Source organism: Streptococcus oralis (assembly GCF_023109315.1).
GTDB lineage: Bacteria > Bacillota > Bacilli > Lactobacillales > Streptococcaceae > Streptococcus > Streptococcus oralis_BS.
On sequence record NZ_JALDUF010000002.1, the window covers coordinates 56531 to 171873 of the forward strand.

114 protein-coding genes, 1 tRNA gene and 3 pseudogenes (1 of these 118 cut by a window edge) are annotated in these 115343 nt (G+C 42.5%); 98 read left to right on the plus strand and 20 right to left on the minus strand.

Annotation, left to right across the window (positions count from 1 at the left end):
* Nucleotides 1–134: 134 nt before the first annotated feature.
* Together M1F74_RS02955 and M1F74_RS02960 are read right to left on the minus strand one after the other, a co-directional pair.
* Nucleotides 135–207: transfer RNA gene (locus M1F74_RS02955), tRNA-Lys, on the minus strand.
* Nucleotides 208–471: 264 nt separating this feature from the next.
* Complete coding sequence (locus M1F74_RS02960; protein WP_045616767.1) at nt 472–1743, minus strand: replication-associated recombination protein A; 1272 nt, start codon at nt 1741–1743, stop codon at nt 472–474.
* A 115-nt stretch (nt 1744–1858) separates the two neighbouring features.
* On the opposite strand from M1F74_RS02960, the gene M1F74_RS02965 reads away from it, so the two are divergent.
* From M1F74_RS02965 to M1F74_RS03000, 8 genes and pseudogenes are all read left to right on the plus strand, one after another.
* A complete protein-coding gene (locus M1F74_RS02965; RefSeq protein ID WP_000257099.1) occupies nt 1859–2329 on the plus strand; it encodes a DUF3013 family protein in 471 nt (156 codons plus the stop codon).
* A 9-nt stretch (nt 2330–2338) separates the two neighbouring features.
* Nucleotides 2339–2767 (plus strand): NUDIX hydrolase, encoded by a 429-nt coding sequence (locus M1F74_RS02970; RefSeq protein WP_247946247.1) that lies wholly within the window; start codon nt 2339–2341, stop codon nt 2765–2767.
* Nucleotides 2764–3129: a hypothetical protein gene (locus M1F74_RS02975; RefSeq protein WP_000575306.1), complete on the plus strand. Its 366-nt coding sequence runs from the start codon at nt 2764–2766 to the stop codon at nt 3127–3129. The genes M1F74_RS02970 and M1F74_RS02975 overlap by 4 nt, the downstream gene beginning before the upstream one ends.
* Nucleotides 3130–3193: 64 nt before the next feature.
* The gene (locus M1F74_RS02980) at nt 3194–3667 is read left to right on the plus strand and encodes a GNAT family N-acetyltransferase (protein WP_000614821.1); all 474 of its coding nucleotides are present in this window, start codon (nt 3194–3196) and stop codon (nt 3665–3667) included.
* A 137-nt stretch (nt 3668–3804) separates the two neighbouring features.
* Nucleotides 3805–4755, plus strand: coding sequence for a 50S ribosomal protein L11 methyltransferase (gene prmA, locus M1F74_RS02985; protein ID WP_220107147.1), 951 nt, complete (start codon nt 3805–3807; stop codon nt 4753–4755).
* A gap of 1 nt (nt 4756) precedes the next feature.
* A complete protein-coding gene (locus M1F74_RS02990) occupies nt 4757–5500 on the plus strand; it encodes a 16S rRNA (uracil(1498)-N(3))-methyltransferase (RefSeq protein ID WP_001188217.1) in 744 nt (247 codons plus the stop codon).
* A gap of 10 nt (nt 5501–5510) precedes the next feature.
* Nucleotides 5511–7307, plus strand: a complete 1797-nt coding sequence (gene pepF, locus M1F74_RS02995; RefSeq protein ID WP_247941362.1) for an oligoendopeptidase F — start codon at nt 5511–5513, stop codon at nt 7305–7307.
* A 73-nt stretch (nt 7308–7380) separates the two neighbouring features.
* A pseudogene (locus M1F74_RS03000) lies at nt 7381–8211 on the plus strand (DUF2785 domain-containing protein).
* A 38-nt stretch (nt 8212–8249) separates the two neighbouring features.
* Here M1F74_RS03000 and M1F74_RS03005 read toward each other — a convergent pair.
* Nucleotides 8250–9014 (minus strand): (S)-acetoin forming diacetyl reductase, encoded by a 765-nt coding sequence (locus tag M1F74_RS03005; protein ID WP_000048148.1) that lies wholly within the window; start codon nt 9012–9014, stop codon nt 8250–8252.
* Between the two features lie 253 nt (nt 9015–9267).
* Between M1F74_RS03005 and M1F74_RS03010 the strand changes: the two genes are divergently transcribed.
* Entirely contained in the window at nt 9268–9936 is a 669-nt protein-coding gene (locus M1F74_RS03010; RefSeq protein ID WP_096422628.1) for an MIP/aquaporin family protein, read from the plus strand.
* Between the two features lie 57 nt (nt 9937–9993).
* Here M1F74_RS03010 and queF read toward each other — a convergent pair whose 3' ends face one another.
* From queF to M1F74_RS03045, 7 genes are all read right to left on the minus strand, one after another.
* On the minus strand, nt 9994–10485 hold the full coding sequence (gene queF / locus M1F74_RS03015) for a preQ(1) synthase (RefSeq protein ID WP_000082579.1): 492 nt from the start codon (nt 10483–10485) through the stop codon (nt 9994–9996).
* 17 nt (nt 10486–10502) lie between these two features.
* Nucleotides 10503–11219 (minus strand): 7-carboxy-7-deazaguanine synthase QueE, encoded by a 717-nt coding sequence (gene queE / locus M1F74_RS03020; protein ID WP_033630105.1) that lies wholly within the window; start codon nt 11217–11219, stop codon nt 10503–10505.
* Nucleotides 11212–11655, minus strand: a complete 444-nt coding sequence (queD, locus tag M1F74_RS03025; protein ID WP_000464575.1) for a 6-carboxytetrahydropterin synthase QueD — start codon at nt 11653–11655, stop codon at nt 11212–11214. The genes queE and queD overlap by 8 nt, the downstream gene beginning before the upstream one ends.
* A complete protein-coding gene (gene queC / locus M1F74_RS03030) occupies nt 11655–12308 on the minus strand; it encodes a 7-cyano-7-deazaguanine synthase QueC (protein ID WP_049520423.1) in 654 nt (217 codons plus the stop codon). The genes queD and queC overlap by 1 nt, the downstream gene beginning before the upstream one ends.
* Before the next feature lie 203 nt (nt 12309–12511).
* A complete protein-coding gene (trxA, locus tag M1F74_RS03035; RefSeq protein WP_001029581.1) occupies nt 12512–12826 on the minus strand; it encodes a thioredoxin in 315 nt (104 codons plus the stop codon).
* Nucleotides 12827–12841: 15 nt separating this feature from the next.
* A complete protein-coding gene (locus M1F74_RS03040; RefSeq protein ID WP_000570267.1) occupies nt 12842–13063 on the minus strand; it encodes a DUF4649 family protein in 222 nt (73 codons plus the stop codon).
* Nucleotides 13064–13161: 98 nt separating this feature from the next.
* Nucleotides 13162–13542: a MarR family winged helix-turn-helix transcriptional regulator gene (locus M1F74_RS03045; RefSeq protein WP_247946248.1), complete on the minus strand. Its 381-nt coding sequence runs from the start codon at nt 13540–13542 to the stop codon at nt 13162–13164.
* 195 nt (nt 13543–13737) lie between these two features.
* On the opposite strand from M1F74_RS03045, the gene M1F74_RS03050 reads away from it, so the two are divergent.
* Both M1F74_RS03050 and M1F74_RS03055 read left to right on the plus strand, forming a co-directional pair.
* Nucleotides 13738–14112: a CidA/LrgA family protein gene (locus M1F74_RS03050; RefSeq protein WP_000781325.1), complete on the plus strand. Its 375-nt coding sequence runs from the start codon at nt 13738–13740 to the stop codon at nt 14110–14112.
* Complete coding sequence (locus M1F74_RS03055) at nt 14109–14804, plus strand: LrgB family protein (RefSeq protein WP_001288935.1); 696 nt, start codon at nt 14109–14111, stop codon at nt 14802–14804. Before M1F74_RS03050 ends, M1F74_RS03055 begins: the two co-directional genes overlap by 4 nt.
* 31 nt (nt 14805–14835) lie before the next feature.
* Here M1F74_RS03055 and M1F74_RS03060 read toward each other — a convergent pair whose 3' ends face one another.
* The 3 genes from M1F74_RS03060 to M1F74_RS03070 are packed head-to-tail and all read right to left on the minus strand — an operon-like array spanning nt 14836 to nt 16645.
* A complete protein-coding gene (locus M1F74_RS03060; protein WP_049537143.1) occupies nt 14836–15564 on the minus strand; it encodes an ABC transporter permease in 729 nt (242 codons plus the stop codon).
* Nucleotides 15565–15579: 15 nt separating this feature from the next.
* On the minus strand, nt 15580–16275 hold the full coding sequence (locus tag M1F74_RS03065) for an ABC transporter ATP-binding protein (protein ID WP_000173187.1): 696 nt from the start codon (nt 16273–16275) through the stop codon (nt 15580–15582).
* Between the two features lie 4 nt (nt 16276–16279).
* Nucleotides 16280–16645: a GntR family transcriptional regulator gene (locus M1F74_RS03070; RefSeq protein WP_084853274.1), complete on the minus strand. Its 366-nt coding sequence runs from the start codon at nt 16643–16645 to the stop codon at nt 16280–16282.
* A gap of 141 nt (nt 16646–16786) precedes the next feature.
* Between M1F74_RS03070 and nrdR the strand changes: the two genes are divergently transcribed.
* The 24 genes from nrdR to M1F74_RS03190 all read left to right on the plus strand — a co-directional run bounded on the left by nrdR (nt 16787) and on the right by M1F74_RS03190 (nt 45013).
* Nucleotides 16787–17260, plus strand: coding sequence for a transcriptional regulator NrdR (gene nrdR, locus M1F74_RS03075; protein ID WP_001203678.1), 474 nt, complete (start codon nt 16787–16789; stop codon nt 17258–17260).
* Complete coding sequence (locus M1F74_RS03080; protein ID WP_212576519.1) at nt 17261–18424, plus strand: DnaD domain protein; 1164 nt, start codon at nt 17261–17263, stop codon at nt 18422–18424.
* Nucleotides 18425–19321 (plus strand): primosomal protein DnaI, encoded by an 897-nt coding sequence (gene dnaI / locus M1F74_RS03085; protein WP_007521157.1) that lies wholly within the window; start codon nt 18425–18427, stop codon nt 19319–19321. It begins immediately after the preceding gene.
* Nucleotides 19318–20031: an NADPH-dependent oxidoreductase gene (locus M1F74_RS03090; RefSeq protein WP_212576518.1), complete on the plus strand. Its 714-nt coding sequence runs from the start codon at nt 19318–19320 to the stop codon at nt 20029–20031. The genes dnaI and M1F74_RS03090 overlap by 4 nt, the downstream gene beginning before the upstream one ends.
* A 13-nt stretch (nt 20032–20044) precedes the next feature.
* On the plus strand, nt 20045–21355 hold the full coding sequence (der, locus tag M1F74_RS03095) for a ribosome biogenesis GTPase Der (RefSeq protein WP_061419629.1): 1311 nt from the start codon (nt 20045–20047) through the stop codon (nt 21353–21355).
* Between the two features lie 225 nt (nt 21356–21580).
* On the plus strand, nt 21581–22450 hold the full coding sequence (locus tag M1F74_RS03100) for a TPM domain-containing protein (protein ID WP_247946249.1): 870 nt from the start codon (nt 21581–21583) through the stop codon (nt 22448–22450).
* Nucleotides 22451–22610: 160 nt separating this feature from the next.
* The gene (locus M1F74_RS03105; RefSeq protein ID WP_247946250.1) at nt 22611–23207 is read left to right on the plus strand and encodes a LemA family protein; all 597 of its coding nucleotides are present in this window, start codon (nt 22611–22613) and stop codon (nt 23205–23207) included.
* Between the two features lie 131 nt (nt 23208–23338).
* Nucleotides 23339–23629, plus strand: coding sequence for a hypothetical protein (locus tag M1F74_RS03110; protein WP_247946251.1), 291 nt, complete (start codon nt 23339–23341; stop codon nt 23627–23629).
* 140 nt (nt 23630–23769) lie between these two features.
* Complete coding sequence (secA, locus tag M1F74_RS03115; protein WP_247946252.1) at nt 23770–26283, plus strand: preprotein translocase subunit SecA; 2514 nt, start codon at nt 23770–23772, stop codon at nt 26281–26283.
* A gap of 79 nt (nt 26284–26362) precedes the next feature.
* Entirely contained in the window at nt 26363–27394 is a 1032-nt protein-coding gene (locus M1F74_RS03120) for a 3-deoxy-7-phosphoheptulonate synthase (RefSeq protein ID WP_009730451.1), read from the plus strand.
* Nucleotide 27395: 1 nt separating this feature from the next.
* Entirely contained in the window at nt 27396–28427 is a 1032-nt protein-coding gene (locus M1F74_RS03125) for a 3-deoxy-7-phosphoheptulonate synthase (RefSeq protein ID WP_247946253.1), read from the plus strand.
* Between the two features lie 44 nt (nt 28428–28471).
* A complete protein-coding gene (acpS, locus tag M1F74_RS03130; RefSeq protein WP_084911410.1) occupies nt 28472–28834 on the plus strand; it encodes a holo-ACP synthase in 363 nt (120 codons plus the stop codon).
* Complete coding sequence (gene alr, locus M1F74_RS03135) at nt 28824–29927, plus strand: alanine racemase (protein WP_247946254.1); 1104 nt, start codon at nt 28824–28826, stop codon at nt 29925–29927. The genes acpS and alr overlap by 11 nt, the downstream gene beginning before the upstream one ends.
* A gap of 18 nt (nt 29928–29945) precedes the next feature.
* A complete protein-coding gene (gene recG, locus M1F74_RS03140; RefSeq protein WP_247946255.1) occupies nt 29946–31961 on the plus strand; it encodes an ATP-dependent DNA helicase RecG in 2016 nt (671 codons plus the stop codon).
* A 317-nt stretch (nt 31962–32278) separates the two neighbouring features.
* The gene (locus M1F74_RS03145; protein WP_247946256.1) at nt 32279–33259 is read left to right on the plus strand and encodes an acetylxylan esterase; all 981 of its coding nucleotides are present in this window, start codon (nt 32279–32281) and stop codon (nt 33257–33259) included.
* A gap of 336 nt (nt 33260–33595) precedes the next feature.
* Nucleotides 33596–37099: an SIALI-17 repeat-containing surface protein gene (locus M1F74_RS03150; protein WP_247946257.1), complete on the plus strand. Its 3504-nt coding sequence runs from the start codon at nt 33596–33598 to the stop codon at nt 37097–37099.
* Nucleotides 37100–37331: 232 nt separating this feature from the next.
* Nucleotides 37332–38030, plus strand: a complete 699-nt coding sequence (locus M1F74_RS03155) for an N-acetylmannosamine-6-phosphate 2-epimerase (protein ID WP_001135660.1) — start codon at nt 37332–37334, stop codon at nt 38028–38030.
* A 114-nt stretch (nt 38031–38144) separates the two neighbouring features.
* Nucleotides 38145–39473: an ABC transporter substrate-binding protein gene (locus tag M1F74_RS03160; protein ID WP_247946258.1), complete on the plus strand. Its 1329-nt coding sequence runs from the start codon at nt 38145–38147 to the stop codon at nt 39471–39473.
* Between the two features lie 221 nt (nt 39474–39694).
* Nucleotides 39695–40561: a carbohydrate ABC transporter permease gene (locus tag M1F74_RS03165; protein WP_001209417.1), complete on the plus strand. Its 867-nt coding sequence runs from the start codon at nt 39695–39697 to the stop codon at nt 40559–40561.
* Between the two features lie 15 nt (nt 40562–40576).
* Nucleotides 40577–41416, plus strand: coding sequence for a carbohydrate ABC transporter permease (locus tag M1F74_RS03170; RefSeq protein ID WP_001183243.1), 840 nt, complete (start codon nt 40577–40579; stop codon nt 41414–41416).
* 488 nt (nt 41417–41904) lie between these two features.
* Nucleotides 41905–42357, plus strand: a complete 453-nt coding sequence (locus tag M1F74_RS03175) for a YhcH/YjgK/YiaL family protein (protein ID WP_198464462.1) — start codon at nt 41905–41907, stop codon at nt 42355–42357.
* 20 nt (nt 42358–42377) lie between these two features.
* Nucleotides 42378–43022 carry a YesL family protein gene (locus M1F74_RS03180; RefSeq protein WP_247946259.1) on the plus strand — a complete coding sequence of 215 codons (645 nt, stop codon included), beginning with the start codon at nt 42378–42380 and terminating at the stop codon, nt 43020–43022.
* A 171-nt stretch (nt 43023–43193) separates the two neighbouring features.
* Complete coding sequence (locus M1F74_RS03185; RefSeq protein ID WP_247946260.1) at nt 43194–44111, plus strand: dihydrodipicolinate synthase family protein; 918 nt, start codon at nt 43194–43196, stop codon at nt 44109–44111.
* 17 nt (nt 44112–44128) lie between these two features.
* Nucleotides 44129–45013 (plus strand): ROK family protein, encoded by an 885-nt coding sequence (locus M1F74_RS03190; RefSeq protein ID WP_247946261.1) that lies wholly within the window; start codon nt 44129–44131, stop codon nt 45011–45013.
* A 15-nt stretch (nt 45014–45028) separates the two neighbouring features.
* Here M1F74_RS03190 and M1F74_RS03195 read toward each other — a convergent pair whose 3' ends face one another.
* Nucleotides 45029–45880 carry a MurR/RpiR family transcriptional regulator gene (locus tag M1F74_RS03195; RefSeq protein ID WP_061588649.1) on the minus strand — a complete coding sequence of 284 codons (852 nt, stop codon included), beginning with the start codon at nt 45878–45880 and terminating at the stop codon, nt 45029–45031.
* Between the two features lie 256 nt (nt 45881–46136).
* Between M1F74_RS03195 and pbp2b the strand changes: the two genes are divergently transcribed.
* The 23 genes and pseudogenes from pbp2b (at nt 46137) to M1F74_RS03310 (ending at nt 71748) form a co-directional block, all read left to right on the plus strand.
* Nucleotides 46137–48179 (plus strand): penicillin-binding protein PBP2B, encoded by a 2043-nt coding sequence (pbp2b, locus tag M1F74_RS03200; protein ID WP_061588648.1) that lies wholly within the window; start codon nt 46137–46139, stop codon nt 48177–48179.
* A 10-nt stretch (nt 48180–48189) separates the two neighbouring features.
* The gene (recR, locus tag M1F74_RS03205) at nt 48190–48786 is read left to right on the plus strand and encodes a recombination mediator RecR (RefSeq protein WP_247946262.1); all 597 of its coding nucleotides are present in this window, start codon (nt 48190–48192) and stop codon (nt 48784–48786) included.
* Between the two features lie 173 nt (nt 48787–48959).
* A complete protein-coding gene (locus tag M1F74_RS03210) occupies nt 48960–50003 on the plus strand; it encodes a D-alanine--D-alanine ligase (RefSeq protein WP_247946263.1) in 1044 nt (347 codons plus the stop codon).
* 83 nt (nt 50004–50086) lie between these two features.
* A complete protein-coding gene (locus M1F74_RS03215; RefSeq protein ID WP_247946264.1) occupies nt 50087–51460 on the plus strand; it encodes a UDP-N-acetylmuramoyl-tripeptide--D-alanyl-D-alanine ligase in 1374 nt (457 codons plus the stop codon).
* Nucleotides 51447–52058: an NUDIX hydrolase N-terminal domain-containing protein gene (locus tag M1F74_RS03220; protein ID WP_084911394.1), complete on the plus strand. Its 612-nt coding sequence runs from the start codon at nt 51447–51449 to the stop codon at nt 52056–52058. Before M1F74_RS03215 ends, M1F74_RS03220 begins: the two co-directional genes overlap by 14 nt.
* 196 nt (nt 52059–52254) lie before the next feature.
* The gene (locus M1F74_RS03225; protein ID WP_247946265.1) at nt 52255–52959 is read left to right on the plus strand and encodes a YwaF family protein; all 705 of its coding nucleotides are present in this window, start codon (nt 52255–52257) and stop codon (nt 52957–52959) included.
* 233 nt (nt 52960–53192) lie between these two features.
* Entirely contained in the window at nt 53193–54563 is a 1371-nt protein-coding gene (gene ftsA, locus M1F74_RS03230; protein ID WP_000196340.1) for a cell division protein FtsA, read from the plus strand.
* Between the two features lie 16 nt (nt 54564–54579).
* Nucleotides 54580–55836, plus strand: coding sequence for a cell division protein FtsZ (gene ftsZ, locus M1F74_RS03235; protein ID WP_000144258.1), 1257 nt, complete (start codon nt 54580–54582; stop codon nt 55834–55836).
* Nucleotides 55837–55839: 3 nt separating this feature from the next.
* The gene (locus M1F74_RS03240) at nt 55840–56511 is read left to right on the plus strand and encodes a YggS family pyridoxal phosphate-dependent enzyme (RefSeq protein WP_247946266.1); all 672 of its coding nucleotides are present in this window, start codon (nt 55840–55842) and stop codon (nt 56509–56511) included.
* 9 nt (nt 56512–56520) lie between these two features.
* Entirely contained in the window at nt 56521–57051 is a 531-nt protein-coding gene (locus M1F74_RS03245; RefSeq protein WP_247946267.1) for a cell division protein SepF, read from the plus strand.
* The gene (locus tag M1F74_RS03250) at nt 57051–57311 is read left to right on the plus strand and encodes a YggT family protein (RefSeq protein ID WP_247946268.1); all 261 of its coding nucleotides are present in this window, start codon (nt 57051–57053) and stop codon (nt 57309–57311) included. The genes M1F74_RS03245 and M1F74_RS03250 overlap by 1 nt, the downstream gene beginning before the upstream one ends.
* Nucleotides 57308–58099 (plus strand): RNA-binding protein, encoded by a 792-nt coding sequence (locus M1F74_RS03255; RefSeq protein ID WP_247946269.1) that lies wholly within the window; start codon nt 57308–57310, stop codon nt 58097–58099. The genes M1F74_RS03250 and M1F74_RS03255 overlap by 4 nt, the downstream gene beginning before the upstream one ends.
* Nucleotides 58100–58107: 8 nt before the next feature.
* A complete protein-coding gene (locus tag M1F74_RS03260; RefSeq protein WP_057489337.1) occupies nt 58108–58902 on the plus strand; it encodes a DivIVA domain-containing protein in 795 nt (264 codons plus the stop codon).
* 253 nt (nt 58903–59155) lie between these two features.
* Nucleotides 59156–61948, plus strand: a complete 2793-nt coding sequence (ileS, locus tag M1F74_RS03265) for an isoleucine--tRNA ligase (RefSeq protein WP_247946270.1) — start codon at nt 59156–59158, stop codon at nt 61946–61948.
* 322 nt (nt 61949–62270) lie between these two features.
* On the plus strand, nt 62271–62963 hold the full coding sequence (locus M1F74_RS03270) for a phosphoglycerate mutase (RefSeq protein ID WP_000240120.1): 693 nt from the start codon (nt 62271–62273) through the stop codon (nt 62961–62963).
* 118 nt (nt 62964–63081) lie between these two features.
* A complete protein-coding gene (locus tag M1F74_RS03275; protein WP_000323386.1) occupies nt 63082–63783 on the plus strand; it encodes an ABC transporter ATP-binding protein in 702 nt (233 codons plus the stop codon).
* Nucleotides 63779–66484 (plus strand): annotated as a pseudogene (locus tag M1F74_RS03280) (FtsX-like permease family protein). Before M1F74_RS03275 ends, M1F74_RS03280 begins: the two are co-directional and overlap by 5 nt.
* Nucleotides 66485–66628: 144 nt before the next feature.
* The gene (rpsO, locus tag M1F74_RS03285; RefSeq protein ID WP_001018251.1) at nt 66629–66898 is read left to right on the plus strand and encodes a 30S ribosomal protein S15; all 270 of its coding nucleotides are present in this window, start codon (nt 66629–66631) and stop codon (nt 66896–66898) included.
* Between the two features lie 546 nt (nt 66899–67444).
* Nucleotides 67445–67983, plus strand: a pseudogene (locus M1F74_RS03290) (CadD family cadmium resistance transporter).
* Between the two features lie 258 nt (nt 67984–68241).
* Nucleotides 68242–69288, plus strand: coding sequence for a FecCD family ABC transporter permease (locus tag M1F74_RS03295; RefSeq protein ID WP_247946271.1), 1047 nt, complete (start codon nt 68242–68244; stop codon nt 69286–69288).
* A 1-nt stretch (nt 69289) separates the two neighbouring features.
* Nucleotides 69290–70045 (plus strand): ABC transporter ATP-binding protein, encoded by a 756-nt coding sequence (locus M1F74_RS03300; protein WP_247946272.1) that lies wholly within the window; start codon nt 69290–69292, stop codon nt 70043–70045.
* A gap of 19 nt (nt 70046–70064) precedes the next feature.
* Nucleotides 70065–71075 carry an ABC transporter substrate-binding protein gene (locus M1F74_RS03305; protein WP_247946273.1) on the plus strand — a complete coding sequence of 337 codons (1011 nt, stop codon included), beginning with the start codon at nt 70065–70067 and terminating at the stop codon, nt 71073–71075.
* Nucleotides 71056–71748, plus strand: a complete 693-nt coding sequence (locus M1F74_RS03310) for an alpha/beta hydrolase (RefSeq protein ID WP_084911387.1) — start codon at nt 71056–71058, stop codon at nt 71746–71748. Before M1F74_RS03305 ends, M1F74_RS03310 begins: the two co-directional genes overlap by 20 nt.
* A gap of 42 nt (nt 71749–71790) precedes the next feature.
* Here the strand turns inward: M1F74_RS03310 and M1F74_RS03315 are convergent, their stop codons facing one another.
* Nucleotides 71791–72540, minus strand: coding sequence for a lysophospholipid acyltransferase family protein (locus M1F74_RS03315; RefSeq protein ID WP_247946274.1), 750 nt, complete (start codon nt 72538–72540; stop codon nt 71791–71793).
* Between the two features lie 132 nt (nt 72541–72672).
* Between M1F74_RS03315 and M1F74_RS03320 the strand changes: the two genes are divergently transcribed.
* From M1F74_RS03320 to M1F74_RS03350, 7 genes are all read left to right on the plus strand, one after another.
* On the plus strand, nt 72673–75009 hold the full coding sequence (locus M1F74_RS03320; protein WP_247946275.1) for a cation-translocating P-type ATPase: 2337 nt from the start codon (nt 72673–72675) through the stop codon (nt 75007–75009).
* A gap of 101 nt (nt 75010–75110) precedes the next feature.
* Nucleotides 75111–75788 (plus strand): tRNA (adenine(22)-N(1))-methyltransferase, encoded by a 678-nt coding sequence (locus tag M1F74_RS03325; RefSeq protein ID WP_247946276.1) that lies wholly within the window; start codon nt 75111–75113, stop codon nt 75786–75788.
* Entirely contained in the window at nt 75775–76572 is a 798-nt protein-coding gene (locus tag M1F74_RS03330; RefSeq protein ID WP_247946277.1) for a Nif3-like dinuclear metal center hexameric protein, read from the plus strand. Before M1F74_RS03325 ends, M1F74_RS03330 begins: the two co-directional genes overlap by 14 nt.
* A 16-nt stretch (nt 76573–76588) precedes the next feature.
* Nucleotides 76589–77692 (plus strand): NAD(P)/FAD-dependent oxidoreductase, encoded by a 1104-nt coding sequence (locus tag M1F74_RS03335; protein WP_247946278.1) that lies wholly within the window; start codon nt 76589–76591, stop codon nt 77690–77692.
* A gap of 6 nt (nt 77693–77698) precedes the next feature.
* The gene (locus M1F74_RS03340; protein WP_247946279.1) at nt 77699–78013 is read left to right on the plus strand and encodes a hypothetical protein; all 315 of its coding nucleotides are present in this window, start codon (nt 77699–77701) and stop codon (nt 78011–78013) included.
* Entirely contained in the window at nt 77992–79011 is a 1020-nt protein-coding gene (gene galE / locus M1F74_RS03345; protein WP_033584440.1) for a UDP-glucose 4-epimerase GalE, read from the plus strand. Before M1F74_RS03340 ends, galE begins: the two co-directional genes overlap by 22 nt.
* A 4-nt stretch (nt 79012–79015) precedes the next feature.
* Nucleotides 79016–79978: a glycosyltransferase family 2 protein gene (locus M1F74_RS03350; protein WP_247946280.1), complete on the plus strand. Its 963-nt coding sequence runs from the start codon at nt 79016–79018 to the stop codon at nt 79976–79978.
* 82 nt (nt 79979–80060) lie between these two features.
* On the opposite strand, the gene M1F74_RS03355 is transcribed toward M1F74_RS03350, so the two are convergent.
* Complete coding sequence (locus M1F74_RS03355) at nt 80061–80264, minus strand: ferredoxin (RefSeq protein WP_247946281.1); 204 nt, start codon at nt 80262–80264, stop codon at nt 80061–80063.
* Between the two features lie 45 nt (nt 80265–80309).
* Here M1F74_RS03355 and M1F74_RS03360 point away from each other — a divergent pair, with 45 nt between their 5' ends.
* From M1F74_RS03360 to whiA, 9 genes are all read left to right on the plus strand, one after another.
* Entirely contained in the window at nt 80310–80816 is a 507-nt protein-coding gene (locus tag M1F74_RS03360) for an SAG1386/EF1546 family surface-associated protein (RefSeq protein WP_001040924.1), read from the plus strand.
* A 9-nt stretch (nt 80817–80825) separates the two neighbouring features.
* Nucleotides 80826–81500 (plus strand): (d)CMP kinase, encoded by a 675-nt coding sequence (gene cmk, locus M1F74_RS03365; RefSeq protein WP_000849406.1) that lies wholly within the window; start codon nt 80826–80828, stop codon nt 81498–81500.
* Between the two features lie 118 nt (nt 81501–81618).
* The gene (locus M1F74_RS03370; RefSeq protein WP_033606214.1) at nt 81619–82125 is read left to right on the plus strand and encodes a dihydrofolate reductase; all 507 of its coding nucleotides are present in this window, start codon (nt 81619–81621) and stop codon (nt 82123–82125) included.
* Between the two features lie 201 nt (nt 82126–82326).
* Nucleotides 82327–83559, plus strand: a complete 1233-nt coding sequence (gene clpX, locus M1F74_RS03375) for an ATP-dependent Clp protease ATP-binding subunit ClpX (RefSeq protein WP_002874765.1) — start codon at nt 82327–82329, stop codon at nt 83557–83559.
* A gap of 8 nt (nt 83560–83567) precedes the next feature.
* Complete coding sequence (yihA, locus tag M1F74_RS03380) at nt 83568–84155, plus strand: ribosome biogenesis GTP-binding protein YihA/YsxC (RefSeq protein WP_000405196.1); 588 nt, start codon at nt 83568–83570, stop codon at nt 84153–84155.
* 9 nt (nt 84156–84164) lie between these two features.
* Nucleotides 84165–84545, plus strand: a complete 381-nt coding sequence (locus M1F74_RS03385) for a RidA family protein (RefSeq protein WP_247946282.1) — start codon at nt 84165–84167, stop codon at nt 84543–84545.
* A gap of 51 nt (nt 84546–84596) precedes the next feature.
* The gene (rapZ, locus tag M1F74_RS03390; protein ID WP_000163039.1) at nt 84597–85487 is read left to right on the plus strand and encodes an RNase adapter RapZ; all 891 of its coding nucleotides are present in this window, start codon (nt 84597–84599) and stop codon (nt 85485–85487) included.
* Nucleotides 85484–86461, plus strand: coding sequence for a YvcK family protein (locus tag M1F74_RS03395; RefSeq protein WP_001231053.1), 978 nt, complete (start codon nt 85484–85486; stop codon nt 86459–86461). The genes rapZ and M1F74_RS03395 overlap by 4 nt, the downstream gene beginning before the upstream one ends.
* Nucleotides 86458–87369 carry a DNA-binding protein WhiA gene (gene whiA / locus M1F74_RS03400; protein WP_000011266.1) on the plus strand — a complete coding sequence of 304 codons (912 nt, stop codon included), beginning with the start codon at nt 86458–86460 and terminating at the stop codon, nt 87367–87369. Before M1F74_RS03395 ends, whiA begins: the two co-directional genes overlap by 4 nt.
* Nucleotides 87370–87819: 450 nt before the next feature.
* Here whiA and M1F74_RS03405 read toward each other — a convergent pair whose 3' ends face one another.
* The gene (locus M1F74_RS03405; protein WP_247946283.1) at nt 87820–88788 is read right to left on the minus strand and encodes an NAD(P)/FAD-dependent oxidoreductase; all 969 of its coding nucleotides are present in this window, start codon (nt 88786–88788) and stop codon (nt 87820–87822) included.
* 136 nt (nt 88789–88924) lie between these two features.
* On the opposite strand from M1F74_RS03405, the gene cdaA reads away from it, so the two are divergent.
* From cdaA to M1F74_RS03450, 9 genes are all read left to right on the plus strand, one after another.
* Nucleotides 88925–89782, plus strand: a complete 858-nt coding sequence (gene cdaA, locus M1F74_RS03410) for a diadenylate cyclase CdaA (protein ID WP_033584451.1) — start codon at nt 88925–88927, stop codon at nt 89780–89782.
* Nucleotides 89769–90551 (plus strand): CdaR family protein, encoded by a 783-nt coding sequence (locus tag M1F74_RS03415; protein WP_007517009.1) that lies wholly within the window; start codon nt 89769–89771, stop codon nt 90549–90551. Before cdaA ends, M1F74_RS03415 begins: the two co-directional genes overlap by 14 nt.
* A 28-nt stretch (nt 90552–90579) precedes the next feature.
* A complete protein-coding gene (gene glmM, locus M1F74_RS03420; RefSeq protein WP_247946284.1) occupies nt 90580–91932 on the plus strand; it encodes a phosphoglucosamine mutase in 1353 nt (450 codons plus the stop codon).
* Between the two features lie 73 nt (nt 91933–92005).
* Nucleotides 92006–92380, plus strand: a complete 375-nt coding sequence (locus tag M1F74_RS03425; protein ID WP_001050095.1) for a DUF1149 family protein — start codon at nt 92006–92008, stop codon at nt 92378–92380.
* 2 nt (nt 92381–92382) lie between these two features.
* Entirely contained in the window at nt 92383–93231 is an 849-nt protein-coding gene (locus M1F74_RS03430) for a DegV family protein (RefSeq protein WP_000762158.1), read from the plus strand.
* A 263-nt stretch (nt 93232–93494) separates the two neighbouring features.
* The gene (dapB, locus tag M1F74_RS03435) at nt 93495–94262 is read left to right on the plus strand and encodes a 4-hydroxy-tetrahydrodipicolinate reductase (RefSeq protein ID WP_247946285.1); all 768 of its coding nucleotides are present in this window, start codon (nt 93495–93497) and stop codon (nt 94260–94262) included.
* Nucleotides 94259–95458, plus strand: a complete 1200-nt coding sequence (locus tag M1F74_RS03440) for a CCA tRNA nucleotidyltransferase (protein WP_080566816.1) — start codon at nt 94259–94261, stop codon at nt 95456–95458. The genes dapB and M1F74_RS03440 overlap by 4 nt, the downstream gene beginning before the upstream one ends.
* Nucleotides 95455–97323 (plus strand): ABC-F family ATP-binding cassette domain-containing protein, encoded by a 1869-nt coding sequence (locus M1F74_RS03445; RefSeq protein ID WP_247946286.1) that lies wholly within the window; start codon nt 95455–95457, stop codon nt 97321–97323. Before M1F74_RS03440 ends, M1F74_RS03445 begins: the two co-directional genes overlap by 4 nt.
* Nucleotides 97324–97448: 125 nt before the next feature.
* Nucleotides 97449–97904: a hypothetical protein gene (locus tag M1F74_RS03450; protein ID WP_247946287.1), complete on the plus strand. Its 456-nt coding sequence runs from the start codon at nt 97449–97451 to the stop codon at nt 97902–97904.
* 86 nt (nt 97905–97990) lie between these two features.
* Here M1F74_RS03450 and M1F74_RS03455 read toward each other — a convergent pair whose 3' ends face one another.
* A complete protein-coding gene (locus M1F74_RS03455; RefSeq protein WP_247946288.1) occupies nt 97991–99184 on the minus strand; it encodes a cation diffusion facilitator family transporter in 1194 nt (397 codons plus the stop codon).
* A gap of 307 nt (nt 99185–99491) precedes the next feature.
* Between M1F74_RS03455 and M1F74_RS03460 the strand changes: the two genes are divergently transcribed.
* The 4 genes from M1F74_RS03460 to yaaA all read left to right on the plus strand — a co-directional run bounded on the left by M1F74_RS03460 (nt 99492) and on the right by yaaA (nt 105118).
* Complete coding sequence (locus M1F74_RS03460; protein WP_247946289.1) at nt 99492–102188, plus strand: cation-translocating P-type ATPase; 2697 nt, start codon at nt 99492–99494, stop codon at nt 102186–102188.
* A 104-nt stretch (nt 102189–102292) separates the two neighbouring features.
* Nucleotides 102293–102703 (plus strand): peptide deformylase, encoded by a 411-nt coding sequence (locus tag M1F74_RS03465; protein ID WP_000412253.1) that lies wholly within the window; start codon nt 102293–102295, stop codon nt 102701–102703.
* Between the two features lie 11 nt (nt 102704–102714).
* Entirely contained in the window at nt 102715–104310 is a 1596-nt protein-coding gene (locus M1F74_RS03470) for a hypothetical protein (protein WP_247946290.1), read from the plus strand.
* A gap of 79 nt (nt 104311–104389) precedes the next feature.
* Nucleotides 104390–105118, plus strand: a complete 729-nt coding sequence (yaaA, locus tag M1F74_RS03475; RefSeq protein WP_247946291.1) for a peroxide stress protein YaaA — start codon at nt 104390–104392, stop codon at nt 105116–105118.
* A gap of 31 nt (nt 105119–105149) precedes the next feature.
* Here yaaA and M1F74_RS03480 read toward each other — a convergent pair whose 3' ends face one another.
* Both M1F74_RS03480 and M1F74_RS03485 read right to left on the minus strand, forming a co-directional pair.
* A complete protein-coding gene (locus M1F74_RS03480; RefSeq protein WP_247946292.1) occupies nt 105150–105698 on the minus strand; it encodes an NADPH-dependent FMN reductase in 549 nt (182 codons plus the stop codon).
* A gap of 90 nt (nt 105699–105788) precedes the next feature.
* Nucleotides 105789–106235, minus strand: coding sequence for a MarR family winged helix-turn-helix transcriptional regulator (locus M1F74_RS03485; protein WP_247946293.1), 447 nt, complete (start codon nt 106233–106235; stop codon nt 105789–105791).
* 118 nt (nt 106236–106353) lie between these two features.
* Between M1F74_RS03485 and M1F74_RS03490 the strand changes: the two genes are divergently transcribed.
* From M1F74_RS03490 to M1F74_RS03540, 11 genes are all read left to right on the plus strand, one after another.
* Nucleotides 106354–106830: a DUF5590 domain-containing protein gene (locus tag M1F74_RS03490; protein ID WP_247946294.1), complete on the plus strand. Its 477-nt coding sequence runs from the start codon at nt 106354–106356 to the stop codon at nt 106828–106830.
* Nucleotides 106831–106839: 9 nt separating this feature from the next.
* Entirely contained in the window at nt 106840–108018 is a 1179-nt protein-coding gene (locus M1F74_RS03495) for a pyridoxal phosphate-dependent aminotransferase (RefSeq protein WP_247946295.1), read from the plus strand.
* Nucleotides 108019–108166: 148 nt separating this feature from the next.
* Entirely contained in the window at nt 108167–109510 is a 1344-nt protein-coding gene (gene asnS / locus M1F74_RS03500) for an asparagine--tRNA ligase (RefSeq protein WP_247946296.1), read from the plus strand.
* 123 nt (nt 109511–109633) lie between these two features.
* Nucleotides 109634–110839 (plus strand): MFS transporter, encoded by a 1206-nt coding sequence (locus M1F74_RS03505; protein WP_247946297.1) that lies wholly within the window; start codon nt 109634–109636, stop codon nt 110837–110839.
* A gap of 135 nt (nt 110840–110974) precedes the next feature.
* A complete protein-coding gene (gene rpsF, locus M1F74_RS03510) occupies nt 110975–111265 on the plus strand; it encodes a 30S ribosomal protein S6 (RefSeq protein WP_049505311.1) in 291 nt (96 codons plus the stop codon).
* 11 nt (nt 111266–111276) lie between these two features.
* Nucleotides 111277–111747: a single-stranded DNA-binding protein SsbA gene (ssbA, locus tag M1F74_RS03515; RefSeq protein WP_000609595.1), complete on the plus strand. Its 471-nt coding sequence runs from the start codon at nt 111277–111279 to the stop codon at nt 111745–111747.
* A 31-nt stretch (nt 111748–111778) separates the two neighbouring features.
* Nucleotides 111779–112018 carry a 30S ribosomal protein S18 gene (gene rpsR / locus M1F74_RS03520; protein WP_000068664.1) on the plus strand — a complete coding sequence of 80 codons (240 nt, stop codon included), beginning with the start codon at nt 111779–111781 and terminating at the stop codon, nt 112016–112018.
* 152 nt (nt 112019–112170) lie between these two features.
* Nucleotides 112171–112680 carry a GNAT family N-acetyltransferase gene (locus tag M1F74_RS03525; protein ID WP_247946298.1) on the plus strand — a complete coding sequence of 170 codons (510 nt, stop codon included), beginning with the start codon at nt 112171–112173 and terminating at the stop codon, nt 112678–112680.
* A 408-nt stretch (nt 112681–113088) separates the two neighbouring features.
* Nucleotides 113089–114243: a non-hydrolyzing UDP-N-acetylglucosamine 2-epimerase gene (gene wecB, locus M1F74_RS03530; protein WP_247946299.1), complete on the plus strand. Its 1155-nt coding sequence runs from the start codon at nt 113089–113091 to the stop codon at nt 114241–114243.
* A complete protein-coding gene (locus M1F74_RS03535) occupies nt 114243–115022 on the plus strand; it encodes a hypothetical protein (protein WP_247946300.1) in 780 nt (259 codons plus the stop codon). Before wecB ends, M1F74_RS03535 begins: the two co-directional genes overlap by 1 nt.
* A 142-nt stretch (nt 115023–115164) precedes the next feature.
* A protein-coding gene (locus M1F74_RS03540) for a glycosyltransferase family 2 protein (protein WP_247946301.1) crosses the window boundary here: on the plus strand, nt 115165–115343 show its start. The gene runs 1132 nt beyond the window's last position; 179 of the gene's 1311 nt are visible here — the first part of the coding sequence; it begins with the start codon at nt 115165–115167; its stop codon lies beyond the right edge, outside the window.

Consider the following 115343-nt stretch of genomic DNA (forward strand, 5'->3'; position numbering starts at 1 on the left):
CACTATTTGTAAAGATGTAATTTGATTCAAAAAGAAAAGATAGATTTAAAATGTGGGACAAATGATGGGGTAAATCAGTTATAGACAAGCAAAAAAAGCCTTGATTTACAAGGCTTTTTCCTGTTGTATTTAGATGCCCCCTACAGGGATCGAACCTGTGACCCACGGATTAAGAGTCCGCTGCTCTGCCAGCTGAGCTAAGGAGGCAAAGAAAAAAGCTGTATTGGTGCCGAAACTTCACGGTTTGTATTGAACCCGCGCAATTAAGCAGGTGGGCAACTCGCTCTAACTGAAGCTGTTTCCGTGTGAGACGGCCTACATGCTGTTAGAAGACTTTTGTTTCCCTAATAATACAAAAAATAGTCGGTCAACACTTAAGTGTGAAGTCGTACACCACAGCGTTTCTATGTTTATATAATACCACTTTTTCAAAAAAAATCAAGAGGAAAGTGCAATTTTTTGAAAAGGATTTCAGATTTTTCGCAAACGGTCGATAGCTTCCTTTCTTTGAGCCAAAGCCCGTTCATATTTACCAGTATCTTCTGCTTGGAAATAGTGATGATTACGAATTTTTTCTGGTAGATAGTCTTGCTTGACCCAATTTCCAGGATAGTTGTGTGGATAGAGATAGTCTTGGGCATTCCCCAGTTCCTTGCTTCCGCTGTAGTGCCCATCACGCAGGTGCCGCGGAATAGGCAAGTGCCCTGATGTTTTGAGGTCAGCAAGTGCCTTATCCATAGCTACATAGGCTGAGTTGGATTTTGGAGAAAGAGCCAAATCAATCACGACGTTGGCAATGAGGATGCGAGCTTCGGGAAAACCAATCTTTTGGGCAGCATCCAGAGCAGTCACAGTGTGAATCTGGGCTTCAGGATTGGCCAAACCGATATCTTCATAAGCGATAACAGTCAAACGACGAGCGAGACTTGGCAAATCACCAGCCTCAATCAAGCGAGCAGCATAGTGAAGACTGGCATCGACATCCGAACCTCGTATGGACTTTTGCAGGGCTGAGAGTACGTCATAATGTCCATCCCCATCCTTATCCATGGTGATGTAGCTCCGTTGTAGGCTATTTTCCATGACATCAAGGGTGATATGGCGGATGCCCTCGTCATTTTCAGGGGTAGAAAGAACTGCCAAATCCAGTGAGTTGAAGGCAGAACGAAGGTCTCCGTTTGTAGAGGATGCGATGAAATCCATCGCATCCTCATCTAGTTCTACTGGAAAATCAAAACCACGCTCAGGGTTACTTAGAGCTATCTGAAGAGCCTCTTTGACGTCTTGGTTAGACAGAGGTTCCAACTCAAAAATTTGAACACGGCTACGAATGGCAGGAGTGACAGAGAAGAAAGGATTTTCAGTCGTAGCGCCAATCATGATGACCAGTCCACTTTCCAAGAGTGGAAGTAGAAAGTCTTGCTTGGTCTTGTCTAGACGATGAATTTCGTCTAGTAATAGGACGAGACCACCAGAAAATTTAGCCTCTTCCGCGATTTCTTGCAGTCGCTTTTTACTATCAACCGTCGCATTGAAAGTTCGAAAGGCATACTTAGTAGTCCCAGCGATGGCTGAGGCAATACTGGTCTTGCCGATTCCTGGAGGTCCGTAGAGAATCATGGAGGACAGACGGTTGGCTTCCACCATGCGGCGGATGATTTTTCCAGGTCCGACCAGATGATCCTGACCGATGACCTGGTCGATGGTTTTAGGGCGCATGCGAAGCGCGAGATTGTCTGGCATAGCAGTCCTTTCTAACGTGGATTTTCTGATGTATATGTGGTAAGATGGTAGTATCTATTTTAGCATATTTCCGAGCAATCGGGGCGATTTAAGAGTCGCATAGAAAGAGGACAAAATGGCAACATACGGATTTTTAGATGTTTTAGAGGAGGAGTTGGACAAGAACTTTCCCTTTGACTTTGAGATTAGTTGGGACAAGCGCAATCACGCGGTAGAAGTGAGTTTTTTACTAGAAGCGCAAAACGCTGCAGGTGTGGAGATGGTGGATGAAGACGGAGAGGTGTCATCAGACGATATCCTCTTTGAGGAAGCAGTCCTTTTCTACAATCCTGCAAAGTCAACGGTTAACGCAGAAGACTATTTAACAGTCATCCCTTACCTACCTAAAAAAGGATTTTCTCGTGAATTTTTAGCTTATTTTGCCCTTTTCCTCAAAGATACTTCCGAGATTGGGCTAGATGCCCTCATGGACTTTTTAGAAGATCCAGAAGCGGAAGAATTTGTTATGGAATGGAACCAAGAAGTCTTTGAAGAAGGGAAAGTCGGCTTGGAAGAAGGAGAATTTTACCCTTATCCGAGATATTAGGAGTCTGATATGGAAGTAGAAATTTCTGATTTCACAGGCTGCAAAATTGCCCTCTTTTGTGGTGATAAGCTCTTAACTATCTTACGTGATGACAAATCAAACATTCCATACCCTAATACCTGGGAACTGCCTGGTGGTGGGCGAGAAGGCGATGAAAGTCCTTTTGAGTGCGCGGCGCGTGAAGTTTATGAAGAACTGGGAATTCATCTGACTGAAGATTGTCTGCTTTGGAGTAAGGTTTACCCAAGTATGCTTTTTGAGGGGAAGGAATCCGTCTTTCTAGTTGGCAAGTTAAGGCAGGAACAGTTTGATAGTATCGTCTTTGGCGATGAAGGACAGGGATATAGAATGATGAGCACTGATGAGTTTCTTGGCTCAGATAAGGTCGTGCCCCAGTTGCAGGAGCGAGTGAGGGATTATTTGGAGGAAGTAAAATGATTTTTGCAATTGCAACAACGACGTTAAATAAGGAAGTTAAACGCAAACTAAAAACTGGACAATATTCTAGAGAAGAAGCTACATTCATCTATATGGAATATTTAAAGTTAAAGAAGCAGAGAGAAAGTGGCACGAAAGTAGCTGGGATTTCTATGGCTATTATTTGGGTATTAATGCTTGTTATACCCTTACTGAGTGGTAGAGGTCTCGTACTGCCCCTTTCAGTATATTTTTTATTTTTGATACTGTTTGCAGGAATTGTTCTATTTGTTTATTATCTTATGTTTGGTATTTTTAAACAGCAGATTCATAGCACAATGAAAGAACACTACACAGATGTAATTGAGGAATTTGAGGGTTAGTAAAACAGCGTGTGGAAGAGCATAGAAGTGCTAGTTGAGAGAATGTGTATTTGGAGGTATTAGTATGATTCAGATTGTCCGAGCAGGAGCAGAAGATTTAGAAACCGTAATTGCAATTCAAAGGGCTAGCTTTAAGGCTATCTATGAGAAATATCAAGATGAGTATGATCCCTATCTAGAGGATCGTGAACGAATCAAGTGGAAATTGGTTGAGCGTCCCAATAGCTATTACTACTTTGTGAAAGAAAAGGACGAAAATATCGGATTTTTACGAGTTCAGACCAATGAGGAATTGACGGAGGCTTGGTTGGGAACGGCAGCGATTTTGCCCCAGTATCAAGGAAAAGGTTATGGTTCTGAAGGATTGGAATTGCTGGAAAAGGAATTTCCGACGATTAAACAGTGGGATTTGTGTACGGTATTACAGGATGCGGGCATGGTCGCTTTTTATGAGAAAAACGGCTACCGTCAAACTCATATCGAGCCTGAAAAAGAAGGTATGGATATGGTTTACATGAAAAAATTGATTGACAAATAGAAAGGATGGTTCGGTTAAATTTCTAAACTGAACCCGCCCTAAACACTGTGCCAAAAAGATAAACTTCTCTTAGACACAAGCGTCTTCAGAGAGTTTCCTATTTTGGCTTTGTGTTTTACAGGCTTGGTATCTTAATTATGGAAACATGGCAAGAGTTAAAAGTTACAGTCAAGCGTGAGGGGGAGGAGCTGGTCTCCAACCTCTTGATTGAGTTAGGTGCCCAAGGTGTTGCAATTGAAGACAGCATGGACTATGTGGGGAATGTCGATCGTTTTGGCGAAATTTTCCCAGAGGTCGAGCAGCAAGAAGAAATCGTAGTGACCGCCTATTATCCTGACACGGTTGATGTGGCAGTGGTTGAGACAGAATTACAGACTCGTCTGGCAGAATTGACAGATTTTATGAATCTGGGAGAGGTCAAGATGGGGACGACTGCCTTGGCTGAGGAAGACTGGGCTGATAACTGGAAGAAATATTATGAACCAGCTCGTATTACTCATGACTTGACCATTGTGCCGTCATGGACGGACTATGAGGCGACTGATGGAGAAAAGATTATCAAGCTAGATCCTGGTATGGCCTTTGGTACTGGGACGCATCCAACGACCAAGATGAGTCTCTTTGCCTTGGAACAGGTTCTTCGTGGCGGCGAAACAGTGTTAGATGTGGGAACTGGTTCAGGGGTTCTCTCCATTGCTAGCTCGCTGCTTGGTGCCCAGGAAATCTTCGCCTATGACCTGGATGATGTGGCGGTTCGTGTGGCACAGGAAAATATTGAGCTCAATCCCGGCATGGAAAATATCTATGTAGCGCCAGGAGATTTGCTTAAGGGAGTTGAGATTGAAGCAGATGTGATTGTAGCTAATATCTTGGCGGATATTCTTATTCATCTGACGGACGATGCCTATCGCTTGGTAAAGGACGAAGGCTACCTCATCATGAGTGGGATTATCAAGGACAAGTGGGACATGGTGCGCGAGTCAGCTGAGTCAGCTGGATTTTTCCTTGAAACCCACATGATTCAAGGGGAATGGAATGCCTGTGTCTTTAAGAAGACTAAGGATATTTCCGGTGTGATTGGAGGCTAGAATGCAGCAGTATTTTGTCAAGGGCAGTGCTACATCACCTATCACCATTGAGGACAAGGAAACCAGCAAGCATATGTTTCAGGTCATGCGCTTGAAAGAAGAGGATGAGGTGACCTTGGTATTTGATGATGGCGTCAAGCGCTTGGCGCGCGTGATAGATGTGGAAGCGCGTCAGTTTGAGTTGGTCCAAGAATTAGCGGACAATGTGGAACTGCCCGTTCAAGTCACCATCGCATCTGGCTTTCCCAAGGGAGACAAGCTGGAGTTTATTACTCAGAAAGTAACAGAACTAGGAGCTAGTCAAATCTGGGCCTTTCCTGCCGACTGGTCGGTCGCCAAATGGGATGGCAAGAAACTAGGCAAAAAGGTTGAAAAACTAGAAAAAATCGCCCTTGGAGCGGCAGAACAGAGCAAGCGTAATATCGTTCCAAGTACCAAACTTTTTGAGAAAAAAGCAGATTTTCTAGCTCAGTTTGACCAGTTTGACTCAATTGTAGTGGCCTATGAAGAATCAGCAAAAGAGGGAGAAGCCGCGGCCCTCTTACAAGCAGTCACTGGTCTTGAAAAAGGAGCCAAATTGCTCTTTATCTTTGGCCCAGAAGGCGGTCTCTCACCAGCAGAAATTGAAAGTTTTGAATCTAAAGGAGCTGTTCTTGCAGGACTTGGCCCTCGCATCTTGCGAGCAGAAACAGCCCCACTTTACGCCTTATCAGCCCTTAGTGTTTTAGTAGAATTAGAGAAATAAGAGGAAGAAAATGGAACAAAAACACCGATCAGAATTTCCAGAAAAGGAACTTTGGGATTTAACTGCCCTATACCAAGACCGTGAGGATTTCTTGCGTGCAATCGAGAAAACGCGCGAAGATATCAACCAATTTAGCCGTGATTACAAAGGTAATCTTCACACTTTTGAGGATTTCGAGAAGGCCTTTGCGGAATTGGAACAAATCTATATCCAGATGAGTCATATCGGCAATTACGCCTTTATGCCTCAGACGACAGACTATAGCAATGAAGAATTTGCCAATATTGCCCAGGCTGGGATGGACTTTGAGACAGATGCCAGCGTAGCCTTGACCTTCTTTGACGACGCCTTGGTGGGTGCAGACGAGGAAGTCTTGGACCGTTTGGGTGAGCTGCCACACTTAACGGCAGCCATTCGTCAGGCCAAAATCAAAAAAGCCCACTACCTAGGTGCGGATGTGGAAAAGGCATTGACAAATCTGGGGGAAGTTTTCTACAGTCCACAGGACATTTACACTAAGATGCGAGCTGGGGATTTTGAAATGGCTGACTTTGAAGCCCATGGCAAGACCTACAAAAATAGCTTTGTGACCTATGAAAATTTCTACCAAAACCATGAGGACGCTGAGGTTCGTGAGAAATCTTTCCGTTCCTTCTCAGAAGGACTACGTAAGCACCAAAATACGGCTGCCGCAGCCTATCTAGCACAAGTTAAGTCTGAAAAACTATTGGCAGATATGAAAGGCTATGACTCAGTATTCGACTATCTTTTAGCTGAGCAGGAAGTAGATCGTGCCATGTTTGACCGCCAGATTGACCTCATCATGAAGGACTTTGCGCCAGTTGCTCAGAGATACCTCAAGCATGTTGCCAAGGTGAATGGCCTTGAAAAGATGACCTTTGCTGACTGGAAATTGGACTTGGATAGCGCCCTCAATCCTGAAGTCAGCATTGATGATGCCTATGATTTGGTCATGAAGTCGGTAGAACCATTGGGTCAAGAATACACCCAAGAAATTGCCCGCTACCAAGAAGAGCGCTGGGTTGACTTTGCTGCCAATAGTGGTAAGGATTCAGGTGGGTACGCAACGGATCCATATCGTGTGCATCCTTATGTCTTTATGAGCTGGACAGGTCGATTGAGTGATGTCTATACCTTGATTCATGAGATTGGGCATTCTGGTCAATTTATCTTCTCAGACAACCACCAAAGTTACTTCAATGCCCACATGTCGACCTACTATGTCGAAGCGCCTTCAACCTTCAATGAATTGCTCCTCAGTGATTACTTGGAACACCAGTCTGACGACCCTCGTCAAAAACGCTTCGCTCTTGCCCACCGCTTGACAGACACCTATTTCCATAACTTTATCACCCACCTCTTGGAAGCAGACTTCCAGCGTAAGGTTTATACATTGATTGAAGAGGGTGAAACCTTTGGAGCAAGCAAGCTCAACAGCATTATGAAAGAAGTCTTGACAGATTTCTGGGGAGATGCCATTGAGATTGATGACGATGCGGCACTCACTTGGATGCGCCAAGCTCACTATTACATGGGCTTATATAGCTACACTTACTCGGCAGGACTTGTCATCTCGACTGCTGGTTACCTTCATCTGAAAAACTCTGAGAATGAAGCTAGAGATTGGCTCAATCTTCTCAAATCAGGTGGTAGCAAGACACCACTTGAGTCAGCCATGCTTATCGGAGCGGATATCTCAACAGACAAACCACTTCGTGATACAATTCAGTTCTTGTCAAACACAGTTGACCAGATTATCTCCTACAGTGCTGAGTTGGGAGAGTAAAGAGGATTTAGGATAAGGATATGAACAGAGAATGGCTTTTTGATAAGTTGCTAGAAATGTAGAGGTATTGACCATGTATCAAGAGTTACTCAGAAAAATAGCAGAAGAAAAACCGAGCTATCGTCAAGAAGAACTCCAGTGGTTACTTGATCACTTAGGGGATCCCAATCCAGAGATTCGTGATGAATTGGTTTTTACTAGTTTGGCTAGAGGGATTCAGGAATAGCTATTTACACAGGATCAATTTCATTTCATTGCTGAAGTGGTCTCATCTGATGGAGGACTAGATAAAGAGATTGATAAGATAGGCCTGTCAACACTTGAACGTTCTTTTAGGGCGCTTATTTATGCAAATCTTTTGTCTGCGGATGCCAACCAGCAATCGATTTTCTATCAGAGATTAAAAGCAGAAATTAGTAATGTTCTTTTAAATCAAGGCTTGCACTATCTTTCAAAAGAACAGGATACAACAGGTTCTTCAAGTCAGTATGGTTGGGTTCACGCTTTTGCGCATGGAGCGGATTTATTGACTGAAGTCGTTTGTCATCCAGATTTTCCTAAAAACAGAGCCCATGAAGTATTTGATGTACTTGGTCAATTATTTAAAAGAATTACCATTCGTTTTACAAATGATGAGGATTGGCGTTTAGCGAGAGTGATCTATGAACCTATTTTACAAGGGAAGTTGGAGCAAGAGCAAGTAGCCTCTTGGATAAAAACTGTTGATTTTCCGATAGAAGAAAGGGAAGATTTTTATAAATTTTCCAACTTCAGATCCTGTTTGTTGGAAGTCTATGTTCAACTTGACCAGAGAAATAGTTTACAAGATGACTTGAAACAAGCTATTCAATCTTTTCAGTACCAGGGATTGGCAGTTATATTTATTAAAATAATGAAGCAATAAAAAAGAGACTAGAATTTTCCCAGCCTCTTTTATGTATTTTAATGGAATTGCATACCACCATCAACGATAATGGTTTGTCCTGTAATGTAGTTTGAATCTGGTCCTGCAAGGAAGCTGACAGCTGCAGCCACATCTTCTGGTTCAGATAGGCGTTTTAGGGTAATATCTTTTGCAAATGTCTGCATACCCCACTCGTCATCTTTTCCTGCATTTTTACCAACTTCATGAGCGATATCGTACATCATTGGTGTTTTAACAATACCTGGTGCATAGGCGTTAACAGTGATGCCTGAGTCTGCTAAATCACGTGCTAATGTTTGCGTAATTCCACGAACAGCAAATTTTGTTCCACCATAAACAGTTAGATTTGGATTTCCGACTACACCAGCTTGAGAGGTTGCGTTGATAATTTTACCTCCGTGACCAAGTGCCTTAAATTGTGCTTGTGCAGCTTGTGAACCCCAAATGACACCACCAACGTTGATACCGAAAGTGCGTGTAAATTGTTCCTCAGTGATTGTATCAAGAGGAGTAGTTGGAGCGACACCAGCGTTATTTACGACAACATTCAAATCACCAAAATGGTCAACAACCTGTTGAAATGCTTGGGCAACTTCAGCTTGTTTCGAAACATCGGCTACGACAGCGAAGGCATTTTCAGCTGATAATTCGGCAACAGCCTTTTCAGCTGTTTCGGGATTGTAGTCTAAGACTCCTACCTTAAAGCCATCTTGAACCAATCGTTTTGCGATTGCAAAACCGATTCCTTGACCTGCACCTGTGACAATAGCAACTTTAGACATATGATTCCTCCTTGGTATCCACGATACCATTCAAACGTTCATAAAAGAACAGCAAAGTTGTAAAAATTAGTTCAAATTAGGGATTGAATAACCTATTTGAACTATGTTGATATTATATACCTTTAGAAAAAATGTTTCAAATAAGCACTACCGTTTTTATAGAATTCTAACCTGAAATTTCCAGTCAATTTTCTTGAAACCCTTTCCTTATTTTGATAGACTAATACATAGTTTGAAAAAAAGGAGACTTATCATGAAAAAATTTGTTGCTGAATTAATCGGTACATTTATGCTTGTGTTCATCGGAACAGGAGCTGTTGTTTTTGGGAATGGTGTTGAAGGTGTTGGGCACCTTGGGATTGCTCTTGCTTTTGGTTTGGCAATCGTAGTTGCAGCTTACTCAATTGGGACGATTTCAGGTGCTCACTTGAACCCAGCGGTTTCGATCGCTATGTTTGTAAACAAACGTTTGTCATCTTCTGAGCTTGTAAACTACATCCTTGGACAAGTAGTTGGAGCTTTCCTTGCGTCAGCTGCAGTATTCTTCCTCTTGTCTAACTCAGGCATGTCAACTGCTAGTCTTGGTGAAAATGCCTTGGCAAACGGTGTCACTGTCTTTGGTGGTTTCTTGTTTGAAGTCATCGCAACTTTCTTGTTTGTCTTGGTTATCATGACGGTAACATCAGCAAGCAAAGGTAATGGCGCAATCGCTGGTTTGGTAATCGGTTTGTCATTGACAGCCTTGATCCTTGTGGGATTGAACATCACTGGACTTTCAGTAAACCCAGCTCGTAGCTTGGCTCCTGCTGTCTTGGTAGGTGGCGCAGCCCTTCAACAAGTTTGGATTTTCATCCTTGCCCCAATCGTTGGTGGTATTCTTGCAGCCCTTGTTGCTAAAAACTTCCTTGGAACAGAAGAATAATTGAAATTCAAAAAGCCTTGCTCCTCAGTTTGAGGAACAGGGCTTTTTCGTATCTGTTTAGCGGTTGTCAATTTTCTCTGGATAAAGGTCGTGTTGAAAGAGGCGTTGTTCTGCCAATCCTTCATACTTAGTTCCAGGTTTACCGTAGTTGTAGTAGGGGTCGATTGAGATGCCACCGCGCGGAGTGAATTTTCCCCATACCTCCAAATAGCGAGGGTCTAGTAGATTGACCAAGTCTTTCCCGATGGTGTTGATACAGTTTTCATGAAAATCTCCATGATTTCGATAGCTAAAGAGGTAGAGTTTGAGGGATTTTGACTCGACACAGAGCTTGTCAGGAATGTAGGAAATATAAATGGTCGCAAAGTCTGGCTGAGCAGTGATTGGGCAAAGCGAGGTAAATTCAGGACAGTTGAATTTGATGAAATAGTCATTTTCAACATGACGATTGTCAAAGGATTCGAGGACTTCTGGTTGATAGTCAAAAATGTAGTTGGTTTCTTTGTTGCCGAGGAGGCTAAGGTTTTTCATTTCTTCTTGTTGTGACATGATTTTTTCTTTCTAATTTAAACACCACGTTGGTTGTCGTAGAGGAGGGTATGAAGTTGAGGAAGGACGCGGACATTGCCCCAGCTATCGTCAGCAGCGACGCGTTCCCAGAGTTCTTTGAGGCGATCTAGTTGGTCTTGGACAATATTGCCTGTAGCCTTGGGCTCAGGATTTCCAGCCGATAAGAAGAGGACATCTGGTTGGTAGCGTTCTTGAATCCCTTTAGCAAAGGCCAAATCAGCATCATCAAAGACAGGAATTTTAAAGGTGACCTTGTCTGGATCTAGTTGGGAAACGATAAAGTCCAAGGTCTCGAAGTTGATTTCCATCTTGGATGAAGGAGGCTTGGGACTCAGGGTGACCTGATCGATATCTTTTAACCAATTTTGCCAGCGGGAGCCTTGGGTCTCAACTGCCAGAGTGACACCACGTTCCTTGAGCTTAGTGACCAGTTCAGCCATGTTAGCTGCTAGGATAGCAGGATTTCCCCCAGATAGGGTAACGTAGTCGTAGCTTCCTAGTTTGTCTAAGGCAGAAATGACTTCGTCAGCGGTCATGCGAGTTGGTTTTTCAGAACCATCCCAAGTAAAGGCAGAGTCGCACCAGTCGCAGTGGTAGTCGCAACCAGCAGTGCGGACAAACATGGTTTTCTGCCCAATAGCACGGCCTTCACCTTGAAAGGTTGGGCCGAAAATTTCCAGAACTGGTAGTTTGAGGACACGTTCCCTAGTCATCTAACCACTCCCGTCTAAACTCCGCAAAGGCAGTCGGAGTTTCATAGAGGCGAACGTATTCCAAACGGAGACCGCGCTCGTCAGGCAACTCTTGACTCATGGTTTGGAAAATCCAGTAAACCATATTTTCAGCAGTCGTGTTCATATAAGGCAGAGTTTCATTGAGATAGCGATGATCCAAATGGGGCTCTAAGTAGTTCTTGTAGATGGCTTTGATATCTCCGAAATCGTAGGTCATGCCCCGTTCATCTAAAAATCCACTGACAGCGATTTGTAAATGATAAGTGTGGCCGTGCAGGGACTTGCATTTTCCCTCATAGTGAAAGAGGTGGTGGGCAGCATCAAAGGTAAATTCTTTTGATACCAAGGTTCTGTGAGGATTGTAGACCAGAGACTCGCCAGTTTCTTGTTTGATTTCTTTGGGTGCAAAAAACATTAGCCCTCTCCTTTCTGTGAGAGATAAACATCTAAACCATGCTGACGTAGATGGCAGGCTGGGCAATCTCCGCAGCCACTACCGATAATCCCATTGTAGCAGGTCAAGGTCTTCTCACGAACGTAGTCAAAGGCACCAAGTTGGTCGGCTAACTCCCAAGTTTCAGCCTTGTCTAGCCACATGAGAGGTGTTTGGATAACAAAGTCGTAATCCATGGCAAGGTTGAGAGTAACATTGAGGGATTTGACAAAGACATCCCGACAATCAGGGTAGCCTGAGAAATCTGTCTCGCAGACACCTGTCACGATATCTTTAATGCCTCGTTGCTTGGCAAGAACTGCCGCAAAGGAAAGAAAGAGGTGGTTGCGGCCGTCAACAAAGGTATTGGGAATCTCTCCCTCTTTTTGCTCGATCTCCAGATCAGAGGTCAGGGCATTTTCAGTGATTTGTCCCAGCAGAGACATATCTAAGATGTGATGACGAATGCCTTGTTCCTTAGCGATTTCTCTAGCAACTTGAATTTCGAGATGATGGCGTTGGCCGTAGGCAAAGGTGACGGCTTCGACTGTTTCATAGTGTTCTTTAGCCCAAAAGAGGCAGGTTGTGGAATCTTGACCGCCGCTAAAGACGACCAAGGCTGATTGACGTTTCATAGTACTCCTTCCAAAATGGGAAATGTTCAGAGCACGCAAAAAGCTCCCTTGAGGGGAGCTAAAAAATACCAATTAGAGGTTTTTTTTAGCGATGGCATGTCCCAAACATCGTAATATTCTACCTACAGTCTAGCATATTTTTTGAAAAATGGCAAAGGGCAAGAAAAAAAGAGACCAAATGAAGCACTTGGTCTCTCGTTTGATTAGCTCAATTCAGCAACGATGGCTTTGATTTGTTCTGCAGTGTGTACTCCAGCAACTTGTTTCACCACTTGGCCGTCTTTTTTGAAGAGAAGGGTTGGGATAGACATGATTCCAAAGGCACGAGCTGTGTTTGGATTTTCATCAACGTCCATTTTGACGATTTTCAAGACATCTTCTGAAAGTTCTTCAGACAATTTATCCAAGATTGGACCTTGCATACGACATGGGCCACACCAAGTTGCCCAGAAGTCTACCAAGACCAAACCGTCTTTTGTTTCTTGTTCAAATGTTGCATCTGTAATTGCTTTTGCCATTGTATTTCTCCTTTTTTAGTTATATTGGCTTAAATCTTGTTTCATGAGATAGAAGAAGACATCTCCATAAGTCCCATGGTAGTCCAAATCATGACCATTGTAGGTCAATTTTTGAACTGGGTAATAGTCTGCGACACCGATAAGGCAAGCTTGTTGAGAACGTTCAAAGTCTTGGTAAGACTCGAACGTCATGGTTCTCTCTTGTTTGCTGGTGTCTAGATAGGTAATTTCGATCATATTAAACTCCTTTGTTCGATCTTGACTTTATTGTACTCCTTGAAAAGAGGAATGTCAAGAAAAATGATTGCGCACGCAACTTTTTTAAAAAATACTCATTAAGGCAAGAAATCAAGACTGGTTTCCAATCTTTCTTCGACAGCTTTTTGTAGATAAGCCAGAGTTGTTTGTCCCTCGTCAGTCAGGCAGATAAAACTAGCCCGTCTATCCTGGTCGCAACATCTGCGACTAAGCAAGCCACAGTTTTTCTCTTCTAACCTAGCCACCATTCGAGAAACAGCGCTCGGACTGAGATGGAGTTTATCAGGTAAATCAATCTGCCGTAAGGATTTTTCATTAGCTAGGTCCAGATAGTAGAGCAGGTAAAACTCTTTCAAGGTCAACCTTTGTTCACTCTGCTGGGCAATAGTTTCTTCCAACAAGGCTTCCATTTCCTTTTGACGGCGGTTGTAGTCAAACCACTTTTCCAAATAAGTCATTGCTTTCTCCTTTCTTTTCAAAGTAAAGTCACAAAGTCATTACTGACTGTCTCTACAATACAAGATGATTGCGCATGCAATGATTATACTACTTTTAACTAATCCTTGCAAGAGAGAAGAATTTCAATATTTCCTTGAAATTTTCTGAAAAAAGAGTAAACTGGTATGCAAGAAGTTTATTTCATGGAGTTTAGGATGAAATTATATGTTCAATTAATGATTCTCTTTGTGATTTCTCTAATCGGTGAGGGAATCTCCAGTTTCTTTCATCTGCCCATCCCAGGCAGTATTATCGGTTTGATTATTCTCTTTCTAGCCCTGCAGTTCAAGTGGCTAAGGACCAGACACGTCAACATGGTCGGGAATTTCTTGCTGGCCAATATGACTATTCTCTTTTTGCCGCCAGCAGTGGGAATCATGGAAAAGTTCGATGTGATTGCTCCCTATCTCTTGCCCATTGTTTTGATTGTTTTTTTTGCGGCTGTCATCAACATTATCCTCATCGCCCTAGTGGTTCAGTTTATCAAGAGACGATTTGAGGGAGATTATGAGAAAGGAGATGCCAAATGAGCGAATTTGTATCCAATCCTCTATTTGGGATTGCATTATCTATCCTAGCTTATCTAGTGGGAATGCTGATTTACAGACGTTTTCCTCATCCATTGACAACGCCCCTGCTTTTGTCAGCTATTTTTATCATTATTTTCCTTAAGGCGACGGGTATTTCTTATCAAGATTATTACCAAGGTGGGGTTTATCTGAACAACTTGATTGTTCCATCGACCGTGGCTCTAGGGATTCCGCTCTACAAGAGTTTTCACTTGATGAAGCACCATGCTCGGAGTATCCTCTTTGGTAGTCTGTTAGCAGTAGTTGTCAACACTAGCTTCACTGCCATAGTAGCGAAAATATTTGGCATGGACTTTTTCCTAGCCATTTCTCTCTTTCCCAAGTCAGTGACAACTGCTATGGCAGTGGGGATTACAGAAAAATTGCAAGGTCTGACCACTGTGACCTTGGTTGTCGTAGTGGCGACTGGGATTTTAACCAGTGTGATCGGGCCAACCCTTTTGAAGTGGTTGAAGATTGATGATCCAGTGGCTGTCGGACTCTCCCTTGGAGGAACAGGCCACGCAGTCGGAACGGGAACAGCCTTTCGATACGGCTCGGTAGCAGGAGCCATGGGTGGCTTGGCTATCGGTGTCACCGGTATTCTCTACGTCTTTGTCAGCCCTATCGTAGCCAGTTTGATATTGAGTTAAAGAAAAACCCAGCTTTCTAGCTGGGCATTTTTTATTGCAAGTTAACCTTGTTTTTTAAGATATAGTAGGTACCGAGATAGTAGATAGCCGATAAAAAGAGATCGCGTAAGATTTCTGTACCAATCATCATGTTAAAGTTATTTTCAATTCGGAAAAAGAGAGAAACATAACCAATGACGATGGCAATGACGATATAGGCTAGAATCCCCATAGCTGTTCGATACTCATTAAAGAGTTGCCCGATTGAGATGGAGAGGTAAATGGATAAAATCCATGTAATCGAACCGACAAATAGTGATAGGGCATATAGCCAGCCGTAGCTGAGGTAAGGGGAAATGAAGTTATAGAGAACAGTGAAGTCTTTTTCTATTGGTGTTAAGAAGAAGATAATCAATACACTCAGGATAAAGACGATATAGCTTAAGATGGACCAGACAAGACCTCCTAAGAGTTTTGCGATGATGATTTGGTGCTCAGAGACAGGTAGGGTCAGGGTCAAATACCCTTGGCGGTCATAAACACTCCCCTTGAATCTTCGGATGATTAAAAAGATTGTTGCAATCCAAAGAGTGACGCTGAGTCCTCCAAAGACTAGTACCAAAAAGAAGATGAAATAAACAGCGTTGTTAGAATTGTAACTCTGGCTAAGGCTACCAAGAAAAGCTCCAATCAAAACTGAAATTGCAAGCACAGCTCCGTAGAGCGCTAAATACCATTTATTGACATTTTTAAATTCATAACGAACTAGATTCCAAAACATAATAATCTCCTTTGCTTAGGCTTTAAATTCCTGGCGGAAGAGCTGGTCAATTGATTCACCTGACTCGTAACGAATATCATCAACATTTCCTTGGCGGACGACTTTTCCGTCTTTGAGGAAGATGATCTCATCCAAGATTGGCTCAATATCTGAAATCAAGTGGGTTGAAATCAGCACCGTAGAGGTTGGTGAGTAGTTATTGATGATGGTATTGAGGATATAATCACGGGCAGCTGGATCCACGCCTCCGATTGGTTCGTCCAGAACGTAGAGGCGGGCTTCACGGCTCATAACCAAGATGAGTTGGACCTTTTCCTTGTTCCCTTTTGATAGTTTCTTGAGGCGACTGTTTTCATCAATACCGAGATCGGCTAAAAGGTGTTGGGCTTTTTCGAGATTGAAATCCTGGTAGAAGGTTTTAAAATAGGTTAGAGCATCCTTAACCTTCATCTCTTCATTGAGGTAGGTTGTGTCTGGCAGATAGGAAACGATCGCCTTGGTAGCAGGACTTGGATCCTGTCCGTTAATGAGGACACGTCCTTTATTTGGTTGAAGGAGGCCATTGATCAGTTTGATTAGGGTTGTTTTCCCGGATCCGTTTGGTCCAAGGAGCCCGACAATCTTTCCGGCTGAGATCTCTAGTGAGATATTGTCAAGTGCCGCAGTTGCTCCATATGATTTTGTTACATTTTCAAGTGCTAGTAGTGTCATAGTCTTAAACTCCTTTAATATAGTCGCTTAATACATTTGGCAGTTCTTCTTTTTTGTAGCCAAATTGAAGCATGCAAGAGACGAAGTGTTGCAGTTGCTCCTCGGAAAGTTGTTTGCGGGACTGAAGGATGAGGTCCAAATCCTCGGTGACAAAACGACCAGTTGTCCGCTTGCTGTATACAAATCCTTCACGTTCGAGGTCAGACAAGGCGCGCTGAATGGTATTAGGATTGACCCCAGCCTCGCTCGCCAAATCTCTCACGGTAGGGAGCTGTTGATTGGGTTCCAGTTCATGGGAAACAATCTGTAGTTTGATTTTTTCCATAATCTGTAAATAAATGGGTTTTGTATTATCAAATGACCAGGACATCATAGTCTCCTTTCTTTATCTTTGTTGTTCTAATTAAATAATACAATAAAACAAAAAAACTTGTCAAGTAAAAATAAGAATTGTTTTGGGAATTGCTCAAAAAATGGTATAATGAAAAGAAAACGACAAGGAGGGAAATGCATGCGTTGTCCAAAATGTGGGGCTACCAAGTCTAGTGTTGTTGATAGTCGACAAGCCGAAGAAGGAAATACCATCCGTCGAAGACGTGAGTGCGACGAGTGTCAGCATCGTTTTACAACCTATGAACGAGTAGAAGAAAGAACGCTGGTTGTCGTCAAAAAAGACGGTACGCGAGAACAGTTTTCGCGAGATAAAATCTTTAATGGGATTATCCGCTCAGCCCAGAAGCGTCCTGTGTCAAGTGATGAAATCAACATGGTGGTCAATCGTATTGAGCAAAAACTCCGTAGTCGCAGTGAGAATGAGATCCAAAGTGAATATATTGGGTCTTTAGTCATGGAAGAATTGGCAGAGCTTGATGAGATTACCTATGTTCGTTTTGCCAGTGTTTACCGTAGCTTTAAGGATGTGAGTGAGTTGGAGAGCCTGCTCCAGCAGATCACCCAGTCCTCAAAAAAGAAAAAGGAAAAATAGATGAAGCCAAATGACCGTTTTTCTTTTCTAAAGAATAATCGGGTGTCGCAGGATACCTCTTCTCTGGTGCAGTGCTACCTCCCGATTATCGGTCAGGAGGCACTGAGCCTCTATCTATATGCCATTACCTTTTGGGATGGTGGGCAAAAGGAACACCTTTTTGCCAATATTCTTAATCATTTGAATTTCGGGATGAATACGCTCCTCCAGTCTTTTAAAATCTTATCTGCTTTGGACTTGTTGACTCTTTACCAGAAGGGGGAAGTCTATGAATTGCAGCTTCATTCTCCCCTTTCCAGTCAGGAATTTCTAAGTCATTCTGTCTATAGCAGATTATTAGAGAAAAAGATTGGGGATACAGCTGTTTCTGCTATGAAGCAGGCTCCAAGTGAGGGAGAAGCACTCTCGGTTTCTTTGAGTCAAGTCTTCCCAACCCTGACTGAAGAAGTGACACCAATCGAGTCAAAAAGCAAGTTAAAAAATGATTTTGACTTGGAACATTTTCAGCGCCTGATGGCTCGAGATGGCTTGCGTTTTGAAGACGAACAAACGGATGTTTTGGAATTGTTCGCCATTGCAGATGAAAAAAAATGGACCTGGTTTGAAACTTATCAATTAGCCAAGGCGACAGCGGTGGCTCAGGTTATTTCAGTCAAACGCATGCGTGAAAAAATAGCACAAAAACCAGCATCTTCTGACTTCAGCCCCAAAGAAATGACCATTATCAGGGAAGCCAAAAATAAAACTCCCTTGCATTTTTTAGCGGAAATCAAGCAAACGCGTAAGGGAAACATCACCCAGAGTGAGCGAGAACTCCTTCACCAGATGGCGTCTTTAGGCTTGTTGGACGAAGTCATCAATATCGTCTTGCTTCTAACCTTTAACAAGGTTGATTCGGCTAATGTCAATGAAAAATATGCCATGAAGGTCGCAAATGACTATGCTTATCAAAAAATTCGGACAGCAGAAGAGGCTGTGCTTCGGATTCGAGAGCGTCAGCAAAAAGGGCAAGAAGACCAGAAATCGAAAACTAGCTCGACTAAGACAAATGTTCCCAAGTGGAGCAATCCAGAATATAAAAATCAAACCAGTGAGGAAACTCGTCTGGAACTAGAACGCAAAAAACAAGAAATGTTAGCCCGATTAGAAGAAGGAGGAGACTAGATGGAAAGTGTGGGTGACGTTATCAAACGTCAGACAAGTCGTTTTCAGTATCAGGACCTAGTCCAGCAGATTATGAAAGACCCAGATGTGGCGGCTTTTATCCAGAAAGAATCCCTCAGTCAAGAGGAGTTAAATCGTAGCATCTCCAAGTTCAATCAATATATCACAGAACGGGACAAGTTTCTTCGAGGGGATGCGGACTATATAGCGCGTGGCTACAAGCCCATCTTGGTTATGAATCACGGATATGCGGATGTGTCTTATGAAGAAACACCAGAACTAATCGCGGCAGAAAAAGAGGCTGCAATTAAGAATCGTCTTAAGTTGATCAATCTACCAGCAAGTCTCAAGAAAGCGAAGTTAGCTCAGATTGACCTGGATGATCTAGGACGTTTACCGATTTTTGAGAGACTCTATTCCTTTGTTGACCTTTACCCAAGCATCCGAAAGGGCCTCTATCTTTACGGAGATTTTGGTGTTGGTAAGAGTTTCATGATGGCGGCCTTAGCTCACGACCTATCTGAAAAACGTGGGGCCTCAACGACGATTCTCCACTATCCAAGTTTTGTCATTGATGTGAAAAATGCCATCGGTGAAGGATCTGTGAAGACCTTGGTGGATGACATCAAGTTAGCAGAAGTCTTGGTCTTGGATGATATTGGTGCAGAGCAGTCGACACCTTGGGTACGTGATGAGATTCTCCAAGTCATTCTTCAGTACCGCATGCAGGAAGATTTACCGACCTTCTTTACTTCCAACTTTAATTTTCAAGATTTGGAAAAACATTTTGCTAAAGGAAAGAATGGAAATGACGAGACTTGGGAAGCTAGACGGGTCATGGAACGAATCCGTTATTTGGCTGAGGAGACAAGACTAGAAGGAGAAAATCGCCGATGACAGAAACCATTAAACTGATGAAATCTCATACTTCAGTTCGTCGCTTTAAGGAGCAAGAAATTCCTCAAGCAGACTTGGAAGAGATTTTGACTGCTGGGCAAATGGCGTCATCTTGGAAAAATTTCCAATCCTACTCTGTGATTCTTGTGCGCAGTCAAGAGAAGAAAGATGCTCTTTATGAATTGGTTCCGCAGGAAGCCATTCGCCAGTCAGCAGCCTTTTTGCTCTTTGTTGGTGACTTGAACCGAGCTGAAAAGGGAGCAAGACTTCACACGGACACTTTCCAACCTCAAGGGGTAGAAGGTCTCCTTATCACGTCTGTGGACGCGGCTCTTGCTGGTCAAAACACCTTGCTTGCGGCTGAGAGTCTGGGATATGGTGGTGTTATCATCGGTTTGGTCCGTTACAAGTCAGAAGAAGTGGCAGCGCTTTTTAACCTGCCTGACTATACCTACCCAGTTTTTGGGATTGCCCTTGGCGTGCCAAATCAACAACATGAGGTCAAACCAAGACTGCCTTTGAACCAAGTGGTATTTGAAGAAGAATACCAAGAACAGCCTGTAGCAGCGATTTTGGATTATGACCAAGTACAGGCGGACTATGCTGGTGCGCGTGCGACGACCTCTTGGAGTCAGCGTTTAGCAGAGCAGTTTGGTCAAGCCGAACCTAGTTCAACTCGAAAAAATCTAGAACAGAAAAAGTTATTGTAGAAAGTGAGAAAACATGGCCTTACCAACTATTGCCATTGTGGGACGTCCCAATGTTGGGAAATCAACCCTATTTAATCGAATCGCTGGTGAGCGGATCTCAATCGTAGAAGATGTCGAGGGTGTTACACGTGACCGTATCTATGCAACGGGTGAGTGGCTCAATCGTTCCTTTAGTATGATTGATACTGGAGGGATTGACGACGTCGACGCTCCCTTTATGGAGCAAATCAAGCACCAAGCAGAAATTGCTATGGAAGAAGCTGACGTCATCGTCTTTGTGGTGTCTGGGAAAGAAGGAATCACGGATGCAGATGAGTACGTAGCTCGCAAACTCTATAAAACCCATAAACCTGTTATCCTCGCGGTTAACAAGGTTGATAATCCTGAGATGCGAAATGATATCTATGATTTCTATGCTCTGGGCTTGGGTGAACCTCTGCCAATTTCGTCTGTCCACGGTATCGGGACAGGGGATGTGCTCGATGCCATCGTGGAAAATCTACCAAATGAAGTTGAAGAAGAAAATCCAGATGTGATCAAATTTAGCTTGATTGGCCGTCCTAACGTAGGAAAATCCAGTTTGATTAATGCCATTTTGGGAGAAGACCGCGTGATTGCTAGCCCTGTTGCTGGAACGACTCGCGATGCCATTGATACCCATTTTACAGATGCGGATGGCCAAGAGTTTACCATGATTGATACAGCTGGTATGCGTAAGTCTGGTAAAGTCTATGAAAATACGGAGAAATACTCTGTCATGCGTGCCATGCGTGCCATTGACCGTTCTGACGTGGTCTTGATGGTTCTCAATGCCGAAGAAGGTATCCGTGAATACGACAAGCGTATCGCAGGTTTTGCCCACGAAGCAGGTAAAGGGATGATCATCGTGGTCAATAAGTGGGATACCCTTGAGAAAGACAACCACACCATGAAGAAATGGGAAGAAGATATCCGTGAGCAGTTCCAGTATCTGCCTTATGCGCCGATTGTCTTTGTATCCGCTCTTACCAAGCAACGTCTCCATAAACTGCCTGAGATGATCAAGCAAATTAGTGAAAGTCAAAATACCCGTATCCCATCAGCTGTCTTGAACGATGTGATTATGGATGCCATTGCCATCAACCCAACACCGACAGACAAAGGAAAACGCCTCAAGATTTTCTACGCAACCCAAGTGGCAACCAAGCCACCAACCTTTGTCATCTTTGTCAATGAAGAAGAACTCATGCACTTCTCTTACTTGCGTTTCTTGGAAAATCAAATCCGCAAGGCTTTTGTCTTTGAGGGAACACCGATTCACTTGATCGCGAGAAAACGCAAGTAAGCTATGCTTGTTTTCACACAAAAATAAACTAAAAGAAGGCTATGAGGTCTTCTTTTTTCTATCAAAGGAGTAAAAAGGCTTGTCAAATCGGGGACAAAATCTGTCATCAAAATTCAGTCAATTTCCTAATTTTTGTAATCTATTTGTAATGAAAATGCACTTTCTTTGTAAAAATCAAAATGCTATAATTCCTTAAATCAATTTTCCTTTATCAGGGAGGTTATTATGAAAAGAAGCAGATTATTTAGAAATAGTTTGTTGGTTCGCTTGCTTGGGTTACTGATGGTCTTTCTCTTCTTGTCAGCATTCACAGCACCTGAAAAACCTGAGTACGGGATTTATGACCCAGATCATTATTTAACAGATGAGACTATTCGTCTGATTCGGGGATTGAATAATGTCAATAGTAAAAAATCAGAAAAATTCCAAATGGGCGTTTTCGTTGTGAAAAGCCTAGATGGAGAAACAATCGAAACAGTCGCCAACGAAACAGCTAGAGCTTGGAAGATTGGCTACTCGGGAGATAACAATGGTGCCTTGGTCGTCATAGCAGTCCAAGATAGAAAATCACGGATTGAAACCAGTAATAATGTGGCCGGTAAAATCACAGACTATCAGACCAATAGATTTTTGAAAACAGCACGACCTTACTTTCAAAAGGGAGACTACAGCAATGGAGTTCTTTCTATAGCAAACAATCTCAACTACATGTTTTATAGTGGATCGAGTACGACTGCTTCAAGTTCTAGAAGTAGTTACGACTATGCTACTAATTCTAGTCGTCTAAGAGAAATTGAAAAGTATACAGCTGAGAGTCGATCTTCAAAACGGAACCGAAAAAGCAGTTCGAGCGACGGAGTTATCGGATTTGGAGTTCTCATTTACTTCATCGTGATGATTATCGGATTTCTATTTGGTGGTCGTGGTGGTTCACGTGGAGATGATTCTGGCGGTGGCTGGTGGAGCGGTGACTCATCAGACTCAGGTTCCTCTTGGTCTGATTCGGGCTCCTCTTGGTCTGACTCAGGCTCCGACTCATCTGGAGGCTGGGACGGCGGTGGCTTTGATGGCGGTGGTTCGTCTGATGACTGGTGAGTGATCATATATTGTTCAAACTAATTTCTCCGTGCAGTAAGGTGACTCCTTTGCAAGAGTTCACTCCTTAATTAAAAATAAAAACAAAGTTTGAGAAATTGATTTAAAATCTGAGTATTTTCTCAGAAAAGTTGATAAAAGAAAGTGTTAAGGTTTTGATATGAAACAAAATAAAGTAATTCTCTCAATAGTGGCGATCTTTTTTGGACTACTAGTTCTGGGAAGTTGTTCCGCAGTGACGACCTATAATGGTCTGGTTGGTGAACAGACTAAAGTGGAGCAGGCTCAGGCCGATGTCTCGACAGCCCTCCAACGTCGTTCGGACTTGATTGGTAACTTGGTGGAGTCTGTTAAAGGACAAATGAATCATGAAACCGAAGTCTTTACCAAGATTGCTGATGCTAGAGCTAAAATCGGTAGTAGCTCAGTAACTTCGGAAGAAAACCAAAAGGCTCAGGGAGAGTTGAGCTCTGCTCTTTCCCGCTTGATTTCCTTGACGGAGAATTATCCAGAACTCAAGAGCAATCAAAATGTTGAGCAACTAATGGTCGAACTTTCAGGAAGTGAAAATCGTATCTTTGTAGCACGCAAGGATTATAATAAAGTCGCAGCCGAGTACAATCAAAAGTTGAGACGTTTCCCAACCGTGCTTTTTGCGAATATGATGAACTTTAAAGAAGCTGAAACCTTTAAAGAAACAGAAGAAGCCAAGACAGTTCCTAAGGTCGATTTTGGAACATCTTCATCCAGTCAATAAAGTGAATCAGCCTATGAATAAAGGAATTTCTCTAGTATGACTAGTGATTTCAAACCGAACCTGGAAAGCTTTTTCCAGGTTTTTTTGGTATAATAAAAGGTAAGAGACAGTGACTGAAATGGAGGTTTGCAATGGAAAAAATAAAAGCCTTTCTTGAAGCGCACTACAAGAGATATATCCTTACGATTTGCTTTCTCTGGTTCCTCATGTTTTTTCTTCCTTGGGATTGGCAAATAGGAGGAGTTTCAGTATATTATTTCGTTATGAAAAAACTCTTTATGTTTTTTGGTGTTTTATCCATCCTATACTCCGTATTAATTAAAAAAATCAGCCTTCTCATCTTTGGCATCATCTCTTGCTTGGCCTTCTGGATCAATCTCTTTTGGTATTTTGGGATATTGCCTGCATTCTTGGGAAATTAAATATTAAAAATTGATGGACTAGACTAGCTTCTAGCCCTTTTCCCCTTGTAAAACAAGGATTCTTTCTTGAAAAATAATGGTAAATATGCTAAAATGAAAAGAACATTCTAAAATATTCAGAATCTAAAGTAAGGAAAATCATGGCTAATATTTTAAAAACAATTATCGAAAATGATAAAGGAGAACTTCGTCGTCTAGAAAAGATGGCTGATAAGGTTCTTAACTATGAGAGCCAAATGGCCGCAATGTCGGACGAAGAACTAAAAGCAAAAACTGACGAATTTAAAGAACGCTACAATAAGGGGGAATCACTTGATTCGCTGTTATATGAGGCTTTTGCGGTAGTCCGTGAAGCAGCAAAACGTGTCCTTGGACTTTTCCCTTATAAGGTTCAGGTCATGGGTGGGATTGTTCTTCACCATGGTGACGTTCCAGAGATGCGTACTGGTGAAGGGAAAACTTTGACAGCGACCATGCCAGTTTACTTGAATGCCTTGGCTGGTCAGGGTGTCCACGTAGTTACAGTCAATGAATACCTAACAGAACGTGACGCGACTGAGATGGGTGAGCTTTACTCATGGCTCGGTCTGTCAGTAGGGATCAACTTGGCAGCTAAATCTCCAATGGAGAAAAAAGAAGCTTACCTTTGCGATATTACCTATTCAACTAACTCAGAGATTGGTTTCGACTACCTTCGTGACAACATGGTTGTTCGGGCAGAAAACATGGTACAGCGTCCGCTTAACTATGCCTTGGTCGATGAGGTTGACTCGATCTTGATCGATGAAGCTCGTACTCCTTTGATCGTTTCAGGTGCCAATGCAGTTGAGACTAGCCAACTCTACCACATGGCGGATCATTTTGTGAAGTCTTTGGACAAAGATGACTATATTATTGACATTCAGTCTAAGACGATTGGTTTGTCTGATTCTGGGATTGACAAGGCTGAGAGCTATTTCAAACTGGAAAATCTCTATGATGTCGAAAACGTAGCTCTTACCCATTTTATCGATAATGCCCTTCGTGCCAACTATATCATGATTCTTGATATCGACTATGTGGTTAGTGAAGAACAAGAAATCTTGATCGTCGACCAATTTACAGGTCGTACCATGGAAGGTCGTCGTTACTCTGACGGCTTGCACCAAGCGATTGAAGCAAAAGAGGGTGTGCCAATCCAAGATGAGACTAAGACTTCAGCTTCTATCACCTACCAAAACCTCTTCCGTATGTATAAGAAATTGGCAGGTATGACAGGTACTGGTAAAACAGAAGAAGAAGAGTTCCGCGAAATTTACAACATTCGTGTTATCCCAATCCCAACCAACCGTCCAATACAACGTATCGACCACTCAGACCTTCTCTATGCCAGTCTTGATGCGAAATTTAAGGCTGTAGTTGAGGATGTAAAAGTTCGTCACCAAAAAGGTCAGCCGGTCTTGGTAGGTACAGTTGCAGTTGAAACGAGTGACTTCCTTTCTAAGAAACTGGTAGAGGCGGGTGTTCCTCACGAAGTCTTGAATGCGAAGAACCACTACAGAGAAGCGCAAATCATCATGAACGCTGGTCAGCGTGGCGCAGTTACTATTGCAACCAACATGGCCGGTCGTGGTACCGATATCAAGCTTGGCGAAGGGGTTCGTGAACTTGGTGGTCTTTGCGTCATTGGTACAGAGCGCCACGAAAGTCGCCGTATTGATAATCAGCTTCGTGGACGTTCAGGGCGTCAAGGGGACCCAGGTGAGTCACAATTCTACTTGTCTCTTGAAGATGATTTGATGAAACGTTTCGGTTCAGAACGTTTGAAAGGTGTCTTTGAACGCCTCAACATGTCTGATGAAGCCATCGAATCTCGCATGTTAACGCGTCAAGTTGAAGCAGCTCAAAAACGTGTCGAAGGAAACAACTACGATACTCGTAAACAAGTCCTTCAATACGATGACGTTATGCGTGAACAACGTGAAATCATCTATGCACAACGTTATGATGTCATTACAGCAGACCGTGACTTGGCACCTGAAATCCATGCTATGATTCGTCGTACCATTGGCCGAATCGTAGATGCGCATGCTCGTTCGAAAGAAGATGAGAAATTGGAAGCCATCTTGAATTTTGCCAAGTACAACTTGCTTCCAGAAGATTCAATTTCTCTTGCAGACTTAGCTGGTCTGTCAGATCAGGCCATCAAAGATGAACTGTATCAACGTGCATTGAAGGTTTATGATAGCCAAGTTGCCAAACTTCGTGATGAAGAAGCAGTGAAAGAGTTCCAGAAGGTCTTGATTCTACGTGTTGTAGACAACAAGTGGACAGACCATATCGATGCTCTTGACCAGTTGCGAAATGCTGTTGGTCTTCGTGGATATGCCCAAAACAACCCTGTTGTAGAATATCAAGCAGAAGGTTTCCGCATGTTTAATGACATGATTGGATCGATTGAATTCGATGTAACTCGCTTGATGATGAAAGCACAAATCCACGAACAAGAACGTCCGCAAACTGAACACAATATCAGTACAACTGCGACTCGTAATATCGCAGCGCAGCAGGCTCAGCTTCCAAAAGATGTGGACTTGAGCCAAATTGGACGAAATGATCAATGCCCATGTGGCTCTGGTAAGAAATTCAAGAACTGTCATGGTAAGAGACAATAATATGAGATAAGATACAGGCGGATACCTGGTAAAAGTCATTTTTTGCTTGGTGTCCGTTTGCTTTATAAGGAGATGAATCATGGTATTTACAGCTAAAAGTCCTAAAATTAACATTGAAGAAGTTCGAGCCTTGTCTAAATTAGAGGGGGCGGCTCTTGCGAGAAAAAACCAACGTGATCAGGAATTGGAAGCCATCATCCGTGGGGAAGACCAGCGTATTCTCTTGGTGATTGGACCATGTTCATCTGATAATGAAGAGGCGGTTCTCGAGTATGCCAAGCGTCTATCTGCTTTGCAAGAAGAGGTCAAAGATCGTATTTTTATGGTCATGCGTGTCTATACGGCTAAACCTCGTACCAATGGAGACGGATATAAGGGCTTGATTCATCAACCAAATGCTAAAGAAGCACCTAGCTTGATCAATGGAATCAAGGCTGTTCGTCATTTACATTACCGCGTTATTTCTGAGACTGGCATGACAACAGCGGATGAGATGCTTTATCCTGAAAATCTTCCGCTAGTGGATGATTTGATTTCTTATATGGCTGTTGGAGCCCGTTCTGTAGAGGATCAACAGCACCGTTTTGTAGCGAGTGGAGCAGACTTTTCAACAGGATTTAAAAATCCAACATCTGGAAATCTTAATGTGATGTTTAACGGGATTTATGCAGCGCAAAATAAACAGAGTTTCCTCTTTCTTGGTAAAGAGGTGGAAACAACAGGGAATCCATTGTCCCACGCAATTCTTCGCGGTGCCTTGAATGAATACGGGAAAAATATTCCTAACTACTACTATGACAATTTGATGGATACCATTGCCCAGTATGAAAAGATGGGCTTAGAAAATCCCTTTATCATCATTGATACCAATCATGACAATTCAGGCAAGCAGTACATGGATCAAATCCGTATCGTTCGTCAGACCTTGATTAACCGTGACTGGAATGAGAAAATCAAGAAATACGTTCGTGGTTTTATGATTGAGTCCTATCTAGAAGATGGACGTCAAAATGAACCTGAAGTTTTTGGTAAGTCCATTACAGATCCGTGTCTAGGCTGGAACAATACTGAAGCACTTGTTCGCGAAATCTACCAAACGCTAGGAGAATAAGATGGCATTTATCGAAAAAGGTCAAGAAATTGATATTGAAGCAATCAAGGATGCGACCCAGTTGTCACCTGAAGCCTTGCGAAAGAAAGAAGCCCGCGATAGAGAGCTGGCAGCCATCATCTCGGGTGAGGACGACCGAATCCTTTTGGTGATGGGGCCTTGTTCTTCAGACAATGAAGAAGCAGTACTCGAATATGCTCGTCGCTTAGCAGACTTGCAGAAAAAAGTTGCGGATAAAATCTTTATCGTGATGCGTGTCTATACGGCCAAACCTCGTACTAATGGAGATGGCTATAAAGGCATGATTCATCAACCAAATACCAGCGAAGCGCCTAGTCTCATCAATGGTTTGCAGGCTGTTCGTCAGCTACACTATCGAGTGATTACCGAAACGGGATTGACAACAGCTGATGAGATGCTTTATCCGTCAAATCTCGTTTTGGTTGATGACCTGGTCAGCTACCATGCTGTAGGGGCTCGTTCAGTGGAAGACCAAGAACACCGCTTTGTAGCGTCTGGTATTGATGCTCCAGTTGGGATGAAAAATCCAACATCTGGGAACCTTGGGGTCATGTTTAATGCCATCTATGCGGCTCAAAACAAGCAAACCTTCCTTTACCATGGCCAAGAAGTGGAAACTTCAGGAAATCCCTTGGCCCACGTTATCCTTCGTGGTGCCATGAACGAATATGGTAAAAATGAACCCAATTTCTACTATGAAACACTCTTAAATGCCATCAATCGCTATGAGACTATGGGACTTGAAAATCCCTTCATTATCATCGATACCAATCATGACAATTCAGGCAAGCAGTATATGGAACAAATTCGCATTGTTCGTCAGGCCTTGCTGAATCGTGACTGGAATGAAAAGATTAAAAAGACGGTTCGAGGCTTTATGATCGAATCTTACCTAGCAGACGGTCGCCAAAATCAACCAGAGGTCTTTGGTTGCTCCATTACCGACCCTTGTCTAGGATGGGAAAATACAGTAGCCTTGGTAGAAGAAATTTATACTACCTTAACAAAATAAGTGAAAAGGATGGAGTTGGGGGAATCTCAGCTCCTTTTATGAGTATGATAGTTGGACACGGAATTGACATCGAAGAATTGGCTTCGATAGAAAGTGCAGTTACACGACGTGAGGGCTTTGCCAAGCGCGTGCTGACAACTAAGGAAATGGAGCGATTTACCAGTCTCAAAGGGCGCAGACAAATCGAATATTTGGCTGGTCGCTGGTCGGCTAAGGAAGCTTTTTCCAAGGCTATGGGGACAGGAATTGGCAAACTGACCTTTCAGGATTTGGAAGTCTTGAACAATGAACGAGGAGCTCCCTATTTTAGTCAGGCGCCATTTTCAGGAAAAATTTGGCTGTCAATCAGCCATACAGATCAGTTTGTGACAGCCAGTGTCATTTTGGAGGAAAATCATGAAAGCTAGTCCACATAGACCGACCAAGGCTCTGATTCGTTTGGGAGCTATTCGACAAAATATACAACAAATGGGAAGTCATATCCCTAATGATACGCTCAAATTTGCAGTAGTCAAGGCTAATGCTTATGGACATGGAGCGGTAGCTGTTGCAACGGCGATCCAGGATGTTGTTGATGGATTTTGCGTTTCCAATATCGATGAAGCTATCGAGTTGCGTCAAGCAGGTATAAACAAGAAAATCCTCATCTTAGGAGTTTCTGAGCTAGAAGCTGTTTCCCTAGCTAAAGAATACGACATCACCTTGACAGTGGCAGGGTTGGAGTGGATTCAAGCGCTGTTAGACAAGGAAGCAGATTTAACTGGCTTAACTGTTCACCTCAAGATTGACTCAGGAATGGGACGGATTGGTTTTAGAGAGGCCAGTGAGGCTGAGCAGGCTCAAGACTTGCTCAAACAACATGGTGCGCGTGTTGAGGGGATTTTTACCCACTTTGCTACTGCAGATGAGGAATCAGATACTTATTTTAATGCCCAGTTAGAACGCTTTAAAGCTATTTTGGCAAGTATGAAGGAAGTTCCAGAGCTGGTTCATGCCAGCAACTCAGCAACGACCCTCTGGCATGCTGAAACTATTTTCAATGCGGTCCGTATGGGAGATTCCATGTATGGTCTCAATCCAAGTGGAGATGTCTTAGACTTGCCTTATGACTTGACACCAGCCTTGAGTTTGGAGTCTGCTCTGGTCCATGTCAAGACAGTGCCAGCTGGAGCTTGCATGGGCTATGGAGCCACCTATCAGGCGGATAGCGAGCAAGTCATCGCGACCGTGCCAATCGGCTATGCGGATGGTTGGACACGAGACATGCAGAATTTCTCTGTTTTAGTAGATGGACAAGCTTGCCCAATCGTCGGACGGGTTTCTATGGACCAAATCACCATTCGCTTGCCTAAGATTTATCCGCTAGGAACAAAAGTAACCTTGATTGGCTCCAACGGTGACAAGGAAATCACAGCAACTCAGGTAGCTGCCTATCGTGGAACCATTAATTATGAGGTGGTTTGCCTCCTCAGCGATCGCATTCCGAGAGAATATTATTAAAAAAGAAAGGAGTGGAGCATGAATCTACATCAACCCTTGCATGTCTTGCCTGGTGTGGGACCAAAGTCAGCCAAGAAATACGCCAAACTAGGAATTGAAAACTTGCAAGACCTCTTGCTCTACTTTCCTTTCCGTTATGAAGATTTCAAAACCAAGCAGGTGCTAGATCTGGAAGATGGCGAAAAGGCGGTCCTGTCTGGTCAAGTCGTAACTCCTGCTAGTGTACAGTATTATGGCTTTAAGCGCAATCGTCTGCGTTTTAGTCTCAAGCAGGGAGAAGTTGTTTTTGCAGTGAATTTTTTTAACCAACCCTATCTGGCTGATAAGATAGAATTGGGAGCAACTCTTGCTGTCTTTGGAAAATGGGACCGCGCCAAGGCTAGTCTGACAGGGATGAAGGTCCTGGCTCAGGTAGAGGATGATCTCCAGCCTGTCTATCGTCTGGCTCAGGGAATCAGTCAGGCCAGTCTGGTCAAGGTCATCAAGACAGCTTTTGATCAAGGGTTGGACCTCTTGATAGAGGAAAATCTTCCCCAGTCTTTACTGGATAAATACAAACTCATGTCCCGTTGTCAGGCCGTTCGTGCCATGCATTTTCCTAAGGATTTAGCAGAATACAAGCAGGCCCTTCGCCGGATCAAATTTGAGGAACTCTTTTATTTTCAAATGCAGTTGCAGTCACTCAAGTCTGAAAATAGAGTTCAGGGAAGCGGTCTGGTTCTGAATTGGTCCCAGGGAAAAGTGACAGCCGTTAAAGAAAGTCTGCCTTTTGCCCTGACCCAAGCTCAGGAAAAGAGTTTGCAGGAAATTTTGACCGACATGAAGTCCGACCATCACATGAATCGTCTTCTGCAAGGAGATGTAGGGAGCGGAAAGACGGTGGTTGCTGGTTTGGCCATGTTTGCGGCGGTGACGGCTGGCTATCAGGCAGCTCTTATGGTGCCAACAGAAATCCTTGCGGAGCAACACTTTGAGAGTTTACAGAACCTTTTTCCAGACTTGAAACTCGCTCTCTTGACAGGTTCCTTAAAAGCTGTAGAAAAAAGAGAAGTTTTAGAGACCATTGCCAAGGGTGAGGCTGATTTGATTATCGGAACACACGCTCTGATACAGGATGGGGTTGATTATGCTCGTCTTGGTTTGATTATCATCGATGAGCAGCATCGTTTTGGTGTGGGCCAAAGGCGTATTTTACGGGAAAAAGGGGACAATCCTGACGTTCTCATGATGACGGCGACGCCCATTCCACGGACGCTGGCTATCACAGCCTTTGGAGATATGGATGTTTCCATTATTGACCAAATGCCAGCAGGGCGGAAGCCTATTGTGACGCGCTGGATTAAGCATGAGCAACTGGCTCAAGTCTTGACTTGGTTAGAGGGAGAAATTCAAAAAGGTTCGCAAGCCTATGTTATCTCTCCCCTGATTGAAGAATCTGAAGCTCTGGATCTGAAAAATGCCATTGCCTTATCTGAGGAGTTGACGGCTCATTTTGCAGGTAAGGCTGAAGTAGCTCTTCTACATGGTAAGATGAAGAGTGATGAAAAAGACCAGATCATGCAGGAATTCAAAGAGCAAAAAACGGATATTCTAGTATCTACAACTGTTATTGAGGTTGGAGTCAATGTCCCCAATGCGACAGTCATGATCATCATGGATGCCGATCGCTTCGGTCTCAGTCAGCTTCACCAGCTCAGAGGTCGTGTGGGTAGGGGAGACAAGCAGTCTTATGCTGTTCTTGTGGCTAATCCCAAGACGGACTCTGGGAAGGATCGCATGCGCATCATGACAGAAACGACTAATGGATTTGTCCTTGCGGAGGAGGATTTGAAAATGCGTGGTTCGGGTGAGATTTTTGGAACCAGACAGTCAGGCCTACCAGAGTTCCAAGTGGCTGATATTATCGAAGATTTTCCAATTTTAGAAGAAGCCAGGAAGGTTGCCAGCTACATTAGTTCAATAGAAGGATGGCGAGATGATCCGGAGTGGCGCATGATTGCTCTCCACCTAGAAAAGAGAGAACATCTGGATTAAGCCTTTTCTAAGAAATCTATAAGCTAGCTTTTAGGTTTGGATCTTATACTAGAGTCATCAAAAAGAAACGAGGACTCTCACATGACTATTAAAGTAACCTACCAAAAGAAATTCCAAACCGTCAAACTAGAGAAAGGAGCTAGCACCTATTGATAAATAGAGAGCGGAAACGCTCTTTTTATTTTTAAAACTACTTTCAGATGCTCTGTTTGAAGTTAGAGAATCTAAAATCACTTTCTATTTAGCATTCTTTCTTGCATTGCTTTCCTAGATATGCTAGAGTTATGATAGCGATCACAAAACAAAAGGAGCATGATATGAAAAATCCAGCTTTATTAGAAGAAATCAAGACTTATAGAGGACGGGATGAGATTCCAGAAGACTTTGATACTTTTTGGGATGAAGAAGTCAAAAAAGTTTCATCTCTTCCAGCCTACCAGTTGGAGGAAAGAGATTTCCATATTCCCCAAGTCAAGTGCTATGAGCTCACTTTTGAAGGAACCAATGAAGGCAAGGTTTATGTACGTGTCGTCCTTCCAAAGAGTGATGAGAAAGTTCCGCTAATCTTCCATTTCCATGGGTACATGGGACGTGGCTGGGACTGGACTGACATGCTGGCCTTCACCGTGGCTGGTTACGGGGTTGTTTCTATGGACGTTCGAGGCCAGTCGGGCTATTCGCAAGACGGCTTGCGCTCTCCACTAGGAAATACGGTGAAGGGACATATCATCCGTGGTGCTGTGGAAGGTCGGGAACATCTCTTTTATAAGGATGTCTATCTGGATATTTACCAGTTGATCGAAATTGTTGCTAGTCTGCCACAGGTAGATGAGGAAAGACTTTCTAGCTATGGTGCCTCACAAGGAGGAGCTTTAGCTCTGGTTGCAGCAGCGCTCAATCCTCGGATTCAGCGAACAGTTGCCATCTATCCCTTCTTGTCCGACTTTAGACGAGTGCTTGAGATTGGCAATACCAGTGAAGCCTATGACGAACTTTTCCGTTATTTCAAGTTCCACGATCCCTTCCATGAAACAGAGGAGGAAATCATGGCGACTCTTGCCTATATCGATGTGAAGAATCTTGCCCATCGTATCAAAGGAGAGGTCAAGATGATTACGGGCTTGGATGACGATGTTTGCTATCCTATTACCCAGTTTGCGATTTACAACCGTCTGACCTGCGATAAGGCCTATCGCATCATGCCTGAGTATGCCCATGAAGCCATGAATGTTTTTGTCAATGACCAAGTCTACAACTGGCTCTGTGGCAGTGAGATTCCTTTTAAGTATGTAAAATAATGAATGAGAGAGCCCAGGAGCTCTCTTTTTTATGTCCAAAACCTGAAAGTACTTTTAGAAAATTTAAAATATTAAAATGTTCTTAAAAGTAAAATCTATTCTGCAGGAACACAGATATAAATATAAGACTTTATTGTATAATAAAGGAAAAGTCACTTATGAAAGGAGGAAAAAGGCTGCTGGGCGCTTAAAGAATGGCTCAGCAGAAAATGGGAGAGGATTGGGAGCTCTCATTGAGTTGGTTACTTTCTTGTAAAACTTGTCTCTTGAAGAGACAATAAAAATTTTTAAAGAAAAAAGAAAGCGCTTTATTTTATGAAAAATGAAAGGACAAACATGAATTACAAATCTTTAGATCGGAAACAGCGATACGGAATTCGAAAATTTGCAGTTGGTGCAGCATCGGTAGTGATTGGTACAGTGGTATTTGGAGCAAATCCAGTCTTAGCTCAAGAGCAAGCCAATGCAGCAGGGGCCAATACAGAAACTGTCAAACCTGGTCAAGGTTTATCAGAATTGCCAAAAGAAGCGTCCTCGGGAGATCTTGCTCATTTGGATAAGGATTTGGCTGGTAAATTGGCAGCAGCACAAGACAACGGCGTTGAGGTGGACCAAGATCACTTGAAAAAAAATGAGAGTGCAGAATCAGAAACCCCATCCTCTACCGAAACCCCTGCAGAAGAAGCAAATAAGGAAGAGGAATCAGAGGATCAGGGTGCTATTCCTCGTGACTATTACTCAAGAGATTTAAAAAATGCTAATCCTGTCCTTGAAAAAGAAGACGTTGAAACCAATGCAGCAAATGGTCAGAGAGTTGATTTATCAAATGAACTAGACAAACTAAAGCAACTAAAAAATGCTACAGTTCACATGGAGTTCAAACCAGATGCATCAGCTCCACGTTTTTACAATCTCTTTTCTGTATCCAGTGACACCAAGGAAAATGAGTACTTTACTATGTCGGTCCTTGATAATACAGCTCTTATTGAAGGGCGTGGCGCTAATGGGGAGCAGTTCTATGATAAGTATACAGATGCTCCTTTGAAAGTTCGCCCTGGACAATGGAATTCCGTGACCTTTACTGTCGAACAACCAACAGCGGAGTTACCTCATGGTCGAGTTCGTCTCTATGTGAATGGTGTCTTATCTCGAACAAGTCTCAAATCTGGTAACTTCGTCAAAGATATGCCAGATGTTAATCAAGCTCAACTTGGAGCAACCAAACGGGGCAATAAAACAGTTTGGGCATCAAACCTACAAGTACGAAACTTAACCGTTTATGATCGTGCTTTAAGCCCAGATGAAGTTCAAACACGGAGTCAATTATTTGAAAGAGGTGAATTGGAACAGAAACTTCCTGAGGGAGCAAAAGTCACTGAGAAAGAAGACGTCTTTGAAGGTGGTAGGAACAATCAACCAAATAAAGATGGCATCAAGAGTTATCGTATCCCAGCTCTTCTCAAGACAGATAAAGGAACACTGATTGCAGGAGCAGATGAACGCCGTCTCCATTCGAGTGACTGGGGAGATATTGGCATGGTCATCAGACGCAGTGAAGATAATGGTAAAACTTGGGGAGATCGAGTAACTATTACCAACCTACGTGACAATCCAAAGGCTTCTGATCCATCAATCGGTTCACCAGTGAATATTGATATGACCTTGACTCAAGATCCTGAAACCAAACGCATCTTTGCCATTTATGACATGTTCCCAGAAGGAAAAGGGATCTTTGGAATGTCTTCGCAAAAAGAAGAAGCCTACAAAGAAATCAATGGTAAAACCTATCAAATCCTCTATCGAGAAGGTGAACAGGAAGCTTATACTATTCGAGAAAATGGTACAGTTTACACTCCAGATGGTAAAGCAACAGACTACCGCGTTGTTGTAGATCCTGTTAAACCGGCCTATAGCGATAAGGGTGATCTATACAAGGGTGACCAGCTGCTAGGCAATATCTACTTCACAACAAACAAAACATCTCCATTTAGAATTGCGAAGGATAGCTACCTATGGATGTCCTATAGTGATGACGACGGGAAGACCTGGTCAGCGCCTCAAGATATTACTCCGATGGTCAAAGCCGATTGGATGAAATTTTTAGGTGTTGGGCCTGGAGTGGGGATTACCCTTCGTACTGGACCACATAAAGGTCGAATCGTCGTTCCTGTCTATACGACCAACCGGGCTAACCACCTCAATGGTTCTCAATCATCTCGAATCATCTACTCAGACGACCATGGTAAGACTTGGCATATGGGTGGTGGTGTCAACGACAATCGTACACTTTATGATGGTACAGTGGTTGATTCAAGCACCATGAGCAATTATTATGCTCAAAATACGGAAGCTTCTGTTGTTCAGTTAAACAATGGAGATCTTAAACTCTTTATGCGAGGATTGACAGAAGATCTACAGGTTGCAACCAGTCATGATGGTGGTCTAACTTGGGACAATAACGTTGAACGTTACGACGTGCCAGACGTTTATGTTCAAATGGCTGCGACTCATACGGTTCAAAATGGTAAAGAGTATATTCTCTTGGCAAATGCGAACGGTCCTGGTCGTAAAAATGGGTATATTCGAGTGGCTCGTGTAGAAGAAGATGGTCAGCTAACTTGGTTGCACCACCATTTGATTCAAGAAGGTGAGTATGCTTATAACTCACTTCAACAAATCGGGCCAGATGAATTTGGACTTTTATATGAACACCATGCTCCTGGAGGAGTTCCGTACACACTTTCCTTTAAGAAATTTAACTGGGATTTCTTGACTAAGGAAAGAATTTCTCCTAAAGAAGCAAAAGTAAAATATGCTATCCAAAAATGGCCAGGTATCATTGCCATGGAGTTCGATTCGGAAGTATTGGTAAACAAGGCTCCGACCCTTCAATTGGCAAATGGCAAGACAGCAACCTTTATGACCCAGTACGATACAAAAACACTCCTATTTACAGTGGATCCAGAGGATATGGGGCAAAGGATTACAGGTCTATCTGAGGGTGCAATTGAAAGCATGCACAATTTACCAGTTTCTTTAGCTGGCTCTAAACTAAGCGATGGTATTAATGGCAGTGAAGCTGCTATCCATGAGGTTCCAGAGTTTACAGGAGGCGTTAATGCAGGAGAAGCTGCTGTGGCAGAGATACCAGAGTACACAGGTTCATTAGCAACAGTAGGAGAAGAGCCAGCTCCAACGGTAGAAAAATCGGAATTCACAGGAGGCGTTAATGCAGAAGAAGCGGCTGTGGCAGAGGTACCAGAGTACACGGGTCCATTGGCAACAGCAGGTGAAGAACCAGCTCCAACGGTAGAAAAACCGGAATTCACAGGTGGTGTAAATGCAGAAGAAGCGGCTGTGGCAGAGGTACCAGAGTACACCGGTCCATTGGCAACAGTAGGTGAAGAACCGGCTCCAACGGTAGAAAAACCAGAATTCACAGGTGGTGTCAATGCAGTTGAGGCAGCAGTCCATGAACTTCCAGAGTTCAAGGGTGGTGTCAATGCAGTTCAAGCAGCTTCAAATGAGGTTCCGGAATATAGCGGAGGTGCTAACTTTGTCTTGGCAGCTTCAAATGACCTGCCAGAATATAAGGGTGGAGTCAATGGCGCTGAGGCAGCAGTCCATGAAGTGTCAGAGTACAAGGGAGAAACTAATCTAGTATTGGCAGCTGCAGACAATAAACTATCTCTAGGACAAGATGTGACCTATCAAGCTCCAGCAGCTAAACAAGATGAACTTCCAAATACAGGAAGCAAGGAAACAAGCTCACTGATGTCCCTTGGTCTTTCAGGTATGCTTTTATCCTTGTTTGCATTAGGCAAGAGGAGAAAAGAATAATAAGAAAAGCTATTTGAGTAAGTCTCAGAAGAGATAGCAGGTTTTTCAGCCTGCTATCTTTTTTGATGACATTCAGGTTGATTCGAAATCATAAGATGTCTGAAACTACTTTCAGGATAGTCTGTTCTATAAAATACTTTTGAAACTGAAATCTATTCTACCACAAGCTATTGAAAGCGCTTAACAAATAATATATAATAAGCCCATAAGAACAAGAAAGGGAGGAAAGAGGATGCCACAGATCAGCAAAGAAGCCTTGATTGAACAAATCAAAGATGGAATCATTGTCTCTTGCCAGGCACTTCCTCACGAACCGCTTTACACAGAAGCGGGAGGAGTCATTCCCTTGCTAGTCAAAGCGGCTGAGCAAGGTGGAGCAGTCGGTATCCGAGCAAACAGTGTTCGCGATATCAAGGAGATCAAGGAGGTTACGAAACTCCCAATTATCGGAATCATCAAACGTGACTATCCGCCACAGGAGCCCTTCATTACAGCTACGATGAGAGAAGTGGATGAACTGGCTGAACTAGATATTGAGGTCATTGCTCTGGATTGTACCAAACGTGAACGTTACGACGGTTTGGAAATCCAAGACTTTATCCGACAAGTCAAAGAAAAGTATCCGCATCAACTCTTAATGGCTGATACCAGCACGTTTGAAGAAGGAATAGCAGCAGTTGAGGCAGGTGTTGATTTTGTTGGAACAACCCTGTCAGGTTACACCTCTTATAGTCCTAAGGTAGATGGTCCAGACTTTGAACTGATCAAAAAACTGTGTGAAGCAGGTGTGGATGTCATCGCTGAAGGGAAGATTCACACACCAGAACAAGCCAAGCAAATCCTTGAATATGGGGTGCGAGGTATCGTTGTTGGTGGAGCGATTACTAGACCAAAAGAGATTACGGAACGCTTTGTTGCCGGTCTTAAATAACATAATCTCAAAACAGAGGAGAGTGGTCGATGCGTCGGATAAAATGAAAACGTATACAAATAGAAGCTTACTCACTATCCAATATGGACACGCTTAACAATTAGGAGAATACAAATGAAATTTAGAAAACTAGCTTGTACAGTACTTGCGGGTGCTGCGATTCTTGGCCTTGCGGCTTGTGGTAACTCTGGTGGAAGTAAAGATGCTGCAAATTCTGGTAGCGATAGCGGAAAAACAGAAATCACTTGGTGGGCATTCCCAGTCTTCACACAAGAAAAAACGGGTGACGGTGTTGGAACTTATGAAAAATCAATCATCGAAGCTTTTGAAAAAGCAAATCCAGATGTAAAAGTGAAATTGGAAACCATCGACTTCAAGTCAGGTCCTGAAAAGATCACAACAGCCATCGAAGCAGGAACAGCACCAGACGTACTCTTTGACGCACCAGGACGTATCATCCAATACGGTAAAAATGGTAAATTGGCTGAGTTGAACGACCTCTTCACAGACGAATTCGTCAAAGATGTCAATAATGAAAACATCGTACAAGCAAGTAAGGCTGGTGACAAAGCTTACATGTATCCAATCAGTTCAGCTCCATTCTACATGGCTATGAACAAGAAAATGTTGGAAGATGCTGGAGTTGCAAACCTTGTAAAAGAAGGTTGGACAACTGATGACTTTGAAAAAGTTTTGAAAGCGCTTAAAGATAAAGGCTATACACCAGGTTCATTGTTCAGTTCTGGTCAAGGGGGAGACCAAGGAACACGTGCCTTCATTGCAAATCTTTATGGCGGTTCTGTAACAGACAAAGACGTAACTAAATATACAACTGACGATCCTAAATTCGTCAAAGGTCTTGAAAAAGCTGCTAGCTGGATCAAGGACGGTTTGTTGAACAATGGTTCACAATTTGACGGTGGAGCAGATATCCAAAACTTTGCCAACGGTCAAACTTCATATACAATCCTTTGGGCACCAGCTCAAAACGGTATCCAAGCGAAACTCTTGGAAGCAAGTAAGGTAGACGTGGTAGAAGTACCATTCCCATCAGACTCTGGTAAACCATCTCTTGAATACCTTGTAAACGGATTTGCAGTATTTAACAACAAAGACGACAAGAAAATCGCAGCTGCTAAGAAATTCGTTCAATTCATCGCAGATGACAAAGAATGGGGTCCTAAAGACGTTGTTCGTACAGGTGCCTTCCCAGTTCGTACTTCATTTGGCAAACTTTATGAAGACAAACGTATGGAAACAATCAGCAGCTGGACTAAATACTACTCACCATACTACAACACTATCGATGGATTTGCTGAAATGAGAACACTTTGGTTCCCAATGTTGCAATCTGTGTCAAATGGTGACGAAAAACCAGCGGATGCTTTGAAAGCCTTCACTGAAAAAGCTAACGAAACAATCAAAAAAGCTACAAAACAATAAGCACTAAGTCAGATTGATTCCCCCCTTTTCCCTGTGCACTATGGTGTAAGAAAAGGGGGGGACTTTTGTTTGAAATGGTAGGAACTGTCACGAAATTAAAATGAAGTTCTTACATAAGCGAATCTTAAAAAATTTCATTTTGGTTTTAAAACAGTTCAAGAAAATCAAAAACTATTCTATTTGAAAGAGAGGTGCCGACTGTGAAAGTCAATAAAATTCGTATGCGGGAAACAGTGATTTCCTATGCTTTCCTAGCACCAGTGTTATTCTTCTTTGTGATCTTTGTCTTGGCTCCTATGATTATGGGGTTCATTACAAGTTTCTTTAACTACTCCATGACCAGCTTTGAGTTTGTTGGTTTGGACAACTACATTCGCATGTTTAAAGATCCTGTCTTTACCAAGTCTTTGATCAATACCGTTATCCTAGTTATTGGATCAGTACCGATTGTGGTTCTCTTCTCGCTCTTTGTAGCATCTCAAACCTATCATCAAAATGCGATTGCCCGTTCTTTCTATCGTTTCGTCTTCTTCCTTCCTGTAGTTACAGGTAGTGTTGCCGTAACGGTTGTATGGAAATGGATTTATGATCCCCTATCAGGGATTCTAAACTTTGTCCTTAAGTCAAGTCACATCATCAGTCAAAACATTTCTTGGCTGGGTGATAAAAACTGGGCTTTGCTAGCGATTATGATTATCCTTTTGACAACATCTGTTGGTCAGCCGATTATCCTTTATATCGCTGCTATGGGGAATATTGATAACTCACTTGTTGAAGCAGCGCGTGTAGACGGTGCGACTGAGTTCCAAGTCTTCTGGAAGATCAAATGGCCTAGCCTTCTTCCAACAACTCTTTACATCGCGATCATCACAACCATCAACTCATTCCAATGTTTCGCCTTGATTCAGCTCTTGACTTCTGGTGGTCCAAACTATTCAACAAGTACCTTGATGTACTACCTTTACGAAAAAGCCTTCCAATTGACAGAATACGGCTATGCCAATACCATCGGTGTCTTCTTGGCAGTGATGATTGCCATTGTCAGCTTTGCTCAATTCAAGATCCTCGGAAACGACGTAGAATACTAAAGAAAGGAGACAGTTATGCAACCTACACAAAAGAAACCCTTAACAGCTTTCACTGTTATCTCAACGATTATCTTGCTCTTGTTGACCGTACTGTTCATCTTTCCATTCTACTGGATCTTGACAGGGGCCTTCAAATCACAGCCTGATACCATTATGATTCCACCACAGTGGTTCCCTAAAATGCCAACCATGGAGAACTTTCAACAACTCATGGTGCAAAACCCTGCTATGCAGTGGATGTGGAACTCTGTATTTATCTCACTAGTAACCATGTTCCTAGTCTGTGCAACTTCTTCTCTAGCAGGTTATGTCTTGGCTAAGAAACGTTTCTATGGTCAACGCATCCTCTTTGCAGTCTTTATCGCTGCCATGGCACTTCCAAAACAAGTTGTCCTTGTACCATTGGTACGTATCGTCAACTTCATGGGAATCCATGACACTCTTTGGGCAGTTATCTTGCCTTTGATCGGATGGCCATTTGGGGTCTTCCTTATGAAACAATTCAGCGAAAACATCCCTACAGAATTGCTTGAATCAGCTAAAATCGACGGTTGTGGTGAGATTCGTACTTTCTGGAGCGTAGCCTTCCCAATTGTGAAACCAGGATTTGCAGCCCTTGCAATCTTTACCTTCATCAATACTTGGAACGACTACTTTATGCAGTTGGTTATGTTGACTTCACGTCAAAACTTGACCATCTCACTCGGGGTTGCGACCATGCAGGCTGAAATGGCAACCAACTATGGTTTGATCATGGCAGGTGCAGCTCTTGCAGCCGTGCCAATCGTAACCGTCTTCCTTGTCTTCCAAAAATCCTTCACTCAGGGTATTACTATGGGAGCTGTTAAAGGATAATACTCTGCGAAAATCGAATTCAAACTACGTCAGCATCACCTTGCCATACTTAAGTATTGCCTGCGGTTAGCTTCCTAGTTTGTTCTTCGATTTTCATTGAGTATAGGAAAAACTGTCTATCAAAATTCAGAAGAATATGTTATAGACTAAGAGAAATATAGTTTCATAAGTGTCTACAAAATGGAGAGTATGCAGTTACTTCGTGAAGTTTTGTCAGACACTTATCAACTTAAGAATAAACTCTTTTCATGATACTAGTTAGAGTAGGTTCGTTTTATGGTAACTATTTTCCGCTTTAGTGGTATCTAAGATAAGCATCTTACGCTTATCTTAGACGGAATTTTTGAGACTGACGATGAAAGAGCAAAAGACTCAAAAATTAGGAATGAAATACCGAAGGAATTTGCTTCCGCCTGCACTATTACAGGGAATAGAGGATGAACATTAGGAACTGAAAAATAGTAACTATCAGAAACGAAGGAAACAGTATGATTTTTGACGATTTGAAAAACATCGCCTTTTACAAGGGAATCCATCCCAATCTAGACAAGGCTATCGACTATCTCTATCAGCACCGTAAGGATTCTTTCGAACTCGGTAAGTATGAGATTGACGGGGACAAGGTCTTTCTAGTTGTTCAGGAAAATGTCCTCAATCAAGCTAAAAATGATCAATTTGAACACCATAAGAATTATGCAGACTTGCATTTGCTGGTAGAAGGACATGAATATTCGAGCTACGGTTCACGTATCAAAGACGAAGCAGTAGCATTCGACGAAGCGAGCGACATTGGCTTTGTCCATTGTCATGAAAAATACCCACTCTTGTTGGGCTATCACAATTTTGCAATTTTCTTCCCAGGAGAACCACACCAGCCAAATGGCTACGCAGGGATGGAAGAAAAAGTTCGCAAGTATCTCTTTAAAATTTTGATTGATTAAAAGAATCAGGAGGAGCAAACATGGCACAAAAAGGAGTAAGCCTTATCAAGGCAGCATTTGATACAGATAATTTTCTCATGCGTTTCAGTGAGAAGGTTTTGGATATCGTTACAGTCAATCTTCTTTTTGTCGTCTCTTGTTTGCCCATCGTGACGATTGGAGTGGCGAAAATCAGCCTCTATGAGACTATGTTCGAGATTAAGAGAAGCAGACGGGTACCAGTCTTTAGAACTTATATAAGGGCCTTCAAGCAAAATTTGAAACTGGGGCTTCAGTTAGGTTTGCTGGAGTTAGGAATTGTTTTGCTGAGTCTTTTAGACCTCTATCTCTTCTGGGGACAGACTGCTTTGCCTTTCCAGATTGTGAAAGCTATATGTTTGGGGATTCTCATCTTCCTCACTCTGGTGATGTTGGCTAGTTATCCCATCGCTGCGCGCTATGATTTGTCTTGGAAAGAAGTGCTGCAAAAAGGGCTTATCTTGGCAAGTTTTAACTTTCCTTGGTTCTTCCTCATGTTAGCCATTCTCTTTCTCATAGTGATGGTTCTTTATCTATCCGCCTTCACTCTCCTTTTGGGTGGGTCAGCTTTTATCCTCTTTGGTTTTGGTTTGCTGGTCTTTCTCCAAGCAGGATTGATGGAGAAAATCTTCGCCAAATACCAGTAGGATGGCTTGTTTCTGAAACTACTTTCAATCGTTACAGTTTCTAAAATACAAGTAGAAACTAAAATCTAAGTGTATACAAGATATTGAAAGCGATTTTCACAAGGTGTATACTAAACTTGTAAAAAATAGAACTGCTCTCAGCAGAAAAAAAGAAATCTTAGGAGAAAATCTATGTCAGATTTGAAAAAATACGAAGGTGTCATTCCAGCCTTCTACGCATGTTATGATGATCAAGGAGAAGTCAGTCCAGAGCGTACGCGTGCCTTGGTTCAATACTTCATTGATAAGGGAGTTCAAGGTCTCTATGTCAATGGTTCTTCTGGTGAATGTATCTACCAAAGTGTGGCAGATCGCAAGTTGATTTTGGAAGAAGTTATGGCAGTTGCCAAAGGTAAATTGACTATCATTGCTCACGTTGCTTGCAACAATACAAAAGACAGTATTGAACTTGCTCGCCACGCAGAAAGTTTGGGTGTAGATGCCATTGCAACGATTCCACCGATTTACTTCCGCTTGCCTGAGTACTCAGTTGCCAAATACTGGAACGATATCAGTGCTGCAGCTCCAAACACAGACTATGTTATCTACAACATTCCTCAATTAGCAGGTGTTGCTTTGACTCCAAGCCTTTACACTGAAATGTTGAAGAATCCTCGTGTTATCGGTGTTAAGAACTCTTCTATGCCAGTTCAAGATATCCAAACCTTTGTCAGCCTTGGTGGAGAAGACCACATCGTCTTTAATGGTCCAGATGAACAGTTCCTAGGTGGTCGCCTCATGGGTGCTAAAGCTGGTATTGGTGGTACTTATGGCGCGATGCCAGAACTCTTCTTGAAACTCAATCAGTTGATTGCAGAGAAAGATTTGGAAACAGCGCGTGAATTGCAATACGCTATCAATGCAATCATTGGCAAACTCACTTCTGCACATGGAAATATGTACGGTGTCATCAAAGAAGTATTGAAAATCAATGAAGGTTTGAACATTGGTTCAGTTCGTTCACCATTGACACCAGTGACTGAAGAAGATCGACCAGTTGTAGAAGCAGCAGCGCAATTGATTCGTGAAACCAAGGAGCGCTTCCTCTAATCCATAAGGAGGTATTTATGACACACTACGTTGCAATTGATATCGGTGGAACCAACATCAAATATGGTTTGATTGACCAAGAAGGTCAACTTGTTGAATCGCATGAAATGCCAACTGAGGCGCATAAGGGTGGACCCCATATCTTACAAAAGACAAAAGATATCGTAGCCAGCTATTTAGAAAAAGGCCCAGTAGCAGGTGTTGCCATTTCTTCAGCAGGAATGGTGGATCCTGATAAGGGTGAAATTTTCTACGCTGGTCCTCAGATTCCCAACTATGCAGGAACCCAGTTCAAGAAGGAAATCGAGACGAGTTTTGGGATTCCTTGTGAAATTGAAAATGATGTCAACTGTGCAGGTCTGGCTGAGGCAGTATCTGGTTCAGGTAAGGGAGCGAGTGTCACACTTTGCTTGACTATTGGAACAGGTATCGGTGGTTGCTTGATTATGGATGGGAAAGTCTTCCATGGATTTAGCAACTCAGCTTGCGAAGTCGGTTACATGCACATGCAGGATGGAGCTTTTCAGGATCTTGCTTCTACGACAGCCTTGGTTGAGTATGTAGCAACAGCTCATGGAGATTCAGTTGATCAGTGGAATGGCCGACGCATCTTTAAGGAAGCTACCGAAGGAAACAAAATATGTATGGCTGGTATTGACCGTATGGTAGACTATCTAGGAAAAGGTCTGGCAAATATTTGCTACGTTGCCAATCCAGAAGTGGTCATTCTCGGTGGCGGGATCATGGGGCAAGAGGCTATCCTCAAACCGAAGATCCGCACAGCCTTGAAGGCGGCCTTGGTGCCAAGCCTAGCTGAAAAAACACGATTAGAATTTGCCCATCACCAAAACACAGCAGGTATGTTGGGTGCCTATTATCATTTCAAAACAAAACAATCCTAGTTTGGTTCAACCAAACTAGGATTTTCTAACGCGTTTTTGTCTACGATAGCCATTGAGTTTTTTATTTTCCCAATAGCTATTAAAGATTTTCTCCTTGCTTTCACGATTGATTTCCAAAAAGTAGGCATAAACCAAATCTATAAGGAAGAGCATGGGGAGCTGAGCGGATATCCGTTGAATGTAGGAAGGCTGGCTGTGGCTAGCAACAAGAACGGTCTCTGTATAGGCCTGACTATTTTTGTTTGGAGCGCTGGTAAAGAGGATGGTCTTGGCCCCCATCTCTTTTGCGTCTAATAGACTGTCTAAAATAGAAGGAGTTGTACCAGAAAGTGAGAAACCGAGTACTAGACAATTTTCATCCATGATGCTGGTCGTCCATGCAAAGCCGTCCTGATCGGTTAAGGCTTCACAGACCACACCCAGACGCATGAAACGCAGTTTCATTTCACGAGCGACAAGACCGGAACTACCTGTTCCAAAGAAGTAGACACGCTCAGCATCTTCGATTAACTGGGCAACGCGTTCCAGTTGTTCTTCGTCAATCAAATCCTGCGTTTGTTCTCGCATGATACTGTAGCTTCGCAAAACACGTTTGGTCAAAGGACTATGTTTGTGGGAATGAGTGTCCGGTTTACTAGCCTGATGCTGGTATTGAAAGACGAATTCTCGGTAACCTGTAAAACCACACTTTTTGGCAAAGCGGGTCAATGCTGCTTGGGAGATATGTAATTTCTGGGTAACTTGCTGAGAAGAAAGATCATCTTGACTCGTTTCAGGTTGTAAAAAATAGCGAGCGATTTCTTGCTCGAGCTCGGTTAATTCTTCAAAATGGAGGTCGATTATGGTTGCGATATCTGGCTTGTTCATGAGGCTCCTTTTTATGAGTCAAAGTCTTAAAGGTTAACGCTTTCCTAACTATTACTATCATTATATCATAGAAGTTAGGATAACCAAATAAAAAGGCATTTTCAGTTGAAAGTCAAAAAATGCTTCGACTTTTCCAAGAGTTTCTCCGTAAAATATGGTACAATGAAAAGTACTGAGCTTCACCTGTTTGCTCTATTATTTTATATGTAAATAAAGGTGAAAATCGGAAATTTTTCTAGAAAAGAGTCTTAGTTGTATGAGAAAATTCAATAGCCATTCGATTCCTATTCGGCTTAATTTACTGTTTGCCATTGTTATCCTCTTGTTTATGGCCATTATTGGTCGATTGTTATACATGCAGGTGCTCAATAAAGATTTCTATGAAACAAAATTGGCCTCAGCCAGCCAGACAAGGGTAACAACCAGTTCAGCTCGTGGACAGATCTATGATGCGGCAGGGAAACCCTTGGTAGAAAACACTGTCAAGCAGGTTGTTTCTTTCACACGAAACAATAAAATGACAGCAGCAGAATTGAAGGAGACAGCCAAGAAACTTCTCACATATGTGAATGTGACCTCCCCTAATTTGACAGACCGTCAGATTGCAGACTACTACTTGGCGGACCAGGACGTTTACAAAACAACAGTCGAATCCTTGCCAAGTGATAAACGCCTAGATTCAGATGGGAACCGCTTATCTGAAGCGACTCTCTACAATAATGCAGTTGAAAGTATTGACGTGAGTCAACTCAATTATACAGATGACCAGAAAAAGGAAATCTATCTCTTTAGTCAGCTCAATGCCGTTGAAAATTTTGCGACGGGCACCATTTCTACGGATGCCTTGAATGATACCCAAGTTGCTCTCGTTGCATCAGCATCCAAGGAATTACCAGGGATTAGTATTTCAACTTCATGGGATCGGAAAGTCCTAGACACTTCTTTGTCTTCAATTGTCGGTAGTGTATCAAGTGAAAAATCAGGTCTTCCAGCGGAGGAAGTGGACGCTTATTTGAAAAAAGGGTATTCTCTCAATGACCGAGTGGGAACTTCCTATCTTGAAAAGCAATATGAAGATGTTCTTCAAGGCAAACGCTCCGTCAAGGAAATCCACCTCGACAAACACGGGAATATGGAAAGTGTAGAAAATGTCGAAGAAGGAAGCAAAGGAAACAACATCAAACTAACGATTGACCTAACTTTTCAGAATGGTGTAGATGATCTACTCAAGAGCTACTTCAACTCAGAGTTGGGTAACGGTGGAGCCAAATACTCTGAAGGAGTCTACGCTGTAGCCCTCAATCCTAAAACCGGTGCAGTTCTAGCGATGTCGGGTGTCAAGCATGATGTCGAATCCGGTGAATTAAGTTCAGATTCGCTAGGAACGATAACCAATGTCTTTGTTCCAGGATCTGTCGTTAAGGCAGCAACCCTTAGCTCTGGTTGGGAAAATGGGGTCTTGTCAGGAAATCAAACTTTGACAGATCAGCCGATTGTTTTCCAAGGTTCGGCTCCGATCAATTCATGGTATACCTTGTCCTATGGCTCCTTCCCTATCACAGCAGTTGAGGCTCTAGAGTACTCTTCTAATACCTACATGGTTCAGACTGCGCTAGGGATCATGGGGCAGTCCTACCAGCCAAATATGATAGTCGCAACTGATCAGTTAGAAACTGCAATGGGCAAGTTGCGATCAACCTTTGGGGAATATGGACTTGGAGCTTCAACAGAGATTGACCTCCCAGATGAATCTACAGGATTTACACCAAAAGAATTTGATTTGGCCAACTATATTAATAACGCCTTTGGCCAGTTTGATAACTACACACCTATGCAGTTAGCCCAGTATGTCGCAACCATTGCAAACAATGGCGTACGATTGGCTCCTCACATCGTTGAGGGAGTTTATGGAAACAATGAACAAGGTGGCTTAGGTAATCTAGTTCAAGAAACAGCCACCAAGGAACTGAACAAGATCAATATCTCAGAAGCGGATATGGCCCTCTTGCACCAAGGTTTCTATCAAGTTTCGCATGGAACGAGCGCTCTGACAACTGGTCGTGCCTTTTCAAATGGCGCAGCCGTTTCCATCAGTGGGAAGACAGGTACTGCCGAAAGTTATGTTAATGGTGGTCAAAAGGCCAATAATACCAACGCAGTTGCTTATGCTCCGTCCGATAATCCTCAAATCGCGGTCGCAGTCGTCTTTCCTCATAACACCAACCTAACAAATGGTGTCGGACCTTCAATCGCGCGTGATATCATCAATCTTTATAACCAACAACATCCAATGAATTAGAAAGGAACTTATGCTGTATCCAACACCTATTGCCAAGTTAATTGATAGCTATTCGAAGCTTCCAGGTATCGGGATCAAAACGGCTACTCGTCTCGCCTTCTATACCATTGGAATGTCTGATGACGATGTCAATGAATTTGCAAAAAATCTCCTATCTGCCAAGCGGGAATTGACCTATTGTTCCATCTGTGGTCGCTTGACCGATGATGATCCCTGCTCTATCTGCACAGATCCGACTCGAGACCAGACAACGATCTTGGTGCTAGAGGATAGTCGCGATGTGGCTGTTATGGAAAACATCCAAGAATACCACGGACTCTATCATGTCTTGCATGGACTCATTTCTCCGATGAATGGCATCAGCCCAGACGATATCAATCTCAAGAGCCTCATGACCCGTCTCATGGATAGTGAGGTTTCAGAGGTGATCGTGGCAACCAATGCGACAGCAGATGGAGAAGCGACATCTATGTATCTCTCTCGTTTGCTCAAACCAGCTGGTATCAAAGTCACTCGTCTAGCACGAGGACTAGCCGTGGGAGCAGATATCGAGTATGCGGATGAGGTCACACTCTTACGAGCCATTGAAAATCGGACAGAGTTGTAGGTGAAGACCAGTTTACAAACTCAATTCATTATACAAAAATCGAGGAGACCGACTTTGTTTTTATCGGTCTCTTTTTATGTTTTTTGAAGATCAGTATTAGCTTCAAGTTTTAAAAAAGAAGCAAATATGATATACTAAAGAACGAATATTCTATTAGAATTAGGACAAACAATATGAAACAAACAATTATTCTTTTATACGGCGGACGCAGTGCAGAACGTGAAGTGTCTGTATTGTCAGCTGAAAGTGTTATGCGTGCGGTCAACTACGACCGTTTCACAGTCAAGACTTTCTTTATCAGCCAGTCAGGTGACTTTATCAAAACGCAAGAATTTAGCCAGACTCCAGGTCAAGAGGATCGTCTCATGACAAATGAGACCATTGATTGGGATAAGCAAGTTGCACCAAGTGCTATCTATGAGGAAGGTGCAGTGGTCTTCCCCGTCCTTCATGGTCCAATGGGAGAAGATGGCTCTGTTCAAGGATTCTTGGAAGTTTTGAAAATGCCCTATGTCGGCTGCAATATCTTGTCATCAAGCCTTGCCATGGATAAAATCACGACCAAGCGTGTTTTAGAATCTGTAGGGATTGCCCAAGTTCCTTATGTGGCCATCGTTGAAGGTGATGATGTGACTTCTAAAATCGCTGAAGTTGAAGAAAAATTGACTTATCCAGTCTTCACGAAACCGTCAAACATGGGTTCAAGTGTTGGTATTTCTAAGTCTGAAAACCAAGAAGAACTCCGTCAAGCTTTGGAACTTGCCTTCCAATATGACAGCCGTGTCTTGGTTGAGCAAGGAGTGAATGCCCGTGAAATCGAGGTTGGTCTCTTGGGAAACTACGATGTTAAGAGCACGCTTCCTGGTGAAGTGGTCAAGGACGTTGCTTTCTACGACTACGATGCCAAGTATATTGACAACAAGATTACCATGGACATCCCAGCCAAGATTAGTGATGATGTAGTAGCTGTCATGCGTCAAAATGCAGAAACTGCCTTCCGTGCGATCGGTGGCCTTGGTCTATCTCGTTGTGATTTCTTCTATACAGATAAGGGCGAGGTTTTCCTAAACGAGCTCAATACCATGCCAGGTTTTACCCAGTGGTCTATGTACCCACTACTTTGGGACAATATGGGAATCAGCTATCCAGAACTAATCGAGCGTTTGGTTGACCTTGCTAAGGAGAGCTTTAACAAGCACGAAGCGCATTTGCTATAAAATGAAAGAAGGGGTAGAAGCCAGAACTATCACTGCATGGTGACTAGAGTTCTCGGACTTCAACCCTTTTTAAAGGAGTAGAAATGAAATTAACAATCCATGAAGTCGCCCAAGCTGTTGGATCTAAAAATGATGTTAGTCTTTTTGCGGATGCTCAGTTAGAAAAAGCTGAGTTTGACAGTCGTTTGATTGGGCCAGGTGATTTGTTTGTGCCACTCAAAGGTGCGCGTGATGGTCATGACTTTATCGAAACAGCTTTTGAAAATGGTGCAGCAGTAACCTTGTCTGAGAAAGAGGTTGCAAATCATCCCTACATTTTAGTAGATGACGTTTTGTCTGCCTTTCAAACCCTAGCTGCCTACTATCTTGAAAAAACAGCAGTTGATGTCTTTGCGGTAACGGGTTCAAATGGTAAGACAACGACCAAGGATATGTTGGCGCATTTACTGTCAACAAACTACAAGACCTATAAAACACAAGGCAATTACAATAACGAGATTGGCCTTCCCTACACAGTTCTCCACATGCCTGAAGGGACAGAAAAGTTGGTCTTGGAGATGGGGCAGGATCACTTGGGTGATATCCATCTCTTGTCTGAATTGGCTCATCCAAAGACAGCCATCGTGACCTTGGTTGGGGAGGCTCATTTGGCCTTTTTCAAAGACCGTTCGGAAATTGCTAAAGGAAAAATGCAAATTGCTGATGGTATGGAACCAGGTTCCTTGCTATTGGTACCAGCTGACCCGATCGTAGAGGACTACTTGCCTACAGATAAAAAAGTGGTCCGTTTTGGGCAAGGAGCAGAGCTGGAAATCACAGACTTGGTAGAACGTAAGGATAGTCTGACCTTTAAGGATAATTTCTTGGATCAAGCCCTTGATTTGCCAGTGACAGGTAAGTACAATGCCACCAATGCTATGATTGCTGCTTATGTGGCTCTTCAAGAAGGAGTGTCAGAGGAGCAAATTCATCAGGCCTTTCAGAACCTAGAATTGACCCGTAATCGTACTGAGTGGAAGAAAGCAGCCAATGGAGCAGATATTCTGTCTGACGTATACAATGCTAATCCAACTGCTATGAAGTTGATTTTGGAGACATTTTCTGCCATTCCAGCCAACGAGGGTGGCAAGAAAATTGCGGTTTTGGCGGATATGAAGGAATTAGGTAGCCAGTCTGCTCAACTCCATAACCAGATGATTTTGAGCCTATCGCCAGATGTGCTGGATACCGTTATTTTCTATGGAGAAGACATTGCCGAATTGGCACAACTGGCTAGTCAAATGTTCCCAATCGGTCATGTATTCTACTTTAAGAAAACTGCGAGCGAAGATCAATTTGAAGACCTTGTCAAGCAAGTTAAGGAAAGACTCGGTGCCAATGACCAAATTTTGCTCAAAGGCTCGAACTCCATGAATCTAGCCAGGTTGGTAGAAAGTTTAGAAAATGAATGCAAGTGATTTTGCCAAGTATCTGCAAAGAATGATTGCCATTACAGATACTGGATTAACCTTTACAAAAGATCCTTTTGACCGCGAGCGTTACGAGGACTTGCGAAGCCTGTTATCTGAAATGTTGAATCAGGGATTAGACATAGATGCAGAAGAAGTGGCAGAAGTCATGAAACCAACTTCCGCTTATGCAACTCCTCTGATGGACGTCCGTGCTTGGATTGTTGAGGATGAAAAAGTCTGTTTAGTTAGAGGAAAAGGAGAGGATAGTTGGGCTTTGCCAGGTGGCTTTGGTGAAGTCGGCTATTCTCCAACCGAAAATATTCTCAAGGAAATTGAAGAAGAAACCGGTTTTACAGCAAAAGCTGAAAGGTTACTTGCAGTTTTTGATACCAATCGTTTCCAACTACAGAGCAAACAGTATGCAAAGTTTGTCTTTGAATGTAGGCTTCTTGATGGACAATTTCAAGAGAATCAAGAAATTGCTGAGCTTCAATTTTTTGCCATTGACCAACTGCCGGCCTTATCTGAAAAACGCATCACCAAGGAGCAAATGGAGATTCTTTGGCAAGTTTATAAAGGACAAAGAGACCAATATGTCGATTAGTTTGTGCTAGAGAAGTCGACAAATCAAAAAAGGGTGTCTGTAAAGTGCATTTCTGCAATACAAATGATATAATAGGTTGCGAATTTAAGACGCAAGTGTTCTATGAATAGCATAGAATCAAGTTTTTTCAAAAAATTTAAAAGCTGGAGAAAGTGAATTTTTTACTGCCTCTAGCTAGATGAACGAGGAATAGAATATGAATTTGTGGGATAAATTATTTACCACGCAGATATCAGAACCGCCCCAGTTTGAACTCCACTGGTATATTGGTTTGTTATGTTTACTGGCCTTTACTTTCTACGCTTCTTATCGTTTTCGCGACAAAGTGGCTTACCAACGATTTATTCAGATTCTTCAATCTGTTCAACTGATTGTTCTGTATGGCTGGTATTGGGGCAATCTCATGCCTCTGTCAGAAAGTTTGCCCTTCTATCATTGTCGTATCGCCATGTTTGTGATGCTCTTAATTCCAGGGACATCCAAGTACAAACAGTACTTTGCCCTTTTAGGAACTTTTGGAGCAACCGTTGCTCTGGCATACCCACTCTTTGACCCTTATCCGTTTCCGCACGTGACCATCCTGTCCTTTATCATCGGGCACGTGGCACTTTTGGGGAATGCGCTCCTATACTTGTTTAAGAATTATGAAGCTTCCCTGCTCAACTTCAAAAATGTAGCGATGATTACCTTCACCTTGAACGCTCTGATATGGGTTGTTAATTTAGTTGTCAGTGGGGATTATGGTTTCTTAACGAGACCGCCACTTGTTGGAAATCACGGACAACTTTTGAATTACCTTATTGTTTCGAGCGTTATCGTGATAGCAATTTGCGTAACAGCAAAATTGCTAGAGATTTTTTTACAGCAAAAATCGGAAGAATTTATTCAAGAGAAGGTCTAAAAAGACCTTCTTTTTTTGATGGGTTATAAATATTATCGAATTGTTGACAAGAACATCAAAAACTTTTTCCAGAAGAAAAATTTTCTATTATGTTCTCAAAAAACATGCAGGAAATTTACGAAAAACTAAGCATGATTAGTTTTTTTGTGTTATAATATTCTTTGAATAGCTATGCCCAAACATAGTTATTAAATAGAAGTGAGAAACTTGGAAGATAGAGAGGATGCGATGTAATGACTAGAGATGGTTTTTTTACAGGCTTAGATATCGGAACTAGCTCCATTAAGGTGTTAGTTGCTGAGCATAGAGATGGCGAAGTAAATGTAATTGGTGTTAGTAATGCCAAAAGTAAAGGTGTAAAAGACGGAATTATTGTTGATATTGAAGCGGCTGCTTCGGCAATCAAATCCGCAATCACACAGGCAGAAGAGAAAGCAGGCATTTCTATCAAGTCTGTCAACGTTGGTCTTCCAGCAAATCTTCTGCAGGTCGAACCAACACAAGGAATGATTCCTGTAACATCAGATACAAAAGAAATCACAGATCAGGATGTTGAAGATGTTGTTAAATCAGCTTTGACAAAGAGCATGACTCCTGATCGTGAAGTGATTACCTTCATTCCTGAAGAGTTCATCGTGGATGGTTTCCAAGGAATCCGTGACCCTCGTGGTATGATGGGTGTCCGTTTGGAAATGCGTGGTCTGCTTTACACAGGTCCTCGTACGATTCTACACAATCTTCGCAAGACGGTCGAACGTGTAGGTATCCAGGTTGATAATGTGATTATTTCACCTTTGGCGATTGTGAACTCCGTTCTCAATGAAGGCGAACGTGAATTTGGTGCGACTGTCATTGACATGGGTGGAGGTCAGACTACTGTAGCGACTATCCGCAACCAAGAATTGCAATTCACCAACATCTACCAAGAAGGTGGAGATTATGTTACAAAAGATATTTCTAAAGTCTTGAAAACATCTCAAAAGATTGCAGAAAGTTTGAAACTGAACTATGGTGAAGCTTACGTTCCACTTGCAAGTAATGAAACTTTCCAAGTTGAAGTAATTGGCGAAGTAGAACCTGTTGAAGTGACAGAAAGCTACTTGGCAGAAATTATCTCAGCACGCATCAAACATATCTTTGACCAAATCAAACAAGAGTTGGAAAGAAGACACTTGTTGGATTTGCCAGGAGGTATCGTCCTTATCGGTGGAAATGCAATTTTGCCGGGCGTTGTTGAATTAGCCCAAGAAGTATTTGGTGTTCGTGTAAAACTCTATGTACCAAATCAGGTTGGAATTCGCAACCCTGCATTTGCTCACGTAATTAGTTTATCTGAGTTTGCTGGTAAATTGACTGAAGTCAATCTTCTTGCTCAAAAAGCAGTTAAAGGAGATGAATTCCTTCGTCAAAAACCAATTAACTTTGGCATTCCAAATCAACGTTTGAATCCTGTGGCGCAACCAAGCCCAACACAGACAACTCCAGTTGAAACTGTACAGGAAGCTCCAGTTGCTCCCAAGGAAGAATTCCAAGCAAGTTCTCAAAGTAAACCGAAGCTAACAGAACGTTTCCGTGGTTTAATCGGAAGCATGTTTGATGAATAAAAGAGGATAAGAAATTATGACATTTTCATTTGATACAGCAGCAGCTCAAGGCGCAGTTATTAAGGTAATTGGTGTCGGTGGTGGTGGTGGTAACGCCATCAACCGCATGGTTGACGAAGGTGTTGCTGGTGTAGAATTTATCGCAGCCAACACTGATGTACAAGCACTTAGCAGTACGAAAGCAGAAACCGTTATCCAACTTGGTCCAAAATTGACTCGTGGTTTGGGTGCTGGAGGTCGTCCAGAAGTTGGACGCAAAGCTGCAGAAGAAAGCGAAGAAGCTTTGACGGAAGCAATCAGCGGTGCAGACATGGTCTTCATCACTGCTGGTATGGGTGGTGGATCTGGTACAGGTGCTGCCCCTGTTATTGCACGTATCGCTAAAGATCTTGGTGCTCTCACAGTTGGTGTCGTGACACGTCCTTTCGGATTTGAAGGAAGCAAACGTGGTCAGTACGCTGTAGAAGGAATCAATGAACTTCGCGAGCATGTTGATACTTTGTTGATTATCTCTAACAATAACTTACTTGAAATTGTTGACAAGAAAACACCGCTTCTTGAAGCTCTTAGTGAAGCAGATAACGTTCTTCGTCAAGGTGTTCAAGGGATCACTGACTTGATCACGAACCCAGGATTGATTAACCTTGACTTTGCTGACGTGAAGACTGTAATGGCAAACAAAGGGAATGCCCTTATGGGTATCGGTATTGGTAGTGGTGAAGAGCGCGTTGTTGAAGCAGCTCGTAAAGCGATTTACTCTCCACTTCTTGAAACAACTATCGATGGTGCCGAAGATGTGATTGTCAACGTTACTGGTGGTCTTGATTTAACTTTGATTGAAGCAGAAGAAGCTTCAGAAATCGTCAACCAAGCAGCTGGTAAAGGTGTGAACATCTGGCTTGGAACATCTATTGACGAAAGCATGAAGGATGAAATCCGTGTGACTGTTGTAGCGACAGGTGTTCGTCAAGAACGACTAGAAAAAGTAGTCGGGTCTGCTACCAACCAACCAGTTGGTCGACCATCAACTAAAACTCCACAAGCACACACATTTGACCGTCAATTCGACTTGGAAGAGACAGCAGAACTGCCTAAATCAAGTCCGCGTCGCTTTGAAACCAACCAAGCATCTGCTTTTGGAGATTGGGACTTGCGCCGTGAGTCAATTGTTCGCCAAACAGATCCCGTTGTTTCACCAGTTGAACGCTTTGAAACACCAGTTTCACAAGATGAGGATGAATTGGATACACCTCCATTCTTCAAAAATCGTTAATCAATGAATTTGAAAAAAAATACTGAATTAGTTTTTCAGCAAATTGCTGATGCTAGTCAAAAAGCCAACCGTAATCTAGATGCTGTTTCAGTAATCGCAGTGACAAAATATGTAGATGTACAAACAGCGGAAGCTTTGCTTCCGCTTGGCATCCATCATATCGGTGAAAATCGGGTTGATAAATTTTTAGAAAAATATCAGGCCTTGAAAGATTACCCAGTCACTTGGCATTTAATAGGAACACTACAGAGACGGAAAGTAAAAGAAGTAATCCCATATGTGGATTACTTTCATGCTTTAGACTCTCTAAAATTAGCCCAGGAAATTCAAAAGAGAACAGATCATGTTATCAAGTGTTTCTTGCAGGTTAATATTTCTGGGGAAGAAAGCAAGCATGGGTTTTCAAAAGAAGAATTGCTAGAACTTTTGCCAGAATTGGCTAAGTTAGATCAGATTGAGTATGTTGGTTTAATGACCATGGCTCCTTTTGAGGCAGACAGTGATGAATTGAAAGAAATTTTCAAGGATACGCAGGCTCTGCAAGCAGAAATTAGAGAAAAACAAATCCCTAATATGCCGATGACAGAACTCAGCATGGGAATGAGTCGTGATTTTAAAGAAGCGATTCTTTTCGGCTCAACCTTCGTTCGAATCGGTACAGCATTTTTTAAATAGGAGAGAGCTATGTCTTTGAAAGATAGATTCGATAAATTTATAGATTATTTTACAGAAGATGGAGAAGACGTGACTAACTATCAGATTCAACAAGAGGACACTGTTAGTCCAACCATCTCATCATCTAAAGAATTACCAGCATCTGCTCAGCCGGGATCAGTAAAAGATGCTAATATTACTCGCCTCCATGCTCGTCAACAAGAGTTGGCAAAGCAAAACCATCACTCAGATGAGAAAGTGACGATTGATGTTCGTTATCCAAGAAAGTATGAGGATGCAACTGAGATTGTTGATTTGTTAACTGGAAATGAAAGCATCTTGATTGATTTCCAATACATGACAGAAGTACAAGCGCGCCGCTGCCTTGATTACTTGGACGGGGCCCGTCACGTCTTGGCTGGAAATATGAAAAAAGTTGCGAGCACAATGTATCTATTGACTCCTATTAATGTCATTGTGAATATTGAGGATATCAAACTTCCAGATGAATCACAAAGCGCCGAGTTCGGCTTTGATATTAAACGAAATAGAGCAAGATAATGATTTTCTTAATCCGTTTAATCCAAAACGCAGTTAGCATTTACTCGATCATTCTCGTCGCATTTGCTCTTCTTTCATGGTTTCCAAATGCTTATGAAAGTCAACTAGGTCGCTTAGTCATTAGACTTGCTCGTCCAGTTATCGAGCCACTTCGTAAACTCAATTTGCAATTTGCGGGGCTTGATTTCACTGTTTGGGCTGCTCTGATTCTGATTCAGTTTGTTGGAAATCTCTTAACACGATTAGTAGTATTACTATGACAGCAAATAGAGCCATTTATCAGCACTTTTCCCATGATGATATTCCTTTTATTGATAAAGGATTGGAGTGGATCAAGCGGGTGGAAGATACCTATGCACCGGTGCTTAGCCCTTTTATCAATCCTCATCAGGAACAGATCTTGAGGGTGCTAGCTGGGACATATGAACTGGGTTGCCAAAGTAGTGGTGATTTTCTTCCGACGGAGTCGGTTCGTGTTCTTCTCTATCCAGATTATTTTGAACCGGAAATATCAGACTTTGAAATGACCTTGTTAGAAATTTGCTATCCGAGCAAGTTTGAACAGCTGAGCCATGGGAAAATATTGGGAACAATCATCAACCAGCTAGGAATTGACCGTAAATTATTTGGTGATATCTTGGTAGATGAAAAGAGAGCACAGATTTTTGTCAATCGTGATTTTATTCCTCTTTTCCAGGATGGAATAAGAAAGATTGGCAGACTTCCTGTATCGCTGGAGGAACGTCCTTTTACCGATAGGATTATATCTAAAATTGACTTTAGAGAACGAGAAATTTTAGTTTCGAGTTTTCGATTGGATGCCCTCTTATCAAGTGCCTTGAAATTATCTAGAAATCAAACCAGTCAACTGATTGAGAAAAAATCTGTTCAGGTAAACTATCATCTGGTTGAAAAATCTGATTACCAGGTTGCCGTTGGAGATTTGATCAGTGTGAGAAAGTTTGGTCGTCTAAAAGTTGTTAAAGACAATGGACAGACAAAAAAAGACAAGATAAAATTAAGCATTCAATTATTATTAAGTAAGTGAGGAAAAGTATGCCAATTACATCGTTAGAAATTAAAGATAAAACCTTTGGTACAAGATTTAGAGGTTTTGACCCAGAAGAAGTAGATGAATTTCTTGATATCGTTGTTCGTGACTATGAAGATTTGGTTCGTAGCAATCATGATAAAGAGACACGCATCAAGAGTTTGGAAGAACGTTTGTCTTACTTTGATGAGATGAAAGATTCCTTGAGTCAGTCAGTTTTGATTGCTCAAGATACTGCGGAGCGTGTCAAACAGGCTGCTCAAGAACGTTCGAACAATATTATTCAACAAGCTGAACAAGACGCTCAGCGTTTGCTTGAAGAAGCAAAATACAAGGCAAATGAAATTCTCCGTCAGGCAACAGATAACGCTAAGAAAGTGGCTGTTGAGACAGAAGAGTTGAAGAACAAGAGTCGTGTATTCCATCAACGCCTCAAGTCTACGATTGAAAGTCAATTGGCTATTGTTGAGTCATCAGATTGGGAAGACATTCTTCGCCCAACAGCAACGTATCTTCAAACAAGCGATGAAGCCTTTAAAGAAGTGGTGGGTGAAGTTCTTGGTGAAACTATTCCTTCACAACCTGAGGAAGAGCCTATTGATATGACTCGTCAATTCACACCAGAAGAGGTTGCTGAGTTGCAAGCTCGCATCGAGGCTGGAAATAAAGAATTGGCTGAGTTTGAAGCTCAACAAAATCAACAGACAGATGAAAGTGAACAACATGAAGAGTCAGTTGACGTAGAAACTACTGCAGCAACTGAGGAAGATACAAACAAAGAATCTGTTCGTATCCTATAAAAGTAAATGTGAGAACAAAATCTAACCAACTATATTTTCAGCGAGCGGGAGATGGTGTGAGCCCTGCAATCCCTAGTCGTTAGATTATCCTCTCAACGAATCCAGTCTGAAAACAGTAAGACTGGACGTTCCCCACGTTACGGGAAAAGAGGAAAAGAGACACTGTCTTTTTTCGAACAAAGGTGGTACCACGATTTTCGTCCTTTTTGGAAGTCGTGGTTTTTAATTTGTTAATATTTATAAAGGAGATACCATGAAACTCAAAGATACCCTTAACCTTGGGAAAACAGCTTTCCCAATGCGTGCAGGACTTCCTACCAAAGAGCCACTCTGGCAAAAGGAATGGGAAGATGCAAAACTTTACCAACGTCGTCAAGAATTGAACCAAGGAAAACCGCATTTCACCTTGCATGATGGACCTCCATATGCAAACGGAAATATCCACGTTGGACATGCCATGAACAAGATTTCCAAAGATATTATTGTTCGTTCTAAGTCTATGTCAGGATTTTACGCACCTTATATTCCTGGTTGGGATACACATGGTCTGCCAATCGAGCAAGTCTTGGCAAAACAAGGCGTGAAACGTAAAGAAATGGACTTGGTTGAGTACTTGAAACTTTGCCGCGAGTATGCTCTTTCTCAAGTTGATAAACAACGTGAAGACTTTAAACGTTTGGGTGTTTCTGGTGACTGGGAAAACCCTTATGTGACCTTGACCCCGGACTATGAAGCGGCTCAAATCCGTGTCTTTGGTGAAATGGCTAAGAAAGGCTATATCTATCGTGGTGCCAAGCCGGTTTACTGGTCATGGTCATCTGAGTCAGCTCTTGCAGAAGCGGAAATTGAATACCATGACTTGCTTTCAACTTCCCTTTACTATGCTAACCGCGTCAAAGATGGCAAAGGTGTCCTAGATACAGATACTTATATCGTTGTATGGACAACAACTCCATTCACTATCACAGCTTCTCGTGGTTTGACAGTTGGAGCAGATATTGATTATGTATTGGTACAACCAGCTGGCGAAGATCGTAAGTTTGTAGTTGCTTCAGAATTATTGAATAGTCTTTCTGAGAAATTTGGTTGGGCGGATGTGCAAGTCTTGGCAACCTACCGTGGTCAAGAATTGAATCACATCGTAACAGTCCACCCATGGGATACGGCTGTAGATGAGTTGGTAATCCTTGGTGACCACGTTACGACTGACTCTGGTACTGGTATTGTCCATACAGCCCCTGGTTTTGGTGAGGACGACTACAATGTTGGTGTTGCCAACGGCCTTGAAGTTGCTGTAACAGTTAACGAACGCGGTATTATGATGGAAAATGCTGGCCCTGAATTTGCAGGTCAATTCTACGACAAGGTTGTTCCAACTGTTATCGAAAAACTGGGTGATTTGCTCCTTGCTCAAGAAGAAATTTCTCACTCATACCCATTTGACTGGCGTACCAAGAAACCAATCATCTGGCGAGCTGTTCCACAGTGGTTTGCCTCTGTATCTAAATTCCGCCAAGAAATCTTGGATGAAATTGAAAAAGTGAAGTTCCACTCAGAATGGGGTAAAGTTCGTCTTTACAATATGATTCGTGACCGTGGCGACTGGGTTATCTCTCGTCAACGTGCTTGGGGAGTTCCCCTTCCTATCTTCTATGCTGAAGACGGAACGCCAATCATGACTGCTGAGACTATTGAACATGTAGCTCAACTCTTTGAGGAACACGGTTCTATCATCTGGTGGGAACGTGATGCTAAGGACCTCTTGCCAGAAGGATTTACTCATCCAGGTTCACCAAATGGCGAGTTCAAGAAAGAAACAGATATCATGGACGTATGGTTTGACTCAGGTTCATCATGGAATGGAGTAGTGGTCAACCGTCCAGAACTCAAATATCCAGCAGATCTTTACCTTGAAGGTTCTGACCAGTACCGTGGTTGGTTCAACTCATCACTTATCACATCTGTTGCCAACCATGGTGTTGCTCCTTACAAACAAATCTTGTCACAAGGATTTGCCCTTGACGGTAAGGGCGAAAAGATGTCTAAATCCCTTGGGAATACCATTGCTCCAAGCGATGTAGAAAAACAATTCGGTGCAGAAATTTTGCGTCTCTGGGTAACAAGTGTTGATTCAAGCAACGACGTGCGTATTTCTATGGATATCTTGAGTCAAGTCTCTGAAACTTACCGTAAGATCCGTAACACTCTTCGTTTCTTGATTGCTAACACTTCTGACTTTAACCCAGCTCAAGACGCAGTGGCTTACGATGAGCTTCGTTCTGTTGATAAGTACATGACCATCCGCTTTAACCAGCTTGTGAAAACGATTCGTGATGCTTATGCCAACTTTGAATTCTTGACAATCTACAAGGCCTTGGTGAACTTTATCAACGTTGATTTGTCTGCCTTCTACCTTGACTTTGCCAAAGACGTTGTTTACATCGAAGGTGCCAAATCATTGGAACGTCGTCAAATGCAGACTGTTTTCTATGACATTCTTGTAAAAATCACCAAACTCTTGACACCAATCCTTCCTCACACTGCAGAAGAAATCTGGTCATATCTTGAGTTTGAAGCTGAAGACTTCGTTCAATTGTCAGAATTACCAGAAGCGGAAACATTTGCTAACCAGGAAGAAATCTTGGATACTTGGGCAGCCTTCATGGACTTCCGCGGACAAGCTCAAAAAGCCTTGGAAGAAGCTCGTAATGCAAAAGTAATCGGTAAATCACTTGAAGCTCACTTGACAGTTTATCCAAACGAAGTTGTGAAAACTCTTCTTGGAGCGGTGGATAGCAATGTGGCTCAACTTTTGATCGTGTCAGAATTGACCATTGCAGATGGACCAGCTCCAGAAGGCGCTGTTAGCTTCGAAGACGTAGCCTTCACTGTTGAATGTGCTGCGGGTGAAGTCTGTGACCGTTGCCGTCGTATCGATCCAACTACTGCTGAACGCAGCTATCATGCAGTCATCTGTGATCACTGTGCAAGCATTGTAGAAGAAAACTTTTCGGATGCAGTTGCAGAAGGATTTGAAGCGAAATAATCAGAAAGAGACTGAGAAAGGTCGCTAAAATCATAAAAACGCATAATATCAAGAGTTCAAGTGCTTTGATATTATGCGTTTTATCATGGGAAAATTTACTAGTCCATTTCCTCAAATGAAGTTCTTTCTAGCCTGTCCGTGTAGATAATTAACATAATCAACTATTCAGTTTTCTCATAATTTTATATTTCTACTAATTATAGAGAAGACTGATAAGCTCTTCTCTTTTTAGTTGATTTTAACTAGCTTTTTTGTGAAAAATTGTGTAAAATAGAATAGATAAACGAGGGAAACCTCGAAAAATAAAAGGAGAATCCATCTAATGGTAAAATTGGTTTTTGCTCGCCACGGTGAGTCTGAATGGAACAAAGCTAACCTTTTCACTGGTTGGGCTGATGTTGATTTGTCTGATAAAGGAACACAACAAGCGATTGACGCTGGTAAATTGATCAAGGAAGCTGGTATCGAATTTGACCAAGCTTACACTTCAGTATTGAAACGTGCGATTAAAACAACAAATTTGGCTCTTGAAGCTGCTGACCAACTCTGGGTTCCAGTTGAAAAATCATGGCGCTTGAACGAACGTCACTACGGTGGTTTGACTGGTAAAAACAAAGCTGAAGCTGCTGAACAATTTGGTGATGAGCAAGTTCACATCTGGCGTCGTTCATACGATGTATTGCCTCCTGCAATGCCTCATGATGACGAATACTCAGCACACACTGACCGTCGTTACGCTTCACTTGACGACTCAGTCATTCCAGATGCTGAAAATTTGAAAGTGACTTTGGAACGTGCCCTTCCATTCTGGGAAGATAAAATCGCTCCAGCACTTAAAGATGGTAAAAACGTATTCGTAGGAGCTCACGGTAACTCAATCCGTGCCCTTGTAAAACACATCAAACACTTGTCAGATGATGAAATCATGGGTGTAGAAATCCCTAACTTCCCACCATTGGTATTCGAATTCGACGAAAAATTGAACGTCGTAAAAGAATACTATCTTGGAAAATAATCTATAAACAGAAAGCCTAGGATTCCTAGGCTTTCTGTTTTTGCTTCTGGTTTCCAACTAGTTGAAAAAGCGTTATAATGATAATAGGAAGTAATTTGTTTGAGGGAAGGTGTGTCTGATGGCTTATATTGAGATGAAACACAGCTACAAGCGTTACCAGGTTGGGGATACAGAGATTGTGGCTAATCGTGATGTGAATTTTGAAATTGAAAAAGGGGAGCTGGTTATCATACTTGGCGCTTCAGGTGCTGGAAAATCAACCGTTCTCAATCTTTTAGGAGGTATGGATACCAATGATGAGGGGGAGATTTGGATTGATGGTGCCAATATTGCCAATTATAGTTCGCACCAACGAACAAACTATCGTCGTGAAGATGTAGGCTTTGTTTTTCAATTTTACAATCTGGTCTCTAATCTGACGGCCAAGGAAAATGTGGAACTGGCTTCAGAAATCGTGACAGATGCCTTGGATCCAGAGCAAGTGCTCAAAGATGTAGGTCTGGCTCATCGCCTGAATAACTTTCCAGCCCAGCTTTCTGGAGGGGAGCAACAGCGAGTCTCCATCGCACGTGCTGTAGCCAAAAATCCTAAAATCCTCCTTTGTGATGAACCGACGGGTGCCTTGGATTACCAGACGGGGAAGCAAGTCTTGAAGATTCTCCAAGACATGTCTCGTCAAAAAGGAGCAACGGTGATTATCGTAACCCACAATGGCGCGCTAGCCCCTATTGCAGATCGGGTGATTCATATGCGCGATGCTACAGTTAAGAGCATGACGGTCAATGAGCATCCGCAGGATATCGATACATTGGAGTATTAGCATGAAAAAAACGTATCGGAAAGACCTATTTCAGTCAGTGACGGCTTCAAAGGGACGCTTTGTTTCTATCCTGACCTTGATGATGCTGGGTTCTTTAGCCCTTGTTGGTCTCAAAGTGGCCAGTCCAAATATGGAACGTACGGCAGGGGATTATCTCCGTAAAGCCAATACCCTAGATCTGGCAGTGATAGCTGATTATGGCTTGGACAAAGAAGACCAAGACGAACTAAAGACACTTCAAGGAGCAAGTGTTGAGTTTGGCTATATGGCAGACTTAACTGTTGAACATAGTGAAGAAGCGGTTCGACTTTATTCCAAACCAGAGAGCATTTCAACCTTCCAAGTGACAGAAGGGCGACTGCCAGAAGCTAATGAGGAAATTGCCTTGGCTGATTTCTGGAAAGACCGTTATCAGATTGGAGAGACCATTACCTTTAGCAAGAAAGAAGAAAAGTCCGTCCTAAAATCCCAAGCTTTCACAATTACTGGATTTGTTCAGTCGGGTGAAATCCTTTCTAAAAAAGACTTAGGGAGTGCTAGCAGTGGGAATGGAAGCTTGGCCGGTTATGGAGTGATTTTACCCAGTCAGTTTGATACAGAAGTCTACAGTATTGCGCGTGTGCGCTATGACGATTTAAAAAATCTGGATGCTTTTTCATCAGACTATAAGACCAAACGAACCCAACACCAGGAAGAGTTGCAAGACTTGCTGTCCGATAATGGTCAAAAAAGATTGGCAAACATCAAAACAATTGGGCAAAAGAGCCTGGAAGAGGGCAAAGAGCAGCTTTAAACAGCTGAGAGTAATTTTCAAAAAGGGAAAAGTCAATTAGAGCAGGCTGAAAGTCGCTTGAAAACGCAAGAAGAACAAGCGACCGCTCTACCAGAACCACAAAAGAGTCAAGCCAAGGGACAGCTGACAAAAGCTAAGGAAGAAATGGCGACAAAAAAAGAAAAACTGGCTCAGACAGAGAGTGATTTAACTAAGGAAAAAGAGAAGCTAGAACAGCGTCAGAAAGATCTTGATGAACTGGCAGAGCCGAAATACCACGTATACAATCGTCAAACCATGCCAGGTGGTCAAGGTTACCTCATGTACAGCAATGCATCATCAAGCATTCGTTCAGTCGGAAATATCTTTCCAGTGGTGCTTTATATGGTCGCTGCAATGGTGACCTTTACAACGATGACTCGCTTTGTGGATGAAGAGCGTACCAATGCTGGTATTTTCAAGGCCTTGGGTTACCGCAACCGAGATATTGTTGCCAAGTTTGTCCTCTATGGTTTTCTTGCAGGAACTGTGGGAACCATTATAGGAACACTTCTAGGACATTATCTCCTTGCAGGCGTGATTTCGGATGTTATAACAGCTGGGATGGTCGTTGGGAAAAGTCAGGAGTATTTCTATTGGTCTTATAGTCTTATTGCCCTAGCTTTAAGTTGGGTATCCAGTGTCTTGCCGGCTTATCTGGTAGCGCGAAGGGAATTACACGATGAAGCAGCCCAACTCTTACTTCCAAAACCTCCCGTTAAGGGATCAAAGATTTTGCTGGAACGCCTGAGCTTTATTTGGAGTCGTTTGAGTTTTACTCATAAGGTTACGGCAAGAAATATTTTCCGTTATAAGCAACGAATGTTGATGACCATTTTTGGAGTTGCAGGTTCGGTGGCTCTCCTATTTGCAGGTCTTGGCATTCAGTCTTCTGTGGGAGGAGTTGTGGAGCGCCAATTTGAACAAATCCAGCAATACCAGATGATTGTAGCGGAAAAGAGCAGTGCGAGTGAGCAAGAAAAAACAGATCTAGAAAGCGCCTTGCAGGCTGAATCTATCTATGCTTATCAAAAGATTTACTCTAAATCCATTGAAAAAGATTTCAAAGGAAAAGCAGGACTTCAAACCATCACTATGATGGTTACTAGTGGAGAAGACTTTAAGCCTTTTATCGCATTAGAGGAGAATGGGCAAGAGGTGCAGGTCACTGATGGAGCGGTCGTGAGTCAAAAATTAGCCCAACTAGCAGGTGTTACGGTTGGAGATGAGCTGGAGCTTGATGGGAAGGAAATCAAGGTCGCAGCTATTTCTGAAAACTATGTTGGACACTTTGTTTATCTCAACCGAGCGACTTACGAACAAGTCTATGGCACTCGTCCACAAGACAATACCTACCTAGTAAAATTAAAAGAGCCAACACCTTCCAATACGGAGAAAGAAGCTGCTACCTTCATGGAAAAAGCTGCTGTTTCTGGGGTCGTCCAAAATGCGACGGCCATCCATCTCTTTGAATCTGTAGCTAGTTCGCTCAATAAAACTATGGCCATCCTTGTCCTTGTTTCGGTTTTACTAGCCATTGTCATTCTCTACAATCTCACTAACATCAATGTGGCAGAACGTATTCGTGAACTTTCCACTATTAAGGTTCTTGGTTTCCACAATAAAGAAGTGACCCTCTATATCTACCGTGAGACCATGGTGCTGTCCCTTGTGGGAATTGCTCTCGGTTTGGTAGCTGGCCACTATTTACATCAATTTTTGATTCAAATGATTTCACCTGCCACCATACTTTTTTATCCTCAGGTCAGCTGGGAAGTCTATGCTCTTCCAATCGTCGCAGTGACTGTAATCTTAACCTTACTGGGCGTCTTTGTCAATCACCACTTGAGAAAAGTGGATATGCTCGAAGCCCTGAAATCAGTAGAGTAATTCAAGGTTTTAAATAGTAAATCAGTTGACAAAGTCCCTGCTTCTTGGTAGAATAAGAATTGTCGTAAAGACAAATAACTTCTTCTTGGTTACAGGCATGCCAACCTGTCACTCGGATGAAGCCAAATAAAAAGGAGAAATATCATGGCAATCTCAAAAGAGAAAAAAAATGAAATCATCGCACAATATGCACGTCACGAAGGTGATACAGGTTCAGTAGAGGTTCAAGTTGCTGTCCTTACTTGGGAAATCAACCACCTTAACGAACACATCAAACAACACAAAAAAGACCACGCTACTTACCGTGGATTGATGAAGAAAATCGGTCGCCGTCGTAACTTGCTTGCATACTTGCGTAAAAACGATGTTAACCGTTACCGTGAGTTGATCAACTCTCTAGGACTTCGTCGTTAATCTTGCGTCTAAAACGTTTCTATACTTCGTTGGCTTCGACTCGATGTACCATTAGTACAATCTTCGCCTCGTCGCCTAGTCTATAAACGTTTTATCCAGCAAGATTGGAGCTCTCTGACTTCAGAGAGCTTTTTTATTGAGGTTTTATCGGTCATAATTTTGGAGACTACAAAAACCTCAAATAGTATCAGCTAATGACACCATGAAGGTGCGCAGTTACTCGGCTTTTCAAGCCGAGTAACTGTCTGCAAGCCCCCTCGGAGAGCCCACACTTTACGAAGTAAAGTATAGTATGTTATACTTTACATGGAAGTAGTCACCGAATTCCAGTTAGAAATTACTTTGTAACTACGTTTTGAGGAGGAGTAAAATGCTTTCCTACGTTCGACATTACCCACTAGCGATAGCTAAATTAATGTGTCTGTGCTCTCCTAAAATCTGCTGATTTATTACTAACTAATACAGGAGGTTTTTATGGGACAGACAATCATATCTGCTATTGGTGTTTATATTTCCACCAGTATCGATTATTTAATTATTTTAATTATTTTATTTGCACAGCTATCACAGAATAAACAGAAATGGCATATTTATGCGGGGCAATATCTAGGAATAGGCTTACTTGTAGGGGCGAGTTTAGTTGCTGCTTATGTCGTTAATTTCGTTCCTGAAGAATGGATGGTTGGATTGCTTGGTTTAATCCCTATCTATTTAGGGATTCGCTTTGCAATTGTTGGAGAAGGTGAGGAAGAAGAGGAAGAAATTATTGAAAGATTAGAACAAAGCAAGCAAATCAACTGTTTTGGACAGTTACATTGCTGACAATTGCGTCTGGCGGAGATAATTTAGGTATCTATATACCTTATTTTGCTTCGTTAGATTGGTCACAGACCCTCGTGGCGTTGCTTGTGTTTGTAATCGGCATAATTATCTTTTGCGAGATTAGTCGGATGTTATCCTCTATTCCGTTAATATTCGAGACAATTGAAAAATACGAGCGAATCATTGTGCCCTTAGTATTCATTCTACTTGGACTATACATCATGTATGAAAATGGCACGATAGAGACTTTTCTGACCGTGTAGATTTTTTTGTTTCACTAGGATTTTAGTCCGAGCTCAAATCAGCTCTCTGATTTTCAGAGGGCTTTTTACGTTGTCACCTTACCTCGATATACTCAAGTATTATCTTTGCTTATGCTTCCTAACACTGTATGGAAAAACCAACCATAATTTTTCTGATTTTAATTGTATTTTTTCCATAGCTTGTTACACAGTTGAAAATATGGTATACTTTTCATGAGAATTTTCTAAATTTTTAATATTCTATCAAAGGAGGTTTGCATGCTTTCCAAATTTTCTGGAAGCCGACAAGACCAGCAATTTCTGTTACTTTTAGTTATTTTGCTAGGTATTTTAGGGATTTCTCTCTTTCTAGCAGTTTCAATGGGATCTGTTGCGATTGATCTAGGAGATACCTATCGGATTATTTTGAGCAGGTTGGGATTTCCTCTTGAGATAGGAGAGGTTTCCAAGTCTACTCTTGCCATTGTATGGAACATGAGATTCCCCCGAGTATTGTTAGGTCTGATAGTAGGAGCAGGCCTTTCTATGTGTGGTAGCGTGATGCAGTCTACAGTGAACAATCCCATCGCAGAGCCCTATGTCTTAGGAATCTCTGCGGGTGCGACTCTGGGTGCAACCTTGAGCATTATTCTTGGTTTAAAAGTGGTGATTAGCCTTGGAGCTTTTCTTGGAGCTATTTTGGCAACCATTGCTGTCCTCATTATTGCCTCTATGCAGGGCAGGATGACGACTTCTAGTCTCATTTTATCAGGAACGGTGGTCAATGCTCTCTTTCTGGCATTTTCCAACTTTATTATCTCAGTCGGCGCTAATGCTGACAGTGTGATGACCATTAAGTTTTGGACCATGGGTTCGCTTGCTGGAACTACCTGGTCTGACTTAGTCTTGCCAACTATGGTAGTAGGATTGGCTTTTCTATTTTTCTCTACCCAGTATCGTGTTTTTAATGCGATGATGATGGGAGATGAGGCTGCTTTAACTTTGGGAATTCCCTTACGCTTCTATTGGTATCTTTATGTGACCATGGTGGCTGTGCTGACAGCTGTCTTAGTGGCAACCTGTGGGATTATTGGATTTGTTGGTTTGATTACTCCTCACTTAGCTCGAGGGTTAGTAGGAACGAATTACAGGAGACTTTTTCCCGTTGCGACCTTACTGGGTGCCCTCTTTGTGGTCTGGGCAGATGTACTCTCTCGTGTCATCATTCCAAATGCTGAGCTGCCGATTGGTATTTTCACAGCCTTAGTAGGTGCTCCCTTCTTTATCTACATTGTTGGAGGAAGGCGAAGGGAGGTGAGGGCCTGATATGGACTTGATTTGTCAGGATGTTCACTTTGGACTAGGAGAGAAAAAAATCCTCAAAGGAGTTTCTCTTAAGGTTGAGGGGCATCAATTTCATACGATATTAGGGCCAAATGGAAGTGGAAAAACCAGCCTACTTAAACTCCTCTATCGTCAGGAAAAGGCGGACAAAGGTTTGATAAGCCTAGATGGAAAGCCGCTGGAGCATTGGTCACTCAAAGAAACAGCCAAGCAAATGGCGGTCGTCACCCAGTTTAATCAATTGCAGTTTGATTGTACAGTTGAGGAAATCGTCTTGCTGGGAAGAACTCCACACCTCTCTTTTTTAGAGAAGGAAAGGGAAAGGGATTTTACGCTCGTTCAAGATGCTCTCGTCAAGGTGGATATGCTTGAGAAGAAAACTCGCCTCTATTCGTCTCTGTCAGGTGGGGAGAAACAGCGAGTCTTATTAGCACGCGCCTTGGCGCAAGAACCGACTCTCTTGCTCCTGGATGAACCTACCAATCACCTGGATATCAAGTACCAGTTAGACTTGTTGGCTATTGTGAAGAATCTTAAGGTCAATGTTCTAGCTGTCCTGCATGATATTCAACTTGCTTGTCGCTATTCGGATTATCTCTATCTGATGAAAGAGGGGGAAATCCTTTACCAAGGGACTCCAAAGGAGACCATCACCCCTGAGTCATTGCAAACTGTATATGGAGTTCAAAGTCAGGTGACTTGGACCGAGGATCAGCAAGCTATGATTCACTATTTATAAAAATGAAAAGGAAAACAAGATGAAAAAAACACTCAGTATTTTACTGGTAACAGTAGCTACCTTAACTTTGGCAGCTTGTGGTAATACTACTACAGAAAAAGCTACTACACAGTCTAGCACAGAAACAAGTCAAAAGGCCAGCACAGAGACGACTTATCCACTCACGGTCAAGACCTATGACGCTAAGGGAAATGAAGTCGAACAAGTCTTTGATAAGGCACCCGAAAAAGTTATCACCAACAATCTTTCAACCACTGAAATCTTATTGGAGCTAGGCTTGAAGGATAAAATTGCTGGCATGCTTAACCCTGACAATGCTGTAACAGACAAATACAAGGACGCGATTGCGACGATTCCTCAAATTGGCGATAAAAAAACAGTCTCTCAAGAGACAGTGCTTTCTTATGAGCCAGACGCTGTGATGGGTCGAAACATGATGTTTTCTGAAAAATCCTTGGGGACAGTTAGCACTTGGAATGAAAATAAAATCCCAGTCTATACACAAAAAGCTTCTCTCTCAACGATTCAGCAAGATTTGGGAAATATCGTAGAAGATGTCAAAAATCTTGGAATGATTTTCAATGTTCAGGACAAGGCCAATGAATACGCAGCCCAATTACAAGCTAAAATTGACGCTGTTAAGAAAGCAAATCCAACAAACCAAGGTGAAAAGAAAAAGGCTTTGATTATGGTTGCTTATAATGATGAAACCTTTGGTGCCTACAAGTCTGCTTTGCAAGAAAGCTTGTTGAACCAACTTGGTTATACCAACGTTGCAACGGGAACATCAGGCTTGACCTTGGAAAATCTCGTGTCAATGGATCCTGAGTTGATTATCTATGTAACCAGTGACCGCAATAAAAAATTGGATGCTAACGCAGTAGAGTTGATGAAAGCAAATGAAGTTTTGGAAAACGTTCCTGCAATTAAGAATCAAAAAATCATGACCATTTCTTACGATGAGTTGATGGATTATGGTCCAGCAGTGATTGATTCCCTTGAGAAAATCAATGACTTTATCAATAAATAATGAGTTTGATTGGGAAGGGATTCAAGTTAAGATCAGCCTTCCTTCGGCCTATGATCCCAATCAAACCTATCCAGCGATTCTTTTGAATGATGGAAATTTGGATTTTCTATCTTCCCTTTCAGAATCTGTGATTTTAGTGGGCTTGACCTCTAAAAATCGCCTAGATGACTACACTCCATGGAAGGCAGCTGCTCTGAGAGAGGGGACTCCAGATTTTGGCGGTCAGGCAAAGGTCTATCATGATCATTTATTTGGAGGTCTTTTAGACAGGTTGCAGTCGCTTTATCGCCTGGACAAAAATCGCCTTGCCTATGGAGGGTATTCACTAGGTGGTTTGGCGGCTGTATACAGTCTTTTCCATTTTGACAAGGTCTCCTGTATCTTCTCTATCTGCGGTTCATTTTGGTTTCCTGATTTTGTGACTTATTGCAAGGAAGAGAAAGTGAGAAATCTAGACTGTTTGCTGTATTTACAGAATGGCCAAACAGAAGGAGCCCATCATACCAATCGCTTGGCTCAAGCACCAGCCTATGCTGAGCAGATCCATACTAGTCTTCAGAAACACTATCCGACTGGTCAATTTGTCTTTGATCCCTATGGGCATCATGAGCAAGTTGCTGAGCGATTTCTAGCCTTTTCCAGCTGGTTGGCCCAAAAATGGAAAATCAAATAAAAGAATTATCCCTTGGCAATAGCCAAGGGATAATTGTATTTTTTAACCAAGAGACTCTCTCTTCTTATCTGGATTCCAGATAAAGCTTGCAATAAAGGTAAAGATAATTGTTAAGATACCAACAACCACAGCAAGGATGAGGGCAGGGATTCGGACAAACCACCAGAGTGGGTTTGGTTTTTTATCATTGTGCCATTGCTTGGTTTCTTCGTCTAAACGTTGGAATTCAGCTTGGATGCGGTCTGCAACCATTTCAATCCCTTCATCATTCATTTTCTTGATGTCTGAGATATCGATAGGATTTCCAAAGTTCATATCCACACGTTCACGGCTAACCAAGCCTTTCAAGGTCATAGGACCTGTGTAGGTAACCGGCATGATACGGACTTTGGCCATCTTGGCAATCAAGGCAACTCCACCCTTGACATCGTTTGAGTGACGGCTCCCACTTGGGAACATGATGAGAGAGCGGTCGCTTTTTTTGAGGACGTTGATAGGGTACTTGATGGCAGAAGCGCTAGGATTTTCCCGGTCGATAGGAAAGGCGCCGCACATACGGATCCACCAGCCAAAGATGCGGTTGGTAAACAGCTCTTTTTTGGCCATAAAGATGAACTGTTTTGGCTTGGTCGCAAAGGCCATATAAACAGGATCCCACCAAGTACGATGAGGAGCAACGAGGATATAGTTTTCGTCTCGGCTAGGGATTTTATCAGTATTGTGATAGTGGGCATTGCCATTGATGGACCACAAGATCAGCATGACTAGTCCACGCAAATAAGTATAAAACATGAGATCTCCTTCGATTGTATTGCTTTTATTATTATACCTTATCAAAAGACTACTGGCAAACTTTTTCAGTTATCGACCAACAGTTTTAGATGGGATTAGAATTCTTTTAAAAAAAATGATATGATAGAATTCATGGATAAAAATAAGATTATGGGATTAACCCAAAGAGAAGTCAAGGAAAGACAGGCTCAAGGTTTGGTCAATGACTTTACCGCTTCAGCCAGTACCAGTACTTGGCAAATCTTCAAACGAAATGTTTTTACACTTTTTAACGCATTAAACTTTGTTATTGCTCTAGCGCTGGCCTTTGTGCAGGCTTGGAGCAATTTGGTTTTCTTTGCCGTTATTTGCTTTAACGCTTTTTCTGGGATTGTGACTGAGCTGCGAGCCAAACATATGGTGGACAAGCTCAATCTCATGACCAAGGAAAAGGTCAAAACCATCCGTGATGGTCAAGAAGTTGCTCTCGATCCAGAAGAATTGGTCCTAGGAGATGTCATTCGTTTGTCTGCTGGGGAGCAGATTCCTAGTGATGCCCTGGTTCTGGAAGGATTTGCGGAAGTCAATGAAGCCATGTTGACGGGTGAGAGTGATTTAGTACAAAAGGAAGTGGATGCCTTGCTCTTGTCAGGGAGTTTCCTAGCCAGTGGCGCGGTTTTGGCTCAAGTTCACCATGTCGGGGCTGATAATTATGCTGCCAAACTCATGCTGGAAGCTAAGACAGTGAAACCGATCAACTCCCGTATCATGAAATCGCTAGACAAGCTAGCTGGCTTTACTGGAAAGATTATCATTCCCTTTGGTCTAGCTCTCCTGCTAGAAGCCTTGATGTTAAAGGGCTTGCCCCTCAAGTCATCCGTTGTAAATTCGTCGACAGCCCTTTTGGGAATGTTACCCAAGGGAATTGCCCTTTTGACCATTACTTCGCTCTTGACTGCGGTGATTAAGCTGGGCTTGAAAAAGGTTTTAGTGCAGGAGATGTACTCTGTTGAGACCTTGGCGCGCGTGGATATGCTCTGTCTGGACAAGACGGGCACCATCACCCAAGGAAAGATGCAGGTGGAGGCTTTTCTTCCTCTGACGGAAACTTATGGTGATGAGGCTATTGCCAGCATTTTGACTAGCTATATCGCTCATAGTGAGGATAAAAATCCAACAGCTCAAGCCATTCGCCAGCGTTTCCAAGGACAGGTTGCCTATCCTGCGATCTCGAATCTTCCTTTCTCAAGCGACCGCAAGTGGGGAGCTATGGAATTAGAAGGGCTAGGAACGGTTTTCTTAGGGGCGCCTGAGATGTTGTTGGACTCTGAAGTCCCAGAAGCCAGACAGGCTTTAGAGAGAGGTTCACGTGTCTTGGTCTTGGCCCTCAGTCAGGAAAAACTAGATCATCACAAACCACAGAAACCGTCTGACATTCAAGCCCTGGCCTTGCTGGAGATTTTGGACCCCATTCGAGAAGGAGCAGCTGAGACGCTGGACTATCTCCGTTCTCAGGAAGTGGGGCTCAAGATTATCTCTGGTGACAATCCAGTCACGGTATCCAGCATTGCTCAGAAGGCTGGGTTTGCAGACTATCACAGCTATGTAGATTGCTCGAAAATCTCCGATGAGGAATTGATTGCTATGGCTGAGGGAACAACAATTTTTGGTCGTGTTTCCCCTCATCAAAAGAAACTCATCATCCAAACCCTGAAAAAGGCAGGGCATACAACAGCAATGACAGGGGACGGAGTCAATGATATCCTGGCCCTTCGTGAGGCGGATTGTTCTATCGTGATGGCTGAAGGAGATCCGGCGACGCGTCAGATTGCTAATCTGGTTCTCTTGAACTCAGACTTTAATGATGTTCCTGAGATTCTCTTTGAAGGCCGTCGCGTGGTCAATAACATCGCTCATATCGCACCGATTTTCTTGATTAAGACCATCTATTCCTTCCTGTTAGCGGTGATTTGTATCGCCAGTGTTCTTCTGGGACGGTCTGAGTGGATTTTGATTTTCCCTTTCATTCCGATTCAGATTACCATGATCGACCAGTTCGTGGAAGGTTTTCCACCATTCGTTTTGACTTTTGAGCGAAATATCAAACCTGTTGAACCAAACTTCCTCAGAAGATCCATGCTTCGTGCTCTACCAAGTGCACTCATGGTCGTGTTCAGCGTTCTTTTTGTGAAAATATTTGGAGCGAGTCAAGGTTGGTCTGAGATAGAAATATCAACCCTCCTCTATTATCTCTTGGGGTCAATTGGTTTCTTATCTGTATTTAGAGCCTGCATGCCATTTACTCTCTGGCGTGTCCTCTTGATTGTATGGTCAGTAGGAGGCTTCCTAGCCACAGCTCTCTTCCCAATGATTCAAAAACTGCTTGAAATTTCGACCTTGACTGGACAAACGTTACCTGTTTATGGGGCCATGATGCTGGTCTTTACGGTGATTTTCATTTTGACCAGTCGTTACCAAGCGAAAAAATAAAGAAAGACTGCAATCTGTGGATTGCGGTCTTTTTAAGGGAAAGATTGCTGGCTGAAATGTGGTATAATAAGAGGTAATAGAGTTTTGGAAAGTGAGAGAAGATGATTTCAAAGAGATTAGAATTGGTGGCGTCCTTTGTGTCACAGGGGGCCGTTTTACTAGATGTGGGGAGTGACCATGCTTATCTGCCTATCGAGTTAGTCGAGAGAGGCCAAATTGAAGGTGCCATTGCAGGGGAAGTGGTGGAAGGTCCTTACCAGTCTGCGGTTAAAAATGTTGAGGCTCACGGTCTAAAGGAGAAAATCCAGGTTCGTTTAGCCAATGGCTTGGCAGCCTTTGAAGAGGAAGACCAAGTGTCGGTCATCACCATTAATGGTATGGGTGGCCGTTTGATTGCTACTATCTTGGAGGAAGGTTTGGACAAATTAGCTAATGTAGAACGTTTGATCCTCCAACCCAATAATCGTGAAGACGACTTGCGTATCTGGTTGCAAGACCACGGTTTCCAAATTGTGGATGAAAGCATTCTAGAAGAAGCTGGTAAGTTTTATGAGATTTTGGTGGTGGAAGCAGGACAAATGAAGCTATCAGCAAGTGATATTCGCTTTGGACCTATCTTGTCCAAAGAATTCAGTCCAGTTTTTGTCCAAAAATGGCAAAAAGAAGCTGCTAAGTTAGAATTTGCTCTTAGTCAAATCCCAGAAAAAAATATGGAGGAACGTCAAGTTTTAGTAGATAAAATTCAAGCCATCAAGGAGGTGCTCTATGCTAGCAAGTGAAGTAATACAAGCTTATGAAGGCTTTTGCCCTCAGGAATTTTCAATGGAGGGAGACAGTCGTGGCCTGCAAATTGGAACTATAGACAAGGAGATACAAAGAGTCATGGTGGCTCTCGATATACGTGAAGAGACGGTGGCAGAGGCCATTGAAAAGGGTGTGAACTTGATTATCGTTAAGCACGCGCCGATTTTCCGTCCGATCAAGGACTTGGTAGCTAGCCGTCCGCAAAATCAGATTTACATCGACCTGATCAAGCATGACATCGCAGTTTATGTCAGCCATACCAATATTGACATCGTTGAAAATGGCCTCAATGACTGGTTCTGCCAGATGCTAGGCATTGAGGAAACGACTTATCTGCAGGAAACAGGCCCAGAGCGTGGGATTGGGCGGATTGGAAATATTCAAACTCAGACATTTGGGGAATTGGCCCAACATGTCAAACAAGTCTTTGGTCTAGATAGTCTTCGCATGATGCATTATCAAGAGAGTGATTTGCAGAAGCCCATTTCAAGAGTGGCCATTTGTGGTGGCAGTGGTCAGTCTTTCTATCCTGATGCTTTGGCAAAGGGGGCAGATGTCTATATTACTGGTGATATCTACTACCATACAGCACAGGATATGTTGTCTGATGGCTTGTTGGCGCTGGACCCGGGCCACTATATCGAAATCCTTTTTGTCGAAAAAATTACTGCGCTCCTTGCCCAATGGAAGGCAGAAAGGGGCTGGCCTATTGAGATTTTGCCTAGTCAAGCATCGACCAATCCTTTCCACCATATCTAGTTAGGAAGTGAAGACAATGAAAAAAGTTGCCATTATTGGAGCAGGGATTGTGGGGGCAACAGTTGCCTACTACCTCTCGAAAGAAAGTGACCTTGAGGTAACCGTCTTTGACCATGGGCAGGGGCAGGCTACCAAGGCAGCAGCGGGAATTATCAGTCCTTGGTTTTCCAAACGACGCAATAAAGCTTGGTACAAGATGGCGCGCTTGGGAGCTGACTTTTATGTGGATTTATTGGCTGATTTAGAAAAGTATGGTCAGAAAATCGACTTTTACCAACGCTCAGGAGTTTTTCTCTTGAAAAAGGACGAATCCAAGTTGGAAGAACTCTATGAACTAGCCCTCCAGCGCAGAGAAGAATCTCCCTTGATAGGCCAGTTAGCTATTCTGGACCAAGCCTCAGCTAATGAATTATTTCCTGGTTTGCAGGGATTTGACCACCTGCTCTATGCTTCTGGTGGGGCGAGAGTAGATGGCCAGCTCTTAGTGACTCGTTTGCTAGAAGCCAGTCAGGTCAAGTTGGTCAAAGAAAAAGTGAGTCTGATACCTTTAGCATCAGGTTACCAGATTGGTGAAGAGATGTTTGATCAGGTTATTTTGGCGACAGGAGCTTGGTTGGGGGACATTTTGGAGCCTTTAGGATATGAGGTAGATGTTCGTCCCCAAAAGGGGCAACTCCGAGATTATCAACTTAGCCAAGATATGAAATCTTACCCTGTTGTCATGCCAGAAGGGGAGTGGGATTTGATCCCTTTTGAAGGTGGGAAATTGTCCTTGGGCGCTACCCACGAAAATGATATGGGATTTGATTTGACAGTAGATGAAACCTTGCTCCAACAAATGGAGGAGGCAGCCTTACCTCACTATCCAGCCTTAGCTAAAGCGACTTCAAGAGCTGAGCGTGTGGGAATCCGTGCCTATACCAGTGATTTCTCCCCTTTCTTTGGACAGGTGCCAGGCTTAGCAGGTGTCTATGCGGCTAGTGGTCTAGGTTCATCAGGCCTCACAACCGGCCCTATCATTGGTTACCATTTAGCTCAACTGATCCAAGACAAGGAATTGACTCTGGACCCAGTAAACTATCCAATTGAAAACTATGTCAAACGAGTAAAAAGCGAATAATACTCAATGAAAATCAAAGAGCAAACTAGGAAGCTAGCCACAGGCTGCTCAAAGCATGGCTTTGAGGTTGTAGATAGAACTGATGAAGTCAGCTCAAAACACTGTTTTGAGGTTGTGGATCGAACTGACGAAGTCAGTAACCATACCCACGGTAAGGCGAAGCTGACATTGTTTGAAGAGATTTTCGAAGAGTATAAGCATTTTACTAAAATTTTAGTCTCCCCTCTAGGATGGCAAATGACATTCCCTACCAAAAATGGTAAAATAAGAAAAAATAATTCGAGAATCGAGGAAAAAAGATGCAAGAAAAAATTTTGGTAACTGGTGGTGCTGGTTTTATCGGAACCCACACTGTTATTGAATTGATCCAAGCAGGTCATCAAGTGGTTGTAGTGGATAACCTTGTCAACAGCAACCGTAAAAGTTTAGAAGTTGTTGAAAGAATCACAGGAGTTGAAATTCCTTTCTATGAGGCAGATATCCGTGATACAGATACTCTCAGAGATATTTTCAAGCAAGAAGAGCCAACAGGTGTGATTCACTTTGCTGGTTTGAAGGCTGTAGGTGAATCAACACGTATCCCTCTTGCCTACTATGACAACAATATCGCTGGAACTCTTAGTCTTTTAAAAGTTATGGAAGAAGCAAACTGTAAGAATATCATCTTCAGCTCTTCTGCGACAGTTTACGGAGATCCTCACACAGTTCCAATCTTAGAAGATTTCCCACTTTCAGTGACCAACCCTTACGGTCGTACCAAACTCATGCTAGAAGAAATCTTGACCGATATCTACAAAGCAGACTCAGAATGGAATGTGGTCTTGCTTCGCTACTTTAACCCAATCGGAGCACATGAGAGTGGAGATTTAGGGGAAAATCCAAACGGTATCCCAAACAACCTCTTACCATATGTGACTCAGGTAGCTGTTGGAAAATTAGAGCAAGTACAAGTCTTCGGAGACGATTACGATACGGAAGATGGAACTGGTGTTCGTGACTATATCCACGTCGTAGACCTAGCCAAAGGTCACGTTGCAGCTCTTCAAAAAATCCAAAAGGGGTCTGGCCTTAACATTTATAACCTTGGAACAGGCAAAGGCTACTCTGTTCTTGAAATTATTCAAAATATGGAAAAAGCAGTGGGACATCCAATTCCTTACCGCATCGTAGAACGCCGCCCAGGAGACATCGCTGCCTGCTATTCAGATCCTGCAAAAGCCAAAGCAGAACTCGGATGGGAAGCAGAATTTGATATCACGAAAATGTGTGAAGACGCATGGCGTTGGCAAAGTAAGCATCCAAACGGATTTGAAGATTAAGATAATGATTTCGATCATTGTCCCCTGTTTAAATGAAGAGGAAGTACTTCCTCTTTTTTATCAGTCTGTTGAAGATTTGCTTCCTGACCTGGGAGCAGAGGTCGAGTATGTCTTTATAGACGATGGCTCAAGCGATGGGACCTTAGCTCTTTTGAAGGCTTATCGGGAGCAAAATCCTGCGGTGCATTATATCTCTTTCTCGCGAAATTTTGGGAAGGAGGCAGCTCTGTATGCAGGCTTGCAGCATGCAACTGGGGACCTGGTGGTCGTGATGGATGCAGACCTCCAGGACCCTCCCGGTATGCTACTTGAGATGAAAGCCTTACTAGACCAGAATGCAGACTTAGACTGTGTTGGTACACGGAGAACCAGTCGGGAGGGAGAACCCTTCTTTCGTAGCTTCTGTGCTGATCTCTTTTACCGCCTCATGCAAAAAATCAGCCCAGTAGCTCTGCCCTCGGGTGTCCGTGATTTTCGCATGATGAGAAGGTCTGTGGTAGATGCTATTTTAACCCTGACCGAGTCCAATCGGTTCTCTAAAGGGCTCTTTGCCTGGGTGGGCTTTAAAACGCACTATCTTGATTATCCAAACGTTGAACGACAGGCTGGCAAGACCAGTTGGAGTTTTAGACAGCTCTTTTTCTACTCGATTGAAGGGATTCTCAATTTTTCAGATTTCCCCTTGAGTATAGCATTTGTAGCGGGACTCCTATCTTGTTTTATTTCTTTTATGATGACTGTTTTTGTAGTGTTTCGGACTCTTATCTTGGGAAATCCAACATCTGGCTGGACCTCTCTGATGGCTGTCATTCTCTTTCTTGGGGGGATTCAACTTCTGACCATTGGAATTCTGGGCAAGTATATCAGTAAGATCTATCTAGAAACCAAAAAAAGACCACTCTACCTCATCAAAGAAAAAAGTGATCTTTCTATTTTTGAAGGAAAAAATAACCGGAAAAGACTATAATTTTACCTAGAAATATGCTAAACTAGTAGGTGAAGGGATTAAAGTGATAAAGAGAATCTACAAAATCAATCTCCCTTTTAAACTATGATGGAGCTTTTAGAAGTGCACGTGTAGGACAATTTTTGATGGCCTCCAGAACATCGCTGTTCTCAGCGATTTCTCTTTGCAATTCAACTGGATCATCGCAAAATCGAACGATTCCATTATCATGGTAATCAAAGAGTTCAGAATAGGTTTGGCAAAGCCCGCAGGCGATGCACCGTTCAGGTATAAGTGTGAGTTTCATATTTATATTGTAATAAGAAAGTTTAAAAAATACAAGGAGTAAGGTATGGCAAAGGAACCATGGCAAGAAGATATCTATGAAAATAGTGAGGAAGAATCAAGATCAGAGCGTCGTCGCCGTAAACAAAAAGGAAAAGGCGCTGTTGCGAATCGTGTCTTAACAGTTCTAGCTAGCCTCTTCTTTGTGATCGTTGTAGCGATGGTGGTTGTATTGATTTACTTATCAACCGGAGGAAGCAATCGTACTTCATCTTTGAAGGACTTCTATGATACATCGTCTCCTTCTACAAGTTCAAGTTCTAAAGTAGAAGCATCGTCATCTTCAAGTAGCAAGGTAGAGGAAACATCTTCTTCTGAAACAACTCCTTCAGAGAGCAGTTCAGAAGAGCACACAGAAGGAGAAGGAACACTCACTGTGCATCCTGGAGAGGGTGAGGCAGCTCTTGCTCAACGTGCAGGGATTTCCATTGCTCAATTAGAAGCCCTAAATCCTTCTCACATGTCATCTGGATCTTGGTTTGCCAACCCAGGTGATGTGATTAAGACAAGATAGGAGTCGGGAATGAAGACAATTCAAATTGCTATTGATGGTCCAGCTTCCAGTGGTAAGAGTACGGTTGCAAAGATTGTCGCTAAAGATTTTGGTTACACTTATCTCGATACGGGTGCTATGTACCGTGCTGCGACTTATATAGCGCTTAAGCACCAGTTGGATGCAGGAAATGTAGACCAACTTCTTGAGCTTCTTAACCAACACCCCATTAGTTTTGGACGTTCAGAAACAGGCGAACAACTTGTTTTTGTAGGGGATGTGGATATCACTCATCCTATTCGTGAAAATGAAGTGACCAACAAGGTTTCAAGCATTGCTGCCATTCCTGAGGTGCGTGAGAAACTGGTTTCTCTTCAGCAAGAGATTGCCCAGCAAGGTGGTATCGTCATGGATGGCCGTGATATCGGGACAGTTGTTTTACCACAAGCTGAACTCAAGATTTTCCTAGTGGCTTCTGTTGAAGAAAGAGCAGAACGTCGTTACAAGGAAAATATTGCTAAAGGGATTGAAACAGACCTTGAAACGCTGAAAGAAGAGATTGCTGCGCGTGACTACAAGGATAGTCATCGTGAAACCTCACCTCTCAAACAGGCTGAGGATGCAGTTTACCTTGACACAACTGGACTAAGTATCCAGGAAGTGGTCGAAAAAATCGAATCAGAAGCAAAAAAATATATGTCCTAGGGACGAGAGGAGCAGGCTAAATGAAGCCTGCTCCTTTTCTCTCTTTTGCGCGCGTTTCAAAACAGCCTTTTTGGGAGAATTTTGATAAAATAGTAATATCAATAAAAAGGACGGAAGCATGACAAAGAAAATCATAGCCATTTGGGCCCAGGATGAAAAAGGTGTGATTGGGAAGGAAAATCGTCTCCCTTGGCATTTGCCGGCAGAGTTGCAACATTTTAAGGAAACAACTTTAAATCATGCCATACTGATGGGGCGAGTGACCTTTGATGGAATGGGACGTCGTCTGCTTCCAAAACGGCAAACCCTGATTTTAACGCGCAATAGCGAAGAAGTCATAGATGGGGCGCTCGTATTTCAAGATGTGGAGTCTGTTTTAGCGTGGTATCAGAGTCAGGAAAAAAATCTCTATATCATTGGCGGAAAACAGATTTTTCAGGCTTTTGAGCCGTATTTAGATGAAATCATCGTGACACAGATTCATGCTCAGATAGAGGGAGATACCTATTTCCCTGAGGCGTTTGACTTGTCTCGTTTTGAGACGGTCGCAAGCAAATCTTACACCCGAGATGAGAAAAACGACTATGATTTTACCATCGAATACCGAGATAGAAAGGAAGTCTAATGGAGCGCAGTATATTTGGATTTTTCACAGCTTTTTTGTGTGTAATCTGTATCTTGACTGGAGCACAGGCTTTTCGTAAGAAGCGCTATGGACTGTCTGCCTTACTCTGGTTGAATGCCTTTACCAATCTGGTAAACAGTATTCATGCTTTTTACATGAACTTATTTTAGATAGAATGATAAATTAGAATGGAAGGAAATCATGCCTACAAATAGGAAAAATGATATGATGGTTTATTGCTCATTTTGTGGCAAAAGCCAAGAAGAAGTAAAGAAAATAATCGCTGGGAACAACGCTTTTATCTGTAATGAATGTGTGGAGTTGGCCCAGGAAATCATTCGGGAGGAGTTGGCCGAGGAAGTTTTGGCAGACTTGTCTGAAGTACCAAAACCAATCGAACTCCTCAATATCTTAAACCACTATGTGATTGGTCAAGATCGTGCCAAACGTGCCTTGGCAGTGGCTGTATACAATCACTACAAACGCATCAATTTCCACGATACACGTGAAGAGTCAGAAGATGTGGATTTGCAGAAGTCAAACATCTTGATGATTGGTCCAACGGGTTCAGGAAAAACTTTCTTGGCTCAGACTTTGGCTAAGAGCTTGAACGTGCCTTTTGCTATTGCAGATGCGACAGCTCTGACTGAGGCTGGGTATGTAGGTGAGGATGTGGAAAATATCCTCCTCAAACTCTTGCAGGCTGCTGACTTTAACATCGAACGTGCAGAGCGTGGGATTATCTACGTGGATGAAATTGACAAGATTGCCAAGAAGAGCGAGAATGTGTCTATCACACGTGACGTTTCGGGCGAAGGGGTACAACAAGCCCTTCTCAAGATTATCGAGGGAACTGTCGCTAGCGTACCGCCTCAAGGAGGACGCAAACATCCACAACAAGAGATGATTCAGGTGGATACTAAAAATATCCTCTTCATCGTGGGTGGTGCCTTTGATGGCATCGAAGAAATCGTTAAACAACGTCTGGGAGAAAAAGTTATCGGTTTTGGTCAAAATAACAAGGCGATTGACGAAAACAGCTCCTACATGCAAGAAATCATCGCGGAAGATATTCAAAAATTCGGTATTATTCCAGAGTTGATTGGACGTTTGCCTGTCTTTGCTGCTCTTGAGCAATTGACGGTCGATGATTTGGTTCGTATCTTGAAAGAACCAAGAAATGCCTTGGTTAAACAATACCAAACCTTGCTTTCTTATGATGACGTTGAGTTGGAATTTGACGATGAAGCCCTTCAGGAAATCGCCAATAAGGCTATCGAACGCAAAACTGGTGCTCGTGGTCTTCGCTCAATCATCGAAGAAACCATGCTAGATGTTATGTTTGAAGTGCCAAGTCAGGAAAATGTGAAATTGGTCCGCATCACGAAAGAAGCTGTCGATGGAACGGAAAAACCAATCCTAGAAACAGCCTAGAGGTGACTATGGAAATCAATACACACAATGCTGAAATCTTGCTCAGTGCGGCAAACAAGTCCCACTATCCGCAGGATGACCTGCCAGAGATTGCCCTTGCAGGACGTTCAAATGTTGGCAAATCTAGCTTTATCAACACCATGCTGAACCGCAAGAATCTAGCTCGTACATCAGGAAAACCTGGTAAAACTCAGTTGCTCAACTTCTTCAACATTGATGACAAGATGCGTTTTGTGGATGTACCAGGTTATGGCTATGCCCGCGTTTCCAAAAAGGAACGTGAAAAATGGGGGCGCATGATTGAGGAGTACCTGACGACTAGGGAAAATCTCCGTGCGGTTGTCAGTTTGGTGGATCTCCGCCACGACCCGTCAGCAGATGATGTACAGATGTATGAATTTCTCAAGTATTATGAGATTCCGGTTATCATCGTTGCGACCAAGGCAGACAAGATTCCCCGTGGTAAGTGGAACAAGCATGAATCAGCAATCAAAAAGAAATTAAACTTTGACCCAAGTGACGACTTCATCCTCTTTTCATCTGTCAGCAAGGCTGGGATGGATCAGGCTTGGGATGCTATTTTAGAAAAATTGTGAGGGAAAGAAATGGCAAAGACAATTCATACAGACAAGGCTCCAAAAGCAATCGGACCCTATGTTCAAGGGAAAATCGTTGGCAATCTTTTGTTTGCGAGCGGTCAAGTTCCCCTATCTCCTGAAACTGGAGAAATTGTAGGAGAAACGATCCAAGAACAGACAGAACAAGTCTTGAAAAACATTGGTGCTATTTTAGCAGAAGCAGGAACGGACTTTGATCACGTTGTCAAAACAACGTGCTTCTTGACTGATATGAACGACTTTGTTCCTTTTAACGAGGTTTACCAGACTGCCTTTAAAGAGGAATTTCCAGCTCGTTCAGCTGTAGAGGTTGCGCGTCTTCCTCGTGATGTAAAAGTCGAAATTGAAGTGATCGCAGAGATTGGATAAGCTAGTTGAAGTTTGGCTCTGCCAAACTTTTTTTGATATAAGGAGAGATAGATGACAAAGAAACAACTTCACCTGGTAATTGTAACAGGGATGAGTGGCGCAGGGAAAACAGTAGCCATTCAGTCCTTCGAGGATTTGGGATATTTCACTATTGACAATATGCCACCAGCCCTCTTGCCAAAGTTCTTGCAGTTGGTAGAGACCAAGGATGATGACCATAAGTTAGCCCTGGTGGTGGATATGCGGAGCCGTTCCTTCTTTTCAGAGATTCAGGCCGTTTTGGATGAATTGGAAAACCAAGATGATTTGGACTTCAAAATCCTCTTTTTAGACGCAGCAGATAAGGAATTGGTGGCACGCTATAAGGAAACTAGACGAAGTCACCCTCTAGCAGCAGATGGTCGAATTTTAGATGGCATCAAGCTGGAACGTGAACTTTTGGCACCTTTGAAAAACATGAGTCAAAATGTGGTGGATACGACAGAACTCACTCCGCGTGAACTTCGTAAAACCATTGCTGAGCAATTTTCAGACCAAGAACAAGCCCAGTCTTTCCGTATCGAGGTCATGTCTTTTGGATTCAAGTATGGTATTCCGATCGATGCAGACTTGGTCTTTGATGTGCGCTTTTTGCCAAATCCATACTACCTTCCGGAACTCCGCAATCAGACAGGTGAGGATCAAGCAGTTTATGACTATGTGATGAATCATGAAGAGTCTGAAAGTTTCTATCAGCACTTACTCGCTTTGATTGAACCCATTTTGCCAAGTTACAAAAAAGAAGGCAAGTCCGTTTTAACCATTGCAGTAGGATGTACAGGTGGACAACACCGTAGTGTTGCCTTTGCAAAACGAATCGCTGAGGACCTTGCTAAAAACTGGCCTGTCAATGAAAGCCATCGTGACAAAGACAGAAGAAAGGAAACGGTAAACCGTTCATGAGAAAACCAAAGATAACGGTAATTGGTGGAGGAACAGGTATCCCCGTCATTTTGAAAAGCTTGCGAGAAAAGGATGTTGATATCGCAGCCATCGTAACGGTAGCTGATGATGGTGGCTCTTCTGGTGAACTAAGAAAGAATATCCAACAGCTGACACCACCAGGAGATCTTCGCAATGTTCTGGTAGCCATGTCGGATATGCCTAAATTTTATGAGAAGGTTTTTCAGTACCGCTTTTCAGAAGACGCTGGTGCTTTTGCAGGTCATCCTCTAGGAAATATCATTATAGCAGGACTTTCTGAAATGCAAGGGTCCACTTACAATGCCATGCAGCTGCTAAGTCTCTTTTTCCACACAACAGGAAAAATCTACCCCTCAAGCGATCAGCCTTTGACACTGCATGCAGTCTTTAAAGACGGTTCTGAGGTGGCAGGTGAGAGCCACATTGCAGATCATCCGGGCATGATTGACCATGTCTATGTGACCAATACCTTGGATGATGAAACACCGCAAGCCAGCCGTCGAGTAGTCAATACTATCCTAGAGAGTGATATGATCGTCTTGGGGCCTGGTTCCCTCTTTACATCGATTTTGCCCAATATTGTCATCGAGGAGATTGGGCAGGCTCTCTTGGAGACCAAGGCAGAGATCGCCTATGTCTGCAATATCATGACCCAGCGTGGGGAAACAGAGCACTTTTCAGACAGTGACCACGTGGAAGTCCTCCATCGACACTTAGGTCGGCCATTTATTGATACGGTCTTGGTTAATATCGAAAAGGTTCCTAGAGAATACATGGATACCAACCGTTTTGATGAGTATTTGGTTCAGGTAGAGCATGACTTTGCTGGTCTTTGCAAGCAGGTTCCTCGTGTGATTTCATCCAACTTCCTTCGTTTGGAAAATGGAGGAGCCTTCCATGATGGCGATTTGATTGTAGATGAATTGATGCGCATCATACAGGTGAGAAAATGAGTTTTACAGTTGCAGTAAAAGAGGAAATTCTTGGTCAACATCATCTCAGTCGTCATGAATTGTCTGCCATTATCAAGATGTCTGGCAGTATCGGTCTCTCGACTTCAGGCTTGACCTTGTCCGTCGTGACTGAAAATGCCAAGTTAGCTCGTCATCTTTATGAGTCTTTTCTCCATTTTTATGACATCAAGTCAGAAATTCGTCACCATCAGAGAAGCAATCTTCGCAAGAATCGTGTCTACACGGTCTATACCGATGAGAGGGTGCAGGAGCTTTTGGCTGATTTGCGGCTTGCGGATTCCTTCTTTGGTTTGGAGACGGGTATTGATCCCGATATCTTAGCAGATGAAGAAGCTGGTCGTGCTTACTTATGTGGGGCCTTTCTGGCAAATGGTAGCATCCGAGATCCGGAGTCTGGTAAGTATCAGTTGGAGATTAGTTCCGTTTATCTGGACCATGCACAAGGATTGGCCTCTCTCCTCCAGCAGTTTTTGCTGGACGCTAAGGTTATTGAGCGAAAGAAAGGTGCAGTTACCTATCTCCAGCGGGCAGAAGACATTATGGATTTCTTGATTGTGATTGGGGCCATGCAGGCGCGTGATAATTTTGAGCGCGTCAAGATTTTGCGTGAAACCCGTAATGATCTCAATCGAGCCAATAACGCTGAAACAGCCAATATCGCTCGAACGGTTTCTGCTAGTATGAAGACTATCAACAATATCAGTAAAATCAAAGATAGAATGGGTTTGGAAAATTTACCCGTGGATTTGCAAGAGGTAGCGCAGTTGCGGATTCAGCATCCAGACTACTCTATCCAGCAGTTGGCAGATAGCCTGAGCAATCCCCTAACCAAAAGTGGTGTCAACCACAGACTAAGAAAAATAAACAAGATCGCAGATGAGTTATGAAGAGAGAACATAAGATAAGCGGATTTCTAACTTCTATATGTGCTTACGGGTACAAATTTGATAAAAAGAAGGGTGTGCTCATACTTTGAATTCTAGGGATATGAAAATAGTTGTAAAAACTCTTAATTCTTGGTACAATAGGACTAAATAAGTAGGGTAGTAGTTTACGAGTGAAAACATGTATAGTATCTTTGAAAGAAGATGGATTTAGCGAGGGTACACTAAGTTTAGTAGTATCTAGCTATTGAAGCTTGTGCTCTTATCAAGACGATGGTTGAAATCCGTCCGCCTATAATGATTAGCCTCAACTTAATGTTGGGGCTTTTGTCTTAATTCAGTCTCTTTTTCTACAATCAAAGTAGCCTTTATAATATTTCTAGGGGATTTACACGTTGCAAATAATATAAATCCATTATAAAACCACGGATTATTCAATCCGTGGTTCTTTTCTTATAAACTGGTCGAGTGTTTGGGTTGAACTTTCTGTTCTGGGTCAATGTAGTTAATGGCATTGTTAACAGCTGTTGGAGCTTCACCTAGTCCTGTAGCAATCAAATCAATCTTACCTTCATAGTAGCAACAGTCGCCGATAGCATAGATACCTGCTTGGCTAGACTCTTGCTTGCTGTTGACGATAATCTTGTGACGGTTGAGGTCCAGACCCCAATTTTTAAGATTGCCGACAGATGATTTGAAACCATAGTTGACAAAGAGATGGTCTACTTCGATAGTTTCGGTTTCATCTGATTTGACTTTGGTGATTTCTAGTTTATCGAGTGTTTTTCCATCTCCGAGAAGTTGGCTAGGAACGAACGGTGTCTTGATGGTTACAGACGATTCTTGTAGAGCTTGCACACTGTGTTCCAAGGCGCGGAAATTATCTCTGCGGTGAACGAGAGTAGTTGGGGCAATCTTTTCAAAAGCCAGAGCCCAGTCCACAGCTGAGTCCCCACCACCAAGGATGGTCACTTTCTTGCCAGCGTATTGCTGAATGTTGGATACGTGGTAGTGGATATTTTCATAGTTTTCAACGCCGTCTAATTCGAGTGGCCGTGGTTTGAAGGCGCCACCACCCATAGCAATGATAACGGTTTTAGTCAGGTGACTTCCCTTGTTGGTTGTAATGGCAAATCCTTGATCTTGTTTCTTAATTTCAAGAACGGTTTCATTGAGATGAATAGGGGTATCAAAGCCGTTTAGCTGCTCAATCAAGCGATTGGTCAGCTCTTCTCCAGTTAAGTTTGGAAAACCTGGCACATCAAGGATTTGCTTTTCAGGGTAGAGGATAGCTGGTTGACCACCGAGCTGGGGAAGGGAGTCGATGATTTGGACTTTGGCTTGGCGTAGGTGGGCGTAAAAGGCAGCAAAGAGGCCAACAGGACCGCCACCTACAATGGTAATATCATAGAGTTGAGACATGATTTCTCCTTTGTTTTTTCTAATCAGTTTATTTTATCATATTTTTGCTTAATTTAAAATGAGGTAGGATAGGGAAAAAATGGGCAAAAAATGGTATAATGATGAGTAAAGTGTTTTGACAGGGAGGAGGCCAAGGATGAATTTTCAACAATTATCCAATTTACAATACTGGACGAGTTTGTTTTCAAGCCCTTGGAGTATAGTCACCAATCTGATTGATATTCTCATTGTGACTTATATTTTATATCATTTTACTAAAGCGATTGCAGGCACCAAGATTATGATATTGGTCCGTGGGGTCTTAGTTTTTATTCTAGCCCAGATTCTTTCCAATATGATTGGTTTAACGACTATTTCCTGGTTAATCAATCAGATCATCACCTACGGGGTGATTGCAGCGGTGGTTATCTTTTCACCAGAGATTCGGACTGGTTTGGAGCGATTGGGTCGGGCTACTGATTTCTTCTCCAATGCCCCTATTAGTGCGGAAGAGCAGATGGTTCGTGCATTTGTGAAATCAGTTGAATACATGAGCCCTCGTAAGATTGGGGCGCTTGTAGTGGTTCAGAGAGTGAGAACCTTGCAGGAATACATCTCGACAGGGATCCCTTTAGATGCCAAAATTTCGGCTGAATTGCTTATCAATATTTTCATTCCCAATACTCCCTTGCATGATGGTGCTGTCATTATCAAGGAAGACCGAATTGCTGTAACTTCAGCCTATCTACCCTTGACTGAAGATACCGGGATTTCCAAGGAGTTTGGAACGCGTCACAGGGCGGCGATTGGTTTGTCGGAAGTGTCAGATGCTCTTACCTTTGTGGTTTCGGAAGAAACGGGTGGAATCTCCATCACCTATAATGGAGTCTTTAAGCATGATTTGACCTTGGAAGAGTTTGAATCTGAATTGAGAAGAATCTTACTTCCAACATCAGAGAAAAAGCAAGGTCTGAAAGAGCGCTTGCTAGGAGGATTGAAACATGAGAAAAAATAGTCTATACATCATTTCTTCCTTCTTTTTCGCCTGCATTCTCTTTATCTATGCAACTTTGACAAATTATCAGAATAGCAACAGTGCCAGACAGGTGCGGACGGAGACTTATACTAACACAGTTCTTAATGTCCCAATTGATATTCAGTATGACAGTGATCAGTATTTTATCAGTGGTTTTACATCTGAGGTGACGGTCTTTCTAACAGGGTCAAATAGAGTTGCTTTGGCGAGTGAGATGCAGGAAAGTACCCGCAAATTTAAGGTGACAGCTGATCTTTCTGATGCCAGTGTAGGAACCATCGAAGTTCCTCTAACCATTGAAAATCTTCCGAGCGGTTTGACGGCTGTTGCGACACCGCAAAAGATAACAGTGAAGGTTGGTAAAAAAGCAAAACGAGACAATGTAATCGTTGTGCCGGAGATTGATCCTAGTCAGATTGATTCTCGGGTCAAAATCGACACAGTCACTGTGTCAGATGAAAAAGTAACGGTTATTAGTGACGAGGAGACTCTCTCTAGAGTAGATCGTGTCATTGCCATCTTGCCGACGAGTGAACGGATAACGGGTAACTACTCGGCCTCTGTTCCACTACAAGCAGTTGATAAAAATGGAAATGTCTTGCCAAGCGTCATTATGCCGTTTGACACAACTATGAAAATTACAACAAAAACAGCAACGTCTAGTTCAAGTAACTCGTCAACAAGTTCTTCAGAAGGCAGTTCGTCTTCAACGAGTTCAGAAACAAAATCAGATTCGTCTAAACAATAATAAATAATAGAAAAGGATGATAAATAAAATGGGTAAATATTTTGGAACTGATGGAGTCCGTGGAGAAGCAAACATAGAACTGACGCCAGAATTGGCCTTTAAATTGGGACGTTTTGGTGGTTATGTTCTTAGCCAACACGAAACGGAAGCCCCTAAAGTTTTTGTAGGACGTGATACACGTATCTCAGGAGAAATGCTAGAATCTGCCTTGGTGGCAGGTCTCCTCTCTGTAGGGATTCACGTCTACAAACTTGGTGTCCTTGCAACACCAGCAGTAGCTTACTTGGTAAAAACTGAGGGAGCCAGTGCAGGTGTCATGATTTCCGCTAGCCACAACCCAGCCCTTGATAATGGAATTAAGTTCTTTGGTGGGGATGGTTTCAAACTTGATGATGAAAAAGAAGCAGAAATCGAAGCCTTGCTAGATGCTGCTGAAGATACTCTTCCTCGTCCAAGTGCAGAAGGTTTAGGAACCTTAGTGGACTATCCAGAAGGCTTGCGTAAGTACGAGGGCTACCTTGTTTCAACTGGAACTCCTCTTGAAGGAATGAAAGTGGCCTTGGACACAGCAAACGGTGCAGCGTCTACGAGTGCTCGTCAAATCTTTGCAGACCTTGGGGCTCAAATAACTGTTATTGGGGAGACACCAGATGGTCTTAACATCAACTTGAATGTGGGTTCTACACACCCAGAAGCTCTTCAAAAAGTGGTCAAAGAAAGTGGGTCAGCTATTGGTTTGGCCTTTGACGGAGACAGTGACCGTTTGATTGCTGTTGATGAAAATGGCGACATCGTTGATGGTGATAAGATCATGTATATCATCGGAAAATACCTTTCTGAAAAAGGCCAGTTAGCTCAAAATACTATCGTAACAACCGTTATGTCTAACCTTGGTTTCCATAAGGCCTTGGATCGTGAAGGCATCAATAAGGCAGTCACTGCAGTTGGTGACCGCTATGTCGTCGAAGAAATGAGAAAATCAGGCTATAACCTTGGTGGTGAACAGTCTGGTCACGTTATCTTGATGGATTACAATACGACAGGTGATGGACAGTTAACTGCCGTTCAATTAACAAAAGTTATACGGGAAACCGGTAAAACCTTGTCTCAACTGGCATCAGAAGTAACGATTTACCCACAAAAACTGGTCAATATCCGAGTGGAAAATGCCATGAAAGAAAAAGCCATGGAAGTACCAGCCATCAAGGCAATCATCGAAAAGATGGAAGGAGAAATGGCAGGAAACGGCCGTATCCTTGTTCGCCCAAGTGGTACCGAACCTCTCTTGCGAGTTATGGCAGAGGCACCTACAACAGAAGAAGTCAATTACTATGTAGATACGATTGCTACTGTTGTTAAAGATGAGATCGGTATTGACTAAAGCCTAGAAAACTAGATGAAATGATAAAAATGTGGTACAATTGCATAGTAAATTGTAGCAATGGGAGAGAGAAATGAATCTTAAACGAGAACAAGAATTTGTTAGCCAGTATCACTTTGATGCTCGTAACTTTGAATGGGAAAATGAAAATGGGGCTCCTGAAACCAAGGTAGACGTGAATTTCCAGTTGCTCCAATACGACCAAGAAAACCAAGTAACCTCGCTAGTTGTTATCTTGAGCTTCATGATTGTCTTTGACAAATTTGTCATCAGTGGAACGATTTCTCAAGTTAACCATGTGGAAGGTCGTATTGTTAACGAACCAAGTGAATTTAACCAAGAAGAAGTCGAAACCTTGGCACGTCCATGCTTGAACATGCTCAACCGTTTGACGTATGAAGTAACAGAAATCGCCTTGGATCTTCCAGGGATCAATTTGGAGTTTTAGTCATGAAATTAGCTGTCATTACAGATTCTTCAGCCTATTTAGAGGAGAAGACGCTGCAAAGAGAGAATCTATTTATCTTGGATATTCCTGTCAATATTGATGGGGAGGAGTATGTTGAAGGTGTCAATCTGACTGCTGAGGAATTTTATCAAAAAATGGCTCAGTCTGCAGAATTGCCTAAAACTAGTCAACCAAGTATTGCCAAATTGGATGAGATTCTAAGTTCCTTGAAAGGACAAGGTTATACCCATGTTTTGGGACTCTTTCTTTCGTCAGGGATTTCAGGCTTTTATCAGAACATCCAATACATGTTGGATGAGTATGATGGCTTGACCATAGCCTTTCCAGATACCCATATCACAAGTTCCCCTCTAGGATTTATGGTAGAGAGTGCCTTTGAATGGGCAGAACAGGGCGATGATTTTGCTCAGATTCAGGAGAAATTAGCTCTTCAAATTGCTGATAATTCAGCCTTTATCATAGTGGATGATCTTGATCACTTGGTTAAGGGGGGACGTCTGTCAAATGGGGCAGCCATCTTAGGGAATCTCCTCAGTATCAAGCCTATTCTTTACTTCAATGACCAAGGTGTGATTGAAGTTTACGAAAAAGTTCGTACAGAAAAGAAGGCAATCAAACGTTTGGTGGAAATCATCAAAGAGTTGACAAAAGATGGGAATTACCGTATCACAGTCATACATGGCAATGCTCCTCAAAAGGCAGCGGACTTACGTCAGCTTTTGATGGAGAGTGGTGTGACTGCTGAGATTCCAATTGCAACCTTTGGTAGTGTCATTGGAACCCACCTTGGAGAAGGTAGTATCGCTTTAAGCTATACGCCAGTCGTCTAGATTGTTCTTACAAGCTTTGTATCTTAGAAATTGAACATGGCCTGCCTGCCTCTTGAAAAAGATGCCTGTCTTTCCTTTCGTGGAAAATCAGCGCCATTTCCTATTTTTCATGGGCAGCTAACGTCCTTTGTATCTTGATAATTGAACACGTCTGGAACCCTGTGTGAAAAAGATAGTTCTTCCAAGGAGGAGACACTCCTTGATCAGAACTCCTATTTTCACTTTGTGTTCTTACAGGCTTTGTATCTTAGACAGGAGTAGAGATGAGTATTCGAGTAATTATTGCCGGGTTTAAGGGAAAGATGGGCCAAGCTGCCTGTCAGATGGTCTTTGCTGATCCGGACTTGGACTTGGTCGCAGTTTTGGATCCGTTTGAGTCTGCGTCAGAATGGCAGGGAATTCCTGTCTTCAATGATAAGGCTGACTTGGCTGGTTTTGAAGCGGATGTCTGGGTAGATTTTACAACTCCAGCTGTTGCCTACGAAAATACACACTTTGCTCTTGAAAATGGCTTTGCCCCAGTCGTAGGAACAACAGGATTCACTAGTGAAGAAATTGCAGAACTCAAAGCATTTTCCCGTGAACAAGATTTGGGTGGCTTGATTGCCCCTAACTTTGCCTTGGGAGCTGTCTTGCTGATGCAATTTGCGGTGCAGGCTGCCAAATATTTCCCAAATGTGGAGATTATCGAACTCCATCATGACAAGAAAAAAGATGCTCCGAGTGGAACAGCTATCAAAACTGCCGAGTTAATGGCGGAAGTTCGAGAGTCTATTCAGCAAGGTGCGCCTGATGAGGAAGAATTGATTGCAGGTGCTCGTGGTGCTAACTTTGATGGCATGCGCATACACTCAGTCCGTCTACCAGGCTTGGTAGCCCATCAGGAAGTCATCTTTGGCAATCAGGGAGAAGGATTGACCCTTCGTCATGACTCCTATGATCGCAGCTCCTTCATGACAGGGGTCAATTTGGGAATCAAAGAAGTTGTCAAGCGTCATGAGCTTGTCTATGGATTAGAACACTTATTATGAGATTAACGCAAATGCCTTCTGAATTTCAGAAGGCTTTACCAGTATTAGAAAAAATTAAAGAAGCAGGCTTTGAGGCCTATTTTGTTGGGGGCTCTGTTCGAGATGCCCTCCTCAATCGCCCCATCCACGATGTGGATATTGCTACTTCTTCCTATCCAGAAGAAACCAAGCAGATTTTCCCTCGTACAGCTGACATCGGAATCGAGCACGGAACCGTCTTGGTCCTAGATGGGGACGAGGAGTATGAGGTAACAACCTTTCGAACAGAGGATGTCTATGTGGACTATCGTAGACCCAGTGCGGTTTCCTTTGTGCGTTCGCTAGAAGAGGACCTCAAGCGCCGTGATTTCACAGTTAATGCCTTTGCCTTGGATGAGACAGGCGAAATTATTGACTTGTTCCATGGTTTAGAAGATTTGAAAAACCAAGTCTTGCGAGCAGTTGGAGTGGCTAGTGAGCGTTTCAACGAAGATGCTCTGCGTATTATGCGTGGTTTCCGCTTTCAGGCCAGTCTCGGTTTTAAACTTGAACCAGAAACTTTTGTGGCGATGAAGACTTTGACGCCACTCTTGGAGAAAATTTCTGTGGAGCGCACCTTCGTTGAGTTTGATAAACTCTTGCTGGCTCCTTTTTGGCGAGTTGGTCTGTCTTCCATGATTGAGAGTCGAGCTTATGACTATCTTCCAGACATGGCAGGAAGCCAGGGCAAGCTCAACAGACTGTTTGTTTTGGAGACTGATTTCACTTTTGAATCTTCTGAACAAGCCTGGGCAGCTCTGTTGTGGGCTTTGGAGATTAAAGATGCACAGCCATTTTTGAAAGCTTGGAAAACCTCACGCCAGTTTGCCAAGCAAGTACAGGATTTGCTGACTATTTTGGTTTTGCGAGAAGAAGGAGAGCTGAGCAAGCGCGATTGTTACCGCTTTGACTTGGATTCCCTTCTACAAGCTGAAAGTCTTCGTCAGGCTCAAGGGAAAGAAGTCAACCCACAAGCCATCACAGAAACTTACCAGAGTTTGACCATTCATGATAAGAAAGAAATTCAGATTAACGGAGGAGTTCTGATTAAGGAATATGGTTACCAACCAGGACCAGACTTGGGAGAGATTTTAACGGAGATTGAGTTTGCCATTGTCGATGGAGAGTTGGAAAATGATCGTCAAGCAATCCATGCTTACCTGAGGGAGAAAAAATGAGTGATTTTATCGTTGAAAAACTAAGCAAATCCGTCGGAGACAAGACCGTTTTTAAGGATATTTCCTTTATCATCCATGACTTGGATAGAATTGGTCTGATTGGTGTTAATGGAACGGGTAAGACAACCCTTTTGGACGTCCTTTCTGGCACTTCTGGCTTTGATGGGGACGTCAGCCCCTTTTCAGCTAAGAATGATTATCAGATTGGTTACTTGACCCAGAATCCAGACTTTGATGATAGCAAGACGGTCTTGGATACGGTTCTTTCCAGCGACCTCAAGGAAATTCAGCTGATTCGTGAGTATGAGTTGATTATGCTCAACTACAGTGAGGATAAGCAGGCTCGTTTGGAACGTGTCATGGCCGAAATGGATTCTCTCCAAGCTTGGGAAATTGAAAGCCAGGTCAAGACGGTTCTCAGCAAGTTGGGTATTCAGGATTTGTCGACTCCAGTTGGTGAATTGTCAGGTGGTCTGAGAAGACGTGTTCAGTTGGCGCAAGTTCTCCTAGGAAACCACGACCTCTTGTTACTGGACGAGCCAACCAACCACCTGGACATTGCGACCATTGAGTGGCTGACCCTCTTTTTGAAAAATTCCAAGAAGACAGTTCTCTTTATCACACATGATCGTTATTTCTTAGACGCGCTGTCAACACGAATTTTCGAGTTGGACCAAGCAGGCTTGACCGAGTATCAGGGGAATTATCAGAACTATGTTCGCCTAAAAGCGGAACAGGATGAGCGTGACGCGGCACTTCTCCACAAAAAAGAACAACTCTATAAGCAAGAATTAGCATGGATGCGCAGACAACCGCAAGCGCGTGCGACCAAGCAGCAGGCTCGTATCAATCGTTTCCATGACTTGAAAAAAGAAGTTTCAGGCGGCGTTGCTGAGGCAGACTTGACCATGAACTTTGAAACCAGTCGGATTGGGAAAAAAGTCATCGAGTTTCAGAATGTTTCCTTCGCCTATGAGAACAAGCCGATTTTGCAAGATTTTAACCTTTTGGTGCAAGCTAAAGACCGTATCGGTATCGTTGGGGACAACGGTGTTGGGAAATCAACCCTACTCAACTTGATTGCAGGAAGTCTTGAGCCAACTGAAGGACAAGTTGTGAGAGGGGAAACTGTTCGCATCGCCTATTTTTCTCAACAAATCGAAGGCTTGGATGAAAGCAAACGGGTCATCAATTACCTGCAGGAAGTAGCAGAAGAGGTTAAGACTAGTGGTGGTTCTACGACTTCCATTGCAGAGTTGCTAGAGCAGTTCCTCTTCCCACGTTCGACGCATGGAACCTTGATTGAGAAATTGTCTGGTGGAGAGAAAAAACGCCTTTATCTCCTCAAATTGCTCTTGGAAAAACCAAATGTTCTTCTCTTGGATGAGCCGACAAATGACCTAGATATTGCGACCTTAACAGTCTTAGAGAATTTCTTGCAAGGTTTTGCAGGCCCTGTCTTGACAGTTAGCCATGACCGCTATTTCTTGGATAAGGTAGCAACTAAGATTCTTGCTTTTGAGGATGGCAAGATTCGTCCTTTCTTTGGTCATTACACAGACTATCTTGACGAAAGAGCCTTTGAAACAGAGATGGCCAATCAAGTGCAAAAGGCCGAAAAGGAGAAAGTGGTCAAGGTCCGTGAAGACAAGAAACGCATGACCTACCAAGAAAAGCAGGAGTGGGCAAGCATTGAAGGCGATATTGAAGCCTTGGAAAATCGTATCGCAGCCATTGAAGAAGAAATGCAGGCAAATGGCTCTGACTTTGGCAAACTAGCGACGCTTCAGAAAGAGCTCGATGAAAAAAACGAAGCCTTGCTGGAAAAATATGAACGCTATGAATATTTAAGTGAATTGGTATAATGGAAGAAGTAATCATAAAATGGAGCAGCAAGAAAGTCATCTGGACTATTCTTCTCTGTTTGGTCGAGTTAGTATTTTTTACTTATATACTATCTTTTTTGCTGATTTATCCCGAAGAAGATTCAATGGGAATCATAGTATTAATTGCTTTTGTTGGATTCCTACTCATTATTGTTGGTTGGCTCTTGTATGAACGGATGCAGATTCTTCTATCAGGCAAAGAGTATTTAAAATTTACGACTCAAGGTTTTTTCTATAAGCCACATCCAAAGAAAGACTGGCAGTTTTATTCCTGGAGGCAAGTAGAAACATTTTCTCTTATGAGAATCAAGGGTGGTAGAAGTTCGAGGGATTTTTACCAGATTGAAGTTTGTTTTTTTGAGAAAGACCTTGTAAAAACGAAATCTCTATGGAATCGACTGCGAAGTAAATTTTCAAGTGCTAAACCTGCTGTCGACTTGATAATTCCGATTCATTTACTGGATGTTGACTTTCCTAGAAGAGTCTTTGAAACCATGTCCTACTTTGAGCGAGAATGGCGCATCAAGCAAAATCGTCAAGCAAGAAAACAGACAACATAAGCTTCGAAAACAAGATCTTCAAAATAGCTATAAGACAGTTTAGCTTAAAGACAATCAATCAAAAAAGCCCTATCCACTGGATAGGGTTACTCTTTGTCTTCTTTTTTTGTTTCCTGATGAAAGATATTTTGCCAAGTTTCGTGACGGCGCCAGATACTGGTGTGGACAATCCCGTCCATCTCATAGCAAATGAGTTTGGTTTTCTGACTAATGGAGGTAATCTGAATGTCCTTAATTGTAGCTTTAAGTTCTTTTTCAGCCTTATAAGCCTCTTTATCCATCTGCTCTCCATCTTGACGGATATAGATAAAGTCCTCAGCAAGGAGTTCTTCTAGCTGATTTCCTTGGTCAATCAATTGCTCACGCGTGAGCAGTTTTTTGTAGACATTGTCTAAAATTTCATCCTCAGGTATGGGAGCTGGTTCGATATGGACATCGGTATCAAAGACCCCAAAACGCTCTTCTAGCATAGACTCGACCTGATCTGCAATTTCGTGACTTTCATAGACTGATAAATCGGGATTCATTTCTAGGGTAATATCAAGGTAGATGTTGCTACCGTAGGTACGCCCTCTTTGGGACTTGACCTTACTAATCTTTGGAATCTCCATGATAGCCTTTTGGTAGTCTTCTAGTAGCCGGTCATCAAAACCATCTGAAAGACTGAAGGAAGATTCAATAAAGATATCATAGGCTGTCTTTAAGATAAAGAAAGTGATGATGATAGCAACCAGTTTATCCACAATTGGATAATTGAAACTGCTAGCTAGGATGGCAATGGCGGTTCCAAGTGAGGTAACAGCATCAGAAAGATTATCCTTAGCAGCTGCCTTTAGAGCTTTGGATTTGGATTTCTTACTGAGGCCTGTGTTATAGAGATAAACGACAAACATAACCACCGCAGAAATGATTCCTAGGAATGCTCCTAGAGGATCAATAATCGTTTGTTCCCGACTGAGGATTTTCTGAATGGTGTCCCGAAGCACATCAAAGCCAACGTAGAACATGATGATGGAAGTGATCAAACTAGCTAAATCTTCAATCTTCCAGTGTCCAAAGCGGTGGTCACGGTCTGCAGGCTGGCGAGCCATCCGAATGCCAATCAGAAGAGCAACATTTCCGATAATATCGGATACGTTGTTGAAACCATCCGCTACCAAACTGGAAGAATGTAGGAGGTGGCCAGTCGCTAATTTTGCCGCAGACAAGAGGAGGTAGGTCGAAATGCTGATAATGGCACCACGTTCCGCCAACTTGAGATTTGACATGGATTGGTTCATCGGACTTCCTTTCTAGTGCTGAGATTCTGTTTTCATTATACTGGTTTTCATGGGAAAATTCAAATTTAGTCTTGTCTCATCGGATTTTAATTCTTGAAAATTGTTCAAATTTTGATATAATAGTACTACTCAAGGGAGTAGCTGGCAGAAACCTGTGATAGTGTCGTCATTCCGAATTTTATACTGTAAAGTATTCTTTCCGGCGCTATCTTAAACAGCGAGACTTGTTATGATTAACAGGTCTCTTTTTGTTTGTCATAAAACCAAAAGAGAGCTTGTTTTGCACACAAAGTCAAGGAGGAGACACATGTCAAAAGAACAAAAACGCCAAGCGTTTTATACTCAAAGTCCCGAAGAAGTCTTGAAGTCGGTTGAAGCAACTGAGCAAGGCCTTTCGTCAAGCGAAGCGCAGAAACGCCTAGCTGAATATGGGCGCAATGAACTCGAAGAGGGTGAGAAAAAATCTCTCTTGGTTAAATTCATCGAACAGTTTAAGGATTTGATGATTATTATTTTGGTGGCTGCAGCCATCTTGTCCGTCATAACTTCTGGTGGGGAAGATATTGCAGATGCCATTATTATTCTAGCCGTTGTTATCATTAACGCAGCCTTTGGTGTTTACCAAGAAGGAAAAGCAGAAGAAGCCATCGAAGCCCTCAAGTCTATGTCTAGTCCAGCAGCACGTGTTATTCGTGATGGGCACATGGCTGAGATTGACTCAAAAGAATTGGTACCAGGTGATATCGTTGCTCTTGAAGCAGGTGATGTCGTACCAGCAGACCTACGTTTGCTAGAAGCTAACTCTCTCAAAATCGAAGAAGCAGCCCTAACAGGTGAGTCTGTTCCAGTCGAAAAAGACTTGACTGTCGAGCTCTCTGCAGATGCTGGTATTGGTGACCGTGTCAATATGGCCTTCCAAAACTCAAACGTGACTTATGGTCGTGGTCTTGGTGTTGTTGTCAATACAGGTATGTACACGGAAGTTGGTCATATCGCTGGCATGCTCCAAGATGCGGATGAGACGGATACACCACTCAAACAAAACTTGAACAACCTTTCTAAGGTCTTGACCTATGCAATTTTGGTTATTGCCCTTGTTACTTTTGTAGTTGGAGTCTTCATTCAAGGTAAAAATCCACTTGGTGAGTTGATGACCTCTGTTGCGCTTGCTGTTGCAGCCATCCCAGAAGGACTTCCTGCTATCGTGACTATCGTTCTTGCCCTTGGTACTCAAGTTTTGGCAAAACGAAACTCTATCGTTCGTAAGTTGCCAGCAGTAGAAACACTTGGTTCAACTGAAATCATCGCTTCTGATAAGACTGGTACGCTTACCATGAACAAGATGACCGTCGAAAAAGTCTTCTATGATGCAGTACTACATGATTCAGCTGATGACATTGAACTAGGTCTTGAAATGCCTCTTCTTCGTTCAGTTGTCTTGGCTAACGATACTAAGATTGATGCAGAAGGAAACCTGATCGGGGATCCAACGGAAACAGCCTTCATCCAGTATGCCTTGGACAAGGGTTACGATGTTAAAGGGTTCTTAGAGAAATATCCTCGTGTAGCTGAATTGCCGTTTGACTCAGATCGTAAACTCATGTCAACGGTTCATCCATTACCAGATGGTAAATTCCTCGTAGCAGTCAAGGGAGCCCCTGACCAACTCTTGAAACGTTGTGTTGCTCGGGATAAAGCTGGAGATGTCGCTCCGATTGATAATCAAGTCAATGACATAATTCACACAAACAACTCTGAAATGGCTCACCAAGCCTTGCGTGTCCTTGCGGGTGCGTATAAGATTATCGATAGTATTCCAGAAAACTTGACTTCTGAAGAGCTTGAAAACAACTTGATCTTTACTGGATTGATTGGAATGATTGACCCTGAACGTGCCGAAGCTGCAGAAGCTGTTCGTGTGGCTAAGGAAGCTGGAATCCGTCCAATCATGATTACGGGTGACCATCAAGATACTGCAGAAGCTATTGCCAAACGTTTGGGAATTATTGATGCAAATGATACAGAAGGCCACGTTTTAACTGGTGCTGAGCTCAACGAACTGTCAGATGAAGACTTTGAAAAAGTAGTTGGTCAATACTCTGTTTATGCCCGTGTGTCTCCAGAACACAAGGTTCGTATCGTCAAGGCTTGGCAAAAACAAGGTAAGGTTGTTGCTATGACAGGTGACGGTGTTAATGATGCGCCAGCTCTGAAAACAGCCGATATCGGTATCGGTATGGGAATCACTGGTACAGAGGTTTCTAAGGGAGCTTCTGACATGATTCTTGCAGATGATAACTTTGCGACTATTATCGTCGCAGTTGAAGAAGGACGTAAGGTTTTCTCAAACATTCAAAAGACTATTCAGTACCTTCTTTCTGCCAATACGGCTGAAGTTTTGACTATCTTCCTATCAACCTTGTTTGGTTGGGATGTTTTGCAACCAGTTCATCTTTTGTGGATCAACTTGGTAACCGATACCTTCCCAGCTATCGCTCTTGGTGTTGAGCCAGCTGAGCCAGGTGTTATGACCCACAAACCACGTGGACGTAAGTCAAGCTTCTTCTCAGGTGGGGTTATGAGTTCCATCATCTATCAAGGTCTCCTTCAAGGTGCTCTTGTTCTGGCCGTTTATGGTCTTGCCCTTCTTTACCCAGTTCATGTGGGTGACAATCAAGCTATCCACGCTGATGCTCTTACTATGGCCTTTGCAACACTTGGTTTGATCCAGCTCTTCCATGCCTACAACGTTAAGTCTGTTTACCAATCCATCTTGACAGTTGGTCCATTCAAGTCTAAGACCTTCAACTGGTCTATCTTGGTATCCTTCATTCTTCTTATGGCAACAATCGTCGTAGAACCACTTGAAGGTATCTTCCACGTAACCAAACTAGACTTATCACAATGGGGAATCGTTATGGGCGGAAGCTTCTCAATGATTCTTATCGTAGAAATCGTTAAGTTTGTTCAACGTAAACTAGGTCTTGATAAGAACGCGATTTAAAAAGAAAGTCATCTTTGGATGGCTTTCTTTTGCATTTGAGGAAAAGACTAGAAGTTACCCCCTTTTGTGCTATAATAAAGTAAAGTAGCAAGGAGCGTAAGAGAATGGAAAAGAAAATTGTCCGAGATGTCTTATTCTTGTCGCAGGTCTCGAAACCTGCAAGTCAGGAAGACCTTTATCTGGCTAAAGATTTGCAGGATACCCTGCTGGCTAATCGCGAGACCTGTGTCGGTCTGGCGGCCAATATGATTGGTGTGCAGAAGCGCGTGATTATCTTTAATCTTGGCCTAGTTCCCATGGTCATGTTTAACCCTATTCTCCTTTCCTACAAAGGGCCTTACGAGACAGAGGAAGGTTGTTTGTCCTTGACGGGGGTTCGAACGACGACTCGTTATGAAACGATTACGGTTTCCTATCGCGATAGCAAGTGGCAGGAACAGACCATTACACTGACAGGTTTTCCAGCTCAGATCTGCCAACATGAACTGGATCATTTGGAAGGACGGATTATTTAGGAGGAACTCAGATGAAACGTATACTCTTTGAACTTGTTTTTATCGCAACGACCTGGTATATCTTTTTACCACCCTTCAATCTTACTAGTTGGGAATTCATCGTCTTTCTTTGTGCTCATCTGGTGGTGATGGGGATTTTGTTTAGTTTTCGAAGGGATACCAATCCTTTCAAGACAGTTCACGTACGTCATGGCAAGGTTGCCAACGAACTCAATCTAGAAGGACTTCATTTTAATAAATTAGGTGGAGGATTGTTGCTGGCTGCAGGTCTTATCTTTGCCTTTGCTGGACTGGTGACTCTTGTGACTTCTAGTTTTTTCCAAGCAAAAAACTATGCTAATGTGGTGTCTATCACAGAAAAAGATTTTAAAGACTTTCCTAAGAGTGATACTAGTAAGGTTCCAATCTTGGATCGGAGCACTGCAGAAAAGATTGGTGACCGTTATCTGGGTTCTCTGACGGATAAGGTCTCCCAGTACGTAGCAGCAGATACTTATACCCAGCTGACGGTTGATGGCAAACCCTATCGGGTGACACCTTTGGAGTATGCCGACCCGATCAAATGGTTTAATAATCAGTCCAAGGGAATTGGCGAGTATATCAAGGTTGATATGGTGACAGGAAATGCGGAATTGGTGGATTTAAAAACACCGATGAAGTATTCGGACTCCGAGTATTTTAACCGTGACGTCAAACGTCATCTTCGAATCAAGTATCCAACCAAGATTTTTAAAACCCCATCCTTTGAGGTGGATGATGAAGGCAATCCTTTCTATGTAGCAACCGTTTATCAAAAACAGTTTGGTCTAGGAGTACCTCGCCCTTCATCTGTTATTATCTTGGACGCCACTAATGGAGAAACTAAGGAATATAGCTTGGATGAAGTGCCAGAATGGGTGGACCGTGTCTATCCGGCCGAAGAAACCATCGAACAAATCAACTACAACGGCAAGTATAAAGACGGCTTCTGGAATGCCTTGATTTCTAAGAAAAATGTTACCCAAACGACAGAGGGCTATAACTATCTTTCTATCGGAAATGACATTTATCTCTACACGGGGGTAACTTCAGCAAATGCTGACGAAAGTAATCTAGGATTTATCCTTGAAAACATGCGAACTGGTGAAATCACCAAGTACAATCTAGCATCAGCAACCGAAGAATCTGCGCGTGCTTCCGCAGAAGGAGCCGTGCAGGAGAAAGCCTATAAGGCGACCTTCCCTATCCTTGTCAATCTTAATGACAAACCGCTCTACATCATGGGTTTGAAGGACAATGCAGGTTTGGTCAAGGAGTATGCATTGGTCGATGCAGTAGAGTACCAAAACGTCATCGTAGCAGCTACAGTAGATGAACTCCTCAGCAAATATGCCAATAAAAACGACCTCGAGCTGGATAATGAAACGGTAGAAAACATCAAGGGTGTGGTTGCGGACTTGAAATCAGCTGTCATCAAGGGAGACACCGTCTACTTCTTTAAAGTTGATGGCAAAATCTACAAGGTCAAGGCCTCCGTATCAGACGACCTTCCTTACCTTGAAAATGGCCAATCCTTCGAAGGTCAAGTTGGAAAAGATAATTACCTCAAGACCTTCAAAGTGAAGTAAACAAAGAAACCTCGGTATAAACCGAGGTTTTTCAGATGAAATTCTTGGTCGTGATTGAAAAATATGCTACACTAACAATATGAAAATTTTAATCCCAACAGCAAAAGAAATGAACACCGAAATCCCTAGTTTAGATGCGTATCCATTGCGTCCTGAAAGTCAGGCAGTCCTTGATGAACTAGCGACATACTCTACTCAAGAACTAGAGAAGTTTTACAAAATCTCTGCCGAAAAAGCGCAAGAGGAATATGAACGCATCCAATCCTTAAAAGAACAAAGAGCCAAAAACTATCCAGCTTTGAAACTCTTTGATGGTCTCATGTATCGCCACATCAAACGAGATGAGTTGACTGAGATTGAACAAATCTATCTTGAAAATCATGTTTTAATTACATCAGCTTTGTATGGTGTTGTTCCAGCCTTATCACCTATGGCTCCTCACCGTTTGGACTTCTTGATGAAGTTAAAAGTGGCTGGAAAAACCCTGAAGAGCCATTGGAAATCTGCCTACGATGAGGCCCTGCAGGATGAGGACTTGATATTTTCTCTCTTGTCTTCAGAGTTTGAAACTGTATTTTCTAAGGAAATCAGAGAAAAGATGGTGACCTTCAAATTTATGGAGGACAAGGCTGGGCAGCTGAAAATCCATTCAACTATTTCAAAGAAAGCGCGTGGGGCCTTTTTGACAGCCTTGATAGAAGGACAAGTTCAAACAATTGAGCAAGTTCGTAAGCTCAGCTTTGCCGGTTTTGACTACCGACCTGATTTATCAAGTGACTTAGAACTCGTCTTTGTGAAACAAGCATAAAACCAGCTCGAATGAGCTGGTTTTTGTTTGATTAGTTGATGGCTGCAAGAAGATTGTCAGCTTGTTTGGCAAGAGATGAAGCAGTTGTTTCTTCTAACACCAATTTTCCGTCTGCCCAAGCAGAGTCATTGACACGCGCGGCAGTAAAGTCACCAACGACTTGTGTACGGATAAATGGCAAGAGGTCTTTGTAAATCGCAAAGAGTTGCTCGTGACCTGCATTGGCTACAGATGAGACAGTAACAAACTTGTCTTGGAGGGCAGAAGCACTACGTGTATCTGTCAAGTCAAGGGCGCGCGAGAGCCAGTCAAGCAAGTTCTTCACTGTTCCAGGGATAGAGAAGTTGTAGACTGGAGAGAAGATCCAGATGGCATTGGCAGCAAGGACAGCTTCGCGAGCAGCAGCTACGGCTGGATGAGTTGGAACTTCAAGATCTTGGCTGAAGAGGGGAACAGCAGAGTAATCAAGATAGCTAACTTCCACTTTGCCAGCAAGTGCTTTTTCAGCTTCAAGGGCCATTTGGTGGTTGAAAGAACCTTGGCGAAGTGATCCGACGATAAATAGTACTTTTTTAGACATGATGTGTCTCCTTTAGTTAAAAATTAAAGAGCGAACTCTTTTGTTACCATCTATGTTACAACAAATAATACTAATTAGCAATAATTTTGCTCACAAATTTTTAAATTTTTTTAAAATCCGGATTAAGTCTTCCTTTTCGCCATCTTCCAAGATGCTGAGTGCTTCTATGATAGAATCGATATGGTCAGGAAGGACCTCTTCGATTTTTCTGCGTCCTGCAGGTGTTAATTTCAGGAAAAAAGAGCGACGATCCTTGGGGTCACAAGTTCTAGAAATCCACCCATCTCGAACCATATTTCGAATGACAACAGTCATGTTTCCAGAAGTGGCCAGCATTTTTTCAATCAAATCCTGAATGCGCAGTTCCCCCTTGCTATAGAGGGTTTCCAAAACTGAAAATTGAGTGGGTGTTAGCCCGTGTTCTTTAGCAGCCTTGGCTTCATATGGTTTAAAAGTTCGTATGGCTTTATTGAGGACGATAGCTGTTTTTAAGTCTAGTTGATTATCGGAAATTTTCTCTTTCAAATATTGTTTCATAAGGTTATTTTATCAATAATGAGAGAGAATAACAAGAACTTATGTTTTATAGGAAAAGATTCTTAGAATGTTCCTGTCTTCACTTGTAATAAAGGAGGAGAGATGGTAAAATAGACGAGTGAAACTAAGACAGAAAAACGCAAAAAACAAGCTACTTATACAATACGGAATCGGCATTTCTCTGGTACTGCTAGTGCTGACTGGATCCTTTCTTTACCTGATTTCGCTTAGCATGAAACCCTATCAAGATGCTAGGGTTGAAGGAGAAAAACTGGCCAAGCAGTATGCAGAATTGGAAAAGGCAGATCAGGTTGATTTTTATAATGGACTAGAAGGTTATTACAGCGTTTTAGGACATAATAAAAAGCAAGAGGCCATTGCCGTACTGATTGAAAAGAATGACCACAAGATTTATGTCTATCAGCTAGATAAGGGGATTTCTCAAGATAAGGCGGTGACGATTTCAAGGAAAAAAGGCGCTAGCGACATTGACAAGATTACCTTTGGTCGTTATCAGGACAAGCCGATTTGGGAAGTCAAGTCAGGAAACCAGTACTATCTGGTTGACTTTGAAACAGGAGCAGTGATCCAATAAGGAGGGCATATGAAACTATCCAAACGTGTACTAGAAATGGAAGAAAGTGTCACTCTATCTAGTGATGCAAGAGCCAAGGCATTAAAAGCTCAAGGAAAGGATGTTCTTTTCCTAACCTTGGGACAGCCTGATTTTCATACTCCTGAGAATATTCAGGATGCAGCGGTAGAAGCGATTCGTGATGGACGTGCTTCCTTCTATACAGTTGCTTCAGGTCTACCAGAGTTAAAAGCGGCGGTTAATACCTATTTTGAACGCCACTATGGGTATTCCGTAGCGGCCAACGAGGTTACCTTTGCCACTGGTGCTAAGTTCTCTCTCTACACCTTCTTTATGGCTGTGGTCAATCCAGGTGATGAAGTCATCATCCCTACACCATACTGGGTCAGCTATGGAGACCAGGTCAAGATGGCAGAAGGTGTGCCAGTCTTTGTCCAGACCAAGGAAGACAATCACTTTAAAGTAACAGTAGAGCAGCTAGAAGCAGCGCGAACAGATAAGACCAAGGTCTTGGTTCTCAATTCACCATCGAATCCGACCGGTATGATTTACTCTCGTGAGGAACTCTTGGCTATTGGAAATTGGGCTGTTGCGCATGATGTCCTTATCCTAGCAGATGATATTTATGGTCGTTTGGTTTATAACGGGAATGAATTTGTTCCAATATCTAGTCTGTCAGAAGCCATTCGCAAGCAAACCATCGTGATTAACGGTGTATCTAAGGCCTATGCCATGACTGGTTGGCGGGTAGGTTATGCTGTGGGAAATCCTGAAATTATCGCTGCGATGAGTAAATTGACTGGTCAAACGACTTCTAACCTGACTGCAGTATCTCAATACGCAACAATCGAAGCGCTAACTGGTCCGCAAGACTCTGTAGAGACTATGCGTCAGGCTTTCGAGGAACGTTTGAATACCATTTATCCTCTTTTGTGCCAAGTGCCAGGATTTGAAGTTGTCAAGCCCCAAGGAGCTTTCTATCTCTTCCCAAATGTTAAAAAAGCGATGGAGATGAAGGGCTATACCGATGTAACGGACTTTACAACGGCTATTCTTGAGGAAGTCGGTCTTGCCTTGATTACAGGAGCAGGGTTTGGGGCGCCAGAAAATGTTCGTCTCAGTTATGCAACTGACTTGGACACCTTGAAAGAAGCTATTCGCCGTTTGCATCAATTTATGGAAAACTAAAACTCAAAGTCTTCGTCATCTTGGCGAAGATTTTTGTAATGAAATTCTCTCGAATTTTCTCCAGTAGCACCTAGCTATCAGAGTCTATTTATGGTAAAATAGTGAGTAATGACGTCTTCGGACAAGTTAAAGAAAAGGAAGATAAAACATGACAAAACGTGTAACAATTATCGAAGTGAAAGACTACGTTGGTCAAGAAGTGACCATCGGGGCCTGGGTTGCCAACAAATCAGGAAAAGGAAAAATTGCCTTCTTGCAATTGCGTGATGGAACAGCCTTTTTCCAAGGAGTTGCCTTCAAACCAAACTTTATTGAAAAATTCGGCGAAGAAGTTGGTCTTGAAAAATTTGAAACGATCAAACACTTGAGCCAAGAGACTTCTGTTTATGTGACAGGGATTGTCAAAGAAGATGAGCGTTCTAAGTTTGGCTATGAACTCGATATCACAGACATCGAAGTCATCGGTGAATCACAAGATTACCCAATCACTCCAAAAGAACATGGAACAGACTTCTTGATGGACAACCGTCACTTGTGGCTCCGTTCTCGTAAGCAAGTAGCAGTGATGCAAATCCGTAACGCCATTATCTACGCAACTTATGAGTTCTTTGACAAGAATGGCTTCTTGAAATTTGATAGCCCAATTCTTTCAGGAAATGCAGCTGAAGATTCAACAGAACTCTTTGAAACGGACTACTTCGGAACTCCAGCCTACTTGAGCCAATCAGGTCAGCTTTATCTTGAAGCGGGTGCTATGGCCCTTGGTCGTGTCTTTGACTTTGGTCCAGTATTCCGTGCTGAAAAATCAAAAACGCGCCGTCACTTGACTGAGTTCTGGATGATGGATGCGGAGTATTCTTACTTGACACATGACGAGTCACTTGACTTGCAAGAAGCCTATGTTAAAGCCCTTCTCCAAGGTGTTTTGGATCGTGCACCACAAGCCTTGGAAACATTGGAACGCGATACTGAACTTTTGAAACGCTACATTGCAGAACCTTTCAAACGGATCACTTACGATCAAGCCATTGACCTCTTGCAAGAACATGAAAATGATGAAGACGCTGACTATGAACATCTCGAGCATGGAGATGACTTCGGTTCACCACATGAAACTTGGATTTCAAACCACTTTGGTGTGCCAACATTTGTCATGAACTATCCAGCAGCTATCAAGGCCTTCTACATGAAACCAGTTCCTGGAAATCCAGAGCGCGTGCTTTGTGCAGACTTGCTTGCACCGGAAGGATATGGAGAAATCATCGGTGGTTCTATGCGTGAGGAAGATTACGATGCCCTTGTCGCTAAGATGGAAGAACTTGGAATGGACCGCACAGAGTATGAATTCTACCTTGACCTTCGTAAATACGGTACTGTCCCACACGGTGGATTTGGGATCGGTATCGAGCGCATGGTAACTTTCGCAGCAGGTACAAAACACATTCGTGAAGCGATTCCATTCCCACGTATGTTGCACCGTATCAAACCATAAAATAAATCAAAACGCCCTAGGGGCGTTTTTTCAAAGTAGAAGAAGGAAGAGGCGAGGAACATGTAAAGTTAGGATTAACAAGTGACAGACACAAGAATATATACACTTGTTAAAGGAGAAATGATGTTTAAACCAAATTATCGGAAGAATATCGGTCTCATGGCTGGAGTGGAATGTTTTGCTTTTTTGGGCATTACCAGCTTTTGGATTTTATTTCTCAGTCAAAATGGGATGTCACTTTGGCAGATTGGCTTATTGGAAAGTATTTTTCATGCCACCAGTGTCATTTGTGAAATTCCCTCTGGAATGTTAGCTGACCGCTATTCCTATAAAACAAATCTGTATTTAAGTCGAATAGCTGGAATTGCGTCGTCTATTCTCATGTTAGTAGGGCAAGGTAATTTTTGGATTTATGCCCTCGCTATGGTGGTGAGTGCCCTGTCTTATAATTTTGATTCGGGGACGAGTGCAGCCATGGTTTATGATTCGGCCGTGGAGGCTGGATTAAAAGAGCGCTACTTGTCTATCTCAAGTTTTATGTCAGGAGTAGCAGAAGGAACTCGGTCTTTGGGAACCGTTTTAGCGGGGTTTTTTGTCCATGGTCAATTGCACTTGACCTACTATATCATGATTGCCACTTCTATAATCGTCCTTTTCCTAACCTGGATGCTAAAAGAGCCTAGTGTTAAAGCGCAAAAATCTGAGCGTCTGACCATGAAAAAAATTATTTGGACTGTCAAAGAGGAGTTGCGGAGAAATCCCAGTCTTTTTGCTTGGATGATTCTGTCCCAAATCATCGGGACCCTGATGTGCATGTTTTATTTTTACTATCAAAATCAACTGCCTGACTTAGAAGGTTGGCAAATTTCGATGGTCATGCTGATGGGCAGTCTTTTGAATATCTGGGCAGTTTATCTAGCGAGTAAGATTGGAAAGAGGTATTCAGCCTTAAAGCTCTTTCCAATTCTTGTACTCTTAACTGGAGTGACCTACTTACTTTCCTACATTGGCACATCTCTAATTTATATTTTGATTTATTTGATTAGTAATGCCTTATATGCTCTCTTTCAACCGATTTTTGACAACGATTTACAAAAGCGACTCCCAAGTGAGGTACGGGCAACCATGCTAAGTGTCTACTCCATGATGTTTAGTCTGAGTATGATTGTTATTTTTCCTCTAACGGGGTGGCTGATTGATTCTCTAGGATTTGTAGTAGCATTCCTTTACTTAGGTCTCTTTTTAGTGCTAGCCAGCTTTTTGCTATTTTTCATTTTGAAAGAGATGGCCAGAGCTTTGGGACTCAAAGAGGATGTTATTTCTAAGTAATATAGTTATTTTTTCACTTTTATCTTTTTTACTTGCTATCTATCAGTTTTTCTAGTATAATGGTTTATTGTGAGCGAACCTCACTTACCCCTTGCAAAGACTGGGGGTCATTAGACCAAAAGGAGGAACATATCAATGGCTAAATACGAAATTCTTTATATCATTCGTCCAAACATTGAAGAAGAAGCGAAAAACGCTTTGGTAGCACGTTTTGACTCTATCTTGACTGACAACGGTGCAACTGTTGTTGAATCAAAATCATGGGAAAAACGTCGTCTTGCATACGAAATCCAAGATTTCCGTGAAGGACTTTACCACATCGTTAACGTTGAAGCAAACGACGACGCAGCTCTTAAAGAGTTTGACCGTCTTTCAAAAATCAACACTGACATTCTTCGTCACATGATCGTCAAACTTGACGCGTAAGAAGGTAAATTATGATTAACAATGTTGTACTTGTAGGGCGTATGACACGTGACGCTGAGTTGCGTTATACCCCATCAAATGTAGCAGTTGCGACTTTTACTCTTGCAGTAAACCGTACATTTAAGAGTCAAAATGGCGAACGTGAGGCTGATTTCATCAATGTCGTTATGTGGCGCCAACAGGCTGAAAATCTTGCCAACTGGGCTAAAAAAGGCTCTCTTATCGGGATCACAGGCCGTATCCAGACTCGTAGTTACGATAACCAGCAAGGACAACGTGTCTACGTAACAGAAGTCGTGGCTGAGAATTTCCAAATGTTGGAAAGCCGCGGAGTGCGCGAAGGACATTCAGGTGGAGCTTATTCTGCACCAACTGCTGGTCAATCAGCACCTGCAAATCCAGTACCAGACTTTTCACGTTCTGAAAATCCATTTGGAGCAACCAATCCATTGGACATTTCAGATGATGATTTACCATTCTAATGGACAATTAATACTATAAAGGAGAAAAAACATGGCTCAACAACGTCGTGGCGGATTCAAACGCCGTAAAAAAGTTGATTACATCGCAGCAAACAAAATTGAATATGTTGATTACAAAGATACTGAGCTTCTTAGCCGTTTCGTTTCAGAACGTGGGAAAATCCTTCCACGTCGTGTAACAGGAACTTCAGCTAAAAACCAACGTAAAGTAACAACAGCTATCAAACGCGCTCGCGTAATGGCTTTGATGCCTTTCGTAAACGAAGATTAAAGAAAAGACCCTTACGGGTCTTTTTTTCACGAGCATGGAAATGAGAGAGCGAGTTGAGGTCCGGGTGGACCTCTTTTTCAGACCCACTGGGTCTTCTTTCTTTGACTATAAATGTGTTATAATGATAGTATGAATTTTCAAAGGGGTGCCTTATGAAGGGAAACAGTATTATTAGAAAAATGATCGAATCTGATACCGAACACTTATCCCAAGGTTTTATCAATCAAGGTTGGCCGGGTAGAGAAGAAATTTTGGCTAGATATTTTCTTGAACAAGAATGTGGGGAGAGAGAAGTCTTAGTTGCAGAGGTTGAGGGTGCTTTAGTGGGGTATATCACAATTTTGCCCTGCGCTAAGCAGGGGCCTTGTGCAGAAATCTATCCAGAACTTTCAGATTTCAATGTCTTTGAGCCTTTTCAAAATCAAGGAATTGGAAACCTCTTGATGGAAGAAGCTGAAAATCGAGTTAAGCTCATATCGGATAAGGTGACCCTTGGTGTTGGGCTCCATTCAGGGTATGGACCTGCCCAGAGATTGTACATCAAACGAGGTTATATTCCAGATGGTTCGGGCGTCTGGTATCAAAATCACAGACCGGCTATGGATGCTACTTGTGAAGATATCGGTGACCTTGTTTTATATCTGTCAAAAGATTTGATTTAAGATAGATCTTATAAGGTTTAACTTTAAAATAGCAAGAAGTCGTAAATTCCTTTTTCATTAGAGAGGGATTTTTTTGTTAGAAAAAGGGGGATTCTATGAAACGATAAAATATAATTATTTGAATTATCAAGATAAAAATAAATATTCAAAATATAGTAAGGTTTAGAATTTTAAAAATATTTAAGAAAAGTTTAAGATTTAATATTTACACAGTGTAAATTATATCATTACAAAAATATTACGATTATTTAAAATTAAATTAGATGCAATAATATACTTAGAAAAATTTGACATATAAATTAATTGGCGGTAAAATAATTACGAAAGTCAAATTAATTGATATTGGAACTATCAGATGTACTAATTAATCTGATGTGTCAAATTTTATTATAGTAGAAGGATACCATAATGAAAAAACTGAAAGTGATGGTTGTTTTTGGAACACGACCAGAAGCTATTAAAATGACCCCTTTAGTGTTAGAATTGCAAAAACATAGTGACAGCATTGAGACGATCACTGTTGTGACAGCTCAGCACCGTCAAATGCTAGATCAAGTTCTTGAAACTTTTAGCATCAAGCCACATTATGACTTGGATATTATGGGGCAAAATCAATCCCTCTTAGATATTACTGGAAAAATTTTAGAAAAGTTTGATCCAGTTGTTAAGCAAGAACGTCCAGATATGATTCTTGTTCATGGAGATACAACGACAACTTTTGTAGCAAGTTTAGTGGCTTTCTATAATCAGGTACGTATCGGCCACGTTGAAGCTGGTCTAAGGACCTTTGATAAGTATTCTCCTTTCCCAGAAGAGATGAATCGTCAGATGACAGATAACCTTGCGGATCTTTATTTTGCTCCAACTAGTGAGAGTAAAGATAATCTCCTCAAGGAAAATCATCCTGAGTCTGCTATTGTCATTACGGGGAATACAGCCATTGATGCTTTGAAATTAACCGTTCAATCGGATTACTATCATGAAGTTCTAGATCAATTAGATCCTTCTAAGAAGCTTGTTTTAGTAACCATGCACCGTCGTGAGAATCAAGGTCAACCAATGAGAAATGTCTTTACAGCTTTACGTGAGATGGTAGATCTTCATCAGGAAATTGAGGTTGTTTATCCTGTTCACCTTAGCCCTGCCGTGCAAGAAGCAGCAAAAGATATCTTAGCTGGTCACGATCGTATTCATTTGATTGATCCTTTAGATGTACTTGATTTTCATAATTTAGCTTCAAGAAGCTATTTTATCATGACCGACTCTGGAGGTGTTCAAGAAGAGGCGCCTTCTCTCGGCAAACCTGTCCTTGTCCTTCGTGACACGACGGAACGTCCAGAAGGAGTAAGAGCAGGTACTTTGAAGCTAGTTGGTACGGATCCAGTATGTGTCAAAGAGGCTATGGCAACACTCTTAACAGATGAAACTCTTTATAGACAAATGTCTCAGGCACAGAATCCCTATGGAGATGGAAGAGCATCTGAACGAATCGTTCGTGCTATACAACATTATTTTGGCATGGCTGAATCTGTATCTGAATTTAAAGAGGGGGAAGAGGCGTAATGAAAACATGGAATAAATTTAGGAATTGGCTCCTCGCTTTTCTGGGGTGCGAGTCACTTCTTTTAGGGCTTTCTTTTTTCTTTGCTCGAGAGATTATTTTAGAACAAATCTTGTTTTTAGCTTTAGCCTTGTTTGCAGTGTTGGTATTATCTGACCTTTTGCTTACTTGGACCCTTATCTTAACATTTGGGCTTGGACTTATTGCTTTGGTTGTGGGTGTAGTTTATATCCCAATCATTCAACTAGTCTTCTTATTGATTAGTTTTCCTCTTTTGATTGGGATTCTACTTAAAGTTCGTTATTATTTCTTCAAGGTGATCTCAAAGGTCCAAGAACAGGAAGACGAAGCTCGAGCAGATTACCAAGCTATGGTCACTGAACAAAGTGATGTGACGGTTCAATCTCTATTGATTCATTGGGCACATGAAGAGTTGTTCTTCCAGATAAAACCGAAAGAGTATAACCAGATGCTCAGTCGTATTCAAGAGGTCATTGCTCAGGAATTGAGTTACAATGATAAGCTCTATTACGTTTCAGAAGGTAATTTTCTCGTTCTATCGAGTAGTAGCCAACATTCTTTGAAGGAACTTTATTTGAATGGTTTGCAGGAGAAACTAAGCAGTTTAGTTTTTCATGGAGAAGATGGCAATCAAGGAATTCAGTTCCAAACAGGCTATTTGGTGATTAACTCTGATAATAGTGGGAAATACCAAGACTACTCGGATATTACCAGTCATCTCAAACGTCAATTAGAGACAGATGTAATTGTAGAATATTAGGAGGGAAACATGACTCTAACCAATATATTTTTTGGCATTGCTTTGGGACTCAGTCTTACCTTTGGCATTTGTTTTGTCATATTATTTATTGCATACAGTATTCTTTACCATCGAGTCAACAAAAATTTTAAGGCGGTGAATCATGATTAGTCAAATGTTAATGATTTTTACCTTGCTTACAATTTGGATTTCTCTAGCTTGGGGCTTGGTAATTCTCTTTTCAGCAGTACACTTTTGGTTTAAACACAGTGATTTTCGTGTAGATACCTCGCCACTACCTTATTACCCTAAGGTTACCATTGTCGTACCTGCTCATAATGA

What these genes read in the sequence shown, in the direction of transcription:
- M1F74_RS03295 (WP_247946271.1), top strand. Translation starts at nt 68,242, where the DNA reads ATGCTTTCCAAATTTTCTGGAAGCCGACAAGACCAGCAATTTCTGTTA.
- M1F74_RS03450 (WP_247946287.1), top strand. Translation starts at nt 97,449, where the DNA reads ATGGGAATCATAGTATTAATTGCTTTTGTTGGATTCCTACTCATTATT.
- M1F74_RS03090 (WP_212576518.1), top strand. Translation starts at nt 19,318, where the DNA reads ATGACAGAAACCATTAAACTGATGAAATCTCATACTTCAGTTCGTCGC.
- M1F74_RS03185 (WP_247946260.1), top strand. Translation starts at nt 43,194, where the DNA reads ATGTCAGATTTGAAAAAATACGAAGGTGTCATTCCAGCCTTCTACGCA.
- M1F74_RS03060 (WP_049537143.1), bottom strand. Translation starts at nt 15,564, where the DNA reads ATGTTTTGGAATCTAGTTCGTTATGAATTTAAAAATGTCAATAAATGG.
- prmA (WP_220107147.1), top strand. Translation starts at nt 3,805, where the DNA reads ATGGAAACATGGCAAGAGTTAAAAGTTACAGTCAAGCGTGAGGGGGAG.
- M1F74_RS03455 (WP_247946288.1), bottom strand. Translation starts at nt 99,184, where the DNA reads ATGAACCAATCCATGTCAAATCTCAAGTTGGCGGAACGTGGTGCCATT.
- M1F74_RS03215 (WP_247946264.1), top strand. Translation starts at nt 50,087, where the DNA reads ATGAAATTAACAATCCATGAAGTCGCCCAAGCTGTTGGATCTAAAAAT.
- M1F74_RS02975 (WP_000575306.1), top strand. Translation starts at nt 2,764, where the DNA reads ATGATTTTTGCAATTGCAACAACGACGTTAAATAAGGAAGTTAAACGC.
- ftsZ (WP_000144258.1), top strand. Translation starts at nt 54,580, where the DNA reads ATGACATTTTCATTTGATACAGCAGCAGCTCAAGGCGCAGTTATTAAG.
- queC (WP_049520423.1), bottom strand. Translation starts at nt 12,308, where the DNA reads ATGAAACGTCAATCAGCCTTGGTCGTCTTTAGCGGCGGTCAAGATTCC.
- M1F74_RS03385 (WP_247946282.1), top strand. Translation starts at nt 84,165, where the DNA reads ATGGCAAAGACAATTCATACAGACAAGGCTCCAAAAGCAATCGGACCC.
- M1F74_RS03535 (WP_247946300.1), top strand. Translation starts at nt 114,243, where the DNA reads ATGAAAACATGGAATAAATTTAGGAATTGGCTCCTCGCTTTTCTGGGG.
- M1F74_RS03485 (WP_247946293.1), bottom strand. Translation starts at nt 106,235, where the DNA reads ATGAAACAATATTTGAAAGAGAAAATTTCCGATAATCAACTAGACTTA.
- M1F74_RS03055 (WP_001288935.1), top strand. Translation starts at nt 14,109, where the DNA reads ATGAGCGAATTTGTATCCAATCCTCTATTTGGGATTGCATTATCTATC.
- wecB (WP_247946299.1), top strand. Translation starts at nt 113,089, where the DNA reads ATGAAAAAACTGAAAGTGATGGTTGTTTTTGGAACACGACCAGAAGCT.
- M1F74_RS03525 (WP_247946298.1), top strand. Translation starts at nt 112,171, where the DNA reads ATGAAGGGAAACAGTATTATTAGAAAAATGATCGAATCTGATACCGAA.
- M1F74_RS03195 (WP_061588649.1), bottom strand. Translation starts at nt 45,880, where the DNA reads ATGAACAAGCCAGATATCGCAACCATAATCGACCTCCATTTTGAAGAA.
- M1F74_RS03440 (WP_080566816.1), top strand. Translation starts at nt 94,259, where the DNA reads ATGAGATTAACGCAAATGCCTTCTGAATTTCAGAAGGCTTTACCAGTA.
- M1F74_RS03250 (WP_247946268.1), top strand. Translation starts at nt 57,051, where the DNA reads ATGATTTTCTTAATCCGTTTAATCCAAAACGCAGTTAGCATTTACTCG.
- M1F74_RS03275 (WP_000323386.1), top strand. Translation starts at nt 63,082, where the DNA reads ATGGCTTATATTGAGATGAAACACAGCTACAAGCGTTACCAGGTTGGG.
- M1F74_RS02960 (WP_045616767.1), bottom strand. Translation starts at nt 1,743, where the DNA reads ATGCCAGACAATCTCGCGCTTCGCATGCGCCCTAAAACCATCGACCAG.
- rpsF (WP_049505311.1), top strand. Translation starts at nt 110,975, where the DNA reads ATGGCTAAATACGAAATTCTTTATATCATTCGTCCAAACATTGAAGAA.
- queD (WP_000464575.1), bottom strand. Translation starts at nt 11,655, where the DNA reads ATGTTTTTTGCACCCAAAGAAATCAAACAAGAAACTGGCGAGTCTCTG.
- M1F74_RS03065 (WP_000173187.1), bottom strand. Translation starts at nt 16,275, where the DNA reads ATGACACTACTAGCACTTGAAAATGTAACAAAATCATATGGAGCAACT.
- M1F74_RS03045 (WP_247946248.1), bottom strand. Translation starts at nt 13,542, where the DNA reads ATGACTTATTTGGAAAAGTGGTTTGACTACAACCGCCGTCAAAAGGAA.
- clpX (WP_002874765.1), top strand. Translation starts at nt 82,327, where the DNA reads ATGCCTACAAATAGGAAAAATGATATGATGGTTTATTGCTCATTTTGT.
- trxA (WP_001029581.1), bottom strand. Translation starts at nt 12,826, where the DNA reads ATGGCAAAAGCAATTACAGATGCAACATTTGAACAAGAAACAAAAGAC.
- glmM (WP_247946284.1), top strand. Translation starts at nt 90,580, where the DNA reads ATGGGTAAATATTTTGGAACTGATGGAGTCCGTGGAGAAGCAAACATA.
- cmk (WP_000849406.1), top strand. Translation starts at nt 80,826, where the DNA reads ATGAAGACAATTCAAATTGCTATTGATGGTCCAGCTTCCAGTGGTAAG.
- M1F74_RS03005 (WP_000048148.1), bottom strand. Translation starts at nt 9,014, where the DNA reads ATGTCTAAAGTTGCTATTGTCACAGGTGCAGGTCAAGGAATCGGTTTT.
- M1F74_RS03305 (WP_247946273.1), top strand. Translation starts at nt 70,065, where the DNA reads ATGAAAAAAACACTCAGTATTTTACTGGTAACAGTAGCTACCTTAACT.
- M1F74_RS03445 (WP_247946286.1), top strand. Translation starts at nt 95,455, where the DNA reads ATGAGTGATTTTATCGTTGAAAAACTAAGCAAATCCGTCGGAGACAAG.
- secA (WP_247946252.1), top strand. Translation starts at nt 23,770, where the DNA reads ATGGCTAATATTTTAAAAACAATTATCGAAAATGATAAAGGAGAACTT.
- rpsR (WP_000068664.1), top strand. Translation starts at nt 111,779, where the DNA reads ATGGCTCAACAACGTCGTGGCGGATTCAAACGCCGTAAAAAAGTTGAT.
- M1F74_RS03220 (WP_084911394.1), top strand. Translation starts at nt 51,447, where the DNA reads ATGAATGCAAGTGATTTTGCCAAGTATCTGCAAAGAATGATTGCCATT.
- M1F74_RS03160 (WP_247946258.1), top strand. Translation starts at nt 38,145, where the DNA reads ATGAAATTTAGAAAACTAGCTTGTACAGTACTTGCGGGTGCTGCGATT.
- recG (WP_247946255.1), top strand. Translation starts at nt 29,946, where the DNA reads ATGAATCTACATCAACCCTTGCATGTCTTGCCTGGTGTGGGACCAAAG.
- ftsA (WP_000196340.1), top strand. Translation starts at nt 53,193, where the DNA reads ATGACTAGAGATGGTTTTTTTACAGGCTTAGATATCGGAACTAGCTCC.
- M1F74_RS03330 (WP_247946277.1), top strand. Translation starts at nt 75,775, where the DNA reads ATGCTAGCAAGTGAAGTAATACAAGCTTATGAAGGCTTTTGCCCTCAG.
- alr (WP_247946254.1), top strand. Translation starts at nt 28,824, where the DNA reads ATGAAAGCTAGTCCACATAGACCGACCAAGGCTCTGATTCGTTTGGGA.
- recR (WP_247946262.1), top strand. Translation starts at nt 48,190, where the DNA reads ATGCTGTATCCAACACCTATTGCCAAGTTAATTGATAGCTATTCGAAG.
- M1F74_RS03395 (WP_001231053.1), top strand. Translation starts at nt 85,484, where the DNA reads ATGAGAAAACCAAAGATAACGGTAATTGGTGGAGGAACAGGTATCCCC.
- yaaA (WP_247946291.1), top strand. Translation starts at nt 104,390, where the DNA reads ATGAAAATTTTAATCCCAACAGCAAAAGAAATGAACACCGAAATCCCT.
- M1F74_RS03470 (WP_247946290.1), top strand. Translation starts at nt 102,715, where the DNA reads ATGAAACGTATACTCTTTGAACTTGTTTTTATCGCAACGACCTGGTAT.
- M1F74_RS03155 (WP_001135660.1), top strand. Translation starts at nt 37,332, where the DNA reads ATGCCACAGATCAGCAAAGAAGCCTTGATTGAACAAATCAAAGATGGA.
- M1F74_RS03100 (WP_247946249.1), top strand. Translation starts at nt 21,581, where the DNA reads ATGAAAAGAAGCAGATTATTTAGAAATAGTTTGTTGGTTCGCTTGCTT.
- ileS (WP_247946270.1), top strand. Translation starts at nt 59,156, where the DNA reads ATGAAACTCAAAGATACCCTTAACCTTGGGAAAACAGCTTTCCCAATG.
- M1F74_RS03240 (WP_247946266.1), top strand. Translation starts at nt 55,840, where the DNA reads ATGAATTTGAAAAAAAATACTGAATTAGTTTTTCAGCAAATTGCTGAT.
- M1F74_RS03430 (WP_000762158.1), top strand. Translation starts at nt 92,383, where the DNA reads ATGAAATTAGCTGTCATTACAGATTCTTCAGCCTATTTAGAGGAGAAG.
- M1F74_RS03320 (WP_247946275.1), top strand. Translation starts at nt 72,673, where the DNA reads ATGGATAAAAATAAGATTATGGGATTAACCCAAAGAGAAGTCAAGGAA.
- M1F74_RS03340 (WP_247946279.1), top strand. Translation starts at nt 77,699, where the DNA reads ATGAAAATCAAAGAGCAAACTAGGAAGCTAGCCACAGGCTGCTCAAAG.
- M1F74_RS03370 (WP_033606214.1), top strand. Translation starts at nt 81,619, where the DNA reads ATGACAAAGAAAATCATAGCCATTTGGGCCCAGGATGAAAAAGGTGTG.
- M1F74_RS03415 (WP_007517009.1), top strand. Translation starts at nt 89,769, where the DNA reads ATGAGAAAAAATAGTCTATACATCATTTCTTCCTTCTTTTTCGCCTGC.
- M1F74_RS03080 (WP_212576519.1), top strand. Translation starts at nt 17,261, where the DNA reads ATGAAGCCAAATGACCGTTTTTCTTTTCTAAAGAATAATCGGGTGTCG.
- M1F74_RS03190 (WP_247946261.1), top strand. Translation starts at nt 44,129, where the DNA reads ATGACACACTACGTTGCAATTGATATCGGTGGAACCAACATCAAATAT.
- M1F74_RS03050 (WP_000781325.1), top strand. Translation starts at nt 13,738, where the DNA reads ATGAAATTATATGTTCAATTAATGATTCTCTTTGTGATTTCTCTAATC.
- M1F74_RS03350 (WP_247946280.1), top strand. Translation starts at nt 79,016, where the DNA reads ATGATTTCGATCATTGTCCCCTGTTTAAATGAAGAGGAAGTACTTCCT.
- M1F74_RS03150 (WP_247946257.1), top strand. Translation starts at nt 33,596, where the DNA reads ATGAATTACAAATCTTTAGATCGGAAACAGCGATACGGAATTCGAAAA.
- der (WP_061419629.1), top strand. Translation starts at nt 20,045, where the DNA reads ATGGCCTTACCAACTATTGCCATTGTGGGACGTCCCAATGTTGGGAAA.
- M1F74_RS03145 (WP_247946256.1), top strand. Translation starts at nt 32,279, where the DNA reads ATGAAAAATCCAGCTTTATTAGAAGAAATCAAGACTTATAGAGGACGG.
- queE (WP_033630105.1), bottom strand. Translation starts at nt 11,219, where the DNA reads ATGACTAGGGAACGTGTCCTCAAACTACCAGTTCTGGAAATTTTCGGC.
- cdaA (WP_033584451.1), top strand. Translation starts at nt 88,925, where the DNA reads ATGAATTTTCAACAATTATCCAATTTACAATACTGGACGAGTTTGTTT.
- M1F74_RS03175 (WP_198464462.1), top strand. Translation starts at nt 41,905, where the DNA reads ATGATTTTTGACGATTTGAAAAACATCGCCTTTTACAAGGGAATCCAT.
- rapZ (WP_000163039.1), top strand. Translation starts at nt 84,597, where the DNA reads ATGACAAAGAAACAACTTCACCTGGTAATTGTAACAGGGATGAGTGGC.
- M1F74_RS03495 (WP_247946295.1), top strand. Translation starts at nt 106,840, where the DNA reads ATGAAACTATCCAAACGTGTACTAGAAATGGAAGAAAGTGTCACTCTA.
- M1F74_RS03505 (WP_247946297.1), top strand. Translation starts at nt 109,634, where the DNA reads ATGTTTAAACCAAATTATCGGAAGAATATCGGTCTCATGGCTGGAGTG.
- M1F74_RS03120 (WP_009730451.1), top strand. Translation starts at nt 26,363, where the DNA reads ATGGTATTTACAGCTAAAAGTCCTAAAATTAACATTGAAGAAGTTCGA.
- M1F74_RS02980 (WP_000614821.1), top strand. Translation starts at nt 3,194, where the DNA reads ATGATTCAGATTGTCCGAGCAGGAGCAGAAGATTTAGAAACCGTAATT.
- M1F74_RS03360 (WP_001040924.1), top strand. Translation starts at nt 80,310, where the DNA reads ATGGCAAAGGAACCATGGCAAGAAGATATCTATGAAAATAGTGAGGAA.
- M1F74_RS03225 (WP_247946265.1), top strand. Translation starts at nt 52,255, where the DNA reads ATGAATTTGTGGGATAAATTATTTACCACGCAGATATCAGAACCGCCC.
- M1F74_RS03010 (WP_096422628.1), top strand. Translation starts at nt 9,268, where the DNA reads ATGAAAAAATTTGTTGCTGAATTAATCGGTACATTTATGCTTGTGTTC.
- M1F74_RS03405 (WP_247946283.1), bottom strand. Translation starts at nt 88,788, where the DNA reads ATGTCTCAACTCTATGATATTACCATTGTAGGTGGCGGTCCTGTTGGC.
- M1F74_RS03460 (WP_247946289.1), top strand. Translation starts at nt 99,492, where the DNA reads ATGTCAAAAGAACAAAAACGCCAAGCGTTTTATACTCAAAGTCCCGAA.
- pepF (WP_247941362.1), top strand. Translation starts at nt 5,511, where the DNA reads ATGGAACAAAAACACCGATCAGAATTTCCAGAAAAGGAACTTTGGGAT.
- yihA (WP_000405196.1), top strand. Translation starts at nt 83,568, where the DNA reads ATGGAAATCAATACACACAATGCTGAAATCTTGCTCAGTGCGGCAAAC.
- whiA (WP_000011266.1), top strand. Translation starts at nt 86,458, where the DNA reads ATGAGTTTTACAGTTGCAGTAAAAGAGGAAATTCTTGGTCAACATCAT.
- M1F74_RS03180 (WP_247946259.1), top strand. Translation starts at nt 42,378, where the DNA reads ATGGCACAAAAAGGAGTAAGCCTTATCAAGGCAGCATTTGATACAGAT.
- M1F74_RS03210 (WP_247946263.1), top strand. Translation starts at nt 48,960, where the DNA reads ATGAAACAAACAATTATTCTTTTATACGGCGGACGCAGTGCAGAACGT.
- M1F74_RS03315 (WP_247946274.1), bottom strand. Translation starts at nt 72,540, where the DNA reads ATGTTTTATACTTATTTGCGTGGACTAGTCATGCTGATCTTGTGGTCC.
- M1F74_RS03480 (WP_247946292.1), bottom strand. Translation starts at nt 105,698, where the DNA reads ATGTCTAAAAAAGTACTATTTATCGTCGGATCACTTCGCCAAGGTTCT.
- M1F74_RS03335 (WP_247946278.1), top strand. Translation starts at nt 76,589, where the DNA reads ATGAAAAAAGTTGCCATTATTGGAGCAGGGATTGTGGGGGCAACAGTT.
- ssbA (WP_000609595.1), top strand. Translation starts at nt 111,277, where the DNA reads ATGATTAACAATGTTGTACTTGTAGGGCGTATGACACGTGACGCTGAG.
- M1F74_RS03425 (WP_001050095.1), top strand. Translation starts at nt 92,006, where the DNA reads ATGAATCTTAAACGAGAACAAGAATTTGTTAGCCAGTATCACTTTGAT.
- M1F74_RS03070 (WP_084853274.1), bottom strand. Translation starts at nt 16,645, where the DNA reads ATGTCCTGGTCATTTGATAATACAAAACCCATTTATTTACAGATTATG.
- M1F74_RS03270 (WP_000240120.1), top strand. Translation starts at nt 62,271, where the DNA reads ATGGTAAAATTGGTTTTTGCTCGCCACGGTGAGTCTGAATGGAACAAA.
- M1F74_RS03300 (WP_247946272.1), top strand. Translation starts at nt 69,290, where the DNA reads ATGGACTTGATTTGTCAGGATGTTCACTTTGGACTAGGAGAGAAAAAA.
- M1F74_RS03105 (WP_247946250.1), top strand. Translation starts at nt 22,611, where the DNA reads ATGAAACAAAATAAAGTAATTCTCTCAATAGTGGCGATCTTTTTTGGA.
- dapB (WP_247946285.1), top strand. Translation starts at nt 93,495, where the DNA reads ATGAGTATTCGAGTAATTATTGCCGGGTTTAAGGGAAAGATGGGCCAA.
- nrdR (WP_001203678.1), top strand. Translation starts at nt 16,787, where the DNA reads ATGCGTTGTCCAAAATGTGGGGCTACCAAGTCTAGTGTTGTTGATAGT.
- M1F74_RS03465 (WP_000412253.1), top strand. Translation starts at nt 102,293, where the DNA reads ATGGAAAAGAAAATTGTCCGAGATGTCTTATTCTTGTCGCAGGTCTCG.
- dnaI (WP_007521157.1), top strand. Translation starts at nt 18,425, where the DNA reads ATGGAAAGTGTGGGTGACGTTATCAAACGTCAGACAAGTCGTTTTCAG.
- M1F74_RS03125 (WP_247946253.1), top strand. Translation starts at nt 27,396, where the DNA reads ATGGCATTTATCGAAAAAGGTCAAGAAATTGATATTGAAGCAATCAAG.
- M1F74_RS03165 (WP_001209417.1), top strand. Translation starts at nt 39,695, where the DNA reads ATGCGGGAAACAGTGATTTCCTATGCTTTCCTAGCACCAGTGTTATTC.
- asnS (WP_247946296.1), top strand. Translation starts at nt 108,167, where the DNA reads ATGACAAAACGTGTAACAATTATCGAAGTGAAAGACTACGTTGGTCAA.
- M1F74_RS03260 (WP_057489337.1), top strand. Translation starts at nt 58,108, where the DNA reads ATGCCAATTACATCGTTAGAAATTAAAGATAAAACCTTTGGTACAAGA.
- acpS (WP_084911410.1), top strand. Translation starts at nt 28,472, where the DNA reads ATGATAGTTGGACACGGAATTGACATCGAAGAATTGGCTTCGATAGAA.
- M1F74_RS03040 (WP_000570267.1), bottom strand. Translation starts at nt 13,063, where the DNA reads ATGATCGAAATTACCTATCTAGACACCAGCAAACAAGAGAGAACCATG.
- M1F74_RS03355 (WP_247946281.1), bottom strand. Translation starts at nt 80,264, where the DNA reads ATGAAACTCACACTTATACCTGAACGGTGCATCGCCTGCGGGCTTTGC.
- M1F74_RS03110 (WP_247946251.1), top strand. Translation starts at nt 23,339, where the DNA reads ATGGAAAAAATAAAAGCCTTTCTTGAAGCGCACTACAAGAGATATATC.
- M1F74_RS02965 (WP_000257099.1), top strand. Translation starts at nt 1,859, where the DNA reads ATGGCAACATACGGATTTTTAGATGTTTTAGAGGAGGAGTTGGACAAG.
- M1F74_RS03310 (WP_084911387.1), top strand. Translation starts at nt 71,056, where the DNA reads ATGACTTTATCAATAAATAATGAGTTTGATTGGGAAGGGATTCAAGTT.
- M1F74_RS02990 (WP_001188217.1), top strand. Translation starts at nt 4,757, where the DNA reads ATGCAGCAGTATTTTGTCAAGGGCAGTGCTACATCACCTATCACCATT.
- M1F74_RS03325 (WP_247946276.1), top strand. Translation starts at nt 75,111, where the DNA reads ATGATTTCAAAGAGATTAGAATTGGTGGCGTCCTTTGTGTCACAGGGG.
- galE (WP_033584440.1), top strand. Translation starts at nt 77,992, where the DNA reads ATGCAAGAAAAAATTTTGGTAACTGGTGGTGCTGGTTTTATCGGAACC.
- pbp2b (WP_061588648.1), top strand. Translation starts at nt 46,137, where the DNA reads ATGAGAAAATTCAATAGCCATTCGATTCCTATTCGGCTTAATTTACTG.
- M1F74_RS03245 (WP_247946267.1), top strand. Translation starts at nt 56,521, where the DNA reads ATGTCTTTGAAAGATAGATTCGATAAATTTATAGATTATTTTACAGAA.
- M1F74_RS03170 (WP_001183243.1), top strand. Translation starts at nt 40,577, where the DNA reads ATGCAACCTACACAAAAGAAACCCTTAACAGCTTTCACTGTTATCTCA.
- M1F74_RS02970 (WP_247946247.1), top strand. Translation starts at nt 2,339, where the DNA reads ATGGAAGTAGAAATTTCTGATTTCACAGGCTGCAAAATTGCCCTCTTT.
- rpsO (WP_001018251.1), top strand. Translation starts at nt 66,629, where the DNA reads ATGGCAATCTCAAAAGAGAAAAAAAATGAAATCATCGCACAATATGCA.
- M1F74_RS03255 (WP_247946269.1), top strand. Translation starts at nt 57,308, where the DNA reads ATGACAGCAAATAGAGCCATTTATCAGCACTTTTCCCATGATGATATT.
- queF (WP_000082579.1), bottom strand. Translation starts at nt 10,485, where the DNA reads ATGTCACAACAAGAAGAAATGAAAAACCTTAGCCTCCTCGGCAACAAA.